The following is a 111879-nucleotide window of genomic DNA, read 5'->3' on the forward strand; positions in this document are numbered from 1 at the left end:
AAACAAGCGAAACGTGCTCGATTCGCCGACAGCCCCATTACGGCATCTTTTACGAAAATCGCATCCGCCTACCCCCTCACCGCATCACCCCCGCACCAGCAGCACATCCATCCCCGCCGCCCGTGCCGCCGCGACGCCTTGCGTCGAATCCTCGATCACCAACGTGTCGCGCGCCTGGACCTGCAACCGGCGGGCGGCGGTGGCGAAGATGTCGGGGGAGGGTTTGGGGGGCAGGCCGTCGGAGATGCTCACGATCAGGCGGATGGCGTCAGACAGGCCCGTGGCGGTCAGGGAGGCGCTGGCCACCGCGGTCTCGGCATTGGTGCCGACGGCGACCGGCACCAGTGACGAGACCCGCATCAGCAGGTCGGCCATCCGCGGGATCGGGCGGACAAGGTGCACGTGGTCGCCGAAGGCCGCGATGCTGTCGGCGACGGCGCGGGGGACGTCGAAACCGGGGCCCGCGGCATCGGCGAATTCGGACAAGAGCGAATGGCGGTCCAGCCCGGTCCGCTGGCGGTACCAGTCCCTGTCCAGCACCTCGCCCTGCGCCGCGACAGCATCCTGGAAGGCGCGGAAATGCGCATCGGCGCTTTCGACCAGCGTGCCGTCGCAATCAAACACCACGGCGGCATAGCCGCGCGTAGTGATCAGCGCCTCCCAGTCGCTTTCGGGCAGGCGGCGTGTGCCGTCTGCATCGTGGAATTCCGCATACATGCGCAGTCCCCGGATTGCAGGTCGTCGGGTGCCGGCGCGGCCACCGCTTGCGCGTCACCCGGCCAACATGGCTGCAATTATGCGCATGATAAACCTCTGAATACTATGAAAAGATCGCGGCGACGCCGATCTTTCCGGCGCTGGCCCCGGCCCGTTCCCGCCGCTTCCTGCCGCCATTTAACAGGCGAATTTCGTTGCCAGAATTGGAAATCGGTGGTCAGCTTGGGGAATTAATTTGGGAGGAAGTCATGAAAAAGATCAAAGCAACTATTGCCAGCTCGATGGTTTTGTTCGCCGCGTCTGCGGGCGCGTCCTATGCCGACAGCCTGACACTCTATTGCTCTGCACAGGAAGACTGGTGCCAGCTGATGGCGCGCAGCTTCGAGGACGCGACCGGCATCGACGTGGACATGACGCGCAAGTCCTCGGGCGAGACCTTTGCCCAGATCCGCGCCGAATCGTCCAACCCCAAGGGGGACGTCTGGTGGGGCGGCACCGGTGACCCGCACCTGCAGGCCGCCGAGGAAGGCCTGACCATGGAATACATGTCGCCGATGCGCGACCAGCTGCATGACTGGGCGATCAGCCAGGCCGAAAGCGCGGGCAACAAGACCATCGGGATCTATTCCGGCGCGCTTGGCTACGGCTACAACACCGATCTGGCGGCGGCCAACAACCTGCCCGAACCGTCCTGCTGGAAGGACCTGCTGAAGCCGGAATACAAGGGCCACGTGCAGATGGCGAACCCCAACTCGTCGGGCACGGCCTATACCACGCTGGCGTCGATGGTGCAGATCTTCGGCGAGGATGAAGGCTTCGAGTTCATGAAGGGCCTGCACAAGAACATCAACCAGTACACCAAGTCCGGCTCGGCTCCGATCAAGGCCGCCGCCCGAGGCGAGAACACGATCGGCATCGTGTTCATGCACGACGCGGTCAAACAGGCGGTCGCGGGCTTCCCGATCAAGGTCGTCGCCCCCTGCGAGGGCACCGGGTACGAGATCGGGTCGATGTCGATCATCGACGGCGCGCGCAACGAGGACGAGGCCAAGCAATTCTACGACTGGGCGCTGAGCGCCGAGGCGCAGAACCTCGCCCTGCAGGTGAACGCGTTCCAGGTGCCGTCGAACACCGGCGCGCAGACATCGGACAGCGCGCCCGACATGTCGACGATCAAGCTGATCGACTACGACTTCAAGAAGTACGGGTCGTCCGACGAACGCAAGCGGCTGCTGCGGAAGTGGGATGAAGAGGTGTCTGTCCTGCCGCAGTAAGTGACTGACGCCCCATCAAGAACGTCCCACCCGGTCCTGGTCTTCTGGATAATCGCCGGGTGGGTCGGTTTCCTCGTCCTGCCATGGTACATGGTGGATGGCGGACTCTGGTCGTTCGAATGGCTGGTCGACGGCTACCCGTTCGACGAGGATTACGCCCCCGCGGCCTTCCTGATCGCGCAGGGCGAAAAGACATGGCTGGCACCGCTTCTCGTGCCGCTTGCCCTTCCCCTGCTTGTGGTGCGGCGCCCGAAATCCGATCCGCTTTTCGCGCGCATCCTCATCCTGTCGGGCGCGCTGGGGTTCGGATGGCTGATCGCGCAGGGCTTCGGCATCGGCATTCGCGGCTTCACCTTCGACTGGCTGAAGGCGCTTTTCGGAGAGCCCCGGATCCGCCAGTTCGGCATGGGCTATGGCGCGATGTTCTCTGCCACGGCCTTCCTTTTCCTGCTCACGCAGGGCATTGCCGCGCGGGGCGCGATCAACGGTGATGTCTTCGTGGTCAGCGCGATCGGGGGCGTGATCGCGATCGTCACAACTTTCGTCTTCTTCCCCATCGCCAACATGCTGTTCGCCGCCTTCGTGACCGAAGACGGCTCCTATTCGCTGACGGTCTTCGCGGCCAAGTTCTTCGACGACCGGTTATGGGGGCTGGGCTGCCTGTGGGGCGCGCGGTGCGGGGCGGCGTGGAATTCCCTGTTCCTCGCCGTGATCGTGGGCTTCGTCACGACGATCCTCGGCCTGTGTTTCGCGCTGGTCGTGACGCGGTCGGGCTTTCGCTACAAGCGTGCCGTGCGGGCACTGACGGTCCTGCCGATCATCACCCCGCCCTTCGTGATCGGGCTGGCGCTGATCCTGCTGTTCGGCCTGTCGGGATCGGTGACGGTGTTTCTTGCGGACCTGTTCGGCGTGCAGCCCACGCGGTGGCTGTACGGGATGCCGGGCATCCTGATCGCGCAGACGCTGGCCTTCACGCCCATCGCCTTCCTCGTCCTGATCGGCGTGGTCGAGGGCGTCTCCCCCTCGATGGAGGAAGCGGCGCAGACGCTTCGCGCCAGCCGCTGGCAGACCTTCCGCACCGTGTCGCTACCGCTGATGCGGCCGGGGCTCGCCAACGCCTTCCTGCTGGGCTTCATCGAATCCATGGCCGATTTCGGCAACCCGCTGGTCCTTGGCGGCAATTTCGACGTGCTGTCGACCGAGATCTTCTTTGCCATCGTCGGCGCGCAATACGACCAGGGCCGGGCCGCCGTACTGGCCATGGTGCTCTTGTTCTTCACGCTGTCGGCCTTCTACGCGCAGCGCGCGTGGCTGGGCAGGAAAAGCTATACCACCGTGACCGGCAAGGGCGATGCCGGGGTGCACCCCCTGATGCCCACTGGCCTGTCGATGCCGGTGACGACCATCGCGCTTGTCTGGGCGTTCTTCACGGCGGTGGTCTATGGCATGATCGTCTATGGCAGCGTGGTCGAGTTGTGGGGCGTCAACAACTCGCTCACCTTCAAGCATTACGTCACCGCCTTCAGCGTCCGGTTCGAGGAAGAGGGTATCCGCTGGACCGGTGCGGCATGGGACAGTTTCTGGACCACCATCACCATCGCGGCCATCGCCGCCCCGCTTACGGCGGCGGTGGGCCTTGTGACGGCCTACCTGCTGACCCGGCAGAATTTCGCGGGCAAGAACGCATTCGAATTCGGCACGATGCTCAGTTTTGCCATTCCGGGCACGGTGATCGGCGTCAGCTATATCCTCGCCTTCAACGTCCCCCCGATCGAGATCACCGGCACCGGTGTCATCCTTGTCGTCAGCTTCATCTTCCGGAACCTGCCGGTCGGCGTGCGGGCCGGAATCGCGTCGATGAGCCAGCTCGACAAGTCGCTCGATGAATCGTCGCTCACGCTGGGCGCGAATTCGTGGCAGACCTTCCGCCGGGTGATCCTGCCGCTCCTGCGGCCAGCGATCCTTGCCGCGCTGGTCTACAGTTTCGTGCGCGCCATGACGGCGATCTCGGCCGTGATCTTCCTTGTCTCGGCCCGCTACGACATGGCGACCAGCTATATCATCGGGCGGGTCGAGAACAACGATTACGGCCTCGCCATCGCCTATTCGACCACGCTGATCTTCGTGATGCTGGCGGCGGTCGGCCTGCTGCAAGTGCTGGTGGGCCGCGTTCAGATCGGCCGACGGAGCTAGCCTGCCATGGAGTGTCCCGCATGAGCGAACCCACCATCAGTTCCAAGGCCGCCCCGGTGCGGTTCGAAGGGGTGTCGAAGGTGTTCGGCAAGGATGTCGTCGCCGTCGACGCGATCGACCTGCATGTCGACGCGGGCAAGCTCGTCACCCTTCTGGGCCCGTCCGGCTGCGGCAAGACGACGACCCTGCGGATGATCGCGGGGCTGGAGATGGCAAGCTCGGGCCGCATCTTCATCGGCGACAGGGACGTCACCACCCTGCCCGCCACCGACCGCGACGTGACGATGGTGTTCCAGTCCTACGCGCTCTTCCCGCACATGACGGTGCTTGAAAACGTCAGGTACGGCCTGACCTTCTCGGGCTTCGGCAAGGAGGAGGCGCGCAGCCGCGCGCAGGCGGGGCTTGACCTTGTCGGGCTGAAGGGGTTCGGCGGCAGGCTTCCGTCGGAGTTGTCGGGCGGGCAACAGCAGCGGGTGGCCGTGGCGCGCGCGCTGGTTCTCGAACCGCAGGTCCTGCTGTTCGACGAACCCCTGTCGAACCTCGACGCGAAACTGCGCCGGCAGGTGCGCGAGGACATCCGCGCGATCCAGCAGGACCTTGGCCTGACGGTGGTCTACGTCACCCACGACCAGGAAGAGGCGCTGGCCGTGTCCGACGAAATCGTCGTGATGCGCAACGCGGCCATCGCGCAGAAGGGCACCCCGCGCGAATTGTACGATGCGCCGAACGACACCTTCGTGGCCGACTTCATCGGCGAGGCCAACCTGCTGGCCTGCATCATCGTCGCGGTCGAGGGCGACATGGCCGTGATCGAGATCGAAGGCTACCGGTACCGCCTCCCCGGCCGGAGCCTCCCCGCTGGACCCGCGACGCTGGCTGTCCGGCCCTCGCGCATCCGGTTCGGGGACGATACGGGGATCCCGGCCACGATATCGAAGGCGACCTATGTGGGCGTGCGCATGGAATACACGCTGACCGGCGCCTTCGGGCAGGTCTTCGCGGTTCAGGACGACGTCGACGACCCGCTGGAGCCCGGCACCGAGGTCCGGATGACATTCGCGGAACGCGGGCCGGTCCTCTTGCCCGGCGGGTAGGATGTGGCCCGGCTGATCGTCGCCACCCATCCCGAGGTCGTGGTCGACCCCGCCATCCCGGTCACCGACTGGCGGCTGAGCGACGCGGGCCGCGCCCGTGCGGAGGCGCTGGCGCGGTCGGACCTGCTCCGCTCGGTCGGGGCGATCTGGTCCAGCACCGAACGCAAGGCGCGGGAGACCGCCGCGATCCTTGCCGCGCCGCGCGGGCTCGCCGTGCAGACCGACGCGCGGCTGGGTGAGAACGACCGCAGCGCAACCGGCTACCTGCCGCCTTCGCGGTTCGAGGCCGCCGCCGATGCCTTCTTCGCCAAACCGGAACGCAGCTTTCGCGGCTGGGAAACCGCGCAAGCCGCGCAAGAGCGGATCGTCACCGCCGTCCGCGCCATCGTCGCGGGCCATGCCGCGCTAGACCTTGCCATCGTAACCCATGGCGCGGTCGGCACCCTGCTGTGGTGCCACCTGCGCGACGCGCGGATCGACCGGGCGTTCGACCAGCCGGGACAGGGCCACCTGTGGTGCGCCGACCTTGAGGGGCTTTTCCCCGATACCGGCTGGCGCCCCTTCCCCTAGCCGCCCCAGGCGCGGTCGCAGATGCCAACAAGCTCCGGAAAGACGTCGGGCGTGCCGACCACCACGCGCCCGCCCCTGCGGATCATCTCCTGCGCGTCCTGATCCTCGACCCGCCCACCGGCCTCGGCGATCATCAGCTGCCCGGCAAGGCAATCCCACGCGTTCATGTGCTCCTCGACATAGCCCAGCAACCGCCCCGCCGCGACATAGGCCAGCGACAGCGCGCCGCTGGCATTGCGGTGATACATCGCGCCGCGTTCGATGAGGTCGGCGATGACGGGCAGGATATGCGCCGCCTCAACCCGGTTCGAATACCCGACCGACACCGTCCCGGCATCAAGCGGCACGCCCGCCGCGACCGACAGCGCCTTGCCGTTCAGCGTCGCCCCCGCGCCGCGTTCCGCGGCATAGGTCTCGTCCACGTTGGGATCGCGGATGACGCCGATCCGGGTCGTTCCGCCCGTGACGCCGGCCAGCACGATAGTCCATGCGGGGATGCCGTTCACGAAATTCGTCGTGCCGTCGATGGGGTCGATCACCCAGTCGAACCCGCTGGTGCCGGACCTTGCCCCGTGCTCCTCCCCGAACACGCCGTCCTCGGGCCACGCGGCAGAGATCTCGTCGCGGATGAAGACCTCGACGGCCTTGTCAGCCTCGCTCACCCAGTCCTGCGCGCCCTTGCTGTCGACCTTGAGGTTCTCGCGGTCGCGGAAATAGGCCAGTGCGCGTTCGCCGGCGGCGTGGCAGACCTCCTCGGCAAACGCCTTCCGGCTTGAGACATCTTCGACCATATCCACCCCCGTCCGGTTGCACCCCTCGGATGCTACCGCCGAACGCGGACAAACGACACCGGGTTTCCCGCTGTAGATGGCAAGCCACCCGGCGAGGCGCGGGGCCGCCACCGCCGGGCCGGTTCAGATAATCTCGTCCTCGTCGAACATCGGGTCGTCGCCCAGCTGGCTTTCAAGGTCCTCGACCGCGCCCTCGGCCTCGGTCATGGATTTGACCCGGCCGATATGGAAGACCGCGTCGCCTTCGTTCACGACCGGCATCACGGCGCGGCCCACGATGATGCCCGAGAACGGCGCGAGGATCTCTTTCTCCTGTTCGCCGAACGGGTCCGACACCGCGGCCAGAAGCTCGCCCCTGCGGACAAGGGCGCCGTCGGATTTGAAGATGCGCAACAGGCCCCCCATCGGGGCGCGCACCCACTTGCTGGACGTGCAGAATTGCGGCGTGCCCTTCGGTTTCGCAACGCCCCTGCGAGAGATCATGCCCTGGTCGTGCATGACCCGCAGAACGCCCGCGACGCCCGCGCGGATCGTGAACTCGTCGAACCGCAGGCCCTCGCCGCCCTCGAACAACAGGATCGGTTTGCCGATGGCGCGCGCGGCGTGCCGGAGGGAGCCGTCCCGAAGCGGGGATTTCATGACCACCGGGGCGCCGAACACCTCGGCCAGTTTCTGCATGGCATCGTCCCCCGGCGAGACACGCACCTGCGGGTAGTTCGTCCGGTGAATGGCGGCCGAGTGCAGGTCGATCCCGATATCGGCGCGCGTGACGATATCGGTCATGAACCGGTTGGCCAGCCGCGCCGCCAGCGACCCCGTCTCGCTGCCGGGAAAGCAGCGGTTCAGGTCACGCCGGTCCGGCAGGTACCGCGAATGGTTGATCAGGCCATAGGCGTTGACGATGGGCACGGCCAGCAACGTGCCCTTGAGCGTATTCAGCGATTTCGACGCGAGGATCCGCCGGATGATCTCCACCCCGATCACCTCGTCGCCGTGGATCGCGCCACTGACGAACATCACCGGTCCGGGCACCTTGCCATGCACCACGTGCACCGACATCGAGATCGGCGTGTGGTCCGACAGGACGCTGACCGGGATATCCACCGTCTTGCGGGTTCCCGGTGCAACGTCCCTGCCGGCAATCCGGAAGGGCTGGACCTTCGGCATCAGCCGCGGCCCTTGGTGCGGGTCGTGCCCTTGGCCTGGTTCTTTTCAAGGAACTCGATCATCTTGCCCGCGATATCGAGCCCCGTGGCCTTTTCGACGCCTTCGAGACCGGGGGAGGAGTTGACCTCCATGATCACCGGGCCGTGGTTGGCGCGCAGCATGTCCACGCCGCAGGCATTCAGGCCCATGGACTTGGCCGCCCGCACCGCCGTCGCGCGCTCTTCCGCGCTGAGCTTGACGACCTGCGCGGAACCGCCCCGGTGCAGGTTCGACCGGAATTCGCCCTCGGCGCCCGTGCGTTTCATCGCCGCGATGACCTTGCCGCCCACCACGATGGCGCGGATGTCGGTGCCGCCGGCTTCCTTGATGAACTCCTGGATCAGGATGTTGGTGTTGGTCGCCCGGAAGGCCTCGAACACGGACTTGGCGGACCGGTTCGTGTCGGCCAGAACGACTCCAAGGCCCTGCGTGCCTTCGAGGAGCTTGATGACGAGGGGCGCGTCACCGGCCAGTTTCAGCACTTCCTCGGTCTGCTTCGCGTCATGGGCAAAGGTCGTGACCGGCAGGCCGATGCCGTCCCGCGCCATCAGCTGCATCGACCGCAGCTTGTCCCGCGACCGGCCGATCGCGACGCTTTCGTTCAGGGGATAGACGCCCATCATCTCGAACTGGCGCAGCACGGCGGTCCCGTAGAACGTGACCGACGCACCGATCCGCGGGATCACCGCGTCGTAGCCGGTCAGCTTGCTGCCGTTGTAATAGACCTCGGGCCGCCGCGACGCGATGTTCATGTAGCAACGCAGCGTGTCGATGATGTCGAGCTGATGGCCCCGCTCTTCAGCGGCTTCCTTCAGCCGCTGGTGCGAATAGAGTTTGGCATTCCGTGCCAGCATCGCGATTTTCATGATTTTTCCTTTCTTGGTGAATAGGAAGGCCTCTCTGAGACCAGGAATGTCTTCCGCGTGTGAACGGCGATGGCGTGGCTTTTCAGCGCCGCGCGCCCGACGATCATCGGGAAGGTCATGTTGGTTCTGTCGGCAAGCGAGATGTCGATCGTCCAGATGCGTTTTCCGAAACGCGCCTTGGTTTTCACGACCAGACGTTCCTCGGGGATGCCGCTGGTATTCTTGATCTCCCGGACGTGGACGACCGGGGCCTCGACGGTGCGGAACCCGACCTCGGGGTTGTCCCAGTCGGGAAGGGTCTGGAACCGCACCCATTCGACGCCGTCGCGATCGAACAGCTCGATGTTTTCCGCATGGATGGCCGAGGTCCGCGCGCCGGTATCCAGCTTGGCCTTGATCTTTTCGACGCCAAGCTGGGGCAGGCAGACATATTCCATCCAGCCGAACAGGGCGACGCCTTGTTCCTGCGCAGTGGGTCGGGGGGTCATTTTCGTCATCAGATCAACCATGGCATCATGAGGGTCGCGAAGCTGAGGACGAAGAAGAACCCTGCCATGTCGGTCACGGTTGTCAGCAACGGCCCGCTGGCCGCCGCGGGATCCTGCCCGAGCCGCTTCAACAGAAGGGGCACGACACCGCCGATAGACACCGCAAGCATCGTGTTCAGCGCTAGCGCCGCACCGATCACGAGGCCGAGGGCCGGATTGCCCTTCCAGATCCACGCAACGATGCCGATCAGCAAGCCCAGCGCGATCCCGTTGATCACCCCGACCGAGATTTCCTTGAACCAGACGCGCAGGGCATCCATCGGCCGCACGAGGCCGAGGCTGAGTTCGCGCATCGTCACGCCGACCGCCTGGTTGCCGGAACAACCCGACATGTCGGACACCATCGGCAGGAAGACGGCAAGCGCGATGACGGCGGCAAGCGTTTCCTCGTAGGCCGAGATCACGCTGGCGGCGATGATGTTGAGCACGATGTTGGCAGACAGCCACGCAAGCCTGCGCCGCGACCTCAGCCATGTCGGCATCGACCGCAACTCGTCACCCACCACACCCTGGCGTTTGAGGCTCTCGCTCTCGCTCCGCTCAAGCACGGCCTCCGCCACGGCGGACCGGGACACGACACCGACCAGAAGACCGTCGGTATCGACAACCGGGATGCCGAGGAACGGATGCTCGTCAAAGATGTCCTCGAGCCGCTCCAGCGGCATGTCCACCGGCACGGTCATGGGGCGAACCATGATGTCCGTCAGGTGGGCACTGCGCTTGGCCGTCAACAGGCCGCGCAGGGACACGACACCCGTCGGCTCCCCCGCCTCGTTCACGATATAGGGGTGCTGTCCGCGATAGCGTTCGAAGTCATCCTCTTCGGATGCAAAGGTCCGCAGGACCTTGCCGACCGTATCCTTGTCCGAAAACCGGAACACCTCGGCCATCATCAGGCCGCCGGCGGTGTTGTCCTCGTAGGCCGCAAGGCGACGGACATCCGCCGCGTCCTGTGCGTCCATCTCGGACAGAACCGCCTCGGCGTCGTCGGCATCCATCTCGCCGATGACGTCCGCCTGAACGTCCGAATCAAGTTCTTCGAGGATTTCGGCCGCACGCTCGGGTTCCAGACGCTCGACAAGGTCGGCGGCCATTTCGTCCGGCGCTTCCTCGATCAGTTCCGCCGCGAGTTCCGCGGGAACTAGTTCAAGGACACCGTCCCGCTCCACAGGCGACAGCGCCAGCAATTCTCGCAGCGCATCGCTGTAGGGCAAGGGGTCAAGCAGCGCCGAGATGCGCTCCGCGTCCCCTGCCGCGATGGCTTCGCGCAGGTCTGGCCCGATCTCCCGGACTTCCTCGATGTGGTCTTGGTCTAGCATGTGGCACCAAAATTTTTCTTCCCGTGCTTTACATAGGCAAAAAAATTTTGTCTATAGATAAAAATAGTTTGGATTTGAAGATGCAGCACGATGATGTAGCCAAGCAACTCCAGGATCTCTACGCGGTCCCATTCGGGGGCAAGGGATCGGGTCGCTTCAGGATTCCCGAGAAGCTCGTGAAAGAGATGATGGGCCGACGGCGGCTTTATCCCGAAGACCGGACAGCCCTCGCACGCGCCCTGTTCGAGCGCGGCTTCGTCCTGATCGACATGGACACCTTCTTTGTCGTGATGAGCGCGAATTCGTTCGTCAACTACCGGCGCGTCGGGAAGGAAACGATCGCACCGAAGTGATGATCGGCATCGGGAAACGTGCCCGCGCTGCGTTCCGGGCATCCCCGGCAGCAAAAAGGCCCGCACGACGGCGGGCCTTTCCAGCGTTGGTCGGGGAGCGTCAGGCCCAGGTCGCGGGCACGTAGCGGTAGACCTCGCCGTCCCGCAGGATGCGACCGAAGCCGGGGAAGTGGACATGGCTGCCCGCGATCAGGGTCTTGTCGGCGGCCAGCCTGTCGAACAGCGCGACGCGGGATTGCGCGGCGAGGCCCGTATCCACGTCGAACCCGAACCCGATGTTCGGAAGCGCGGTGTGCAGTTCGGCGTTGTGGATCGTGTCGGCGACCATCATCACCTGCCGGTCCCCGCCGTCGATCATCACCACCGAATGGCCCGGCGTGTGGCCCGGCGACAGCGACAGCGTCAGGCCCGGAGCGATCTCGGCCCCGTCGGCCACCTGCGTGACCCGGCCCGCATAGGCGCCCATCACGGCCTTCGCCAGCTGGAACAGGCCCTGCATCGCCTCGGGCGCGGCGGCCATCGCGGCGTCGTCGGTCCAGAAAGTCGCCTCGGCCTCGGCCACGACCAGTTCGGCATTGGCAAAGGCCGCGCCACCGCCCGCCAGAAGACCGCCGACATGGTCGGGGTGCAGGTGCGTGACGACGACCGTGTCCACCGCCTCTGCCGACGTGCCCGCCGCCGCGAGACCTGCCGACAGGCGCCCGAACCCCGGCCCCAGCATCTCCAGCCCGCCCATGCCCGCGTCGATCAGGATGGTGCGGTCACCCGATTGCAGCAGGTAGGCGTTGACCGGCGCGGGCAGCAGGTCCGGCCCGATCCCGTTGGCCTCCATCACGCTGTTGATCTGCTCGTCCGGCAGGCCAAAGAAGAACCCCCGCCCCAACGGCGCGACGCCGTCCATGATCGCCGTGATCCGGTACGATCCGAGCGACGCGCCATAGATCGCCGCGTCGCCCGGCGCGGCGTGGCCATCCGCCCGCGCCTGCCCCGCGAAAGAGACCGCCAGCGGAGCCGTCAGGGCCGCCATCCCGAAGGCGCGGCGCGAAAGTCTGGGTGATGGGAACATGTCGAAATCCTTCTGTTGCAAAATTAAGTTCGTACACGATATATTCTTTTACGAAATTCTTGATGTCAAGCCTTTCGTTTCCGCAAGGCCGTGACTAACGTGCCCGGTATGAGCGACACTCCGTCCAAACTCGACACGATGCTGTGCTACCGCGTCTACGCGCTGCAACTGGCGTTCAACCGCTATTACCAGGCGGTTTTCGGCGATACCGGCTTCACTTACCCGAAATACGTCGCGCTGATGGGGCTTGATGAACTGGGCACGGTCACGCTCAACGAACTGGCGGCGCGGATCGGGGTGGAGCCGAACACGCTGTCGCCCCTCGTCAAGAAGATGAGCGGGTTCGGCCTGATCGACCGCAAGCGCGACGACCGGGACGAACGGCGCGTGCTGCTGTCGCTGACGCCCTTCGGCAGATCGGTGCTGGCCGAGGCCACCCGCGCCGCCGATGCCGGGTGGGAGAGCCTAGGCCTCGACCCCGCAGCGGTGGAACAGGCGCTCGCGGTTCTGGGCGACGCGAATGACCGGCTGGCCGCCGCCGACCTGCCCACGGTGATGCGCCTGCCGGACCGGCCCGGCGACTGACCGCCCGGCCTATGCCGTGAGCCATCCTTCCAAATCGCGCTCCGGGTGAATGTGCGGCGTCCCGGTGGCAACCATGTGCGGGCGCAGGTCCGCCGGGCCACGGCCTTCCGGGTCGCCATGCGCCCAGTCGTGAAACCCGTCCGACCACCGCAAGAGCGCCCCTGTCTGCGGCAGCGTTGCGGTGCCGCCCTCGGCCCAGAAGGTCAGGCCGTCGCCCATCGTCTCGCCGAACAGCCGCGCCCGCGCGCCCAGCCGGTGCCGGACGAGGACCGCGACGACGATCGCCGCCGAAAACGTGTACCTGTCCACCTGCACGGCGCAGCGCGCCGCGTGTGCATCCAGCGCCGCGACCAAGGGCAGTGCCTTCAGGAAACTGCCCCCCGGATTGCCACGCAGGTCGAGCACGACCTGCCCGTCGCCCGCCGCGACCCGGCGCGACGCATCTGCAATGACGGCATCGAGGTCGGGCACCTCCGCCTCGGCCAGCGATGCCAGCCGCACCCGCGTTCCGGGGCTGTCGGACTTTGCCCATGGATCGGCGCCGGGTACGTCGCCGCCGCGCTCGTGCACCGGGTAAAGGTCAAGCGCGGGCACGCGCGTGCTCATGTCGCAGGCAACCGAACCGCCCCCGGACAGGCCGAACGTGACCTGCCGCCCCGGATCGATCCCCCCCGCCGACAGGGCGGCGGGCCAGGCAAACATGACCCCCGCAACCGCCCTTTGCCGCGCGGGTGTCCCGGCGAGGAACGGGGTCCAGCGGGCAAACAGCGTCTCGGGGTCGATCCCGTCCACGTGTTCCAGCGTCCCGCCATCCGCACCGCACAGATGCCACCCCGCGCCCCGCGCCACGATCCGCGAAGGTATAACCTCCAGCGCGGGCATCGGGATGATCCGGGTATGCCCGTTGCCCGCCAGCGCCAGCACGCGCATCGCGGCCAGCAGGAAGGCATCACGCGATCCTGTCCGCGCGACGTCGCGCATCCGGTCCAGCGCCGCACCCATCAATGCAGAAGGGACGGCGGCACAGGCCCCGTCCCTTTCCACGAATTCTGAAACGATGTCAGCGTCCTGGGAAAAGCCCGCCACGGCGGCGCGCCGTTATTCCCACTCCATCGCGCCCTTGCGCCATTCATAGGCGAACCCGGCGGTCAGCACGGCAAGGAAGACCATCATCGACCAGAAGCCGACCATGCTCACGTCCTTGAACGCCACCGCCCACGGGAAGAGGAACGCGATTTCGAGGTCGAAGATGATGAACAGGATCGACACGAGGTAGAACCGCACGTCGAACTTCATCCGCGCATCGTCGAACGCGTTGAACCCGCATTCATAGGCCGACACCTTTTCCGGATCCGGGTTGCGCACCGCCACGACGGCGGCTGCAAGGATCAGAACCATTCCAAGCCCGATGGCGATCGCAAGAAATACGAGGATCGGCGCGTATTCGCGAAGCATGTCGTCCATCAATCCGGCTCCATTGCAACCTTTCCCGGTGGTCTACTCCCGCCACAGGGCAGGGTCAACGGGCGCAAACGTCACAAACGACCCGGATCCAGAGGGGCGCGAACCTGATGGTCCGGTTCCGCGCGCTCGTCTGGCGCTTGATGGCATCCGGCGCGGGGATCACCTGAACGCGGCGCGCCTTTCAGTGAGCGCCGTGATGCGGGTCGAAGATCTGGCTGGAGATGCCCAGCTCGTCGCGGAACAGGTCCACAAGTTCGGCGCGCGTCAGGCGCGGGCGGGTCGCCACGTCCTCGATATCGGTCTTGCACACTTTCCGGCGCTCGCGCGACCGGCGCGAGGCCAGCATCGATCTAACGGACATGAAAGAGTCCTCCACCGCGGCCCGGCCGATCCGGCGGGCAACTCGAAGGGTGCAGGGGCGCGGGCGCCCAACGGGAATGGCGGGATACTGGCATTGTCGTCCTTCCGGCAATCTGTCTTGTGGCCCCAAGACACTGATAAACCGAAGCTATCCCGCGAAACACGCCCGCAAAGGCGCAGCCGGCACGCCCGAAAGGCAGGCGCGCCTATCCTTTCGGAGAGGTCAGTCCGCCGCCCATCCCGGTTTGCGCTTGTCGAAGAAGGCGGTGATGCCTTCCTGCGCCTCGTCCGTCTCCCACCGCGCGGCGAGCAGGTTCACCAGTTCGGCGATCCGCGCCTCGTCCGGCAGATCAGCGAAGGACAAGAGCAGCCGCTTCGCCTCGGCCACGGCCCCCGGCGCGCAGGCGAGGTAGGGCGCGATCTCGTCCTCGATGGCGGCGTCCAGCGCCTCCGGGTCCACCACCCGGCTCACCAGCCCCATCGCCAGCGCCTCGTCGGTCGAAAAGGTGCGCGCCGACATGAAGATGCGCCGCGCCGCACCCACCCCGATCTTGGCCACGACATAGGGCCCGATATTGGCGGGCACGATGCCCAGCTTCGTCTCGGTCAGGGCCATCTTCACGCCGGGCACCGCGATCACCGCGTCACAGACGCTCAAGAGCCCCAGCCCGCCCGCGATGGCATGGCCATGCACCCGCCCGATCAGCGGCTTCGGCATCTCGTTCAGCGCCTTCAGCATCCGCCCCAGTTTGGCGCTTTCCGCCGCGCGGGTGGTGGCATCCATCCCGAACTGCGCCCGCATCCAGCCTAAGTCGGCCCCTGCCGAAAACGACCGCCCCCGGCCCGCCAGCACGACAACCCGCACGTCGGGGTCCGCGCCCAGCGCTTCGGTCGCGGCCACCAGCTCGGCCAGCATCTCCGACGACATGGCGTTATGCGTGTCGGGCCGGTTCAGCCACAGGGTCGCAACGCCGCGTGCGTCCCTTTCGATCTCAAGCGTCTCGAACTGCATCACCTGTCCCCCGCATCGCCCGCGCCATCCGCGCCGCGTGCATCACCGCGTCCCGGTCGAGCCCGGTCTCGAACCCCAGCGCTGTCAACCGATCCAGCACCGCCTCGGTCGCCACGTTGCCCGCCGCACCCGGCGCGTAGGGACACCCGCCCAGACCACCCACCGCCGCGTCGAAAATCCGCACGCCCTGCCCCAGCGCGACCTCCATCGCGGCAAGCGCCTGCCCGCCCGTATCGTGGAAATGCCCCGCGATCCTTTCGACCGGCACGACGTCCTTCACCGCGTCGATCATCGCGCCGATCCGCTCGGGCGACCCGCGCCCCAGCGTGTCACCAAGCCCGATCTCGGCACATCCCATGTCGAGCAAGGCTTTTGCCACCCGCGCCACCGCCTCTGGCGCGACGGGCCCGTCATAGGGACAATCGACCACGCAAGACACGTAACCCCGCACCGGCACACCCCGCGCCACCGCCTCGGCCACCACGGGCGCGAACCGCTCGAGGCTCTCGGCAATCGTCGCGTTGATATTGGCCTTGGAAAACCCTTCCGAGGCTGATCCGAACACCGCCACCTCGTCCGCCTTTGCCGCCAGCGCATCGGTCAACCCGCGCATGTTGGGCGTCAGCGCGACATAGGCCACGCCGGGCGCGCGGGTGATCCCCGCCATCACCTCGGCACTGGTCGCCATCTGCGGCACCCATTTGGGGTTCACGAAGGACGCGCACTCGATCCGCCGGAACCCCGCGCCCGACAGCGCATCCACCAGCGCGATCTTGTCGGCGGCGGGGATGATCCGCGCCTCGTTCTGCAACCCGTCGCGCGGGCCGACCTCGAAGATCTCGACGAAATCGCTCACCCCGGCACCTCGTAGAAGTTGCGAGTATAGAAATCCTGCTCCCCGTCCAGAGCACGCGCGTCGATATAGGCAGGCCGCTCCGCCAGCCGGTTGCGATAGGCCGCGACACGCGGGAACGCGTCGAACTTCGCGTAATAGGGCGCGGCAAAGAGGTTGAAGCCCAGCATCATGTCCGCCGCCGAAAACCCGCTTTCCAGCAGGTAGCCATCGTCGCGCAGCTGCGCCTCCAGCGCGCGCAGCGTCCCCACCAGCCGCCGCGTAAGGAGCTTCACCACCACCGGGCTCATCTGCGCCGGATCGCGCAGGAAGATGTGGTTGAGGTTCAGGTTCTCGATCAGCGAGCCCATCGTCTCGGCGAAATGCATGTGCTGCAGGTAAGCGACCCGCTCGGGATGCCCCGGCGCGCGGCCCAGCCCCGCCTTGGACCGCGTCTCGGCCAGGTATTCCAGGATCGCGCCGCTTTCGAACAGCGTCCGCCCGTCGATCTCCAGCGCCGGGACGCGGCCCGCGGGCGTCTTGTCCAGCACGTCGGGGGCCTGCAGCGACCCGTCGCGGATCGAGTAACTCACGATCTCGGGCGTGATCCCCAACTCGGTCAGCATCCAGAGCACGCGGAACGAGCGTGAGAACGGAACGTGGTGCAGCGTTGCTTCGGTCATGCGTCATCCTCCAGCCGGATCAGTATATCGCCCGCCGCGACCTGCGCGCCCTCGGCCACCGGCACCTCGGCCACGACGCCCGCGCGGCCCGCCTTCATCACGTGTTCCATCTTCATCGCCTCCAGCACGGCCAGCGGCGCGCCTTCCTCGACTCTGTCGCCCGTCTTCACATGCACCGCCCGCACCAGCCCCGGCATCGGGGCTTCGATCACCCCCTTGGCGGCGGCGGTGTCTCCACCCACGGCCAACGGGTCGACGGCGCGGATCGCGTGCCCCGCATCCACGAACACCGTGACCGTGTCACCAGCGACCGCATGGGTCGGCGCAGGCCGCCCCCCGATCCGCCATGCACCGCCTAAGCGCCGCGCCTCGATCCGCGTGTCACCCCAATACAGGTCTGTCGCATCCGGCCCCGAGACCTCAAGGCAAACCGACACGCGCTCTCCTTCCACCTCAACCTCGACCGTCCGGCGCAACGGCGCCCACAGGCTGAACCCGGTCAGCGGATCATCCGCCTCAAGCACTCCCGCCAGTGCCATCGCGCCCAAGGCAATCGCCGTACCCGGCACCTCCGGCGCAACGGTCAACGCGTCGATATCCCGCCCGATCAGCCCGGTATCCACGTCGCCCGACACCATGCCGGGATGCGCCGCCAGCGCCAACAGGAACCGCAGGTTAGTCACCGTCCCGGCCACCTCGGTCCGGGCCAAGGCCCGCGACAGTTTCTTCAAGGCAATCGCACGCGTCGCCCCGTGCACCACAACCTTTGCGATCATCGGATCGTACCACGGGCTGATCTCGTCCCCCGCTCGCACGCCCGTCTCCGCCCGCGCATCCTCGGGGAACGACAAGTGGCTCAGCGTCCCCGTCGCGGGCAGGAACCCCGCCGGCACGTCCTCGGCATAAAGCCGCGCCTCGAACGCATGGCCGTGGATCGACAGGTCCTCCTGCCGCACGGGCAAGGACTCACCGCTCGCCACCCGCAACTGCCACTCGACCAGGTCGACGCCGGTGATCTCCTCGGTCACCGGATGCTCCACCTGCAGGCGCGTGTTCATCTCCATGAAATAGAACCCGTCGGGCCGCAGCCCCTCGCTCGCATCGACGATGAACTCCACCGTACCCGCGCCCGAATACCCGATGGCCTCCGCCGCCCGCACCGCCGCCGCGCCCATCGCCTCGCGCATCTCTTCGGTCATCCCCGGCGCCGGCGCTTCCTCGATCACCTTCTGGTGCCGCCGCTGGAGCGAGCAATCGCGTTCGAACAGATGCACAGCCCGCGTCCCGTCGCCAAAGACCTGCACCTCGATATGCCGGGGCTTGGCGACGAACTTCTCCACCAGCACCGCGTCATTGCCGAACGCGCCCTTCGCCTCCGCCCTTGCCGCCCGCAACGCATCCGCGAACGCATCGGCATTCTCGACCAGCCGCATCCCCTTGCCGCCACCACCCGCCACGGCCTTGATCAGCACCGGATAGCCGATGTCACTCGCGGCCTTCGCCAGCACATCATCCGCCTGGTCGCTCCCGTGATACCCCGGCACGACCGGCACACCCGCCGCCTCCATCGCGGCCTTGGCGGCATCCTTCAGCCCCATCGCCCGCATCGCCTCCGCCGACGGCCCGACAAACACCAGATCCGCCGCCGCACAAGCCTCGGCAAAGTCGGGGTTCTCGCTCAGGAAGCCATATCCCGGATGGATCGCCTGCGCCCCCGTCGCCAGCGCCGCCTCGATGATCGCATCGCCGCGCAGGTAACTCTCCGCAGGCGCCGCCCCACCCAGGCTCACCGCCGCATCCGCCATCCCGACATGCAACGCACCGGCATCGACGTCCGAATGCACCGCCACCGTCCTCAACCCCATGGCGCGCGCGGTCCGGATCACGCGGCAGGCGATCTCCCCCCGGTTGGCAATCAAGACTGTTTCAAACACGGCAAACCCTTCCCGCCAGCCCGGCCATCGCGCCCACACCCGGCTTCTTCTCTTCCAAAATATGTCCGCCGGAGGCATCCCCGACCCAAATACCCCACGCCACCGCCCGATCCTCCGGGCCCGCGCGGCCCCGGTGCACGGGGTGGGCGGGCGGGCGTGCGCCGGGGGCGCGCTCCCACGCCTGCAACCGCGCACACCAGTCGGGCCGCTGGCCACCACGGTAGGAGACCGCCAACCCTTCGCGCACCAGCACGCGGGCCACGTCCTCGCCGCCCGCCCACAGACGGATCAACGGACGCCCATAGCGGTCATATCCCTGCCGCCGCAGCCTGACCGGCCCGGCCTTGACCAGCGCCCGCAACCGCTCGGTCGCGCGTTTGCCCGCCGTAAGTTCCTCCGCGCAGCGCGGCTCCTTCGTCTCGGGCGCATCCAGCCCCACGACCCGCGCCGCATAGTCGCGCTTGCCACAGACCAGTTCCACCGTGTCCCCGTCATAGACATACCCCACCCGGCACTCCGCCAGCCGCGGCACCTCCGCTCCACCCTTCACCGCCAGCCACACCCAGCCACCCACGGTCAGGCAGGTCACGATCAGCGCCCCCAGCACCCGGCTCACATCCGGAAGACGCCGAACCGCGTCTCCTCTACTGGCGCGTTCAACGCAGCTTGCAACGACAGCGACAACACCTCGCGCGACCGGCGCGGATCGACGATCCCGTCATCCCAAAGCCGCGCAGAGGCATAAAGCGGATGCGACTGCGCCTCGAACATGTCGATGGTGGGCTGCCTGAACGCGGCCTCCTCCTCGGCCGACCACGTCCCGCCCTTGCGCTCGATCCCCTCGCGCCGGACGGTCGCCAACACACCCGCCGCCTGCGCGCCCCCCATGACGCTGATCCGGCTGTTGGGCCATGTCCACAGGAAGCGCGGATCATAGGCCCGCCCCGCCATCCCGTAATTGCCCGCGCCGAACGAGCCGCCCACCAGCATGGTGATCTTCGGCACCGCCGTGGTCGCGACCGCCGTCACCATCTTGGCGCCGTGCCGCGCGATGCCCTCGTTCTCGTATTTCTGCCCCACCATGAACCCTGTGATGTTCTGCAGGAAGACCAGCGGGATGCGCCGTTGCGAACACAGCTCCACGAAATGCGCGCCCTTCTGCGCCGCCTCGGAAAACAGCACCCCGTTGTTGGCGACGATCCCCACCGGCCAGCCATCGACATGTGCAAACCCGGTGACCAGCGTCTCGCCGAACCGCGCCTTGAACTCGTCGAACCGCGATCCATCCACGATCCGCGCGATCACTTCGCGGATGTCATAGGGCGTGCGCAGATCGGCGGGCACCACGCCCAGGATGTCGTCGGGATCATAGGCCGGCGGCTCCGGCGCCTCGCGAGGCGGCCCATCAGGACCGATGAGCGACAGGTTGCCCACCGCCCGCCGCGCCAGCGCCAGCGCATGCGCGTCGTCCTCGGCGAGGTAATCCGCCACGCCCGACAGCCGGGTATGCACGTCCCCGCCACCGAGGTCCTCGGCGCTCACCACCTCGCCCGTCGCGGCCTTCACCAACGGCGGCCCGGCAAGGAAGATCGTCCCCTGCTCCTTCACGATGATCGTCACGTCGCTCATCGCGGGCACATAGGCCCCGCCCGCCGTGCACGACCCCATCACCACGGCGATCTGCGCAATCCCCTTCGCGCTCATCTGCGCCTGGTTGAAGAAGATGCGCCCGAAATGGTCACGGTCGGGAAAGACCTCGTCCTGGTTGGGCAGGTTCGCGCCGCCGCTGTCGACAAGGTAGATGCAGGGCAGCCGGCAGGCCTCGGCGATCTCCTGAGCGCGCAGGTGCTTCTTGACCGTCATCGGGTAATAGGTGCCGCCCTTCACGGTGGCGTCGTTGCACAGGACCATCACGTCCCGCCCCGCCACGCGGCCCACACCCGCGATCACGCCTGCGCACGGCGCCGCACCATCATATAGCCCATGCGCAGCGACCGCCCCGACCTCCAGGAAGGGAGAGCCGGGATCAAGCAGGTTCGCCACCCGCTCGCGCGGCAGCATCTTGCCGCGCCCCACATGCCGCTCCCGCGCGCGCTCGCCACCGCCAAGGGCCGCAAGCTCCGCCGCCGCGCGCATCTCGTCCAGCGCGGCCAGATGCGCGGCGCGGTTGCGCTTGGCATCCTCGCCCCCCGGAATGAAAGCCGAATTCAGGCGCATGGTGCGCTCCTTTCCAGACCAGACCACCGCATCACAACGTCTCCTCCGGCCTTGCCCTTGGGCGCAGGGGCGGCGGCACCCCGGCCCACCCCGCCGTGACCGCATCCTGCGCGGCCCCGAGATACCGCGCCAATTGCCAAGCCAGCGCCGCATCGCGCAGCCGGGCATTGGCTTCCCGCGCCGCGCACCACGTCTCCATCACCTCGGTCTGACCCGCGCAATCCGGCCCCGCCGACGCGCCTTCGGCGAGCGCCAACAACTGCGGATAAAGCGCATCCGACCATTCCCCCGCCCGCCCCGCGACCTCCGATGCCGGCGGAAGGGAGGCGCGCACCGCCGCGCTCACCGTGTCCTGCCGCGCGGCAAGGTCGCGCTGGCAGGGCAGCGGCGCGTCCGAGCGGTCGCAGGCCACGATCCCCACGGTCCCGCAATACTCGATGCCGCTCACGTCGCCGATCATGAACTCCTCGGCACGCGGCCCGGCCATCCAGTGGCGCAGGGTGCGTTCATAGATCGCCACCTCCCGCGCAAGGCAGACCTCGAAGCTCGGCAACCCCGCCACCGCGTCCTCACCCGCCGCCGCAGTCGCCGCGAGGGCGGCCAGTGCCGCCACGGGGGGAGCACTCGCGCCCCTCACGCCGCGACCTCCGCCGCCGCGCGGGCCTTCAATTCCCGCCGGATCACCTTGCCCGTCACGGTCATCGGCAGCGCGTCGACAAACGCGACTTCGCGCGGGTAGCAATGCGCCGCCAGCCGGTCCCTCACCCAGCCCTGCATGTCTTCACCCGTCGCTTCAGCTTCGGGCTTCAACACGATGTAGGCCTTGACGATTTCCGTCCGCAAATCGTCGGGCTTGCCGACCACGCCGCAGGTCGCGACGGCGGGGTGGGTCAGCAGGCAATCCTCGATCTCCGCCGGACCGATCCGGTAGCCGGCCGAGGTGATCACGTCATCCTCCCGCCCCACGAACCGCAGCACACCACCCTCCAGCACGCCCCGGTCGCCGGTCAGCATCCAGTCGCCGCGAAACTTCGCTGCCGTGGCCTCGGGGCGGTTCCAGTATCCCAGCATCATCGAGGCCGCGCCCCGGCGCACGGCGATGTCGCCTTCTCCCGCCGTCGCGCGGCCCGCGCCGTCGATCACCGCCAGGTCGCAGCCCGGCGCCGCGCGCCCGATGCTGCCCGGCACGCCCGGAAACGCCGCGCCGCAGGACGAGGCGACCATGTTGCACTCGGTCTGGCCGTAGAATTCGTTGATCGTCACGCCCAGCGCGTCGCGGCCCCATGCCAGCATCTCGGCGCCCAGCGGCTCCCCGCCCGAGGCGACACTGCGCAGCCCCGACACCCGCGCATCGCCCGCCTTCAGCATGCGCAGCGCGGTGGGCGGCAGGAACAGGTTGCGCGCCCCGCTCTCCTCCACGGTGGCCACAAAATTTTCGCAGGAAAATTTTGCCTGCCGCCCGATCACCACCGGCACGCCTAGCGCCAGCCCCGGCATCAGCACGTCGAAGAGGCCCCCGATCCACGCCCAGTCCGCCGGTGTCCAAAGCACGTCGCCCGGCTGACCGAGGAAATCGTGGGACATCTCGACCCCTGGCAGATGCCCCGCCAGCACCCGGTGCCCGTGCAGGGCGCCCTTGGGTTTTCCCGTCGTGCCGCTGGTATAGATCAGCACCGCCGGTGTCTCGGGGCCGGTATCGGCTATCGGGGCCGGACCATCGGCAAAGCTTTCGGGATGCACCGCCCTGACCCTACCCGGTACCTTCTCCGGCGTGTCCGTCAGGATCATCGCGGGCGCGGCATCGGCCACCCTTGTCTCCAGCGCGTCACGCTGGAAGAGCTTGAACAACGGGACCGAGACCGCGCCGATCTTCCACGCCCCCAGGTGGCTCGCCGCGCACCACGCATCCTGCCCGAACAGCACGCCCACGCGGTCACCGGAGGCCACGCCTGCCGCCAACAGGCCCGCCGCCACCCGGTCGGACATGGCGCGCAGCGCGCCGAAACTCACATCCCGCCGACCCCCGCGCAGATCGATCAGCGCGACGGCATCTTCTGCCGTGTCGTCAAACACCTGCGCATACATGTTCATCCGTTGCGGCAAGTACGGCACGTAACCGTCGAGTGACCCACCCAGAACCGGCGTCATGCTTCCGGCCCTCCCGGACGCTCCACTTTCAGAAGCCGTCCGAAGCGGCTGGCATGATAGACAATTGCGCCACAGCGTACCTCGATCCAGACGCGGCCTTCTCCGGGAACGGCAATGCAATCGGTCGCGGAGCCACCATCGGCGACATAGCGGGCGGTGTAACGCTCGATCACGTCGGTCTCGGTCACGCCCCGCGCCTGCCAGCCCGCGACGAAGGCCATCACGCCCGTCGCGACCACCAGCACGGCAAAGGGCGCCCAGCCTCTCATTTCGCCTCCAGCAGGCGACGTGCCTGCTCAAGCTGCGCAAGAAATGCCAGAGCATTGCCAAATCGGCACGCTGCACCTTTGCTCTGAACGCGGCCTTCAGGCGCGATCGGAAAGCGGCAGGGGTCCGTCGCAACCGTGTTGTTCGAGGGCCAGTCATACAGCAACCTCTGCGCCCGGCGGCGCCCGTATGCATCTCCGGCCTCAGCCATCGCCTCGACCCCTGCGCGCAACATCTCTGGTTGAGCGTCTTTGATCAGCGGTTGCCACAACTCTTCGGCATCTGCAAAGCACGCGTCTGAATAGACTTGGCCCGACGCAGCACAGACCGTCAGCGCTTCTGCCACGCAGGACGTGACGATGGTGCTGGCAAACTCCGCGGGCTCAAACGAAGCGCAGTCACCTGAATATTGGCAAGGCGCCAAAGCCCACCTTTCAAACTGGACTGCTGGCCCGCGTACATTCACACAATCCTCGAACCGATCCGCCGCCGATATCTCGGCTGCGGCTCCCTGCCCGCAAATGGCCAGACCGAGGATCAGCACGCCTGCCCTCACCCCATCTGCCCCATCAACTCGCGCCCGATCAGCATGCGGCGGATCTCGGACGTGCCCGCGCCGATCTCCATCAGCTTGGCGTCCCGGAAGATCCGCGCGACGGGGGAATCGTTCAGGAAGCCCGCCCCGCCCAGCGCCTGCACCGCCTGGTGCGCGACCTTCATCGCCTCTTCGGAGGCGTAGAGCACGCAGGCCGCCGCATCCTGCCGCGTAACCGTGCCCCGGTCGCAGGCCTTGGCGACCTCGTACACATAGGCGCGGGCGGAGTTCATCGCGGTATACATGTCCGCGATCTTGCCCTGCATCAGCTGGAACGAGCCCACGGGCTGGCCGAACTGCTTGCGCTCGGACACAAAGGGCATCACCACGTCCATGCAGGCCGCCATGATCCCCGTGCCGATCCCCGACAGAACCACGCGCTCGTAATCGAGGCCCGACATCAGCACCGCCACGCCCTTGCCCTCTTCGCCCAGCACGTTTTCGAACGGGACCTCGCAATCCTCGAAGATCAGCTCGGCCGTGTTCGACCCGCGCATGCCCAGCTTGTCGAAATGGGGCGAGGTCGAGAAGCCCGCCATCTCCTTCTCGATCAGGAAGGCCGTGATCCCCTTCGATCCCGCATCCGGGTCGGTCTTGGCATAGACGACCAGCGTGTCGGCATCCGGGCCGTTGGTGATCCAGTACTTGTTGCCGTTCAGGCGGTAGTGATCGTTGCGCTTTTCCGCGCGCAGTTTCATCGACACCACGTCCGATCCCGCGCCCGGTTCGGACATCGCCAGCGCGCCGACATGTTCGCCCGAGCACAGCTTGGGCAGGTACTTCGCCTTCTGCTCGGGCGTGCCGTTCAGCTTGATCTGGTTCACGCAGAGGTTCGAATGTGCCCCGTAGGACAGCGAGACCGAGGCAGAGGCGCGCGCGATCTCTTCCACCGCCACCACGTGGGCGAGGTAGGACATGTCGCTGCCGCCGTATTCCTCGGGCACCGTCACGCCCAATAGGCCCATCTCGCCCATCTCGCGCCACAGCACGGCGGGGAATTCGTTGGTCCTGTCGATCTCGGCGGCCATCGGGGCCACGCGATCCTGCGCCCAGCGGTGCACCGCATCGCGCAACGCGTCCACGTCCTCGCCCAGATCGAACCGCATCGCGCCCTGGAACATCGCCACCTCCCGTTATTGAACGCTTGTTCATTTTTAACCAAGCGGGCGTGCGGGTCAATCCCGCATCTTGCCGGATCCGCACGGAACCGCACGGCGGTTGGGCGTGTTGTCCGACCATGACCCGCATGATCCTAGCAGCGCTTGCCTGTCTCGCCACCCCCCAGCTACTGCCAGCCAAGGAAGTGGGCCGCATCGGCGTCGACTGGGTCGGAAACGACATCATCGTCGAAGCCATCCACGACCCGAAGGTCGCCGGGGTCACCTGCCACATCACCTATTTCGAACGGTCGCTGATCGACCGGCTGAGCCAGGGCAACTGGTTCGAGGACCCCTCGAACGCGTCCATCGCCTGCCGCCAGACCGGCCCGATCATCGTGGGTGACATCGACAGGGGCCGCAGCGGCGAGGACGTCTTCCGCGAGCGCCGCTCGATCGTGCTGAAAACCCTGCGCATCCGCCGCATCTTCGACGCCGAGAACCAGACGCTGATCTACGTGGCGCATGCCCGTGAACTGACCGAAGGCTCGGCCAAGATGGCGGTCTCCACCGTGCCGCTGTTCGGCGATGCCACCCAACCGACGGAGTGATCCCCATGCCCAAGGACAACACGTCCTCCCTTTCCGCCGATGACATCTGGTCGGCCCTCGACAGCACCCGCGCCGGGATGCTGCAGACGGGTCCGACCCCGTTCATCCCGATGAGCCACCAGATCGACAGGGACGCATCGGTCCTGTGGTTCCTGACCGCCGCCGACACCGCGTTCGGCGAAGAGGTGAACACCGCCGCCCAGCCCGCGCGTTATGTCGTCGCCGACACCTCCGCCGGGTTGCACGGCACGTTCGAAGGCATGATCCGGGTCGAGGAAGACCGCGCCAGGCTGGACGAGATCTGGTCGCCCATCGTCGGCGCATGGTTCGACGGCAAGGACGATCCCGACCTGCGCATGCTGCGCTTCGACCTCGCCTTTGCCGAGGTCTGGCTGTCCGACGGCGCGGCCAAGTTCTTCTTCGACATCGCCCGCGCCAACATCACCGGCGAAGAGCCGGATGGCGGGCGGCACGGCACCGTGACGTTCTGATCGCTCCGGGGCGGCGGCCCGATCCGCCGCCCCGCCTGCCGTCATGGCCAGACCCCATCTGCAAACCCCCGCCCCGGAAGACACCTGCGCCGAACTGCATGCCCGGCTTGTCGAGGCCGGTCAGGCCCTGGCCGAAGCCGACATGCCCACCTTCCTCCTCACCCTGCGCAACGAGGACGGCACCCTGATCGGCGGCTGCAAGGGAGAGATCGCCTTCCGGTCAGCCCACGTTTCGGAATTGTGGGTGGACGCCGCCCAGCGTGGCCGGGGCATCGGTCAAAGGCTTCTGAACGCGGCAGAGGCGCATGCCCGCGCCCGATCCTGCACCCGCATCCATATCGAGACCCGCAATCCCGCCGCCCGCCGCCTGTACGAAAAGGCGGGGTACCGCGTGTTCGGCACGCTGGCCGATTACGCGGACGGCGCCGATTACTGGTACCTCGAAAAACCGCTGCCGCCGGTTGGTCTCAGGACTGATAGACCGCGCTGACCTCGCCCCGGATGATCCGTGCTATCTGCGCGCAATCCTCCAGCGAAAAGGTCAAAGGCACCCGCAAATCCACGATGCCCGCCAGCACCCTGTCGGTCGCGGGCATCTTCTCGGACGGCGCATAGCGCCAGCTGTCATAGCGGGAGGTAAAGGCCGCGGGTTCGGGCGCGCCGAACCATTTCAACTCCACCCCGCGCGCACCACAGCGGCGCACCACCTCGGTCACCTTCTCCGCCGCCCAGTCGAGCAGCAGAAACTGGAAGGACGATCCGACATAGGTCTCTTCCTCGGGCCGGTCGATCACCGTCAGGCCCGGCACACCCCGCACCCCCTCCTCCAGCACCCCGTACCGCGCGTTCCAGCGTTCGACCTGCTTGTCGAGATGCGCCAGCTGAGGTCGCAGGATCGCCGCGCGCAGGTGGTCCATCCGGCCCGACACGTTGGGCGTCATGTACCGCGCCTCGTCGAAAAAGCTCGGATCGGGCGCCGCGCCGTGGCGGTTGAACAGCATGTAGGACCCGGTCAGCATCGTGGCCCGCGCCATGATCTCCGGGTCGTCCCCCACGAGAAACCCGCCCTCGCCCGAGTTCAGGTGCTTGTAGGTCTGGGTCGAATAGCACCCGATCACGCCATGCCGGCCGCTTGGTGTCCCGCGCCACGCGCCGCCCATCGTATGCGCGCAATCCTCGATCACTTGCACGCCGCCTTCGCGGCAGATCTCCATCAGGCGATCCATGTCGCAGATATGCCCGCGCATGTGGCTCAGCAGCAGCACGTCTGCCCGGTCGACCTTGGCCGCGAGGTCATCGAGATCGATGGTCAGCGCCTCGGTCACGCCCACGAAGACCGGCACCGCGCCGACGCTGGCGATCGCACCCGGCACCGGGGCCAGCGTGAAGGCGTTCGACAGGACGGTATCGCCCGGTTTCACCCCAACCGCGCGCAGGGCACACCCCATCGCGTATCCGCCCGAGGCGACGGCAAGGCAGTATTTCGCGCCCACGTAGGCCGCGAATTCCCGCTCCAGCTCTCCCACCTCGCCCAGCTCTCCGGGCGCGAGGTTGTAACGGTGCAACCGGCCCGAGCGCATGACCTCCACCGCCCGCGCGATCGCCTCTTCCGGGATCGGCTCCTGCTGGGTGAAATTGCCGGTGAATGTCTCTGCCATGCGCGAACCCTTATCCACCCCGGCGGCGGCGTCAACGCGGCGCGGGGTCGTTTGCCATGATTTGACGGGCGCGGATGTCGCAAACCGGCAATTCCGGCACGCTGCGCCCCGTCAAGCTGCAAGCCATGGACGCCTTCGCCTTCACCCGCGCGCTTCAATGGTCCGGCCTGCCCCTCGCGGTGCAGCGACGCGCACGCATGAGCCTGCTGGACCTGCTCGGTGTCGCCGTGCAGGGCCACGCGACGCGGTTGAGCGCGATCATCCGCGACTATGCCGTGGCACAGCATCCCGGCCCCCTGCCCTTGCCTTTCGACGGGCGCGGCGTGTCGGCGTCAGGCTACGCGCTGGCGCTTGGCATGACGATCGACGCGGTGGACGGCCATGACGGCCACAACCCCGCCAAGGGCCATATCGGTTGCCCACTGCTGCCCGCCCTTCTGGCCCTCGCGCCACCTTCGACGACCGGGGAAGAGTTCCTCACCACCCTCGTCGCGGGCTACGAGGTCGGCGCACGCGTCTCGGTCGCGCAGCACGCCACCACGCCCGACTACCACACCTCGGGCAGCTGGGGCGCGACCACCGGGGCCATCGCGGGCGCGCGCCTCGCGGGCCTGTCGCCCGACCAGACGCAGCATGCGGCCGGCATCGCCGAATACCACGGCCCCCGCAGCCAGATGATGCGCTGCATCGACCATCCGACCATGCTCAAGGACGGCTCGGGCTGGGGCGCGATGTGCGCGACATCCGCCATCTTGCTGGCGCAGGCAGGCTTCACCGGCGCACCCGCCATCACCGTCACGGACACGCCCGACCACTGGACGACCCTCGGCACCGAATGGGAGATCCTGCGCCAGTATTTCAAACCCTGGCCCGTCTGCCGCTGGGCACAGGGCCCCATCGCCGGAGTCCTCGCCCTGCGCGCCGCTCACGGCCTGACCGCCGCCGACGTCGATCATATCGAGGTCGAGACGTTCCACGAATCCATCCGCCTCGCCACCGCCCGGCCCCGCACGACCGAAGAGGCGCAATATTCCACCTCCTTCCCCGTCGCGGTGGCGATGGTGCACGGCGACGTTAAACCTGCGGACATCGCCGACACGGCACTCGACGACCCCGAAATCCTGCGCTTGTCCGAAAGCCTCAAGATGCGCGAAAGCGACCACGCCAACGCGGCCTTTCCCATGCAGCGCTTCGCGCGGGTCACCCTGCACCTGCGCGCGGGCGGGACACTCACGACCGACTGGCTGGAACCGCCATGGTCACCCGACACCCAACCCTCAGACGCCGAGTTGCTCACGAAATTCCGTGCCTATGCCGGTCCCCGCGCCGACCGCATCGAAGAGGCGGTCATGGCGCTCGACCGCCAGCCGCTCTCCACGCTCACCGCGGCGCTCGCCTGAGCGAGGCGCGCCCGGTCGGGCGCGACGAGCGGCCCTAGGCCAAAAGCCGCGCGACGATGCCCGGCAGATCGGCGTAATCGTCCAGCAGCGCGTCCGGTCCCAGCGCCCGCATCGGCTCGGCCCCGCCGGGCGCGAAGGTCACCAGCACCGAAGGCACGCCCGCCGCGCGCGCGGTGTTGTGGTCGGTGTCGCTGTCACCGATCATCACCGCCCGCGCCGGATCGCCACCACAACCCGTCACGCAGGCGTGAAACGGCGCGGGGTCGGGCTTGCGCACCGGCAGCGTGTCCGCGCCGATGAGGCAGGCGAATTCGTCCAGCACGCCCAACTCGGTCATCAATTGCACCGCCAGCCCCTCGGGCTTGTTGGTGCAGATGCCCACCGCGATGCCGTTCGCTTTCAACTCCGTCACCGCCTCCATCGCCCGCGGGTAGAGGTAGGTGTGGACGCAGATCGCGTTGCCATAGGCAGCCAGAAGCGCGGGATATTGCCGATCGACCTCGGCCTCGTCCTCCGCGCGACCCACCCGCGCCAGCCCGGTGCGCAGCATCATCCGCCCGCCCCGCAGCGCCACGCCCGCATCCTCGGACGTGAGCAGATCGCCGTAACCCAAAGAGCGGAAACAGGAATTCGCCGCCTCCAGCAAATCGCCCGACGTGTCCGCCAGCGTCCCGTCCAGATCGAAAACCACCGTGCCCATGGGTGCCTGCCTCCGGTAACATCTCGCAATATCGTTTGATCCGGGGTATCTTCCGGCGCAACGCCGCCCGCGATAAAGACCATCCGAGCAGAAGGAAAGAGGCAGCGCATGGCTACCGCCCTGATCATCCTCGCCGCGGGCAAGGGCACGCGCATGATGTCGGACCTCCCCAAGGTCCTGCATCCGGTCGCGCAGGCGCCGCTCTTGTGGCACGCGATGCGCGCCGGTGCGGCGCTCGATCCGGCGCTGACCGTCGTGGTGACCGGCCACGGGGCCGACGACGTCGCCGCCTCCGCCCGCGCCTATGACGAGAACGTGCAGATCGTGCACCAGGCCGAACAGCTTGGTACTGGCCACGCCGTCGACCAGGCCCGCGACGCGCTGGATGGCTTCGACGGCGACGTGATCGTGCTGTACGGCGACACGCCCTTCATCTCGTCCGACACGCTCGCCCGCATGGCCGCCGCACGTGCCACGCATGACATCGTCGTGCTGGGGTTCGACGCCGCCGATCCGGGCCGCTATGGTCGGTTGATGATGGACGGCGACAGCCTGCTGCGGATTGTCGAGTTCAAGGATGCGACGGACGAGGAACGCGCCATAACCCTCTGCAATTCCGGCGTGATCGCGGCGGATTGCAAGACGCTCTTCTCTCTTTTGTCAGTGATCACCAACGACAATGCCAGCGGCGAATACTACCTCACCGACACGCCCGCGCTGGCCGCGGCGCGCGGCCTGACCGCCACCGCCGTTACCTGCCCCGAGGCCGAGACGCTGGGCGTCAATTCCCGCGCCGACCTCGCCGCCGCCGAAGCCACCTATCAGGCCCGCACCCGCGCCGCGATGCTGGAGGCCGGCGTGACGCTGACCGCCCCCGACACCGTGCATTTCGCCTTCGACACCGTGATCGGCCGCGATGCGCTGATCGAGCCGAACGTGGTCTTTGGCCCCGGCACCACGATCGAAACCGGCGCCACCATCCGCGCCTTTTCCCATGTAGAGGGCGCGCACGTGTCGCGCGGCGCGTTCGTCGGCCCCTATGCCCGCCTGCGCCCCGGCGCGGAACTGGCCGAGGACACCCGCGTCGGCAATTTCTGCGAGATCAAGAATGCCGAGATCGCCGAGGGCGCCAAGGTCAACCACCTGACCTATATCGGCGACGCCTCCATCGGGGCGCGCACCAACGTGGGCGCGGGCACGATCACCTGCAATTACGACGGCGTCTTCAAGCACCGCACGACGGTGGGCGAGGACGCGTTCATCGGGTCGAACACCATGCTGGTCGCGCCCGTCACCGTGGGCGACCGCGCCATGACCGGGTCAGGCTCGGTCGTGACCAAGGATGTTGACGCCGACGCGATGGCGCTGGCCCGCGCGCCGCAGGTCAACAAGCCCGGCCTTGCCACGCGCCTGATGACGCGCCTGCGCAAGTTGAAGCAAAACATGAAGGAGACTGGCTAGATGTGCGGTATCGTTGGCGTTCTGGGCGATCACGAAGCGGCCCCCATCCTTGTCGAGGCGCTGAAGCGGCTGGAATATCGCGGCTATGACAGCGCGGGCATCGCCACCGTCAACGACGGGCGCCTCGACCGCCGCCGCGCGGTGGGCAAGCTGGTGAACCTCAGCGACCTTCTGGTGCACGAACCGCTCCCCGGCAAGGCGGGTATCGGCCATACCCGCTGGGCCACCCACGGCCAGCCCAACACGACGAACGCCCACCCACACCGGTCCGGCCCCGTCGCCGTCGTGCACAACGGCATCATCGAGAACTTCAAGGAATTGCGCGCCGAACTGGCGGATCACGGCATTTCGGCCGAGACGGATACCGACACCGAAACCGTCGCCCTTCTGGCCGCGCATTACCTGAAACAGGGCCTGTCGCCCCGTGACGCCGCCGAACAGACGGTCGCGCGGCTGGAAGGCGCTTATGCGCTGTGCTTCCTGTTCGACGGGGAGCCCGACCTGCTGATCGCCGCCCGCAAGGGCTCTCCGCTGGCCATCGGGCATGGGGACGGAGAGATGTTCGTCGGCTCCGACGCCATCGCGCTTGCCCCCCTGACCGACCGCATCACCTATCTCGATGAAGGTGACATCGCCTTCGTTACCCGCGCAGGGGTCGAGATCCGCGATGCCAAGGGGATGCTCGCCAACCGCCAGATGCGCACGATCCAGCTGGATACCGCCGCCGTCGACAAGGCGGGCCACAAGCACTTCATGTCCAAGGAGATCGCCGAACAGCCCACCGTGATCGGCAATGCGCTGGCCTACTATCTGGATGGCGGCAATATAGACATCCCGTCCGACGCGCTTGATTTCGAACAGGTCGACCGGCTGACGATGGTCGCCTGCGGCACCGCCTTCTATGCCTGCCTGACGGCGAAATACTGGTTCGAACAACTCGCCCGCCTGCCGGTGGAGGTCGATGTCGCCTCGGAATTCCGCTACCGCGAACCGCCGATCAGCAAGGGCACCGTCGCGCTGTTTGTCTCCCAATCGGGGGAGACCGCCGACACCCTCGCCGCGCTGCGCTATTGCGCGGAGAAGGCCGACCGCATCGTGTCGGTCGTGAACGTGCCGGAAAGCTCCATCGCGCGCGAATCCGATCTTGCCCTGCCGATCCTTGCCGGGGCCGAGATCGGCGTCGCCTCGACCAAGGCGTTCACCTGCCAGCTGACGGTGCTGTTCCTGCTGGCGCTGAAGGCCGCCAAGGCGCGCGGCACGCTGACCGACGACCAGATCGCCAAGCACCTCGCGGACTTGCAGACCATGCCCGGCCTGATCCAGCAGGCGATGGACCTTGCCGGACCGATCAGGTCCGCCGCCCGGCAACTGGCCGAGGCGCGGGACATCCTCTTCCTTGGCCGTGGCCTGATGTACCCGCTGGCGCATGAAGGTGCGCTGAAACTCAAGGAAATCAGCTATATCCATGCCGAGGCTTACGCATCGGGCGAACTGAAGCACGGCCCCATCGCGCTGATCGACAAGCACGTGCCGGTGGTTGTGATGGCCCCGCGCGATGCGCTGTTCGAGAAGACCGTGTCGAACATGCACGAGGTCATGGCCCGCAACGGCAAGGTGCTTCTGGTGACCGACCGCCAAGGCGCGGACGAGGCCGGCGACGGCGCGTGGAAGGTGCTGCGCATGCCGCCGGTATCGCCCACGCTCGCGCCGATCCTCTATGCCGTGCCCGCGCAGTTGCTCGCCTATCACACGGCGATTGCAAAGGGCACCGACGTGGACCAGCCCCGCAACCTCGCAAAGTCCGTCACGGTGGAATAGCCGCGCATCGCCGGGCCCTGGTCCGGCGATCCGACGGCACTCTCCGGGCGCTTTATCCTTCCAAATCCGAGGGTGCGCAGGACTATGCGCCGGCTTCAGACATATCGCCGGGCCTGGGGAGGGCCCGACGATGCGCGGCGGCTTCGCCTTGATTCCGCGCTGGACCTGAGCCGCGTATCGTCGGGCCCTGGTTCGGCGATCCATCAGATGTATCCGGGCACTTTATCCGACCAAATCCGAAGAAGGGCAGGACTATGCGCGAGCTTCAGACAAATCGCCGGGCCGTGGGAGGGTCGCCATTGAGAGCGCCATTGGTCCGAGTGGCAATGGCAACGCGATGCGCAGACGCGCGGCCTTGATTCCGCGCGGGGTCTCGGTGCTACTGGGCCCATCCGTTCCAACCTGAAAGGCTTGGCCAATGGGCACTCAATTTACCGAACTCGACGATCGTCACATCGCATTCATCACCGAACAGCCGATATTCTTCTCCGGCTCCGCCGCGCGGGACGGCAAGATCAACGTCTCGCCCAAGGGCCGCGACTCGCTGCGCGTCCTTGGCCCCAACCGCATCCTCTGGCGCAACCTCACCGGGTCGGGCAACGAGACCGCCGCACACCTAGAAGACCACCCGCGCATGACGCTGATGTGGTGTTCCTTCGGGATCAAGCCGCAGATCCTGCGCTGTTTCGGCACCGCCCGCGCGGTGCACCGTCAGGACGCCGACTGGGACGACCTGAACGGCCATTTCGAACCGCATATCGCCGCGCGGCAGGTCTTCGACATGGCCATCGACATGGTCCAGACCTCCTGCGGCTATGCCGTGCCGCGGATGGACCTCGTCTCCGAACGCGACACGCTGGAGAAATGGGCCGCGGACAAGGGCGAGGACGGGTTGAAGACGTTCTGGGGCGAATACAACGCCCGCACGCTCGACGGCGTCCCGACCCGCATCGTGGAGAAGACACTCGGCCATGACTGACACGCTGGCCCGGATCGAGGCGCTCGGCGACGCGCAGAAGGCGGCCGAGATGGCGGCCTATCACAAGGTCACCCGCCGCTATCTGGGCGTCGCCAACCCCGTGCTGGACGACATCGCGCGCGAGATGCGCCAGACGCTGACGCTGGATGATCGCGTGGCCGAGGCCCGCGCGCTTTGGGCCAGCGACGTGCACGAGGCGCGGGTGCTTGCGGCCAAGCTGTTCACGCAGGCCCGCATCCGCCCCGACGACGCGGTGTGGGAGACCATCGTGTCATGGGTGCCGGATTTCGACGCATGGGCGGTGGCCGATCACGCCTGCATCGCCGGGCAGAAGCGGCTGATCGCCGATCCCTCCCGCCTCGACACGGTCGAGACATGGACGCAGGCCGATCACATGTGGACCCGCCGCGCGGCGCTCGTGATGACCCTGCCGTGGACCAAGCAGAACAACCCCAAGCCCGCTGAACTGGAGGCCCGCGACCGCATTCTCGGATGGGCGGCGGGCTACGTTTCCGACCCCGACTGGTTCATCCAGAAGGCGGTGGCGTGGTGGCTGCGGGAATTGTCGAAACACGACGCGCCCCGCGTCAGGGCGTTCCTCGACGCGCATGGCGACACGATGAAACCCTTCGCCCGCAAGGAAGCGGCGCGGAAACTGCCAATGCCCGGCTGACGCCAGCACCGCGCGATCAGTTGGACTTGTAGACCTCGACGGTCGGCAATTCGGTCAGCGGCGCCTCGATCAACCGCATCGCGGCCAGCGATATGCGGCTGCCACCCGTCGCGGGGCCATCCAGCGGGATCAGGTCCACCGCCGACGACTTGCCGGAACCGGGATAGACCACCCGCCCCTGCGCGGGCGCGCTGACCAGCGGCGTCTTCAGCCAGAACCCCGGCTGCGTGGGATCGCCCAGCGAGGCCACGGTCGTGCCGAGGAACACCTCTCCGGCGGGCTTGGGCACCGCTGCCGCGACCTCGCGCTCTGCCTCGGTGGTGACGTCGAACTGTTCCGCCGTGCGCGCCTGCGGCGGCACCGCGCGTTCGACCGGCGGGACCACCGTGCGCTCGATCACCTCTCCGCCGCCCGTATCCGGGCGGGATTGCGGCCGGGTCGCGTCCGCCGGTGCGGGTGCCGGGGCCGACGCCCTGTCCGCCCCGCGTCCGGGAACCAGCGATCCCAGCGAGATATTTGAACACCCGGCCACAAGGGCCACGCCGAGCAGGAGAAAACCGATACGTGTCATGCGGCGCACCATAGGCACACCTTGACACGCCCGCAATTGCCCCGATGTTGGGTGGGCAGAACTCCGCAGGACATCATGACCGCCCCGCTTGTCGATCCCTTCCATCGCGCGATTTCCTACTTGCGCGTCTCGGTCACCGACCGGTGCGATTTCCGCTGCGTCTATTGCATGTCGGAACACATGCAGTTCCTGCCCAAGAAAGAGCTTCTGACGCTGGAAGAGCTGGACCGCCTCTGTTCCGCCTTCATCCGCATGGGCGTGCGCAAGCTGCGCATCACCGGGGGTGAACCGCTGGTGCGGCGGGACATCATGACCTTCTTCCACGGCATGACCCGCCACCTCGACAGCGGCACGCTGGACGAACTGACGCTCACCACCAACGGTTCGCAACTGTCCCGCTTCGCGACCGATCTCTATTCCGCGGGCGTGCGCCGCGTGAACGTGTCGCTGGACACGCTCGACGACGACAAGTTCGCCCGCGTCACCCGCTGGGGCCGCCTGCCGCAGGTGCTGAAAGGCATCGACGCCGCCCAGGCCGCAGGGCTGCGCGTCAAACTCAACGCCGTGGCGCTCAAGGGTTTCAATGAGGACGAGCTGCTCACGCTGACCGAATGGTGCGCCGCCCGCGACTGCGACCTGACCTGGATCGAGGTCATGCCGATGGGCGAGCTGGAGACCGAAGACCGCCTTGGCCAGTACTGGGCCCTTTCGGACCTGCGTGACCAGCTTGCCCGGCACTACACCCTGACCGACCTGCCCGAACGCACCGGCGGCCCCGCCCGGTATGTCCGGCTGGAAGAGACCGGGCAGAAGATCGGCTTCATCACGCCGCTCACCCACAATTTCTGCGAAAGCTGCAACCGCGTGCGGGTGACCTGCACCGGGGAGCTTTACATGTGCCTCGGGCAGGAAGACCGCGCCGACCTGCGCGCGCCGCTGCGCGCCTCGGACCATGACGGGCCGCTCGAAGACGCGATCCGCGCCGCCATCGACCGCAAGCCAAAGGGCCACGATTTCGACTATTCCCGCCAAAGGCTCGACGGGCAGATGCCCCGCCACATGAGCCATACCGGCGGCTGACCGCTTGCCTGCCCACCGCCAGCACCTATGTTGCAGCGCCTGACCCGGAAACGAGCCATGGCGCAAGACGACGCGAACCACACCCTGGCAAAACCCAATACCCGCCCCGTTGTCTGGGGCGTGGTGGCCGGTTTCGTGATCTGCGCCACCCTGATCGCGGCGGTCCTGACGCAATCGGCCCGGTCGCGCGACCTCGAAGCGCAGATCCTGCACACGCTGACGGTGAAAAGGCAGGCGCAGGAAGTCCTGTCGATCCTGCAGGACGCCGAAACCGGGCAGCGCGGGTTCCTCCTGACCGGTTCCCGCGCCTACCTCGCACCCTACTCGCGGGCGCGGGAGACGTTCGAACCGGCGGTCGCGGCATTGTCGGATTCGGTCACCGACAAACCGGCGCAACAGGCTTTGCTGCGTGACATCCTCGCCGAAGGCCAGTTGAAGCTCGCCGAACTGCAGGCGACCGTCAGCCTGATGATGGACGGCGACCGCGACGCCGCGCTCGACATCGTCGCCACCGATGAAGGCCTCCGCCTCATGTCCGGCCTGCGCGAGAATATCGCGCGGTTCATCGCGGTCGAGGACATGGCCCTGGCGGACCGCATCGCCGCCAGCCGCGCAGCCGAGGGGCGCATGACCCGCGGCCTCGTCGGCGCGCTTTTCGCCATCATCGCGCTGTCGGTCTTCACCTTCCTGCTGACCCGCCGCAACCTCGCCGCGGTCGAAACCCAGCGCCGCGCGCTCGCCGATCTCAACGCCGACCTCGACGCCCGCGTCCGCGCACGGACCTCGGAACTGGGCACGGCGCTCGCCGAGGCCGAACATGAACGCGACCGTGTCGAATTGCTCATCCGCGAGGTCGACCACCGCGTCGGCAACAGCCTGTCGATGATCTCCAGCCTCCTCGGCATGGAACGCCGCACCACCACCTCGCCCGAGGCGGCGCGCATCATCGACGCCGCGCGCGGCCGCATCCGCGCCCTCGGCGCCGCCCAGCGCCATTTCAAGCTGGTCGACAACCTCACCCATGTCCGCGTCGACGAAGCCCTGCGCAATCTCGTCGACGACATCGACGCCTCGGGACAGGCCAAGGACATCACCTTCGACGTGCAGGCGCAGCCCCTGTCACTGGAAGGACGGGACGCGGTGACGATGGCCGTCATCACCAACGAATTGATCACCAATGCGCTGAAACATGCCTTCGGCGACGGGGCCGGGGGCCGGATCACCGTCGAATTCACCGCGAACGCGGACGAAATGCCGGTCTTGTCGGTCACCGATGACGGCAGCGGCTGGCAGATCGACGGGACCGAACAGGGCATGGGCAGCAAGGTCATCGCCATGCTGGCAAGCCATCTCGGCGGCGAAACCTCGGTCACGCAGGCGTCCGGCGGCGGGACCCGCGTCGCCATCACCTTCTACACGCTGGCCGTCAGCCACGAGACCTGACGCGCGCGGCTCAGGCTCAGGCCCACTCCCCGCCAAGGTCGGCCCGCGCCCGGTCGATCCAGTGCTCCCGCAGCCAGCCGCAGGGCCGCGACCAGCGCAGCCACGACCCGCGATACCCCTCCACCGCCTCGGGCATCTTGGGCCGCCCGTGGAAACAGACCACCCGCGCATCCTCCGGCAGGACCGGGTCGCGCAGGTAGTTCACCGGCGGCAGCCCCAGGCAATCATGCTTGAACGACACGACCTGGCTTTCGGGGATATAGGCGAAATCCCCCCGGTCCATCGCCTTGTGCGAGGTATAGCGCTGCTCGGACCCGCGCGCCGCCTCCACCTCGGCATAGGCGTTCGCGGCGATATCCTCGTACAGGTAGCCATGCAGCGCCGGATCATAGCGAAAGACCGATCCATGCCCGGTCGGCCGCCCCTTGCGCTTCTCCACCCAGTCATGCCGCATCGCGACCTTGCCGGGCGCCATCCCCCAGATCTCGTCCAGCGACCCGGTGATCACCACGTCCAGGTCGAACCCCAGCACCGGCCCCTCCAGGTCCGGGATCACGCCCGGCCGAAAGAGCGACACCTTCCGCATTGCCCCCTGCCGGTTCGCCACCTCAAGCGCCGCCGCCATCGGCTCGGCAAAGGGCTCCACCGGCAAGGGCAACACCTCCACGTCCGGATGAAACCCCTCCGACCGCTCGGTCATGCACAAAAACCGCACCGGTCCCGACAGATGCCTCCGCACCCCAGAATACAGCCGGTTCACGTATTCCGGCCCGAACAGCGTCCCCCACTTGATGCATACGACCGTCGGCACGCCCTGCCCTCTTCTTCTCTTTCCAAATATGTCCGCCGGAGGCTCCCGCAGGTGCAGCCCTCGCCCCCGCCCGCATGACGGGGTCGGCCCGCCACGGGGTGCCCTCCCCATAGGGGAGGGTCAGGGAGGGGGTCAAGCAAGGGCGTGCGCGGCCGCAAGTCCGCGTGCAATCAGGAGGCGGCGGGCAGGCGCATCTCCACCAGTTCGGCCCACCACGACGCGCCCGCGGGGATGGCCTCGTCGTTGAAGTTGTATTTCGGATGGTGCACCGGCGCGGTGTCGCCGTTGCCCACGAGGATATAGGCGCCGGGCCGCTCTTCGAGCATGAAGGCGAAATCCTCGCCCCCCATCACCAGCGGGGCCTCGTCGCAGGAGCCGGCCACCTTCTCGGCGGCGGCGATGGCGTGGGCGGTCTCGGTCTCGTGGTTCGACATGACCGGGTAGCTGCGGTTGTAGGTCACCTCCGCCGTCGCGCCGAAGGCGGCGGCGGTCGAGGTGCAGATCGCCTTGATCCGCTCCTCGATCAGGTCGCGGATCTCGGGCGCCATGGTGCGCACGGTGCCCTTCAGCGTGACGGTCTGCGGGATCACGTTGAACGCCTTCGACGACGATTCACAGGACGTGACCGACAGGACCGCCTGTTTCACCGGGTCGACATTGCGCGACACCACCGATTGCAGGGCGAGGATGATGTGGCTGGTCACCACCATCGTGTCCACCACCTCCTGCGGTTTCGCGGCGTGGCCGCCCTTGCCCTCGATCAAGATCTCGAACTGGTCGGTCGCGGCAAAGAACGCGCCGGGCCGGATCGCGAAAGATCCCACCGGCCGCCCCGGCCAGTTGTGCATGCCGTAGACCTCGTCGATGCCCCAGCGGTCCATCATGCCGTCGTCGCACATCTCCTTGCCGCCGCCGCCGCCTTCCTCGGCGGGCTGGAAGATCACCACCACGGTGCCCGCGAAATTGCGGGTCTCGGCAAGGTAGCGGGCCGCGCCCAACAGCATCGCGGTATGCCCGTCATGGCCGCAGGCATGCATCGCGCCCGGCGTTTTCGAGGCATACTCGACCCCCGTCTCCTCGTGGATCGGCAGCGCGTCCATGTCGGCGCGCAGCCCGATCACGCGGTCCGATCCGCCCTTGCCCCGGATCACGCCCACGACGCCGGTGCGCCCGATCCCCGTGACCACCTCGTCACAGCCGAAGTCCCGAAGCTTCTCGGCCACCACCGCGCTGGTGCGGTGGGTGTCGAACAGGATCTCCGGGTGCTCGTGCAGGTCACGGCGCCACGCGGCGATCTCGGGCTGCAATTCGGCCAGTCGGTTGCGTACGGGCATTATTCACTCCTTCAAATGGTCGATCAGGCGGCGCATGAAATCATGGCCCGCTTCAAGTTCACTTGCTTCGAGGTATTCGTTCGGCTGGTGCGCCTGAGCGATGTCGCCGGGTCCGCAGACCACCGCGCTCATCCCCGCATCCTGGAAATGACCCGCCTCGGTGCCGTAGGACACGACGCCGCGCGCATTGTCGCCCGTCAGGCGCCGCACCAGCGCCTCGGCCTCGCCCTCCACCTCCGGGCGCAAGGCGGGCACCGCGAACTTCTCAGTCAGGACCACGCGGGCCTCGGGCCGCACCGCCTGCATCTCGGCTTCGAGCGCGGCGACGGCATCGAGGTAGCGCGTCTTCGCCGCCTCGGCATCGTCGCCGGGCACGAACCGCCAGTCCATGCCGAACCGGCAATCCTTGGCGGTGATGTTGTGCGCCGTGCCGCCCTCGATCATGCCCACGTGCAGCGTGGTATAGGGCGGGTCGAACACGGCATCGACTTCCTTGGGCACGGCGGCGGCATACTCGGCATTCTCGCGGTTGGCCCAGTCGATCAGCTTGGCCCCCGACATGATCGCCGACACGCCGGTGTGCAGTAGCGAGGAGTGCACCTCGTACCCCTGCACATGGGTGTTGTAGCCGAACCCGCCCTTGTGGCCGGTGATCGTCTTCATCCGCGAGGGCTCGCCCACGATGCAGGCCGAGGCGCGCGGCACCGTGTCCGCCATCGCGCGGATCAGGGGCGGCGCACCGGCGCAGCCCACCTCTTCGTCATAGCTGAGCGCGATCTGCAACGGTCGCGTGACGCCCGCATGATGCGCCTCGACCAGCGCCCAGATGGCGAGCGCGTCGAACCCCTTCATGTCGCAGGTGCCGCGCCCGTAGAGCCGCCCGTCGCGTTCGGTCACGGTCCAGGGGTCGGTGTCCCATGCCTGCCCGTCGACCGGCACCACGTCGGTATGGCCCGACAGGACCACCCCGCCCGCGACCTCCGGCCCGGCATGGGCAAAGAGCGCCTGCTTGATCGGCTCGACTTCCTTGACCTGCCGGTGCGCGGTGATGCCGTGGCTTTCAAGGTAATCCGCCACCCAGTCGATCAGCGGGATGTTCGTGTCCCGGCTGACCGTCGGAAACGAAACAAGCGCGTCGAGGATCTCTCGCGGCGACAGGCGTTCGGATGCCACCGGTTCAGTACCCGCTCTCGCTGACCAGTACGAAATGACCGGGCGTGACCTCTTCGAATTCGGTCGGGGCCGGTTCATAGCCGACCGGGTGGATGGGCGACGGGATCGGTTTGAAGTTGAGGTCGCGTTCGGACTTGCGGTTGCGCGGATCGGCAATCGGCACCGCCTTCATCAGCGCGCGGGTATAGGGGTGGCGCGGGTCCTCGAACACCGCCGCGCGCGGCCCGATCTCGACGATGCGGCCCAGATACATCACGCCCACGTGGTGCGAGACACGCTCGACCACCGCCATGTCATGGCTGATGAACAGGTACGAGATGCCCAGCTCGGCCTGCAATTCCATCATCAGGTTCAGCACCTGCGCCTGCACGCTCACGTCCAGCGCCGACACGGCCTCGTCCGACACGATCAGCTTGGGGTTCAGCGCCAGCGCGCGGGCGATGGCGATGCGCTGCCGCTGCCCGCCGGACAATTCGTGCGGATAGCGCCGCATGAAACTGCGCGGCAACTCAACCCGGTCAAACAGCATCTCGCAGCGGTGCATGATGTCGTCCTGCGACCCGGTCGAGAAGTTGCGCATCGGTTCCGACACCTGGTCGACCAGCTGCATCTGCGGGTTGAGCGAGGCGAACGGGTCCTGGAACACCATCTGCATGTCGGCGCGCGCGCGGCGCAGATCGTTGGGGTTGAGCGCCCGGATATCGACCCCGTCCAGATCGATGCGCCCTTCAAGCGGCTCCACCAGCCGCAGGATCGACCGCCCCGCCGTCGACTTGCCACAGCCCGATTCGCCCACAAGGCTCAGCGTCTGGCCCTTGTTCACGGTGAACGAGATATCCTCGACCGCGTGCACGTTGGCGACTTGCCGCCGGAAAAAGCCGCCAAGGACCGGGAAGCGCGTGGTCAGGTTCTCGACCTTCAACAGCGGCTGTTCCGTGCCCGGAATGGGCGCGTCGCTTTTCAGCGTCTTGCCCATCAGCTTCATCGGCTCGGGGTACGGCTTGCCGCGCATCTCTCCCAGCTTGGGCACGGCGGCCAGCAGGGCCTGCGTGTAGGGATGCTGCGGGGCCTCGAAAATCTGCTCGACCGGGCCCTCCTCGACCTTCTCGCCGCGGAACATCACGATCACGCGGTCGGCCATCTGGGCCACCACCGCCATGTCATGGGTGATGAACATCACCGCCGTGCCGGTCTCGCGCTTCAGCCGGTCCATCAGGGCGAGGATTTCCGCCTGGATCGTGACGTCGAGCGCGGTCGTGGGCTCGTCGGCGATCAACAGCTTCGGCTCGCAGGCCAGTGCCATGGCGATCACCACCCGCTGGCGCATCCCGCCCGACAATTCGTGCGGATATTGCTGCAACCGGCGCTCGGGTTCGGGGATGCGCACCTGCCGCAGGAGGTCGAGCGCGCGTTGCTCGGCGGCCTCCCGGCCCAGCCCCTTGTGCAGGCGCAGGCCCTCGGTCAGCTGGCGGCCGACGGTGAAGACGGGGTTCAGGGCCGTCATCGGCTCCTGGAAGATCATGCCGATCTCGTTGCCGCGAATGCCGCGCATCGCGTTCAGCGGTTTCTTGGCCAGGTCCTCGGGCGCGCCGCCGCCCCGGTCGAACAGCAACTCACCCTTCGCGATCCGGCCGCCGCCAAACTCCACCAGCCGCATCAGCGACAGCGACGACACCGACTTGCCCGACCCGGATTCGCCCACGATGCACACGGTTTCGCCCGGAAAGATGTCGAACGAGACGTCCTTCACCCCGGCGACCGGACCATCCTTGGTCTGGAATTCGACGCGCAGGGATTTGAAACGGGCAAGGGGCGTGTCGAGCATGGCGCAACCTTTGGAGGAGAGACGCCCAAACGCTAGACACCCGGCACAGGCATTGTCAAACCCATCCGCTTTCCCTCGCGCAAGGGTTGCTTTTTTCCGAAACTGTGTTTGTCATATTGCTCAGGGGTGATGCAACGATCCCGGGTCCGGCGCTGCCGCCGTGGCCCGTTTTCGCGCAAATACCCGGAAACAAAAAGATTTGCCGCCGGACCTCTCTACCCCGTCGGCAATCACCAAAGGGAGACATCCATGAAACTCAAGTCACTCCTGATGACCTCGGCCGCGGCCGCGGTGTCGCTGGCCGGCATGACCGGCATGGCCGCCGCCGAACGCGGCTCCGATGGCGAGGTCAAGATCATCTACTGGCAGGCGCCCTCGATCCTGAACCCGTTCCTGTCCGGCGGGACCAAGGACGTGGAAAGCTCCTCGATGATCATCGAGCCGCTGGCGCGCTACAACGAAAAGGGTGAACTGACGCCGTGGCTAGCCCAGGAAATCCCGACCGTCGAGAATGGCGGCGTGTCCGCGGACCTGACCTCGATCACGTGGAAGATCACCCCCGGCCTGAAATGGTCGGACGGCACGGCCTTCACCTCGGCCGACGTCAAGTTCACCTATGAATACTGCACCAACCCCGATGGCGGCTGCGCGCAGATCACCAAGTTCGAAGGCGTGACCGGGGTCGAGACGCCCGACGACACCACCGTCGTGGTGACCTTCGCAGGCCCGACGCCCAACCCCTACGGCCCGTTCGTCGGCGGTGAAAGCCCGATCCTGCAGGCCGCGCAATTCGCCAACTGCGTGGGCGCCGCGGCTCCCACCTGCACCGACCAGAATTTTGGCCCGATCGGCACCGGCCCGTTCGTCGTGGACGAGTTCAAGCCCAACGACGTGATCGTCATGTCGGCCAACCCCAACTACCGCGACCCGGCAAAGCCCGCCTTTGCCAAGGTGACGTTCAAGGGCGGCGGTGACGCAACGGCCGCGGGCCGCGCCGTGATGGAAACGGGCGAGTTCGACTATGCCTGGAACCTGCAGCTGGCGCCCGACGTGATCGCGCAGATGCAGGAAGGCGGCAAGGGCACGCCCGTTGCGGGCTTCGGCCCGCTGGTCGAGCGCATCATGCTCAACAACTCCAACCCCGATCCCGCGCGCGGCGACATGCGTTCGGTCAAGGATGATCCGACCGGCGGGTCCGAGCACCCGTTCCTGAGCGATCCGGCCGTCTACAAGGCGATGTCGATGGCGATCGACCGGCCGCTGCTGGTCGAAATCGGCTACGGCCAGGCCGGCAAGGTCACCTGTAACCTCGTGCCCGCGCCCGACGCGTTCAACTCGACGTCGATGATGTGCTCCGAGCAGGACATCGAAGGCGCCAAGAAGATGCTGGATGACGCCGGTATCGTCGACAGCGACGGCGACGGCATCCGCGAGAAGGACGGCGTTCCGCTCAAGGTCCTTTACCAGACCTCGACCAACGCCGTGCGTCAGGACTTCCAGGCCCTGATCAAGGGCTGGTGGTCGGAGATCGGCATCGATACCGAGCTGCGTAACCTGAACGCATCGGTCTTCTTCGGTGGTGATCCGGGGTCGCCCGACACCTTCCAGAAGTTCTATGCCGACGTTGAGATGTACGCCAACACCTTCAACGGCACCGACCCGCAGTCCTACCTGGGCAACGGCCTGTGCGACAAGGCTCCGCGCCCCGACACGCAGTGGCAGGGTGAGAACATCTCGCGCTTCTGCATGGCCGAGTACGACGCGCTGCACGCCAAGCTGCGTGACACCGCAGGCATCGACGCCCGTGCCGAGATCGCCAAGCAGCTGAACGACCTGATCGTGCAGAACGGCGGCATGATCCCGCTGGTGCACCGCGGTCGTCTGTCGGCCCACGCGAACTCGCTGGGCGGCGTTATCCTGAACGTCTGGGACAGCGAGCTGTGGAACGTGGCCGACTGGCACCGTATCAAGACCAACTGATCCGGCTTACGGGTTTGTTTGTAGGGTGGGTTTGAAACCCACCCTACGCCTTTTTCAAGGGCGCGCACCGCATGCTCACCTACACGATCCGTCGCCTTGTCCTGTCGGTCCCGACACTGCTGTTCATCGCGCTTGTCATCTTCATGCTGCTCGAACTGGCACCGGGCGACCCGATGGCGCAGGTGCCGCTGACCGTCCCGTCGGACGTGAAGGAGCAGATGCGCATCGCGCTCGGCCTCGACAAGCCGTCCTACGTGCGCTTCTGGAAATGGCTTCTGCAGATTTTCTGGATCGAGCCGAAGGTCTTCATCGACTACCTGACCTCGTCCACGACGCTCTTTGGCTGGCTGCCCGACACCGCGCTCTACGAACGCTGCGTGGGCCTTTCCAACCTCGACACCTGCGACTACCGCGCGCTCAGCTGGCAGACCCGCTCGCCGGTCGTGGACCTGGTGCTGCAACGCCTGCCGCAGACGCTGTGGGTGGTGGGCACCGCCTATGTCGTCGGTATCCTGATCGCGCTGCCCATCGGCATCTACTCGGCCTACCGGCAATATTCGTGGTTCGACCAGGCGGGGACCTTCGTGTCGATGATCGGCTTCTCGGTCCCGCCCTTCTTTTCGGGCGTGCTGGTGATCGTCATCTTCTCGGTCCAGCTGGGCTGGTTCCCGTCGATCTATGACACCACCCATACCGTGAATGACTGGGACAGCTTCGTGGTGCAGCTGAAACAGATGATCCTGCCGGTGATGGTGCTGGCGCTGCAGATCACCGCGCAGATCTCGCGCTTCATGCGCGCCTCGATGCTCGACAACCTCAACCAGGATTACGTGCGCACGGCGCGGGCCAAGGGGCTGGGCGAGACGACCGTGGTCATGGTGCATGTCCTGCGCAACTCGATGATCCCGGTGGTGACCGTGATCGCGCTCGGCGTGCCGCTGATCTTCGGCGGGGCCATCATCACCGAACAGGTGTTCAAGGTGAACGGGATCGGCCAGATGCTGATCGGCGCGATCCAGGCCAACGACCTGCCCACCGTGCAGACGCTGACCTTCGTCTTCGCTTTCCTGATCGTGATGTTCAACCTGATCGCGGACGTGCTCTACGGCGTGCTCGATCCGAGGATCCGCTATGAGTAGTGACCCCACCGTTCCCCTCGAAGATTCGGTCGTCTCGGTCGATGGCGAAAGCGCCGTCCTGACGCGGCCGCCGCGCAGCCAGTGGCGCGAGGTCTGGGACCAGTTCAAGTCGCACAAGGGCGCGCTGTTCGGCGCGGTCGTCTTCCTGCTGATCACCGCGGGCGTTTTCGTCGGGCCCGTCATCTGGCGGATCGACCCACAATTCCTGCCGCAGGGGCGCGACTTCCTGACCCTGCGCGACACGCGCCCGATCTACGTGGCGCTCTGGGATTCGGGCGCCAAGGTGAACTGGGCGCATCCGCTGGGCACCGACAACCTCGGCCGCGACATGCTGGCCCGGCTGATGTTCGGCGGGCGCGTGTCGATCGCCGTGGGCCTGACCGCGATGGTCCTCAGCCTCGTCCTCGGCACCGCGGTGGGCGTCATCGCGGGATATTTCAAACGGCTCGACGGGCCGCTCATGCGCCTGACCGACCTGTTCCTCGCCCTGCCGCTCCTGCCCCTGATCCTCGTCGCCTCGCTGCTGTTCCGCGACCCGCTCGCCGCGGTGTTCGGGACCGAGGGCGGGATCTTCATCCTGATCGTCGCGCTGATCGGCATCACCTCTTGGATGCAGACGGCGCGGATCGTGCGCGGCGACGTGCTGGCGCTGAAGGAGCGCGAATTCGTGCTGGCCGCGAAATCCATCGGCACCCGGCCGGGTGCTCTGATCACCCGGCACATGCTGCCCAACATCCTGTCGCCGATCATGGTGTCGGCGACGCTCGGCATCGCCTCGGCCATCATCACCGAAAGCGCCCTGTCCTTCCTCGGCTTCGGCTTCCCGCCCGACTTCCCAACATGGGGCCGGCTGCTGAACGACGGGGTGGACCGGCTGGTGAGCTATCCCGAACGCTCGATCCTGCCCGGTATCCTGATCAGCCTCGTGGTGCTTTCGGTGAACTACCTCGGCGACGGCCTCCGCGACGCGCTCGACCCCCGCATCCGCGGCCGCTGACCTGCCCTGATTGTGCGCCTCCGGCGCGCTTTTCCCCGCTGGGGGCAAGCCCCCAGACCCCCGCAGGGAGGGGCCAGCCCCTCCCGTTGAAAATCGGGGGATTTTCAACGTCCTCCCCGAGGTATTTCGGAACCGAAGAAGCCGGGGACGTTAATGGTCTTCTCTGGTTGCGAAATACCTCGGGGGTGAGGCCGCAGGCCGAGGGGGCTGGCCCCCTTGTGGCGGGACGCGTCAGTCGGGCACCAGTTCGCGGCGGAGGCGCCGGATCATCAGCCAGACGAGGAAGACGATCGGTGGTGCGGCGAAGGCCGTGACCCATCCCTTGGAGAGGCCCGTCGCCTCTCCCAGAGGGTAGAGCAGATAGCCCGCGAGGCTGACCGCGTAGTAGCTGATGGCGACGATCGAGAGGCCTTCGACCGTGCGTTGCAGGCGCAGTTGCAGGTCGGCGCGGCGGTTCATGCTTTCGAGGAGCGACTGGTTCTGGGCGGAGCGTTCGACCTCCACCCGCGTGCGCAGGAGGTTGCCGGCGCGTTCGGCACGGGTGGACAGCTGGTGCATCCGCGCCTCGGTCGACTTGACGGTGCGCATGGCCGGGTCGAAGCGGCGCATCATGAATTCGCGGAAGGTCTGCCGGCCCGTGAACCGCTCTTCGCGCAGGACCTCGATCCGCTGGTCGACGATGGCCTCGTAGGCGCCTGTCGCGCCGAAGCGAAACGAGGTCTGGGCGACGAGGCTTTCGAGGTCCGCCGACACCGCCAGCAGCGATTTCAGCGTGCTTTCATGGGCGTCGGTGGTGCGTTCGTCCTCGGCCATGCCCGTCACGAGGTCCGTCAGCTGCGCTTCCAGCGCGCCGAGTTTCGGGCCGATGGCGCGCACCTTGGCGAGCCCCAGCATCGACATGGTCTTGTAGGTTTCGATCTCGCACAGGCGCTGCACGATGCGGCCGGTGCGCTGCGCGCCGGTGTCCCTGGCGGCGAAGACCGCGAGCCGCATATGGCCCGCCGGGTCGATGCGGAAATCGCCCGCGATGACGGCGCTGTCGTCGAGGATGCGGCTGACAGCTAGGCTTTCGGGCACGAACCAGTCCTCCAGCTTGCGCGTGATGGTGGTCTCGTCCTCTTCCACCTCGATCCGGATCAGGGCGGAGGTCACGCGCACGCCGGGCGCCTCGGCCAGCCAGTCCTCGGAGAAGAGGCCGAAGGTGGCGGCGTCAAACGGCGTGTCGGCCACGCCATCGCCGAACAGCGTGTAGGTCACGAACTCGGTATGGCTTTCCCATTTCAGGTGGTGCTTGCCGATCTGGCCGAAATAATGCGTGGCCCCCGGTTGTGGATGCGGGGCACCGTGCCGGTCGAGCAGCGCGATCAGGTGATCGAGGTCCTTCTGCTTGTCCCGCGCGGGCGCGCCGTGTTCGGGCTTGATCGCGAGAAAGGCCGCGCGGCAGGGCGCATCGAGCTTGGGAAAGGGCCGCGCGTGCAGCTCGTTCGCCAGCGCATAGCGGTTCGACAGGTCGGCGATGGGCATGGCGTGGTCCTCGGACGTCTCTCCCGGCAGATACGTCATCGGGCCGTAAAGTAAAGGAATACATATGTATTCCCGGTTCCTTGCCCGCATTGCGCAGGCGGAGCGAGCTGTCGCCTGCCGTACCACCCTGAATTGTGCTATACTTGATGCATTGGATTAAAGAACGAGACTTGTCATGAAACGGATTATCGCATGGAGTGCCGCGCTGATTTGCGCGGCAACGCTGACCGGGGCAGAGACCAAGCGGTCGGAATTCACCGTCAAGCCGGGAGAGGTCAGGGAAATCTATCAATCCTCGCGCAAGGACGCGAAGGGCTGCGCAACCCGTGCGCAAAAGCCCTTGCGGCTGTGGGGCAACGAGCGGTTGGGCACGCTGCGCCAGTACGAGGCGGACGGCAAGGTGATCGAAACCGTCAAGCTGCCCACGCTGGAGCCGTGCATCGGCGCGAAGACACGGCGCAGGGTGCTGGAATACACCGCCGGCGACGTGACCGGTGTGGAGCTTCTGACGATCGCGGTCGGAAAGAAGCAGGTCCACTTCCGCATCCACGTCAAGCGCGACCCATGAAAAACGCCACGCGGGGGGGGGTGTCCTCGCGTGGCGCAAATTGTCGGTCCCGCGCCTGTCCGGCACGGGCAGGCATCAGCTGATCTTGGTCAGCAGCGCATCGAGCGAGGCTTTCGCGTCGCCGTAGAACATGCGCGTGTTGTCCTTGAAGAAGAGCGGGTTCTCGATGCCGGAATACCCGGTGCCCTGCCCGCGTTTCGACACGAAGACCTGTTTCGCCTTCCAGCATTCCAGAACCGGCATGCCCGCGATGGGGGAGTTCGGATCGTCCTGCGCGGCGGGGTTCACGATGTCGTTCGACCCGATCACGATGGCGACGTCCGTGTCGGGGAAGTCGTCGTTGATCTCGTCCATCTCCAGCACGATGTCGTAGGGCACCTTGGCCTCGGCCAGAAGCACGTTCATGTGGCCGGGCAGACGGCCCGCGACCGGGTGGATGGCGAACCGCACTTCCTTGCCCTTGGCGCGCAGGCGGCGGGTCAGTTCGGCGACGTTCTGCTGTGCCTGTGCCACCGCCATGCCGTAGCCGGGGATGATGATGACGCTGTCGGCGTCTTCCAGCGCCTGCGCCACGCCGTCGGCGTCGATGGCGATCTGTTCGCCCTCGACCGCCTGCTGCTCTCCTGCAGGGCCGCCGAAGCCGCCAAGGATCACGGACACGAAGGACCGGTTCATGGCCTTGCACATGATGTAGGACAGGATCGCACCGGAGGAGCCCACCAGCGCCCCCACGACGATCAACAGGTCGTTGCCGAGGGAGAAGCCGATGGCCGCCGCCGCCCAGCCGGAATAGCTGTTCAGCATCGACACGACGACGGGCATGTCCGCGCCGCCGATGCCCATGATCAGGTGGTAGCCGATGAAGAGGCCCGCGATGGTCAGCAGGACCAGCGCCCAGGACCCCGACCCGCCAAGGTACATCGCCAGCAGGATCACCGACAGGATCGCCGCACCGGCGTTCAGGAAGTGCCCGCCGGGCAGCTTCTTGGCCGCCGTATCCACCTGGAACGGCAGTTTCGAGGATGAGCCCGCCAGCTTGGCATAGGCGATGACCGACCCGGTGAAGGTCACCGCACCGATCCAGATGCCCAGCACCAGTTCGACCCGCAGGATGCCGATCTCGACCGAGGATTTCTTGGCGATCAGCTGGCCGAAGGCCGACAGGCTGTCATAGATCTCTTTCGGCAGGCCGATGGCGGTGATGCCGTCATCCTTGACCGCGCCCATGACCAGCCCCTCGGCGGCATAGATGTCGCCGATGTAGTTGATCATCAGGTCGGCGTTGAAGCCCACGAATACCGCCGCCAGGCCGACCAGCGAGTGCATGATGGCCACCAGTTCCGGCATCTGGGTCATCTCGACCCGCGTGGCCAGTTGGTAACCGACGGCCGCACCGCCCGCGATCAGGACAAGCGAGGCCAGCCACAGGCCCGAACCGGGGCCGAACAGCGTGGCCAGCACGGCGATCGCCATGCCGACGATGCCGTACCACACGGCGCGTTTCGCGCTTTCCTGCCCCGAAAGGCCACCCAGCGACAGGATGAAGAGGATACCCGCGACGACATAGGCCGCAATCGTGAATGCGTTTTCCATGTGCCTACGCCCCTTAAGATTTCTGGAACATGGCGAGCATGCGCCGTGTCACGAGGAAGCCGCCGAAGATGTTCACCCCGGCCATGAAGATGCCCAGCGCCGCAAGCAGCGTGATGAGCAGGCTCGACGATCCGATCTGGATCAGCGCGCCGAGGATGATGATCGACGAAATCGCGTTGGTCACCGCCATCAGCGGCGTGTGCAGCGAATGCGCCACGTTCCAGATCACCTGGAAGCCGATGAAGACCGACAGCACGAAGACGATGAAGTGCTGCATGAAGCTCGCCGGCATGCCGGGGATCAGCCCCACGCCAAGGACCAGCGCTGCACCGATGGCCAGAAGGGTGACCTGGCTCTTGGTCTGCGCCTTGAACTCCGCGGCCTCCTTGGCGCGCTTTTCCTCGGGCGTCAGCTCCTTGGGCGCTTCCTTCTTGGGCTGCGCCGCGATGGCTGCGACCTTGGGCGGCGGTGGCGGGAAGGTGACTTCCTTGTCGAAGGTCACGGTCGCGCCGCGGATCACGTCATCTTCCATGTTGTGGTTGATGACGCCGTCCTTCTCGGGCGTCAGGTCCGCCAGCATGTGCCGGATGTTGGTGGCATACAGCGTCGAGGATTGCGTCGCCATGCGGCTGACCAGATCGGTATAGCCGATAATTGTCACGCCGTTATCGGTCACGATCTTCTCGTCCTTGACGGTCAGTTCGCAGTTGCCGCCGCGCTCGGCCGCAAGGTCCACGATGACCGAGCCGGGTTTCTGCATCTCGACCATGTCCTTGGTCCACAGAACCGGCGCGTCGCGGCCGGGGATCAGGGCTGTGGTGATGACGATGTCGATGTCGGGCGCCATCTCGCGGAACTTGGCCAGCTGCGCCTCACGGAATTCCGGCGAGGACGGGGCCGCGTAACCGCCCGTGGCCGCGCCGTCGGTCTGGTCTTCCTCGAATTCGAGGAAGACGAACTCGGCGCCCATGGATTCGATCTGCTCGGCAACTTCGGGCCGCACGTCGAAGGCATAGGTGATCGCGCCCAGCGAGGTCGAGGTGCCGATGGCAGCAAGGCCCGCAACGCCCGCGCCCACGACCAGCACCTTGGCCGGGGGCACCTTGCCCGCCGCCGTGACCTGCCCGGTGAAGAACCGGCCGAAATTGTTGCCCGCCTCGATCACCGCGCGGTAGCCGCCGATATTGGCCATGGACGACAGCGCGTCCATCTTCTGCGCGCGGGAGATACGCGGCACCATGTCCATCGCGACGACGCGCACGCCCTTGTCGGCAAGCGTCTTCATGTCGTCTTCGTGCTGGGCAGGCCAGAAGAACGAGATCAGCGTCTGCCCCTCGGACAGCATCTTGATCTCGGACGCCTCGGGGCCGCGCACCTTGGTGACGACCTCGGCCTGCGCGTAAAGCGCCTTGGCATCCTTGACGACCTCGACCCCGGCCTCTTCATAAGCAGCGTCCGTGAAACCGGCTTTCAGCCCGGCACCCGATTGCACAAGGCAGGTGTGGCCCAGCTTCTGTAATTGCCGGGCGCTGTCGGGCGTCATGGCGACTCGCGCCTCGCCCTCGAATATCTCTGCGGGTGCTCCGATCTTCACGTCACACGTCCCCCTTCTATGCCGTCGTGTCGCGCGAAATCGCGCAACTTTATTACCGGCGCACCTAGCGCGGCAGACCGGAAAATACAATGCGACCGACCATTAACGTCGCGGCGTCACGCGGTTTCCGCTAAATCTTGGGCAATACAGGGAAATTTTCGCCCCGCGCGCGAAATCAGGAGGAAAATCTTTGGTATTCAACGGCATACATGCGCTCGTAACCGGCGGTGGCAGTGGAATCGGCCTTGCCATCGCCTCTGCCCTCGCCGCCGAAGGGGCCACGGTGACCATCACCGGGCGGCGGCTCGACGTCCTGCAAAAGGCGGCCGAGGCGGACACGGGCAGGCTCGATCCCGTCCAGATGGACGTGACCGACGAGGCGCAGACCGTCGATGCCATCGCGGGCGCCGTCGACCGCCACGGCCCGGTGAAGATCTGCGTCGCCAATGCCGGGATCGCCGAAGGACGCAGCCTCGCCAAGACCGACATGGAGTTCTGGCGCCGCATCATGGCGACGAACCTCGACGGGGCGATGGTCACGATCCGCGAAAGCCTGAAATCCATGCGGCAGGCCGACTGGGGCCGGGTGATCGCCGTCAGTTCCATCGCGGGCGTGCGCGGGCTGAAGGGAGCGCCCGCCTACACCGCGTCGAAACACGGCATGATCGGGCTGGTCCGGGGTTTGAGCGAGGATTTCTTGGGCAGCCCCATCACCTTCAACGCGATCTGCCCCGGATACGTCGATACCGACATCGTCACGCGCAACGTCACGTCGATTTCCGAACGCGCCGGGATCAGCGCCGACGCGGCCCGCGACATCATGATCAGCGCCAACCGGCACAACCGTTTGATCGCCCCGCAAGAGGTCGCGCGCGCGGCGTTGTGGTTGTGTCACCCGGAAGCCGCAAGTGTGAACGGGCAATGCATCGAAATTTCTGGTGGACAAACATGAGGTTACGGCGATTGTTTCGCGTAATGCGTCAATTGCCTTATTATTGCCACAATTGAACTTCAAATGGTGACTATCACGCCACAGTGGTTGGCCGCGGTTCTCAAGACTTCCCTCGTCACGTACCGGACCCGCGGCCGCCAGTGACAATCAACAATCACAAAAAATCGGGCATCTCACTTCAGGCGGTTTTCAACCGCCTGCCCTGCCCCGCCCAATCGCGGACCGCGTCGCCGAAGGCGGCGAACAGCGGGCGCGATACGGGATCGTCCGCCGCGCGGTATTCCGGGTGCCATTGCACGGCAAGGCTGAACCCCGTCGCGCCCTCGATATAGGTGGCTTCCGCCGTGCCGTCGGGCGCGCGCCCGTCGATGACGACCCGATCGCCCGGCGTCTCGATCCCCTGCCCGTGCAGCGTGTTGGTCTGCACTTCGGTCGCGCCCATCAGGCGGTGGAAAGGCCCGCCCGGCGTGAAGGTGACGGGATGGCGCAGCGCGAACTTCTCTTCCAGCGTGCCGTCGGGCGGCATCCGGTGGTTCATGCGTCCGGGCAGGTCGCGGATCTCGGGGTGCAGCGTGCCGCCCAGCGCCACGTTCACCTCCTGGAATCCGCGGCAGATGGCGAGGAAGGGCTGGCCCCGGTCCACCAGCGTCCGGATCAGTGGCAGGGCGATCCGGTCGCGGGCGCGGTCGAAGGTGCCGTGCGCCTCGGTCTCGTCATGGCCGTATTCTTCGGGGTGCACGTTGGGACGCCCGCCGGTGAACAGGAACCCGTCGCAGGTTTCCAGCAACTCGGCGACCGACACGTAGCGCGGGTCGGAGGGGATGATCAGCGGCTGGCAGTCCGACACCTCGGCCACCGCCGCGCAATTCATCTCTCCCGCCGCGTGGGCGGGGTACTGATCGTTGATCAGGTAGGAATTGCCGATGATGCCGACGACGGGGCGCGCCATGGGAGCCTCTGGATCTGGAATCGTTCCAAAAACAATAGGCACGCTTCCCGCCACATGAAACCCCCGACGCCGCAAGTCGGGCCGTGCACGGATGCACAGGCCCGGCGCTGCCGGTGATGCGGGCGTCAGCCGTCGGCGGTCAGGCCCGTGCCTTCGATCCCGGCAATGGCGGCGGCAAGGTCGTTGTCCGAGGTATCACCCGTCACGCCCACCGCGCCCACGATCGCGCCCTTGGCGTCGCGCACCAGCACGCCGCCCGGAACCGGGATCACCTTGCCCTGGTAGGCGCCGTTCACGGCGGCCATGAAATAGGCCTGCGCCTCGGCCCGCTGCATCTGCGCCGTGCCGGACATGCCCAGCATCACCGCGCCATAGGCCTTGCCCTCGGCAATCGCGAAGCGACCGGGCGCGGCGCCGTCCTCGCGTTCGAACGCCTTCACGTGGCCGCCGGTGTCCAGCACCACCACCGACAGGGGCTTCAGGTCCCGCTCGCGCCCGGCTTCAAGCGTCTTGCGGATGATCGAGCGCGCGCGGCGCAGGGAAATCTCGGGCATGGGTCGTCTCCGTCGTTTGTTGGCGTCAGGCCGAAGCCTTCATTTGCAGGCGGCGGGCATGCAGGACCGGCTCGGTATATCCCGACGGTTGCTCGCGCCCCTTGAACACGAGGTCACAGGCCGCCTGGAACGCGTGGCCGTCGAAACCGGGCGCCATCGGATGATAGGCGGGATCACCCGCGTTCTGCTCGTCCACCACGGCGGCCATCTTGCGCATCCCCGCCATCACGGCGTCGGGCGAGACCACGCCGTGATGTAGCCAGTTGGCCAGCGCCTGCGACGAGATCCGGCAGGTCGCGCGATCCTCCATCAGGCCCACATCGTTGATGTCGGGCACCTTGGAACAGCCGACCCCCTGGTCGACCCAGCGCACCACGTAACCGAGGATGCCCTGCGCGTTGTTCTCGATCTCGCGGGTCAGTTCGTCGTCGCTCAGGTTGCGGCCGCCCAGAAGCGGGATCGTCAGCAGGTCTTCGAGCGTGCCGCGCGGGCCGGCAGCGGCAAGCTCCTCCTGCCGGGCCAGCACGTCCACCTGATGGTAATGCGTCGCGTGCAGCGTCGCAGCGGTGGGCGACGGCACCCAGGCACAGGTCGCGCCCGCCTGCGGGTGGCCGATCTTGACCTCCAGCATCTCGGCCATGCGGTCAGGCATCGCCCACATCCCCTTGCCGATCTGCGCCCGGCCCTTCAGCCCGCAGGCCAGCCCGATATCGACGTTGCGATCCTCGTAGGACGCGATCCACGGCGTCGCCTTCATGTCGCCCTTGGGCAGCATCGGTCCCGCCTCCATCGAGGTGTGGATTTCGTCACCCGTCCGGTCGAGGAAGCCGGTATTGATGAAGGCCACCCGTGATTTCGCAGCGCGGATGCATTCCATCAGGTTGGCCGAGGTGCGGCGCTCCTCGTCCATGATGCCCAGCTTCACGGTGTGGCGCGGCAGGTCGAGGATCTCCTCGACCGCGCCGTAGACCGCGTTGGTCAGCGCCACCTCGTCCGGGCCGTGCATCTTGGGCTTCACGACATAGACCGAGCCATGCACCGAATTGCGGTCGCCTTCGGATTTCCGGAGGTCGTGCAGCGCGATGGTGACGTTGACCATCGCGTCGAGCAGCCCCTCGCTGATCTGGCGGCCCTCGGCATCCAGCACGGCGGGCGTGGTCATCAGGTGGCCCACGTTGCGCACCAGCATCAGCGCGCGCGCCTTCTGCGTGAACCGCCCGCCATCGGGCGCGTGATAGGCGCGGTCGTGCTTCAGACGCCGGGTGATCGTCTTGCCGCCCTTCTCGAACGTCTCGGTCAGGTCGCCGCGCATCAGGCCCAGCCAGTTGGTATAGGCCTGCACCTTCTCGGCCGCGTCGACCGAGGTCACGCTGTCCTCGCAATCCATGATCGCGGTGACCGCCGATTCAAGCTGCACGTCGGCCAGACCCGCCGGGTCGTCCTCGCCGATATGGTGCGACGGGTCGACCACCAGCTCGATTTTCAGGCCGTTATGTTCCAGCAGGATCTTGAGCACGCCATCCTCGTCCGCCCAGCCCTTGAACTGGCCCGGATCGCGCAGCTCGGGCACCATGGCGCCGTGCGACACCGAATAGCCCGTGGCGTCGGCATGGCTGCCCCCGGCCAGCGGCACCGCCTCGTCGAGGAAGGCCTTGGCCCGCGCGATCACCCGCGCGCCGCGCTCGGCATCGTAGCCCTTGCCCGTGGGCGCATCGCCCAGCGCGTCGGTGCCGTAGAGCGCATCATACAGCGACCCCCACCGCGCGTTCGCAGCGTTCAGCGCGAAGCGTGCATTGGTCACCGGCACCACCAGTTGCGGGCCGGGCGTGTGGGCGATCTCGGGGTCGGTGTTCCGCGTCTCGATCTTGAAGGGCGCGCCTTCGGGGACAAGGTAGCCGATCTCGCGCAGGAAGGCGGTATAGGCCTCGGCATCTTGCGGCTGGCCCGCGCGGTCGAGATGCCAGGTGTCGATCTTCGCCTGCATCTTGTCGCGGGTGTCGAGCGCGTCGCGCACGCGCGGCCCGAACTCGGACACGAGCCGCGCAAGCCCGTCCCAGAACGTCGTCGCGTCGATGCCCGTGCCGGGCAGCGCCCGGTTTTCGACAAAGGAGACAAGGATGGGGTCGACACTCAGGTTGGCGCGGGGGGTCATGGGCTGTCCTCGGCAGGGTTCGTTTCCGATAGGAAACCGGTTATTCGCCCAAACTGGTAAAGTCAATGGACCAATTCGGTATATGTCGACCAATGTATGCCGAACCCGACCCGGATCAAACGGAACGCCGTTTCCCGCGGTATCGCCTTTGCGCACCGCCGTTCCTCCGCCGCCCCGTCATCCGTGACGGACGTTCCGGACCGTCGTATCCCGCTTGCCGCCCTCCGGGCCTCCCTCTATCGTCGCGCCGAACGAATTGAGGCCCCCCAAGGGCCCCACCCACGACGGAGACAGTCATGACAGACGGCCCCACCTACGGCTTCGACACGCTGCAGATCCATGCAGGCAGCCGCCCCGACCCGGCCACCGGCGCCCGCCAGACGCCCATCTACCAGACCACGGCCTATGTCTTCCGCGACGCCGAACACGCCGCCGCGCTCTTCAATCTGCAGGAAGTGGGATACATCTATTCCCGCCTGACGAACCCGACCGTGGCCGTCCTGCAGGAACGCATCGCCACGCTCGAAGGCGGCGCGGGCGCGGTCTGCTGCTCCTCGGGTCACGCGGCGCAGATCATGGCGCTGTTCCCGCTGATGACGCCGGGCAAGAACGTCGTCGTGTCGACCCGTCTCTATGGCGGCACGATCACGCAGTTCAGCCAGACGATCAAACGCTTCGGCTGGTCCGCGACCTTCGTTGACTTCGACGACCTCGATGCCGTCAAGGCCGCGATCGACGACGACACGCGCGCGGTCTTCTGTGAATCGATCGCCAATCCCGGTGGCTACATCACCGACCTCAAGGCGATTGCGAAAATCGCGGACAAGGCCGGCCTGCCGCTGATCGTCGACAACACCGGCGCCACGCCGTACCTTTGCCGCCCGATCGAACATGGCGCGACGCTGGTGGTGCACTCGACCACCAAGTACCTCACCGGGACCGGCACCGTGACCGGTGGCTGCGTGGTGGACAGCGGCACCTTCGACTGGTCGGCATCCGACAAGTTCCCGTCGCTCAGCGCGCCGGAACCGGCTTATCACGGCCTCAAGTTCCACGAGACGTTCGGCCCCCTCGCCTTCACCTTCCACGGCATCGCCGTCGGCCTGCGCGATCTGGGCATGACGATGAACCCGCAGGGCGCGCATTACACGCTGATCGGGATGGAGACGCTCAGCTTGCGGATGGAACGCCACGTGCAGAACGCGACCGAGCTTGCCGAATGGCTCGAAAAGCATCCCGCGGTCGAGGCGGTGACCTATGCCGGGCTGAAATCCTCGCCCTATTTCAAGCGGGTCAAGTCGATCTGCCCGCGTGGCGCGGGGGCGCTTTTCACCGTGGCGCTGAAGGGCGGCTATGACGGCTGCATCAAGTTCGTGAACGCGCTGGAAATCTTCAGCCACGTCGCCAACCTCGGCGATGCGCGCAGCCTCGTGATCCACTCCGCCTCGACCACCCACCGGCAGCTGACGCCCGAACAGCAGACAGCGGCGGGGGCGGCACCGAACGTGGTGCGCCTGTCCATCGGGATCGAGGATGTCGAGGACCTCAAGACGGATCTCGACCGCGCGCTTGCCGCGTCGATGTAACGATCCGGTCGCGGCGCCCTGAACCGGGGCGCCGCACCGCCTGCGCCTATTCGCTGATGTCGAACACCATCGTGACCGTCGCGGAATAGCCCACTTCACCCGCCGCCACCGGAATGCCCGCGTCCGAGGCCATCTCCATCCGCGCCATCACCGGCGAGGGGCGGCCGCCGCCATTCAGCGACATGTTCATCACCGGGCCCAGCGTCACGCCCGCCGCCTCGGCCAGCAGTTTCGCAGTGCGCATCGCGTCGGCCACCGCCGCCTTGCGCGCCGCGTCTTCGAGGGGCTGCGGGTCGGCCACGCTGAACTGCAACCCGCCGAAGCCGTTCGCGCCATCCTCCAGCACAGCGTCCAGAAGCTGGCCCAGCACGTCGAGGTCCCGCACCCGCACCACCACCTCGGTCCGCGCGGCATAGCGCGCGACGCGCGGTGCCTTCAGGCTCGATCCGCGCCCCTCCCAGATCGGGTCGAGCGTCAGCTGGCTCGTCTGGCGATCCTTGTCGGCGATGTCGAAGGCGTCGAGCCGTGCCAGAACCTGCGCCGCAGCCGCCGCGACCTCGCGCATCGCCACCTTGGCCGACACGTCCTCCTCGGCCACCGACAACCGGATCACGGCCATGTCCGGCGCCGCCGCGACCTGCCCCTCCCCGCTGACCGTCAGGGTTGCGCCCTCGGCCATGGCGGCCACGCCCAGCACGCAGAACGCGCAGGCGGCCAACAGAACTCGGATCATGCTTAACTCCTCGATTACCTTGTAAAGTTAAGCATAGCAGACAAGTTGTGTCAGACGGGGCGTTTTCCTTCCCCTCGGCAATAAGCTGCTGTAAACGAAGGCAGCGCCGGCGGGCCCTCCCGCGGGCCGCTTGGTGATGGTACATCGAAGGGTATGAAGGCGGCCATGAACCCCAGCCCCATCAGACCAGGCTTTGCCCTGTCGCTGTCATTCGACGGTATCCGGCTCGTGCAGCGGGCTGATGACGGCTGGCTGTCGCTGGGCGAGGTTGCGCTCGACACGCCCGACCTGCGCGCCACGCTGGCCGAGTTGCGCCTGCGCGCCGAAGGGCTGGCCGGCTCGCCCATCCGGCCCAAGCTGGTGATCCCCAACGACCAGATCCGCTACCTCGCGCTCGACCTGCCCGCCAACACGATCGACGCCTCGGGCCGGCAGGTCGCTGCCGCGCTTGAAGGGCAAACGCCCTACCCCGTGGCCGACCTCGTCTATGACTGGTGCGTGTCGCAGGGCAAGGTGCTGGTCGCCGCCGTCGCCCGCGAAACGCTGCACGAGGCCGAGGCATTCGCCCGCGACCACGCCTTCGAACCCGTCAGCTACGTCGCCACCCCGCCCGACGGCGCGTTCGATGGCGAGGTGTTCTTCGGCCCCGTCGATCCCGCCCGCCCGGTCGAACGGGACAGCTTCCCCATCGTCGTCACCGGCGTCGTCGGCGCCGCCCCGCTCGAAATGGCGCCCGCCCTCGCACCCAGCCCGGAGCCGGAGCCGGAACCCGCCGCCGTCGCGCCTGCGCCGGAGCCTGAACCACAGCCGGAGCCGGAACCGCAGGCGGTAAAGCCCCCCGAACCGGTGGCAGAGCCAGACCCCGCGCCCGAACCCGATTTGACGCCCGAGCCCGAGCCTGCACCGCAGCCGATGTTCATGCGCTCGCGCCCGGCAGAACCGGCAGAGCCGCCGGCACCCGAGGCGCGGGAACCCAAGGCCGCGCCGACCCCGCCGCCGCCGCTGTTCACCGCCGGCCGCGATCCGGCTCCCGAGAGCACGGCCAAGGCCCCGGACCCCGCGCCGGAACCCGCGAACGATCCCGAACCCGCCGCGCTCGACCTGCTGGCCAATGCCGCGCGCCGCGCCAAGGAAGCGGCGGATGCCGCGCCCGACGGGGAAGCGGCCTCCGCGCCGAAAGCGCCGCGCGCGCCCGCCGCGCCGACGGCGGAACAGGCCTCTGACCTGCCGCCGGTGCCGGTGTTCAAATCCCCCAGCCCACGCGCCCCGGAAAACGACGACGAGGCCGTGCCACGGGCGTCGTCCCGGATCGCCTCCCGCCTGACCTTCTCCGCCGCGCGCCGCCTGTCGGCGAAGCGGGAGGAGCCGAGCGTCGCGGCGCCTGCACCTGCGCCCGAGGCGAAACCGGCAACAGCGGCGGAAACCCCCGATCCCAAGCCGAAGGGCCGTGGATTTGCCTCGATCCGCGCGTCGCGCGAGGCCCCGCCCGTTCCGCCCGCGCCCGTCGCGGCACCCCTCCGCGAGGAAGCCCCGCGCGCCGATGCGGGCGTGAACGCGCCCGTCATCCCGATCGAACCGGCCCCGGTGGCCGCCTCCGCCGATGCGCCGCCGCACACCGCGACCACGCTCGGCTCCGACCCGATCCCGGCAGAGGCGCTGGCCAAGGGCGGCGACTTCTTCAGCCGCAAGCTGCGCGCCGCCGCCTCGGTCGTGCCGGGCCTCGGCGATGGCCGCGCGGCCCCGGCGCTGGCCGGCGGTGTCGGCGGCCCCGCGCCGCGTGCCCGCTCCGCGCCCGCCCCCGCGCCGCGCCAGACGGTGCCGCCTGCCGAGGATGAACGCCAGCGCATGACCGTGTTCGGCGCGCGCGGGTCGGAAAAGATCGGCGGCAAGCCCAGGTATCTGGGCCTGATGCTGACGGTGCTGCTGCTGATCCTGCTGGTCGGGGTCGCGGCGATGGCCGCCGTCTATGTCGACGAGCGGATCGCGCGCTGGTTCGCGCCGCAGACCGAACCGCCCACCGCCGCCGAACTGGCGGAGACCGACATCCCCCTCGTTGCGCCGGATGCGCCCGCCGGCGAAGAGCCGGTGACCATCGCCGCGCTGACCGGCACGACCAGCAGCGATGCCGGGCCGACCCAGCCGGGCCTGCCCGCCGGACTCAGCCGCCCCGATCCCCTGCCGCAACTGTCGCCCGAGGAGGCGGTTGCGACCTATGCCATCACCGGCATCTGGCAACTGGCACCGGACGTGCCGCACCAGCCCGCGCCGATCCCGCTGGGCAACCTCTATATCCCGTCGCTCGACCCCGACATCGTTCAGCAGGACGCCGTGGCGCTGCCGCAGATGGCGAGTTTCGAGGGGGACGCGCTGCCGGGCGCGGTGTTCTCGCCTGCGCCTGCCGGGACCACCTTCACGCTGGATGACCGCGGGCTGGTGATCGCGACCGAGGAAGGCGCGCTCAGCCCCGACGGGGTGATGGTCTTTGCCGGGCGCCCGCCGCTTGTCCCGCCGCCGCGCGACCGGGTCGAGGACGGGGAGGCGACCGCCGCCGAGGCCGAAAGCGCCGATGAGGCTGCTACCCGCGCCGCGCTGGCGGCCTTCCGCCCGAAGGTCCGACCCGAGGGCCTGCTGGAAGAGGCCGAACGCGCCAATCTTGGCGGGCGGACCCGCGCCGAACTGGCCGCCTTCCGTCCCAAGCTGCGCCCCGTCTCGGCCCAGGAACGCGCGCTTGCGGCTGCGAAGGCCGCCGAGGCAGAAGCCGCCGCGAAGGCCGCCGAGGCCGCGGCGGCGGAAGCAAAGGACGACCTCGACAGCGCGGTCGAGGCGGCGGCCGCCGAGGAGGAAGACACCGTCACCTCGTCGTCCAAGATGGCCGTGGCCGCCTCCCGCGCGCCGAAGACGCGGCCGCGCAACTGGTCGCGCATCGTCGCCCGCGCAACGCCCTCGGAACCCGAGGCCGACACCGCCACCCGCGTGGTCGCGCAGGTCAAGCCCAAGACGGTCAAGCCTCCCGCGCCCTCGCGCAACTCGGTCACGCGCAACGCGACCGTGAAGAACGCCATCAAGCTCCACCGCATCAACCTGATCGGCGTCTACGGCAAGCCGAGCGCCCGCCGCGCACTCGTCCGGCTCGCGAACGGGCGCTACAAGAAGGTGAAGGTCGGGGACCGGCTGGATGGCGGGCGCGTTGCCGCCATCGGCGATGGCACGCTGAAATACACCAAGAACGGGCGTTCGGTCACGCTCAAGCTGCCGAAGACCTGAGCCTTTTGCAGGCGGCAGGCCGGGGGCCAGCCCCCGGACCCCCGACATATTTTTCAAGAGAAGAAGGGGTGACCCCTATTCGGCAGCGTGCACGTCGCCATAGGCGCCTTCGGCCATTTCCTCGGCCTCGATCGATTCGAAGAGCGCCTTGAAGTTGCCTTCGCCGAAGCCGTCATCGCCCTTGCGTTCGATGAACTCGAAGAAGATCGGGCCGATCACGGTTTTCGAGAAGATCTGCAGCAGGATCCTGGTCTCGCCGCCGTCGACGACGCCTTCGCCGTCGATCAGGATGCCGTGGCGCTTCATGCGGTCGATCGGTTCGTCATGGCCCTGCACCCGCGTCTTCGACTGGTCGTAGTAGCTGTCGGGCGGGCCGGGCATGAAGCGGATGCCGTTTTCGGCAATCGCGTCGACGCTGTCGTAGATGTTGCGCGCGCCGACGGCGATGTGCTGGATGCCTTCGCCCTTGTAGCGCTTGAGGTAGTTGACGATCTGCCCCGTCTCGCCCCGGTCCTCGTTGATCGGGATGCGGATGCGGCCGCAGGGCGAGGTCAGCGCGCGGGAGAAGAGGCCCGTATACTTGCCCTCGATGTCGAAGAACCGGATTTCGCGGAAGCCGAACAGGTCGCCGTAGAAACGGAACCACGTGTCCATGTTGCCCTTGAACACGTTGTGGGTGAGGTGGTCGAGGTAGTAGAACCCCAAGGCTTCGGGCTTGGAGGTGGCGAGCCAGTCGAACTCGGCATTGTAGGGCGAGGTGTCGTAATACTGATCGATGAAGTAGATGAGCGAGCCGCCGATGCCGCGGATCGCGGGCACGTCCATCGTCTTGTCGTCGCCGTCATAGGGTTCGGCGCCACGGGCGACGGCGTGGTCGAAGGCGTGCTGCGCATCCACCACGCGCCACGCCATTGACGGGGCGCAGGGGCCGTGCTCTTCGACGAAGCGCGCGGCGAACGTGTCCGGCTCGGCATTCAGAACGTAGGTGATGTCGCCCTGCTGCCACAACTCGATCCCCGGCCGGGTCTTGTGACGCGCGACAAGCGCGTAGCCCATCTGGCGGAACAGGGTCCGCAGAGTGTCGGGTTCGGGATGGGCGAACTCGACGAATTCGAAGCCGTCGGTGCCGGCGGGATTGGCCGCGCTGATCGTGGCCTTGTCTGCGTCATGCGGGAACGGGCCCATCGGATCCTCCTTTGGAAAGCCACCTGAAGGTACCGCGTATTCCATGAAGATATTGCGCGTTCTGGCGCATGCAAGTACGCTGATCTGCACGCTTGCCGCATGTTTGACAATAATTCCGCGAGACCTCCGCATGATCGACGAGACCGACAAACGCCTGCTCGCACTGTTGCAGCAAGACGCGACGCTGACCGCACAGGAGCTTGGCGCGGCGCTGAACCTGTCGGCCAGCCAGGCCGGGCGGCGGCGCCAGCGGCTGGAGGCGGACGGCATCGTGCGCGGCTATGCCGCCCGGCTGGAACCGGCCAGGCTGGGCCTCGGCGTGCAGGCTTTCGTGCAGGTGACGATGGCCTCTCACCGGCCCGAGATGGCGCAGGATTTCACCCGGCTGCTGCGCCTGCAACCGGCCATCCTGTCGGTCTGGACGATGACCGGAGAGGCGGATTACCTCTTGCGCGTCATGTGCGCCGACCTTGCCGCGCTCAACGACTTGATCCATGCCAACCTGCTGCCCCATGCTGCGGTGGCGCGGGTGCAAAGCCAGATCGTCATGAACCAGGTCAAGGCCGACGCGCCCCTGCCCATCTGAAGGATCCGCCATGTCCGCCTTCCTGTCTCAAGCCGTGCTTTACCTGACCGCCGCGGTGATCTGCGTGCCGCTGGCTACCCGGCTGGGGCTGGGATCGGTGCTGGGCTACCTGATCGCCGGGATCGCGATCAGCCCGCTGCTGGCGGTGCTGCGCGTCGACGTGGTGGCAATCCAGCATTTTGCCGAGTTCGGCGTGGTGATGATGCTGTTCCTCATCGGGCTGGAACTGGAGCCGCGCGCGGTGTGGAACATGCGCCACCGCCTGCTGGGACTGGGCGTCAGCCAGGTCGTGCTGACCACCGGGCTGGTGGCGATCCTTGCCATGCTGCTGGGGCTTTACTGGACGACCGCGCTGGCGGTCGGCATGATCTTTTCCCTGTCCTCGACCGCGATCGTGCTGCAGACGCTCAGCGAAAAGGGGCTGATGTCGACGGCGGGCGGGCGCTCCACCTTCTCGGTCCTGCTTACGCAGGACGTGGCGGTGATCCCGATCCTTGCGTTCCTGCCGCTGCTGGCGCTGCCGGCCTTCGCGACGCTCAACCCCGACGGGTCGATCGCCCGGTCCGGCGACAAGGCCGACGAGGCGCACGGCGCCATGTCGCTGGTCGAAGGCCTGCCGGGCTGGGGCGTGACGCTGGTGACCGTGGGCGCCATCGTCGCGGTGATCCTCGCCGGGCGCTACCTTGCCGGGCCGCTCTTCCGCTACATCCACCACACCCGTCTGCGCGAGATGTACGTGGCGCTGTCGCTGGCGATGGTCGTGGGCATCGCCTTCCTGATGTCGGTCGTCGGCCTGTCACCGGCGCTCGGCACTTTCCTCGCCGGCGTGGTGCTCGCCAATTCCGAGTTCAAGCACGAGATCGAAAGCGATCTCGAACCGTTCAAGGGCCTGCTCCTGGGGCTGTTCTTCATCACCGTCGGCGCGGGCATCCGGTTCGACGTGCTGATCGCCGATCCGCTCGTGATCGTGGCGCTGACGCTGGGCATCATGGTGCTGAAAGGGCTGGTGCTTTATGGCCTCGCCCGCATGTTCAGGCTGCGCGGGCGCGACCAGTGGCTGTTCGCGCTGGGGCTGGCGCAGGCGGGCGAGTTCGGCTTCGTGCTCATCTCCTTCGGCCTGCAGCAATCGGTGCTGCCCCCCGACCTTGCCGAACGGCTTCTGCTGGTCGTGGCGCTGTCGATGCTCGTGACGCCGGTGCTGTTCATCCTCTACGACAGGATCGCGCGCCGGTCACCGGGCGACGGCGAAACCGGCACCCATGACGAAATCGACGATGACGGCCCGGTGATCATCGCCGGGGTCGGGCGCTTCGGGCAGATCGTGAACCGGCTGGTGCAATCCTCGGGCGTGAAGACCGTGGTGATCGACAACTCGCTCAAGACCATCCAGCTGATGCGCAAGTTCGGCTTCAAGGGCTATTTCGGCGATCCCACCCGCCCCGACCTGTTGCGCTCGGCGGGACTGGCAAAGGCGCGGGTGCTGGCGGTCTGCGTCGATGACGTGGAGGCGGCGGTCAAGCTGGTGGCCTATGCCCGCAAGGAGCGCCCCGACCTGCACATCGTGGCCCGCGCGCGAGACCGCAACCATGTCTACCGCCTCGTCCGGGCGGGCGCGAACGACGTCGTGCGCGAAACCTTCGACGCCTCGCTGCGCGCGGGCCGCTACGTGCTGGAAAATGCAGGCCTCACGGAATACGAGGCCCACCGCGCCGAAGAGACGTTCTATGAACACGACCGTCACGCCCTGCGGGCGCTGGCCGACCTGTGGAAACCCGACGTGCCCGAGACGGAAAACGCCGATTACATCGCCAAGGTGCGCGAGCTTGAGGCCGAGTTGCAGACCGCGCTTCTGAACCAGATCGAGGTGGGAGATGCGCGCGAGGCCGTGGCCGATCCCTCCGCCCCGCCCGGACCCGGCAAAAGCTGATCCCCGCCGCGCATGAAAAAGGCCGCCCCCGGTCTCTCCGGGGACGGCCCTTCAAATGGCTTGGTGCGGATCAGGCCGCGCGCGACAGCAGCACCTCGTCCACCTTCTTGGCGGCGGCGCCCTCGTCCCCGCCCGACACGGCGGACACTTCGCGGGTCAGGCGTTCCAGCGCGGCTTCGTACAGCTGGCGCTCGGAATAGCTCTGTTCGCGCTGGTCGTCGTTGCGGTGCAGGTCGCGCACCACTTCGGCAATCGCGATCAGGTCGCCCGAGTTGATCTTCTGCTCGTATTCCTGTGCCCGGCGCGACCACATCGCGCGCTTCACACGGGCCTTGCCCTTGAGCGTCTTCATCGCCTGGTCGACCACGTCCGGCGACGACAGCGACCGCATACCCACATCCTCGGCCTTGTTGGTCGGGACGCGCAGGGTCATCTTGTCCTTCTCGAACGAAATCACGAACAGTTCCAGCGACATCCCCGCCACTTCCTGTTCCTCGATCGACACGATCTTGCCCACGCCGTGGGCCGGATACACAACGAAGTCGTCGGGACGAAACTCATGTGTCTTGGACTTGCTCATACGGGTCCTTCCTTGCAGGCGCCGCGGAGTGCGGCGACAAAAAGCCCAAGTGTCCCGGAGAGCGGCTCCGCAACGACTTGGACAATTATTTCTAAGCAGCGTTCTTCACCCCGGCAGACAGGGCGATACCAGTGCAAACGGTTGTATCAGGCAACCATAGCACAAAAATGGGGCAGGTTCCAGAAATTACAACGCACGGAAGCGCAAACCGCCTGTTTTTCAACGGTTTACAGGTAAAATTCTACAAATTGCGCGGTTGCACTGGTCGCGGCGCGCGAATCAGCCGCCCTCGCCCGGCGCTTCCGAGAAGTATTTCTCCAGCTTGCCATCCTCGCCGTCGCGTTCCTCGGCGTTGGGCAGCGGGTCCTTCTTGGTGATGATGACCGGCCATTTCTCGGCATACTTGCGGTTGAAATCCACCCATTCCTCCGCGCCCGGCTCGGTATCGGGCTTGATCGCCTCGGCCGGGCATTCCGGCTCGCACACGCCGCAATCGATGCATTCGTCCGGGTGGATCACCAGCATGTTCTCGCCTTCATAGAAGCAATCGACCGGGCAGACCTCCACGCAGTCGGTGTACTTGCAGGCAATGCAGGCGTCGTTGACGATGTATGTCATGGCGGACCTTTACGCTCTCACTCGGGGCCGGGATAGCCCGGCTTCCCGCCCGCTTCAAGGTGCCCTTTGGCCGCAAGGTCCAGCGTTCTGCGATCGCGCTTGGTCGGGCGACCCTTTCCGTCGAAACGCGGATTGGCCGGGCCGTCCTCCCGCGCGGGCGTCAGATCGTCGTACAGCGTCTGCGCCTCGGTTGCCGGGCCACGGCGGGCACCCATCGCCACGATGCGCACCACGCGAATCTCGCGGCCCTGCGGAAAGGTGAGCGTCTGGCCCGCCGCCACCGCCTGCGCGGGCTTGGTGGCGCGGGTGCCGTCGACCCGCACCCGCCCCTCGCTGACCGTGCGCGCCGCCAGCGACCGCGTCTTGAAGAACCGCGCGTGCCACAGCCACTTGTCGAGCCGCAGCTTTTCGCTCACGGGCGCGCTCAGTCCTTCTTCAGCGCGGCCAGCGCGGCGAAGGGGTTGTCGGGATCGACGGGCTTGTCCTTCTTCGGCGGACGCGCCTCGTAGGTCTTGGCACCCTGCGGCTTGCCGCCGCCATGGGGCTTGCCGCCCTTGCCCTTGCCCTTCGGCTTGCCCTTGCCCGCGTTGCGCGGACGCCCGTCATTGCGGCCCCCGCCACCCTGCCGGCGGCCCTGCTCGCGCGGCGGCTTGCGGCCCCAGGTGAAGGTATAGAACACCTCGGTCTCGGGGCCGGCCAGCGCGGCATCGGCCACCTCGCCCGGCGCGGCCTCCTCCGCCGCCACGTCCGGCACCGGCGCCTCTGGCGCGGGCTCGGGCGGTTCGGCGGCCACGGGCGCTTCGCCCTCGGCAGGCATGTCCTCGGTCGCGGCAAGGTCGGCGGCGGGCGGTGCCTCGGCCGGGGCGGCCCCGGTGCCCTCGGCGGGGATGGTCGCATCCATCACCGGCGCGTCGCCTGTCGCCTCGGTCTCGGCGACGACGGTATCCACGGGCTTCACCTTCTCGCGCTCGCCACGCTCGGCCTTGTAGCCAAGTCCCTGCATCAGGTCGGCGAACTGTTCCAGCGTCATGCCGGTGATCGACAGCATGTCGGCCTTGGCTTCGAACCCGCCACGGCTGTCCTCGCCGCGCAACTGGTCGGCAAGGCGTTCCAGCATGTCGATGCGGATCGCGCGCTCGCCCGCCACGCGGTACCCCGCGACGGCATCCACGCCCTCGGGCGTCAGCGTCGCCGACGGTACGGTGACCAGCCCCGGAGGCGGCGCCGACGGGAAATCATCCAACCCCTGCGCCAGCGACCACAGCACCAGCCGCAACCGCGTCGGCGCGGGTTTCAGCAGAAGCGGCATGAAGATCGTGAACTGTCCGAACCGCATCCCGTGCTTGCGCAGGCTGCCCCGCGCGTCCTGGTCCAGCGCCTTGACCTCGTCGGCCACGCCCGCGCGCGGCAGAACGCCCATCGCCTCGACCATGCGGTAGGCAAAACCCCGCGCCAGCCCCGACAACGCCTCGTCCGCCTTCAGCGCCAGGAGGGGTTCGAACAGCGCCGCGACCTTGCGATCCATGAAATGCTGCAAGCGGCGCTCGACCTTCTGCGCGACGTCCGGGCCCGCGGCCTCGTCCACGAAGGCTGCGATGCGCGGCTTCATCGGGTCGTCGCCCGCCGCCAGCTTGCCCACCGCCTGGTCGCCCCACATCAGGCCACCCTGGTCGGTGAAGTCGATCTCGGTATCGGGGGCGTTGTAGAACCGGTCCGCCCGCAGGTGGAAATGCGGCGCAAGTGCCTGCAGCGACGCCGTTTTCAGCGTCTTGGCTTCCTGCCCCTGCGCACCCTTGTCCTGGATAAACCGGAACCCTTCGAGACGGCCCGCGAATTCACCTTCGACGGTCACCTCACCAGAATCGTTCACTTCGGCCAACAGGGCCTCCTTTTGCTTCAACCGGCGAAGCAGCACGCTGGTCCGCCGGTCGACAAATCGTTGCGTCAGCGCGCCATGCAGCGCGTCCGACAGACGGTCTTCTACAGCCCGTGTCTCGTCACGCCAATGGTTTTCGTCGCGCAGCCAGTTCGAACGCTGCGCTACGTAGGTCCATGTCCGCACGAAAGCGAGCCGTTTGCTGAGCGTGTCGATATCCCCGTCCGTCCGGTCGATCCGCTTCACCTGCCGCGCCAGCCAGTCCTCGGCCACCTCGCCATGCTGGTGCAGATCGGTGAACAAACGCTCCAGCAGCCCCGCATGTTCCCCGGCTGAAATCCCCCGGAAATCGGGCACCCGGCACACGTCCCACAACAACTGGACCGAGGCCGGGTCAGACGCCCGCGCCGCCACCTCGGTCACCTCCGCCAGCGCCTTCAGGGCGCGCAGGTCATCGGCCTCCCTCGCGCGGGCGAGCGTCAGGTCGTCGGGGCCTTCCTCGAGGGACGAGATCAGGCTGTCCACCGACCCGAACCGCAGATGCGGGTTGCGCCATTGCAGCTTGGATATGGGCGTGAAGCGATGCGACACGATGGCGTCGGCCACCGCGTCGTCCAGCGGCCGCGCCTCGCCCGTGACCCCGAACGTGCCCGAACGCATGCCCCGCCCCGCGCGCCCCGCGATCTGCGCCAGTTCGTTCGGGGCAAGCGGCCGCATCCGCCGCCCGTCGAACTTGGACAGGCCGGAAAAGGCGACGTGGTCGATATCAAGGTTCAGGCCCATCCCGATGGCATCGGTCGCGACGAGGTAATCGACCTCGCCGTTCTGGTACATCGCCACCTGCGCGTTGCGCGTGCGCGGGCTGAGCGCCCCCATCACCACCGCCGCGCCACCCTTCTGGCGGCGGATCAGTTCCGCGATGGCATAGACGTTCTCGACCGAGAAACCGACGATCGCCGTGCGCGGCTGCAACCCGCGCAGCTTCTTCGAGCCGGTATAGGCCAGTTGCGACATCCGTTCACGGCTGACGAACTCGACCCCCGGCACCTGCGCCGCGATAGGCCCGCGCATGGTGGAGGCGCCCAGGAACAGCGTCTCGTGCAGGCCGCGCGCGTTCAGCAGCCGGTCAGTAAAGACATGGCCCCGCTCGGGATCGGCGCAAAGCTGGATCTCGTCGATGGCAAGGAAATCGCAGCCCATCGCGGGCGGCATCGCCTCGACCGTGCAGACCCAGTATTGCGTGCGGGGCGGCACGATCCGCTCCTCGCCGGTGACCAGTGCCACGACGCCCGGACCGCGCGCCGCAACCAGCCGGTCGTAGACCTCCCGCGCCAAGAGGCGCAGCGGCAGGCCGATGATGCCGGTGCGATGGCCCAGCATGCGCTCCAGCGCATAGGTGGTCTTGCCGGTATTGGTAGGGCCAAGGACCGCAACGGTCCGCCCGGACGACGCCATGACCGAAGGCTCCCGCGAGGTTACAGATCGACGCCCACGGCACTGGCCGCGGTTCGCTTCAGGCCTTCGACGATCTCCTTGTCCAGCGGGTTGTACGTTTCGGCCAGCTTGTAGGCGGCATAGGCCATCGCCCCGTCGCCCAGCGTCTCGTAGATCGCGCCGATGCCCCGGATCGCGCCGAAATGGTCGGGGTTCAGCGCCAGCGTGCGTTCGAGGTCGGCCGCCGCCAGCCCGAACCGCTTCTGCTGGAAGAAGACCATCGCGCGGGTATGCCAGCCTTCCGCGAAATCGGGCGCGTGGTCGGTCAGCGCCGTCAGGTGCTCGACCGCCTCGGTCAGGTCGCCCCGCTCCAGCGCGTCACGGCCCCGCGTCAGCAAAAGGTCCATCGACGCCGATCCCGACCGCGACCATTCCAGCTGGATTTCCCGCACCACGCGGGCCGCCGCCTCGGGCGTGGGGGCCTGCCGCAACCGGTCCAGAGCCGACGTTCCGTCACTTTCCGCATGGGCGGACAAAGGTAAGGAAAACATGACTACGGACGCAAATGCCGTGACGGTACGTTTGAAAGTGGTGTGACTCGGGCGCATATTCACGAATGTAACGTGGAACGCGGGGATTACCACCGCAACGACAGCGAAGGGGATGCGCTATGAGCGACGTAATGGCCGAGGCCGAAGCCGCCTTGAAGGCGAAACTGGCCGATGCCGATATCGGCGGCACCGTGAAATTCGACATCGAGGGCGAAGGCGCCATCATGGTCGATGACGGCGGCGTGCGCCAGGGCGACGATGCCGCGGATGTCACGCTGAAGGCCGATGCCGACACGTTCCGCGAAATCCTCGACGGCTCGCTCAACCCCACCGCGGCGTTCATGGGCGGCAAGCTCACCGTCGACGGGGATATGGGCCTTGCCATGAAACTGGCCTCGGAACTCGGCTGATGGCTGCGGCGGCTCCTCTATATACCGATGTGGCCGAAGGGCCCGAGGGCGGGGCCGCCTACTGGCTCACGACGATGGACGGCGTGCGCGTGCGCGCCGGCATCTGGCCGGCCGCGGGCACCGCGAAGGGCACGATCCTGCTCTTTCCCGGCCGCACCGAGTATATCGAGAAATATGGCCGCACCGCCTGCGACCTGACCGCGGCGGGCTATACCGTGCTGGTCATGGACTGGCGCGGGCAGGGCCTCGCCGACCGGATGCACCCGGACGAAAAAGCGGGCCATGTCGAGAAATTCCGCGATTATCAACATGATGTCGCGGCGATGATGGACCTCGCCCGCGAACTGGAACTGCCGGAACCGTTCCACCTGATCGCCCATTCGATGGGCGGCTGCATCGGTCTCCGCGCGCTGTACGAAGGGCTGCCCGTTTCGTCCGTGGCCTTCTCGGGCCCGATGTGGGGTATCAGCATCTCGGCCCCGGTCCGCCCGGCGGCATGGGTGCTGGGATGGGGGTCGGGCAAGCTTGGCCTCGGCGGCACCTATGCCCCCGGCACCAAGCCGCAGGCCTACGTGATCGCCGAGCCGTTCGAAAACAACCAGCTCACCACCAGCCCCGAGATGTTCCACCATCTCCAGCGCCAGATCGGCCGCTACCCCGAACTGGGGATCGGCGGGCCCTCGCTGACATGGCTGCACGAGGCGCTTCTTGAATGTCGCGGGCTGGCGCGCATGCCCTCGCCCGACCTGCCCTGCCGCACCTTCGTCGGCGCGTGCGAGCGGATCGTCGATATCGGCCGCATCCGCGAACGGATGGACAAGTGGCCCGGCGGCAAGCTCGACGTCATCGAGGGCGCCGAACACGAAGTGTTGATGGAGATCAAGTCCGTCCGCGACTGGGTCACCTCGGAAATCATCGCGCATTTCGACGCCCATGGCCGTGCCTCGGGCACCGCCGTTCCGGGCGGAGCCATCGCCCAGCGCGCCTGACGACGCGCCCCGCCCCACGGGCGGGCCCGCGCCTTGCACCGGCACTGGACGGGACAGCCAGGCTCGCTACCATCACCGCCATGGCCCCGATCCTCACCCATACCGACAAGGGCATCTACTGCGCCGCCGGCGATTTCTGGATCGATCCGTGGCGCCCGGTGCCGCGCGCGCTCATCACCCACGGCCATGCCGACCACGCCCGCCCCGGCATGGGCGCCTACCTCGCCACTCACGCCGCCCTACCCGTCCTCCGCCACCGGCTGGGCGAGATCGACGCCGAAGGCATCAGCTATGGCGAGACGCGCCGGATCGGCGCGGCGAGCGTCTCGTTCCATCCCGCCGGACACGTCCCGGGCTCCGCCCAGATCCGGGTCGAGGTCGCGGGCGAGGTCTGGGTCGTCTCGGGCGATTACAAGGTCGAACCCGACGGCCTGTCCGAACCGTTCGAACCGGTCCGCTGCCACCACTTCATCACCGAATGTACCTTCGGCCTGCCGGTGTTCCGCTGGCAGCCACAAGCGACGGTGATGGCGCAGGTCAACGACTGGTGGCGGGCCAATGCCTCCGCCGGGACCGTGTCGATGCTGGGCGCCTATTCGCTCGGCAAGGCGCAGCGCCTCATCGCCAATATCGATGCCGCGATCGGCCCCATCCTGACCCACGGCGCGGTCGAGGCCACGAACGCTGTCCTGCGCGCGCAGGGCTATGACCTGCCCGACACGATCCACTGGACATCGGATGCGGGCAAACCGCCGCGCGACGCGCTGGTCATCGCGCCCCCCGGCGCGCTCGACGGGCAATGGGCCCGCGCCTTCGGCACACGCTCGACCGCCTTCGCCTCGGGCTGGATGGGCGTGCGCGGCATCCGCCGCCGCCGCGCCGGCGACCGGGGCTTCGTCATCTCCGATCACGCCGACTGGCCCGGCCTTCTGTCGGCCATCCGCGACACCGGGGCCGAAAACGTCTACCCGACCCACGGCTATACCGACATCTTCGCCCGCTACCTGTCCTCCGAACTGGGCCTCAACGCGCAGGTCTGGGAGGCCGAATATGGCGGCGACGACGCAGAGGAGGTCGACGCCGCATGACCCTGTCCCGCCGCCAACAGGTTGCAAATGCCTGGGCACGCTACGTGCAGAAGCCGACCCTTGGCTTCACGCCGAACCAGAAGCTCCTGAACGGCATCTTCCACGCGACCTCGGCACATCTGCGCACCGTTCCCGGCACGCGCCAAAGCCGCGCCACACCCGGCGGCATCGACACCCGCGTGATCGAAGGCGCCGGGCAAAGCCCGAACCTTCTGATCTACCTCCACGGGGGCGGCTTTTCGATCGGTGGCCCGTTCACCGTGCGCGGCATGGCCTCCCGCCTCGGACAGGCCGCGGGCTGCACCACCTGGCTGCCGCGCTACCGCCTCGCCAGCGCCGCCTCCTATCCCGCCGCACCCGACGATTGCTTTGCCGTCTACCGTGCCGCGCTGGACACCCATGCTCCCGACCGCATCGTGCTGGCGGGCGACAGCGCGGGCGGGTGCCTCGTGCTCAACACGCTCACCCGTGCGGCGGATCACGGCCTGCCGATGCCCGCTGCCGTGGGCCTGATCGCCCCGGTCGTCGATCTGCGCCCCGACAACCCGGCGCGCGCGGCCTTCCCCCATGGCGACGGCCTGCTGCCCGCACGCTGGTTGCGGCGCAGCATCCCCATGTACCTCGGAGGTCACGACCCCGCCGATCCGGGCCTCTCCCCCATCTTCGCCGACCTGTCCAAGGCACCGCCCGCGCTGGTCCAGGTCGGCGATACGGAGCTTTTACGCGACGACGCGGAACGCCTTGTCCAGCACATGCCGAATGCCCGCCTCGACGTCTGGGAGGGGGTTCCGCATGTCTGGCACATGAATGCCGGGCTGGTGCCCGAAGCCACCCGCGCGGTGCAGGACATGGGTGCCTTCCTGCGCGGCCACCTGCCGCCATGAAGGACTTCGCCCGCCTCTTCTCCCGCATCGACGAGACCAACAAGACCACCGCCAAGACCGCCGCGCTGGCCGACTATTTCCGCACCGCGCCCGACGACGACAAGCTGTGGACCGTCGCTCTGTTCTCCGGCCGCCGCCCCAAGCGCGCGGTGACGACCACGCAACTGCGCGAATGGGCGGCCGAGGTTGCAGGCATTCCGCTCTGGCTCTTCGAAGAGGCCTACCCGGTGGTCGGCGACCTGTCGGAAACCATCGCGCTGGTCCTGCCACGCGCGACCTCGTCCTCCGACCACTCGCTGACCCACTGGATCACCACGCTCAAGCGATTGCAGGAGGTCGAGATCGACGCCCGCCGCGCCGCGATCCTGTCGGCATGGGACGGTCTGGAAACGACCGAAAGGTTCGTTTTCAACAAGCTCCTGACCGGCGGCTTCCGCATGGGCGTCAGCCAGAAACTGATGACCCGCGCGCTGGCACAGGCGACCGGGCAGGAGGAAACCGACCTCGCCCACCGCCTGATGGGCGACTGGACGCCGGAAACGACCACCTTCCACGACCTGATCGAAGCCGACGACCCGGCAGCTGCCGGATCGCGCCCCTACCCCTTCTACCTCGCCTATGCGCTTGAAGGGGAGCCGCAGGACCTCGGGTCGCCCTCGGACTGGCAGGCGGAATGGAAATGGGACGGCATCCGCGGCCAGCTGATCGTGCGCGACCGGCAGGTACATGTCTGGTCACGCGGCGAGGAACTGGTCACGGACCGCTACCCCGAATTTGCCGCCGCCGCCGACTGGCTGCCCGATGGCACCGTGCTGGATGGCGAAATCCTGGCTTGGAACGACGGCCCCCTTCCGTTCAACGCGCTGCAGAAACGGATCGGGCGCAAGAGCGTGTCAAAAAAGATGCTGGTCGAAATCCCCGTGGTCCTCGCCGCCTACGACCTTCTCGAATGGCAGGGCGCGGACCTGCGTGAGGTGCCCATGGCCGACCGCCGCGCGCAACTGGGCGCCCTGATCGCCCCCCTGCCGGACGACGCCCCCCTGCGCCTGCCGCCCCTTTTGCCTTTCGACACGTGGGAGGCGCTGGCCGACACACGCGCCACCGCCCGCGACCACGCCGCCGAGGGCGTGATGCTGAAATCCCGCGCCGGTACCTACCAGGTGGGGCGCAGGAAGGGCGACTGGTGGAAATGGAAGCTCGACCCCCTGACCATCGACGCGGTGATGATCTACGCGCAGGCGGGCTCGGGCAGGCGGGCGAACCTGTTCACCGATTTCACCTTCGCCGTGCGCGACGGCGACGCGCTCGTGCCCTTCACCAAGGCCTATTCCGGCCTCACCGATGCCGAGTTCCGCGAGATCACCGCGTGGGTGCGCAAGAACACCCTGCAACGCTTCGGCCCGGTGCGGCAGGTGACACCCCACCACGTGTTCGAGATCGCCTTCGAAGGCATCCAGGCGTCCACCCGCCACAAATCCGGCGTCGCCCTGCGCTTTCCCCGCATGGCGCGCTGGCGCAAGGACAAGCCGCTGGCCGAGGCCAACACGCTCGACGACCTGAACGAGATGCTGCGCGTCTACGGGTGAAGGGGGTCGGCTGGAACCAGCCGACCTACCCGCCTCGCGCCCCGGCAGGTCGTCTGCCCACCAGCCGACACCCCGCCCACGTAGGTCGGCTGCTCGCCAGCCGACACGCCCCGCCCCTCGTAGGTCGGCTGCTCGCCAGCCGACGACCAGCACGCACCGAAAAACGCGCCCGATGCGTTGCCCGGACAGCGGACATGGCGCAGACTGTTGCCAGCCACAGAAGTCCCGAGTCGGTGCCGCCCGTGCCAGCCCCCATGTTCCCCGCCAACGCCATCGATGCGCATGTCCACCTGGTCGGCAGCGATTACGTCCTGTCGCCCAAGGCCGTGGAAACCCCGCCTGAAGGCGCGCTCAACCACTGGCTGTCGCGCTACCGCCGCCACCTCGCCGACATGGGCTGCACCCGTGGCGTGATCGTGCACTCGATCCTCTACGGCACCGACAATTCCATCACCCTCGACGCGGTCGCCTCGATGGGGGAGGGTTTCGTCGCCGTGGTGCTCGTGCCCGACGACGTGAGCGATGCAGAACTCGACCGCCTCGCCGACGCGGGCGCGCGCGCGGTGCGTCTCAACTACGTGCATGGCGGCGTGCTGACATGGGAGGGCGCCAAGGCGCTCGCCCCCCGCCTCGCCGCGCGCGGCCTGCATATCGAGATGCTGGCCCACAGCCACCTCCACCTCGCGGAACTGGCCCCCGATGTCCGCAGGATGCCCTGCCCGGTGGTGTTCGACCATTGCGCCTGGCCCGATGCGACGCTCGGCACCGACGATCCCGGCCACCGCGCGCTCTGCCGCCTGCTGGCCGACGGGCACGCCTATACCAAGCTCTCCGCACCCCACCGCTGGTCGGCCAACCGGGACGAGGCGCGGGCGATCCGCGGATCGCTCCTGGCGGCCAATCCCGAACGCTGCCTCTGGGGGTCGGACTGGCCGCACCTGATGCTCGGCGGGGTGGCAGTGCCCGATGCGCTGGCCCAGCGCGACGACCTGCTGGCGCAGATGACGGCAGGGGAGGCGCGGCAGGTCTTCGTCGACACCCCCTCCGCGCTCTACCGGATCTGACGCCCATGATGACCGACAAGCTGATCGTGATCTCGGACCTGCACATCGTGGCGCCGGGCGACAGGATCATCGGGATCGACCCGGCTGCGCGGCTGCGGCAGGCGCTCGACCACGCGCTGGCCACCCATCCCGATGCCAGCTGCATCCTGCTTCTGGGCGACCTGACCCATCACGGCCTGCCCGCCGAATACGCGCACCTGCGCGACATCCTCGCCCCCGTGCCGATCCCCGTCCACATGACGCTCGGCAACCACGACCGGCGCGACGCGTTCGACGCGGTCTTCCCCGGGCGGATGGATGCCAACGGGTTCATCTGCTCTTCCGTGCCTTTGCGCGGGGCCACGCTGGTGATCTGTGACACGCTCGACGGGCCGCCCTATGACGACCGCCACCATGCCGGGCGGCTCTGCCCGGAACGGCTGCGCTGGCTCGACACGGCGCTCTCCGGGACCGACCGCGCGATCCTCGCCCTGCACCACCCGCCCGCGCCGGTCCTCATGCCCGGCATGGACGCGATCGGGCTGGCGAACGGGGCAGAACTTCTCGACCTCGTCGACCGGCACCCGTCGGTCGCACAGATGATCTTCGGCCATATCCACCGCACCATTTCCGGCCAGATGCGCGGCCACCCCTTCGCCATCTTCAAAAGCCCCTGCCACCAGATGCCGATGGACATGACCAGCCGCTCCACCTCCCTTTCGGTGGCCGAACCGGGTGCCTACGGCATCGTCTGTGTCACGAAAACGTGCATCATCGTGCATTCCGAGGATTTTACCCTCGATCCGCCCCTCATCGACGACCCCCATTCGGCCTGACGGGTTGAGACTGCCCCCGTGGCGACATAGGTTCCCCGCAAGATTTGAAAGGATGCCCGATGCCGAATTTCCGCCTGCCCTTCCCCGTTCGTGATGCCAATGCCGCCGGCGGTGCCGAGGGACTGGACGGCCTGCCCGAATGGGACCTGACTGACCTCTATCCCGCGCCCGACGCGGCCGAACTGAAACGCGATCTCGACTGGCTGGAAGCGGAATGCGCGGCCTTTGCCGCCGATTACGAAGGCAAGCTCGACACGCTCGACGCCGACGCGATGCTCACCTGCATCCAGCGCAACGAAAAGATCTCCTCGGCCTCGGGGCGGATCATGTCCTATGCGGGCCTGCGGTACTACCAGCAGACCACCGATGCCGACCGCGCCAAGGCCCTGTCGGACCTGCAGGAAAAGATCACCACCTACACCACGCCGCTCGTGTTCTTCTCGCTCGAACTGAACCGGCTCGACGACGACACGCTGGCGGACCACTACGCGAAAAACGCCGACCTCGCGCGCTACAAACCCGCCTTCGACCGCCTGCGCGCGATGAAGCCCTACCAGCTGTCCGACGAGCTGGAGAAGTTCCTGCATGACCTCGGCGTCGTCGGCGACGCGTGGGAGCGGCTGTTTGACGAAACCATCGCCGGGCTGTCGTTTACCGTCGACGGTGAAGAGCTGAACATCGAAGGCACGCTGAACCTGCTGACCGCCCCCGACCGCGCCAAGCGCGAGGCGGGCGCGCGGGAGCTGGCCCGCGTCTTTGGCGACAACGTGAAAATCTTCTCCCGCGTGCACAACACGCAGGCCAAGGAGAAGGAAATCCTCGACCGCTGGCGCGGGATGCCCACGGCACAGACCGGGCGGCACCTGTCGAACGATGTCGAACCCGAAGTGGTGGAGGCGCTTCGCGATGCCGTCGTCGCCGCCTATCCCCGCCTCAGCCACCGCTATTACGAGTTGAAGCGCAAATGGCTGGGCCTCGACACGCTGGAGGTCTGGGACCGCAACGCGCCCCTGCCGATGGAAGACACCCGCACCGTCGGCTGGGACGAGGCGCGCGCGACCGTGATGGACGCCTATTCCGCCTTCGACCCGCGCATGGCCGACATCGCCGCACCGTTCTTTGACAAGGGCTGGATCGACGCCGGCGTGAAACCGGGCAAGGCGCCGGGTGCCTTCGCCCATCCCACCGTCGTGGACGTGCACCCTTACGTGATGCTCAACTACCTCGGCAAACCGCGCGACGTGATGACGCTGGCGCACGAACTGGGCCACGGCGTGCACCAGGTGCTGGCCGCCGGACAGGGAGAGATGCTGTCCTCCACCCCGCTGACGCTGGCCGAGACCGCCTCGGTGTTCGGAGAGATGCTAACCTTCCGCAAGATGCTCGACGCCGCACCCGACAAGGCTGCCCGCAAGGTGCTCTTGGCGGGCAAGGTCGAGGACATGATCAACACGGTCGTGCGCCAGATCGCGTTCTACGATTTCGAATGCAAGCTGCACGCCGCGCGCCGCGCGGGCGAGTTGACGCCCGACGACATCAACGCCCTGTGGATGAGCGTTCAGGCAGAGAGCCTCGGCCCCGCCTTCACCTTCATGGACGGGTACGAAACCTTCTGGGCCTACATCCCGCACTTCGTCCACTCGCCCTTCTACGTCTATGCCTATGCCTTCGGCGACGGGTTGGTGAACGCGCTGTATGCCGTCTACCAGGAAAGCCCCGAGGGGTTCGAAGACAAGTATTTCGACATGCTCAAGGCTGGTGGGTCCAAGCACCATTCCGACCTGCTCGCCCCCTTCGGGCTGGACGCGAGCGACCCGAAATTCTGGGACAAGGGCCTGTCGATGATCGAAGGCTTCATCGACGAGTTGGAGGCGATGGAGGACTGATCCCCGCCCCCTCGCCTTTCCCGAAATCCTGACGCATCGTGAACGGGCCGCGCGCGGCCCGGTCGCGCCTTTGGGCGAAATGCTCAGAATCGGGGGGTAAAGTTGGCAGATTGTACAGAACCCACGCGCAAATTCCGGGTGCCGCAGACGATGTGGAGCCTCGAAACCCTCGGCCGCGTCCGCCTGTCCCGGCACTTCTACTTCCGCGATTTCCTCTATTCCGAAATCGGCAACATCCACCGCATCCCCAACATCCCCGAAGACCCCAACCTCGCCATCGCGCATGGCCGGCGGCTGTGCGAGGAATTGCTGGACCCCCTGACCGAAACCTTCGGGCGGATCGCGGTGCGGTCGGGCTACCGCTCGCCTTCGCTCAACGCCTTCGGCAACCGCGAGAAGCTGAACTGCGCGCGCAACGACAACCCGCTGGAATGTCACGTCTGGGATTACTTCGACGGTGACCGCGCCAATGCGGGCGCGTCCATCGTGATCCCGTGGTTCGCCGACCGTTATGCCCAAGGCCGGGACTGGCGCGACCTGGCGTGGTGGCTGCATGACCACCTTCCAAGTTATTCCGACATATGGTTTTTTCCCAAGCTCTGCGCCTTCAACCTGACATGGCGCGCGACGCCCCTGAAGCGGATCGACAGCTATATCGCGCCGCGCGGCGGGCTGTTGCGACCGGGCGCAACCCCCGGCGAAACCCTGCCGGAACGGCGCGAACGCTATGCCGATTTCCCACGGTTTCGCGGTCTCGACCTGCCATAGGTCACTGTCCCCTTGCGGGCGCGCGGGGCATGCGCCACAACCGGGATCAACGCGCTCACAGGCCAGCGGATGACTGACGAAACCCTTGTTTTCCTTCCCGGAACCATGTGCGACGCGCGCCTTTTCGCGCCGCAGATGTTCGAACTCGCACCCGAACGCAGCGTCGTCATGGCCCCCGTCACCCGCGGGGAGCGCGTGGAAGAGATCGCATCCGGCCTTCTGGACGGCCTTCCGCGCCGATTTGCGCTGTGTGGTCAGGGACTTGGCGGGATGGTCGCGATCGACATCATGCGCCGCGCGCCCGACCGCGTGTCGCGCATCGCGCTCATCGCCACCAACGCGCTTCAGGACACGCCCGCCGACGCCGCCCAGCGCGAAAGCTGGATTGTGGGCGCGCGGACGGGCCGCTTGCGCGAGGTCATGGCCGAGATGATCCCGCCCGAGGCGCTGGCCCCCGGCACCGACCGCGCCGCCATCCGCGCGCTGCTTGACGACATGGCCGATTTCCTCGGCCCCGAGATCTTCGTGCGCCAGATGCGCATCCTGCAGCGGCGGCGCGACCTGCAATCGGCGCTCAGGCGCTGCAAGGTGCCCGCGCTGATGATCGCCGGGTCCGAAGACCGGCTGTTCCCGGTCAAGCGCATGGAATTCCTTGCGGAATTCACTCCCTATGCCAGCCTTCAGGTGATCGAGGGCGCGGGCCATTTTCCCAGCCTCGAAGCGCCCGGCGCGCTGTCGTCGGTCTTGCGTTCGTGGCTGTCTGCCCCTCTTGTATTGACATGAAACGCCGCGCCTTCCTCTCTGCATCGACCGCCGCGCTGGCCGCCGGCTGCGCGCCGAACGAGATCGTCCGGACCCTCGCCCCGGACATGGCCACCACGCAGATCGAGCGCGTGCACCTCGTCGCCGCCCGCGAACTGGGCGCCACCGATCCGCTGTTCGGTCAGAAACGCGTGCCGGGGCTGCATTTCGGCTGGGCCGACGTGTCGATCCCGCCGGTCCACGCGCTGGGAGAGATCGAATGGCCGCGCCCGAAAGAGACGCCGGACCCCGCGCTTCATTTCCTGATGGCGGATCAAAAGGTTCTGCCGTCCATGGCAAGCCTTGACGCGACGCTGTCAGCGGCACCGGGCGGGAACGAACGGCTGCTGTTCGTCCACGGCTACAACACGCGCCTGCCCGGCCTGATCTATCGCGTGGCGCAGATGAGTGCCGATTTCCGCCCACCCCACCCGCTGACCGCCTTTGCCTGGCCCTCGGGCGGGGACGGGCGCGCTTACCTTTATGACCGCGACAGCGCGATCTTTGCCCGTGACGACCTGGAAACGACGCTGCAGGGCCTGACGAGGACGGGCAAGGTGACGCTGCTGGCCCATTCGCTGGGCGGGTTCCTGACGATGGAGGCGCTGCGCGGGCTGGCCAAGAAGGGCGACCGGCGCACGCTGTCGCGCATCAACGGCGTCGTCCTGATGTCCCCCGACATCGATCCCGACGTCTTCCGCCGCCAGGCCGAGGCGATCGGCACCCTGCCGCAACCCTTCTTCCTGTTCGTTGGCCAGCGCGACCGCGCGCTGCGCCTGTCGTCCTTCCTGCGCGGGAGCAAGCCCCAGCTTGGCCTCATAGACAGCGCCGAGGCGGTCGCGGGCCTGCCCGTCACCGTCATCGACTTCACCAACCTGTCCGAGGGCGAGGATTTCGACCACTTCGTGCCGATCACCTCGCCATCGGCCATCCGGCAGCTGCGCGGGCTGTTCGACCTTCTGGAGCAGGGCAATGCGGGGTTCGACCGCTTCGTGCAGCTGGGCGAGCGCGGCCCGACCTGACGCCATGCGCACCGGGCCTAGCCCCGGTGCGCGACCTTCTCCACCGACTTCTCGATCAGGGTCAGGCAATCGGGTGTCGAGAACCGATGATCCGCGCCCTTGACCAGCGTCAGGCGGATGTCGTCGCCGGTGGCATGTTCCAGCAGGCGCAGCGCGACGGACATGTCCACGTCTTCGTCCGCCGTGCCCTGCAGCATCCGCACCGGGAACGGCAGGTAGAGCGGCGAGCGCAGGACAAGCTGCGCGCGCCCGTCCTCGATCATGCGGGAGGTGATGGGATAGGGCTCCCCGTAATCCGAGGGCAGGTGCACGACGCCGTCGCGCTCCATCGCTGCCTTCTGGTCGTCGGTGAAGCTGGCCCACATGCCGTCCTCGGTGAAATCGGGCGCGGCGGCGATGGTGACAAGGCCCGCGACACGTTCGGGCATGGCCCGCGCGATCAACAGCGACACCCAGCCGCCCATCGACGAGCCGACAAGGATCTGCGGCCCCTCGGTCAGCGCGCCCAGAACGGCCATCGCGTCCGCCGCCCAGTCGCCGATGCAGCCTTCGGTGAAGGTGCCAGAGGACTGGCCGTGCCCGGAATAGTCGAACCGCAGGAACGCGCGTCCCGCGCGCTGTGCCCAGTCTTCGAGATGCACCGCCTTGGTGCCGGTCATGTCCGACATCAACCCGCCAAGGAACACCACGCCGGGGCCGCGTCCTTTGGTCCGGTGATAGGCGATTCGCCGCCCCATGGGCGTCTCGAACATGTCGGGCATCGTCGGCACTCCCTCTCTTTGCCCCTGATCCTACAGGGATTTCCGCCGCAGGACAGGCCCCTATACGTGACCATATTGACACGTGACTAATTACTCACATAACTATGACCCATGGATGCGATCTTCAAAGCCCTGAACGACCCGACCCGCCGCGCGCTGCTGGATGCGTTGCGGGCGCGGGACGGGCAAAGCCTCAGCGATCTCGAAGCCAATACCGAGATGACGCGCTTCGGCGTGATGAAACATCTCAAGCTGCTGGAAGAGGCCGGGCTGGTGACCACCCGCAAGCAGGGCCGGTTCAAGTACCACTACCTGAACGCCGTGCCCCTGCAGGAGGTGATCGACCGCTGGATCGAACCTTTGCTCGCCAAGCCCATGGCGCGCGGGATGCTCGACCTGAAGGCGCATCTGGAAACCGAGGTGCCCCCACCCAACCCGAAAGGAGCCACCATGCTCGACACCGACCAAAAGCCCGACTTCGTCCACCAGACGCTGATCCGCTGCACGCAGGACGCCCTGTGGGACGCGCTGACGCGGGCCGACCTTCTGGCGCAGTACCATTTCGCCTGCGATGCCGCCGAAGGCGACGCCGCCGTGGGCGAACCCACGAACATGCTGCGCGCCGACGGGTCGGTCATGCTGACGCAGGTCACCACGCGGCTCGACCCCAAGACGCGGATCGAACAGACGTTCGAGCCCAACTGGTTCGAAGGCGACAACGCCAAGAGCCGCATCGTGTTCGTGATCGAACCCGAGGGCACGGCCTGCAAGCTGACCTGCGAGCATTACGACATTCCCGCCGGGCAGGAAGGCGTGGCCGAAGGCTGGGCGCGTCACATCGCGTCGCTGAAAAGCTGGCTGGAAACCGGCGAACCGATCAAGATGGGGCGCTGAGATGTCTGTCGAACTGACCTACCTGCTGCTGACCGCGCTGCTGGCCGGATCGCTGTGGATCCCGTTCATCGTCGGCGTCACGTCCGAGGCGGAGGATTTCACCGATTTCACCCGCCCGCCGGACCTGACCCGGATGCGCCCGTGGGTTCACCGCGCCTTTCGCGCGCACCAGAACCTGCTGGAAACCCTTGTACCCTTCGCCATCGCCGTCGTGGTAGCGCATGTGGCGGGCGTGTCGACGCAGGTCACGATCTGGGCAAGCGTCGCGTTCTTCTGGATCCGCGTCGTGCACGCGGCGGGCATGATCTCGGGCTACGCGGTGTTCCCGGTCCGCCCGGTGATCTTCACGGCCAGCTACCTGTGCACGCTGGCCATCGTGGCGGCGGTGCTGCTGGCCTGAGGCCACCCGCCGCCATCCCGCGCGCGCTCCGGTCCGGGGCGCGCGCGCTCTCTCTTTCTCAGCCGCCAACATACCCGCCGCCGCGCGGGCGGTAGAACACCTTCTGGTTGTGCAGCCGCCCCAGCAGGTCGTGCACCGAACGCCGCCGGCAGGAGCTGCCGTCGCGCGCGCTTTCGGCCAGACGCAAGGTGTGATCGCGCAGCGCGTCCTCGATCATCTCCAGATCCTCGACACTCAGTTCAAACGTGGTGTTGGGCTTTGCCATGCGGTCCTCCTGCGTCCTCTCGTTTCCGATGCGAAACATATGGGCGAGTCGCAAGAAGTCCACGTATTCTTAGGCATACCGAAATCGGGGGGTGGTCAGCGGCCCTCGACCTCCTCCAGCCGCAGCGCCAGAAGCCCCCCGCCGGCCGCCATCGCGGCAAAGAGGATCAGGGTGATCTCGGCCCCGAACACCGCACCCACGCCTGCCACGAGGCCGGTGGCCAGCAACAGGACCCCGATCACCGTGTTGGCCACCGCGGCATAGGCCGCGCGCCGGTCTTCGGGGGCCATGTCGACAAGGTAGGTGGACCGCCCCTGCCGGACGCCGTGATAGGCCACCATCTGCACGAACAGCGCCAGCGGCATCGCCAGAAGCGCGCCGCCAAGACCCGCAAGTGCCAGCCCGACCGCCGCCAGCATCGCCGCCGCCGCGATCCCGCCGGCCATCGCCAGCACGAGGCGGCTCGACCGGTCGGCGAGCCGGCCCCAGACGTAGGATGACAGAAGCGACCCGGCGGCAGAGGCCAGCAGCATCGCCCCCAGCCGGTCCAGCGCCAGCACGCCCTGCGCGCTGCCCAAGAGCACGAAATAGGGCGGCGCCAGCGAGGTGGCGATCAGAAGGCCCCGCACCACCAGGAACAGCCGCAGCCGCGCGTCCTCGCGCAGGGGCGAGAGGTCAAGCGCGGGCGCGTCCGCCTCGGCGGTCGAAGGCTCCTCCTCCACCCGCGCCATGACCATCGCGGCCGACGCCCACAGGATCGCGGCCAGCGCGATGGCGGCCAGCACCGCCGCCTCGGACCGCAGGATGCCCGCGATCAGCAGCCCCGCGAAGACGAGCACCGCGACGGACGAGGCCGACGCCGCGAAGCCGGTGATCGCACCGCGCCGCGTCTTGGCGATGGTCTTGCCGAGGATGTCCTTGAACGACACCGAACAGGCCGCGCGGAACATGGCGAGCATGGCCAGCGCGGCGCAAATCGCGAACCCGGCGGCAAGGCCCGACAGGGTGACGCCCGCCAGCACGATCAGCGCGGCGGCGATCCCCTGCCCGGCCGCCCCGGTGACCCACATCCAGCGCCGCGCCTGCATCCGGCGCAGCCGCCCCGCCAGCAGGATCTGCGGCAACAGCGCCCCCGCCTCGCGGATCGGCACAAGGGCCGAGATCAGCCATGCCGGGGCGCCCAGCGACTGCATCAGCCAGCTCAGCACCAGCTTAGGGTCGATCAGCCCGTCGGCGACCTTGGTCTGGCCCAGCGCCGCGACGTGGCGCAGGCCGTTGCGCGCCTCGGTCTCGTCCGCCGCTCCGTCGGCGTCGGTCAGCGCGTCGAACGCGGTGCTTGCGGTCATGCCGGTCATGTTCTGCCCCCGAATGGCTTGACCGCACCGTGCGGCCATGCAAACGACAACGCGAACCCGCAACCGGGCGTTCCGTGGGCGCCAGACTGACGAGGAGGACACGATGTCCCAGATCTCCCTCACCTTCCCCGATGGCAATGCGCGTGACTTCGACGCGGGCGTGACGCCCGCCGAGGTGGCCGAAAGCATTTCGAAAAGCCTTGGCAAGAAGGCGATCAGCGCGACCGTGAACGGCGCGCATCACGACCTGCAATGGCCGATCGAGGCGGATGCCTCCATCGCGATCCACACCATGCAGGACGACGAGCAGGCGCTGGAACTGATCCGCCACGATTGCGCGCATATCATGGCCCGCGCCGTGCAGGAGATCTGGCCCGACACCAAGGTCACCATCGGCCCGGTCATCGCCAATGGCTGGTACTACGATTTCGACCGGGCAGAGCCCTTCACGCCCGAAGACCTCGGCCTGATCGAAAAGAAGATGAAAGAGATCATCAACGCCCGCGACCCCGTCCGGACCGAGGTCTGGGACCGCCCGCGTGCGATCAAGCATTACGAGGACAATGGCGAGCCCTACAAGGTCGAGCTGATCGAGGCGATCCCCGGCGACGAGCCCCTGCGCATGTATTGGCACGGCGACTGGCAGGACCTCTGCCGCGGCCCGCACCTGCAACATACCGGGCAGGTGCCGGGTGACGCGTTCAAGCTGATGTCGATCGCAGGCGCCTACTGGCGCGGCGACAGCGACCGCGCCATGCTGCAACGCATCTACGGCGTCGCGTTCAAGAACCGCGAGGACCTGAAAAAGCACCTCCTGATGCTCGAAGAAGCGGCCAGGCGCGATCACCGCAAGCTGGGGCGCGAGATGGACCTGTTCCACATGCAGGAAGAGGCGCCGGGCCAGATCTTCTGGCACCCCAACGGCTGGACCGTCTACACCACCCTGCAGGATTACATGCGCCGCAAGCAACGCGCGGGCGGCTATGTCGAGGTGAACACCCCGCAGGTCGTCGACCGCAAGCTGTGGGAGGCCTCGGGCCACTGGGAAAAGTACCAGGAGAACATGTTCATCGTCGAAGTGGACGAGGACCATGCCCGCGAGAAGGCGATCAACGCGCTGAAGCCGATGAACTGCCCCTGCCACGTGCAGATCTTCAACCAGGGCATCAAGTCCTACCGCGACTTGCCCCTGCGCATGGCCGAATTCGGATCGTGTGCGCGGTATGAACCCTCGGGCGCGCTGCACGGGATCATGCGGGTGCGCGGGTTCACGCAGGACGATGGCCACATCTTCTGCCGCGAGGACCAGATCGAGTCGGAGACCGCCGTCTACATCGACTTCCTGTCGTCGATCTACCGCGACCTCGGCTTTGCCGAGTTCCGCGTCAAGTTCTCGGACCGGCCCGACACCCGCGCCGGATCGGACGAGATCTGGGACAAGGCCGAAGCGGCGCTTCTGTCGGCCACCCGCGCGGCGGGGATCGAGCCCGAGATGAACCCCGGCGAGGGCGCGTTCTATGGCCCGAAACTGGAATTCGTGCTGACCGACGCAATCGGGCGCGACTGGCAATGCGGCACCCACCAGGTGGATTTCGTGCTGCCCGAACGGCTTGACGCGACCTATATCGGCGAGGACGGGGCCAAGCACCGCCCGGTCATGCTGCACCGCGCGACACTCGGGTCGTTCGAACGCTTCATCGGCATCCTGATCGAGGAACACGCCGGCAAATTGCCCTTCTGGCTGGCACCGCGTCAGGTCGTCGTCGCCTCCATCACGTCCGAGGCGAATGCCTTCGTGCACGAGGTCGTGGAGACCCTGAAGGCGGCGGGTGTCCGGGCCGAGGCGGATATCCGCAACGAGAAGATCAACTACAAGGTCCGCGAACACTCGGTCGGCAAGGTGCCCGTGATCCTCGCCATCGGCCACCGCGAGGTCGAGGAACGCACCGTCAGCCTGCGACGGCTGGGGGAGAAGCAGTCCTCGGTCATCGCGCTGGACGAGGTCGTGCCGCAACTGGCCGCCGAGGCCACGCCGCCCGACCTGCGCTGATCCTCAACGGCGCGCGCAGACCCGCGCGCGCCGCTCCCCGGTCAGTACGCCGTCTTGTCATCCTTGCCCTGCTTGCGGGCCACCACCGGCTCGTCGCGCCTATACGGTGCGCCAAACACCCGGTCGGCCACCGCCACCTCGGGCGGGTTGATCAGGAAATTGCAATGCAGGAACCGCGACCGCGCCTTGGCCTTCTGCAGGGCCGAGATCATCTGCTTGCGGCGGACGAAGTCCTGCTCCAGCTGGATCGAGGTTTCGAGGCCCTTGATCTGGTTCCACAACTGTTCACATTCCGACGGGCCGTCGGAATTGATGCCCACGTTGAACCCGCCGGGGATGGCCGATTGCACGCGGATCACGAGGTCTTCGTCGCCCAGCTCCAGCCGGTCACCGACACCCAGCGCCGTGGGCGTGCGCAGGTAGACCTCGGTCACGTCGCGCACCTCGTAGACGATCACGCCCTCGGACGGGATGCCGCTAGAGACGAAGGAGGGGCCGTCGAACTGGTCGGTCTCCAGCCGCGCCTCGACCATGTAATGGCCCGGCGCGGTGCGGCTGGGTATCCGGATCGCGCGGCGGCGGTCGGGCGGCAGCGGCCGCTGCAGCGAGATCGCGTGCAGATCATAGCCCCGGCGCAGACCCAGCGCATGGTCGCGGATCGCGCCGTCCGACAGCCACCCGAAATGCGACTTGGTATGGGCCGACGGGTGCGGCCCGCTTGCCGCCGACATCACGTCGAACCCGTCCATCGCGGGCGACACGAAGTAAAGATCGCCGAACAGCGTGACCGCGTGCAGGATCTCCATCCCCCAGACGCCGACGCTGGTATCCATCGTCAGGCCGGTGTCGCGGAACATCGGGATGCGGCAGAAGGCGTCCACCCCGCTGGGATGGTTCGGCACGCTCCAGAAATATCCTCCACGGTGGGGCCCGACGCTGTGCGGGATGACGATCACGGCGAAATCGAAATCGTGACCCGCGGGGAGCGAGGCCAGCCCCGCCCCGGTCACGTCGGCGTCGTCGGCCTCGACCACCGGCATGATCACCGGGTCGATCCACGCGCGCCCCGAGGACGCGTTGCGGATGAAGGCCGAGATGGAGCCGTCCAGACCCGTCGCCGGGTCGGGATGAAAGTATACCCGGTCCGCCAGCATGGCGGGCCAGTCGTCTGACGGTCTTGGGTCGACCGCGTTGTTCCACACGGGAATAAAGGCGATGCGTCGCGCACCGATCCATTCTCTGGACATAATGTTTCCAATCGAAAAAGGCGTTTCAGGTAAAAATGAACGCCCCGATCATATCACGAAAACGGGCCCACGTCAGGATGGTCGGGTGCGCCACCGGCGGTCGCGCACCAAGTCATTGTCACGGTTTCAGAAATGCGCCTTGGGCTCGTCCGGCTTGCCCGCCGCCACGGCCAGAAGGCCGCCGACGCCGGCAAAGACGATCGGGAACATGGTGAAGACGCCGAAGTCGAAGGCGTAAAGCATGCCCGCCGCCGACAAGAGAAGCAGGATGCCGCCCCACAGCGCCCGCGCCTTCGCCATCGCGCCACCGGCGATGGCCAGCACGGGGGCGAGGATCGACATGGTGCGGATCAGGCCCGGATTGTCGGGCGCGTTGGCGAGGTTGATGTTCTCCTGCTCGGCCCATGCCAGAAGGTCCAGCCAGCCATAGCTGAAAAAGCCTACCATCATGCCCACGATCCCGGCGATGATGCCAAGTGTTGCCGCCGCGTTGCGCATTCACGTCTCCTTCGGTCGTTTGCGCCCACATAAGGGGTCGCGCGCGATCAGCCAAGGAGCGTCTTGCGCACCTCTTCCCCCCAACCGAGATACATCGCGTCACCATCGACGATCAGGGGGCGTTTCATCAGCGCGGGGTGCGCTTTCAGCAGCGCCTCGGGCGGCTCCGCGCGCTCATCGTCGGACAATCCGCGCCACGTGGTGGACCGCGTGTTCACAAGAGCGGCACCAAACCGCTGATGCGCGTGGGTCATGACCTCATCCGGGACACCATCCGCGCGAACATCGACAAACTCTGCATTCTGCAACGCTTTCAGCGCTTTACGGCATGTATCGCAGGTCTTGAGTCCATATAATTGCAAACCGCCCCCCTTCTCACATTGCATAAATATTAGGCGATACCTACTTCTCCGGCCGCCTGTCTCTTGATTTTTTAACCGAGCGGTCAACCTTTATCGCCAGCGAAAGTTGAAGACCACCCACGGCTGTCCGCCGCAGGGTGAGAAGCGATTTTTGGCACGCCGATCCGGCCTCTCCCGGTCCGGTAACGATTTAAGTCAGAAGGAGACACGTGATGCCGACGGGCACCGTGAAATGGTTCAATACAACCAAAGGCTACGGGTTCATCGAACCCAGCGAAGGCGGCAAGGATGTGTTCGTGCACATCTCGGCCGTGGAACGGGCCGGCTTGACCGGCCTCGCGGACAACCAGAAGGTCGAATACGAATTGATCGAGGGACGGGACGGCCGCCAGATGGCAGGAGACCTGAAGGCGGTCTGACGGACCGTCCTCACGCAGCCTGCAGGCGGTTGGCCTCTTGCCGGGCCATCGCCATGAAATCGCGCATGAACGGTTTGCCGCGGTCCGCATCCCGGATCGCGGCGAACAACCCGCGCGTCAGCCCGGTCTTCGTGATTGGCCGGGTCACGTAGTCGGTCGAGGTCTTGACCTCGCGCACGACCCAGTCGGGCAGCACCGACACACCCCGGTTCGACGCCACGAGGAACAGGATCACCGCCGTCAGTTCGGCCTGCCGCACCGCCGCCGGTTCGACCTTGGCGGGCGTCAGAAGCTGGCTGAACACGTCCAGCCGCGCGCGGTCCACCGGGTAGGTGATCAGCGTCTCGCCCCGGAAATCCTCTGCCTCGATGAACTCCTTCGCCGCCAGCGGATGCTGGGCCGAGGCGACGAAGACCGGCGCGTAGTCGAACAGGTGGTCAAAGGTGATGCCCGGCAGCGTTTCGGGATCGGAGGACACGACAAGGTCCACCTCTTCCCGCCCCAGCGCAGGCAGCGCGTCGAAGGCGAGGCCGGGCCGGATGTCCACGTCCACGTCCGGCCAGTTCACGCGGAACCGCTCCAGCACCGGGAACAGCCATTCGAAACAGGCATGACATTCGATGGCGATGTGCAGCCGCCCGCTCGACCCGTCGCGCAGCCCGTCGAATTCGGCCAGCGCCGCCTCGATTTCCGGCAGGATGCGATCGGCCAGCCGCAACAGGCGCATCCCCGCCGCCGACAGGCGCATGGGCTTGGCGCGGCGGATGAACAACTCGACGCCCGTCTGCTCCTCCAGCCCCTTCACCTGGTGCGACAGGGCGGATTGCGTGATGTTGAGCATCTCGGCCGCGCGGGCGAGGCCGCCGGCTTCGTGGATGGCCTTGATCGTGCGGAGGTGGCGGAATTCGAGGTGAATTTTCATCTGACTCATGTTGATCTTGAGGATTATGAATTTGTCTCACGTTCAGGCCCGTGGGACAAGGCGGAAAGCTGAAAGGAATGTCCATGCCCCTCCCCGCCGTATCCTTCGAGTTTTTCCCGCCGCAAACGATGGCCGGTTCGTTCCGGTTGTGGGACGCGGTGCAGACCCTCGCGCCGCTCGATCCGCGCTTCGTGTCGGTGACCTACGGCGCGGGCGGCACCACGCGCGACCTGACGGTCGAGGCGGTGGACGCGCTGTCCCGCCAGACCGACCTGACCGTCGCCGCCCACCTCACCTGCGTCGACGCGACGCGCGAGGAAACGCTCGACCTCGCGGCGCGCTTCGCCAAGGTGGGCGTGCGCGATCTCGTGGCGCTGCGCGGGGACCCGGCCAAAGGGTCAGGCGCGTTCGAACCGGCGCCGGGAGGCTTTGCCGGATCGGTCGAACTGATCGCGGCACTGGCCGAAACCGGCCAGTTTACCCTGCGCGTCGGCGCCTATCCCGATCCCCACCCCGAGGCCGCATCACCCACCGCCGATGTCGACCACCTCGCCGCCAAGATCGACGCGGGCGCGCACGAGGCGCTGACGCAGTTCTTCTTCGAACCGGAAACGTTCCTGCGGTTCCGAGATGCCTGCGCCGCGCGCGGCATCGCCGCACCCATCACCCCCGGCATCCTCCCGATCGAGGACTGGTCCCGCGTCAAACGCTTTGCCGCGCGCTGTGGCGCGAAGGTGCCCACATGGCTGGACGAGGCCTTTGCCACCGCCGACCGGGACGGGCGCAGCGACCTGCTGGCCGTCGCCGTCTGCACCGAGCTCTGCTCGACCCTGATCGACGAAGGGGTAGAGACGCTGCATTTCTACACGCTCAACCGCCCGGAACTGACCCGCGACATCTGCTGCGCGCTGGGACTGCGCCCGCGCGCGAGCCTGCAGAAGGTGGCCTAGCCCAGCATCGCGGCGAGCGCGATCCAGCCCGCCGTTTCGCTGACAACCTGCGTCGCGCCGCACACGTCGCCCGTCTGCCCGCCGATCTGTCGGCGGGCCAGCGCGGTCAGGCCATAGGCCGCCGCCAGCGCCACGGCAAAGGCGACAAACCCCGCGCTTCCAAGAAGAACCAGCGCCAACCCCAACGCAAGCGCACCCGCGATCAGGGACTGTGATTGCTCCACCTGCGTCGATGCGCCCAATCCGTCCGCTCGGGCGGGCGGCAAAAGCGTCAGCGGCAGGCCCATCATCGCGCGGCTGGTGGCCGCCAGCACGATCAGGCCCAGCGCCAGCGCGCCCCAATCCGCGATCTCGACCATCGCGACCAGCCGCAGCCCCACGGCAAACACCAGCGCCAGCACGCCGTAGCTGCCGACGCGGCTGTCGCGCATGATGTCCAGCTTGCGTTCTCGCGTGGCACCACCGCCGAACCCGTCGGCCACGTCCGCCAGCCCGTCCTCGTGCAGCCCGCCCGTGGCCAGCGCCAGCGCAGCAAGCGCCAACGCCCCCGACAGCACCGCCGGAACGCCCAGCGCACCGGTGATCCACATCACCAGCGCCGCGCCGATCCCGAGGGCCGCGCCGATCACCGGCCAGGCCCAGAGTGTCTGCCCCATCTCGGGCGCGCGTCCGGTGACGTGCCCCGCGGGCAGCCGGGTCAGCAGCATTGCCGCGATCTGGACCTCGGCGCGGCGGCTCATCCGCCCGACACGCCCGCCTCGGCGAAGGTGGCCATGCCGTTGTGGCACGCCAGTGCCGCCTTCACGACGCCCAGCGCCAATGCCGCGCCCGACCCCTCGCCCAGCCGCATCCCCAGATCGAGAAGCGGCGCCTTGCCCAGCCCGATGACCAGCGCGGCATGGCCCGGCTCGGCGCTGGCATGGGCGACAAGGCAGTGATCCAACAGGCGCGGATCGGCGCTGTGCAGGGGGGCGACGGCGGCGGTGCAGATGAACCCGTCCAGAAGGACCGGAATGCGCGCCGCGCGCGCGGCCAGGACCGCACCGCAGATCGCCGCCTGTTCGCGCCCGCCAAGGGCGGCCAGCGCCTGCGCGGTGCCCAGTTTGGCCGCGTGGCGGTCAAGAGCGGCGTCGATCGCGCGGGTCTTGCGCGCGATGCCGTCGGCATCCGATCCGGTGCCCGGCCCGACCCATTTCGCGGCCGACCCGCCAAAGGCCGCCGCCGCCAGCGCCGCCGCGATGGTCGAATTGCCGATCCCCATCTCGCCAAGACAGAGGATCTGCGCGTTCGGGTCCACCGCGTCCCAGCCGCGCGCCATGGCCGCCAGCGTCTCGGCCTCGGACATGGCGGGACCGGTCGTGATGTCTCCCGTCGGCGTATCAAGATCGAGCGGGATCACCGAAAGGTCCGCCCCGGCAGCCTTGCACAGCTGGTTGATCGCCGCGCCTCCCGCTTCGAAATTGGCAACCATCTGCACGGTCACTTCCTGCGGAAAGGGGTTTACGCCCTGCGCGCAAACGCCGTGATTTCCTGCAAAGACAAGCGCCTGCGCATGGTCGATTTGCGGCTTCTCCGCCCCTTGCCACCCGGCAATGAAGATCGCGACATCCTCAAGCCGCCCCAGCGCGCCCGGCGGCTTCGTCAGGCTCATCTGGCGGTTCGTCGCCGCCTCGATCGCGGCGGCATCGGCCAGCGGGAGCTCACCGGCAAACGAGGACATGGCATCGAGGGACTTGAGCGGGAAATCGGTCATGGGAGGATCCTATTTAACCTTGAGGGGCAGGCCGGAGACGGCCAGATAGACTTCATCGGCGGTGGCCGCAACGGCCTGGTTGAGTGACCCCTGGGCATCGCGGAAAGCCCGGCCCAGCGCGGTGTCTGGCACGATGCCCATGCCCACCTCGTTCGATACCAGAACAACCGGCCCCGCCTGAGCCTTCAGCGTGGCCATCAGGCGTTCGGTCTCGGCCCGCAGGTCGGGCGCATCGTCGCCCCCGGCCAACATCAGGTTGGTGAGCCACAGCGTCAGGCAATCCACCAGCCGCGCGGCACCCGGCGCGTCTGTCTCGGCCAGCGCGGCGCACAGGTCGCGCGGGGCGTGCAGCGTCTGCCACTCGGTCCCGCGCCGCGCCTGGTGGGCGGCGATGCGCGCGCGCATCTCGTCGTCCCATGCCTCGGCCGTGGCGATGTAGGTGGCGGGCCGGGACAGGCCCAGCGCCATTTCCTCGGCGATCCGGCTTTTGCCCGACCGCGCCCCGCCCGTGACCAATATCGTCTTGCTCATGCGCGCTAGAGACATCAATAACGCACGCACCGCAACGGGAGATGCGACCATGCCCGCGCCGCGCGCGACCACGCTCCTGATGATCCGCCACGCGCCGGTGGTCGCGCCCGACCGCCTGTCGGGGCGGCGCGACGTCGAGGCCGACGTGAGCGACACCGCGCAGGCCCGCGCGGTCGCCGCCTTTTGCGGCACGCCCGACCTGATCGTCCGCTCCCCCGCCACCCGCTGCGCGCAGACCTCGGAGGCGCTCTGGCCGGGGGTGGAGGCGGAGGTCGATGCGCGCCTGTGGGAGCAGAGTTTCGGCGAATGGGAGGGCGATTGGCTTGCCGACATGCCCGATCTCGGCCCCCTGTCGCTGGCCCAGCTGGCCGCGCACCAGCCGCCCGAGGGCGAGAGCTTCCTGCAGGTCACCGACCGGATCGCGCCCGCGCTGCGCGACCTGATGGCGCGCGGCGGGCGGATCGCGGTCGTGAGCCATGCCGGTGTGATCCGCGCATCGCTTGGCCTCGCGCTGGTCGAGCCGCCCGCGGGCCTCGCCTTCGCGGTGGGTAACTGGTCAGTGACGGAATTGCAGGGCCTGCCGGACGGGCCGATGGCCATCGCCCGCGTGAACTGGAGCCCGCATGACGCGGCCTGATGCCGGGGTCGCCGGCCATTTCGGGGAGTTCCTGCAAGGCAGGCTTGGCCCCGACGGCCCGGTCGCGCTGGTCACGCTGCCCTGCCCGGTGGCCCGCGCCCGCGTGGTGCGCTTGGGCCAAGCGGGGTTCGGCGTGGCGGGTGCTCCCGTCAGCCGCGCCGCGTGGGGCCGGTTCGCCCGCGCCCTCGGCCAGCCGCTGAAGGGCCGGTTCGGGGTCTTCACCACCCTGCCCCTTGGTGCCGGTGGCGGAATGTCCACCGCGCTTCTTCTGTCGATAGCTCGCGCGGCGGGGATCGCGGCGACGCCCACCCAACTCGCCCGCGCCTGCCGCATCGCCGAAGGGGCGAGCGACCCGCTGATGTGGCCCGACCCGGCCGCCCGGCTCTGGGCCTCCCGGCAAGGCCGCACGCTGGCCCGCTTGCCCGCCCCGCCCCGCTTCGACGTGGTCGGCGGGCTGTGGGGGCCGTGCCAGCCGACCGACCCGTCAGACACCGATTTCCCCGACATCGCGGACCTGATCCCGCGCTGGCGTGACGCCTGTGCAGGGGGCGACGCCGCCGCTGCCGCCGCACTCGCCAGCGAAAGCGCCAGCCGCTGCCGCGCCGCGCGGGGACCCGCCACCGACCCGACACCAGCGATCGCCCGCGACCTCGGCGCGCTTGGCTGGGCCATGTCGCATACCGGGGCCGCCCGCGCGTTGCTCTTCTCGCCCGGCACCGCCCCCCGCCACGCCGGGGCCACACTGGCAGAGGCCGGCCTGCGCAGCACCCTGCGCTTCGGGGTCGGCGCATGAGCGCGGCGCTCGCCATGGCGCTGGCGCTCGGCATCGACGCCTGCATCGGCTGGCCCGACGCGCTGTATGCCCGGATCGGCCACCCGGTCACCTGGGCGGGGCGCGCCATCGGCTGGGCCGACCGCACGTTCAACCATGGCAGCGAGACGCGCCGCCGCGTCGCGGGCATCCTCACCGTCGCAGGCCTTGTGGGCGGCGTCATCCTCGCCACGGCACTGGTGCAGACCGCCCTGCCCGACGGGCTGGTCGGCACGCTGATCCTCGCCCTCCTCGCATGGCCCCTCGTCGCCGCGTGGTCGATGGGCGAGCACGTGCGCGCCGTCCTGCGCCCCCTGCAGGCGGGCCGGACCGACGACGCCCGCGCCGCCGTCGCCATGATCGTGGGCCGCGACGTGACCCGGCTGGACGACACCGGCATCAGCCGCGCCGCGCTGGAAAGCCTGGCCGAGAATACGTCGGACGGGATCACCGCGCCGCTGTTCTGGGGGGCCTTGTTCGGGCTGCCGGGGATCGCGGGGTACAAGATGGTCAACACGCTCGATTCGATGATCGGCTACCGGACCGAGCGCCACCGCGCCTTCGGTTGGGCGGCGGCGCGGCTCGATGACGTGGTGAACTGGATCCCGGCACGGCTGACCGGCGCGCTGTTTGCCCTTCTGTCGCGGCACCCGCGCGCGGCGTGGGAGGTGATACGCGCCGATGCGCGGCACCACCGCTCGCCCAATGCCGGCTGGCCCGAGGCGGCGATGGCAGGTGCGCTTCAGGTCCGCGTCTCCGGCCCCCGCCTTTACGACACTGGCCCGACCGACGATCCTTACGTCAACGCCTCGGCCCCCGACCCCGCACCGCGCGACCTTGCACGCGGGCTGGCGCTTTACCGGCGGACACTTTGGGCGATGGGCGCGGGCCTCGCCCTGATCGGAGGACTGGCCCTTGCGTGATCACGGCGGCAACCTCGACGCGGCGCGCGCGGCCTTTGGCGGCGCGGCGGGGGAGTGGATCGACCTCTCCACCGGGATCAACCGCGTACCCTATCCCGTGGGCGACGCGCCGCGTGGGGCGTGGACGGACCTGCCGGGCGACATGGCGATGCAGGCGCTGACCGATGCCGCCCGCGCGGCCTATGCGACCGAGGCCCCGATCCTGCCGCTCGCCGGGGCCACCCAGCCGATCCAGCTGATCCCGCGCCTTCTGCCGCGCGGAGAGATGCGCATCCTCGCCCCCACCTACAACGAACACGCTGCCAGCGCCCGCGCCGCCGGGTGGGAGGTGCGCGAGGTGGCCGACCCCGCCGCGCTGGCAGGGGCCGCGCTGGCCGTGATCGTGAACCCCAACAACCCCGATGGCCGCGCCTTTGCGACCGCCGGCTTGCGCGCGCTGGCGAACGAGGTCGGGCATCTGGTGGTCGATGAAAGCTTTGTTGATCCCACACCCGAAGCCTCGCTGTGCCCCATGCTCGACGCGCTCGACAACGTGGTCGTGCTGCGCTCGTTCGGGAAGTTCTACGGCCTTGCCGGTCTGCGGCTGGGCTTTGCCCTTGGCCCCGCGCGGCTTTTGATGGCGATGCGGGAAGAGGCAGGCCCATGGGCCGTCAGCGGCCCCGCCCTTGCCATCGGCGCACGGGCGCTTGCCGATATCGCGTGGGCCGACGCGACCCGCGCGCGGCTTGGGGCGGAGACCACCCGCCTCGACACCGCCGCAGACCGCGCGGGATGGCGCACGGTGGGCGGCACCGCCCTCTTCCGCCTTTACGACACCGGCGATGCCCGCGCCGCGCAGGAAAAGCTCGCCCGCGCCCGCATCTGGAGCCGGGTTTTCCCCTATTCCGACACATGGCTGCGCCTCGGCCTGCCGGGTGGCGGCGACGAATGGGACCGGGTCGAAGCGGCGCTTGGCGCCTAACGGGCGAGGCCCAGCAGGCCCGTCACATCCAGATGCGCCTCAAGGTGGTCGGCCAGCGCGTCCAGCGCCGCATCGACACCCGCGTCATAGGCCACCCCCGACGGGGCCGCGCCCATCGCGGCAAGGAAAGCCGCGCGGAACCCGTCATCGGCGAACATGCCGTGCAGGTAGCTGCCCATCACCCGCCCATCGCCGCTGATCGCGCCCTCTGCCGCGCCATCGACGAATCCGAAGGGACGTTGCAGATCGCGCCCCTCGGTCCGGCCGATATGGATTTCATAGCCCGAGAATTCCGCCCCGCTCGCGGCATGGGTCGCGCGGACGCGGGTCAGACGCTTGTCGGGTGTCATGCGCGTGACGACGTCCAGATGCCCCAGCCCCTCGGTCGCGCCGGGTGGTCCTTCGATCCCGTCCGGGTCCTCGATCCTCGTACCCAGCATCTGGTAGCCACCGCAGATGCCCAGCACCCGCCCGCCGCGCCGCAGATGCGCGGCAAGGTCGATGTCCCAGCCCTGCGCGCGCAGGAAGGCGAGATCCCCGATCGTTGATTTCGAGCCGGGAATGATGACAAGGTCGGTATCGCCGGGGATCGCCTGCCCCGCCCGGATCATCGACAGCCGGACGCCCGATTCCGCCGCCAGCGGGTCGGCATCATCGAAATTGGCGATGCGGCTGAGCGCCAGAACGGCCACGTTCAGCCCCTCACCGCTACTCACCTTGGGCAGGTCGAGCGCATCTTCGGCAGGCAGCTTGTGCGCGTCCGCAAACCACGGGCAGGTGCCGAATCCCGGCCAGCCGGTGGTCCGTTCGATCAGTGCATAGCCATCGTCGAACAGCGACACGTCACCCCGGAACTTGTTGATCAGGAACCCGGAAATCATCGCGGCATCGCCCGCGTCCAGCACCGCCTGCGTGCCCACGATCTGCGCAATGACGCCGCCCCGGTCGATATCGCCGATCAGCACGACCGGCACGTCGGCGGCAACCGCGAACCCCATGTTGGCGATATCGCCCGCGCGCAGGTTGACCTCTGCCGGGCTGCCCGCGCCCTCGACGATCACAAGGTCATGCGCCGCTTTCAATCGCTTGAAACTCTCCAGGACCGGGGCCATGAGTTGCGGCTTCAGCTTCGCATAATCCCGCGCCTTGGCGGTTGTCAGGCGCTTGCCCTGCACCACCACCTGAGCGCCCATGTCGGTTTCGGGCTTCAGCAGGATCGGGTTCATGTCCGTCACCGGATCGAGTCCGCAGGCCCGCGCCTGCAATGCCTGCGCGCGTCCGATCTCTCCGCCGTCTGCGGTCACGGCGGCGTTGTTCGACATGTTCTGCGGCTTGAAGGGTGCGACCGTCAGGCCCCGCCGCACAGCCGCACGGCAGAGCCCCGCGACAAGCATCGACTTGCCTACGTTCGATCCCGCGCCCTGCAACATGATGGCCTTGCCCAACGCCATGCCTCCCCTTCCGATGCCCGTTCCTGACCCTGCCCGGACGGCGGGGTCAATATCTGCTATGCTTGCGACCGATTTCAGCAGGAAAGGACGCCACATGCAGCTTGGCGCGTTTTCAGTCTCACTCGGGGTCAAGGACCTCGCCCGGTCCAAGGCCTTTTACGAAACCCTCGGGTTCCAGAGCTTCGGCGGCTCGGACGAGCACGGGTTTACCATTCTCAAGAACGGCGACGTGGTCATCGGCCTCTTCCAGGGTATGTTCGACGGCCCGATGCTCACCTTCAATCCCGGCTGGGACCAGTCGGCGCAACCGGTTGACCCGTTCACCGATGTCCGCGAGTTGAAAGAACGGCTGCGGGAGGCGGGTTTCGACATCCAGCAGGAACAAGGCGCCGAGGTCGGCCCCGCGAGTTTCGTGGTGGTCGACCCGGACGGGTTGCCGATCCTGTTCGACCAGCATCGGTAGGCTCACTGTTTCGGCAGGAACGCCTCGACCGCGGCGGTGGCGATCACCGTCACGTTGCCCGAATCGGGGTTCGTGACGTTCAGCCCGCCTTTCACGGCGCTGACCGTGACCCGCCCGCGCGGCAGTTTCGCCGCCAGCGCGCCGGTATCCACCTTGTCCGGCTCCTGCGCGCCGATGGTCACGCGCACCTCCATCTCGTCATGGGACAGCCCCAGCGCCTCGAACATCGGGATCGAGGAATGGCGGATCGCGTCCTCCACCGCCCGCGCCGCGGCCTTGGTGTAATCCTGCCCGTAAAGGTCGTTGCCCATGCCCATTTCGATGATGAACCGCTGCATGATCAGACCTCCAGCGCGACAGAGATGGCGGCGTTGGCGATGACGGTCGGGTTGCCGTCGGGGCGCGGCACGTCCAGCCCGCCCTCCACCGCGTGGACCGAGACCTGTCCGTAGGGAAACACCGCCTTCACCGCGTCGGTGTCCACCGCCGCTGGGTCGGCCACGCCGATTTCGACGGTGATGATCATCTCGTGCTTCTCGCGCCCGAAAAGTTCCGCGAGGTTGATCGAGTTGTGCCACAGCGCGTCCTTCACGGCGCGGGTTGCGGCCTGCGTATAGTCCTGCCGGCGGAGCGAGGTGCCCATGCCGAATTCGGTGAGGAGGCGTTTCTGGGGCATGGCGGTCGTCCGTTATCTGCGGTTGCTTCTGGGTATAGGCGGTTGGATCGCAGAAACCAGCCTGTTCCGCTGTTTCCCTGCGCGGAATCAAGGCCGCAGGCCGCCGCGCATCGACGGGCCCTCCCACGGCCCGGCGATATGTCTGCCGTCAACGCGCAGACCTCAGCTTCTGCGGATTTTAGAGATAAAGCGCCCGGAGGCAAACCTCAGGATCGCCGGTCCAGGGCCCGTCTGGAGCCGTCGTTCTAAGCTGCGTGACCAGTCATTGCGCCCCCAACCCCGCGCGGAATCAAGGGCTTCAGCCCGCCGCGCATCGACGGGCCCTCCCCAGGCCCGGCGATATGGTTGCCGTCGGCGCAGGGACCACCGCTTCTTCGGGATTGAGAGATAAAGCGCCCGGAGACCACCGTCAGGATCGCCGGTCCAGGGCCCATCTGGCACCGTCTCGCGAAGGCAGGAGACCTGCCGTTCCGCCAAAGTCCCGACGACGTGCGGCTCAGAACTCCACGCCCTTCTGGCCCTTGATGCCCGACCGGAAGGGGTGCTTGACCAACGTCATCTCGGTCACGAGGTCCGCGATCTCGATCAGCGGCTCTTTCGCGTTCCGGCCCGTCAGCACCACGTGGGTCATCGGCGGTTTCTCCTCGCGCAGAAACGCCACCACCTCGTCGATATCAAGGTAATCGTACCGCAACGCGATGTTGATCTCGTCCAAGAGCACCATCCTGATCTTCGGATCGCGGATCAACTCCTTCGCCTTCTCCCAACCCTTAGCGGCGGCGGCGATGTCGCGCTCCTTGTCCTGCGTCTCCCACGTGAAGCCCTCACCCATCGCGTAGAACTGGCAAAGATCACCGAAATTCGCCTCGATCAGCGTGCGCTCGCCCGTCTGCCACGCGCCCTTGATGAACTGAACCACGGCGCAGGGCATCTCGTGCGCGATGCAGCGCAGGATCATGCCGAAGCCCGACGACGACTTGCCTTTTCCCGGCCCGGTATGGACGATGATGAGGCCCTTCTCGCCCTCCTTCTTCGCCATGATCTTGTCCCGCGCGGCCTTCTTCTTGGCCATCTTGGTGGCGTGACGGGTGTTTTCGTCGATCTGTGACATGACGTCTCCGGTTGACATCCGGCGCGCGCGCGCCTCTAGGTGACAGGTGCTGGTGTCCAAGGGCTACCTTGGACGAAGAGGGAATGCGAGGGGGACAATTTTCGTACGAAAATTGTGTCTGACGCAGCCGCCCCCGCGACCGTGACCGAAGAGGCCGCTAGACGCCACTGGGCATCGCCCGGGAAGGCAGCGGCCGGGCCAGATAGGCACTTCGCAAGCCGGGAGACCTGCCAGCGAACGAGACACGGACGACCGGGGTGTGTCGGGGCCGGATCACGCGGGGGAAGCCTCCCCGCCGGTCCCCCATGCGCCGATGGAGAATGACACATGGGCGCAACGCTGTATGTCTGCACCACCTGCCGCCACGACGGCGACGACCCCGAGGCACCGCGCCGCGGCGCGCGACTGGCCGAGGAACTGCTCGCCATGGACGCGCCCGACGGCGTGACGATCCAGCCCGTCGAATGCCTGTCCGCCTGCAAGACCGGCTGCTCGGTCGCACTGCAGCAGGACGGCAAGTGGACCTATGTCTATGGCCGGATGGACCCCGATGAAGGCCACGCCGCCGACATCATGGCGGGTGCCGCCGCCTATGCCGCGACCGCCGATGGTCTTGTCCCGTGGCGCGAACGGCCCGTGATCTTTCGCAAACAATCCATCGCCCGCATCCCGCCGATGCTATCCGGCCCCCCGAAACTCTAGGAAAACGGTCCGCTGCCCATGTCCGACCTGTCGAAAACCCCCGTCACCGTCATCACCGGCTTTCTCGGCTCGGGCAAGACGACCTTCATCCGCCACCTGATGCAGAACCCGCAAGGCAAGCGCCTTGCCGTGCTGGTCAACGAGTTCGGCACGATGGGCGTCGATGGCGAGATCCTCAAGGGCTGCGCGGACGAGAACTGCCCGGCGGAAAACATCCTCGAACTCGCCAACGGCTGCATCTGCTGCACCGTGGCCGACGATTTCATCCCCACGATCGAACAGATCATGGCCCTGCCCGAACCGCCCGACCACATCCTGATCGAAACCTCGGGTCTGGCGCTGCCCAAACCTTTGTTGAAAGCGTTCGACTGGCCCGCGATCCGGTCCCGCATCACGGTGGACGGCGTGGTGGCTCTGGCGGATGCCGAGGCGGTGGCCGCTGGCCGCTTCGCCCCCGACGTGGACGCGGTGCAGGCCCAGCGCGAAGCCGACGAGTCGCTCGACCACGAAACGCCCCTGTCGGAAGTGTTCGAAGACCAGATCTCCTGCGCCGACATCATCCTGTTGACCAAGGCCGACCTCGTGGACGACGCCACCATGGCCAGCGCCCGCAAGACGGTCGAGGCCGAATCCCCCCGCACCCTGCCGATCCTGCCCGTCAGCGAAGGCCGCATCGACCCGCGCGTCGTGCTGGGGCTGGGTGCCGCGGCCGAAGACGACCTCGACGCGCGGCCCTCGCACCATGACGGGCATGACGACCACGAACACGACGATTTCGACACGATCGTGGTGGAGATGCCAGAAATCGACGACCCCGCCGATCTGGAGGCCCGCATCGAACGCCTCGCCAACGAGGCCCACGCGCTCCGCGTGAAGGGCTACATCGCGGTCAAGGACAAGCCGATGCGGATGCTGGTGCAGGCCGTGGGCGCGCGCGTGCGGATGCAGTTTGACGCGCCTTGGGGCGACCGCCCCCGCGCCTCGGCCCTCGTGGTGATCGCCGAACACGACCACGTCGACCCGCAGACCATCAAGGACATCCTGGGGGTCTGATTTGCACGTCGTCTTCCGCGAAAGCCAGGGCCTCGACGATACCGAGACGCCGTTCGACCTGGGGCAATCCCCGGCCGACCTTGTCGTGCTGTCCTTCTCCGACAGCGACCTTGGTGCGTTCCAGGCGGGTTACCGGCGCGGGAAGGACGACCTGCCCTCCGTGCGGCTGGCAAACCTCGTCGCGCTGAAACACCCCCTGTCGGTCGATACGTATATCGAGCAGACGCTGACCCACGCCAAGGGCATCCTGATCCGCCTGATCGGCGGAGAAAGCTATTGGTCCTATGGGCTTATGTCCGTTCAGGACCTCTGCCGCCGGCAGGGCATCGCGCTCGCCGTGCTGCCCGCCGATGGCCGCCCCGACCCCGCGCTCGACGCGCTTTCCACCGTGCCGGTTTCGACCCTTCGCCGCCTTTCTGCCCTGTGCGAAGCGGGCGGCGCGGTCGCGGCGCATGCGGCGCTGGCGCAAATGGCGCTGGCGGCAGGGCTCTACGCGGCCCCGGTGATCGGCACCAAGTCGGTCCCCGATTTCGGCTGGTACCACCCCGATACGGGCGTGGTGCCCAACCCGCCCGAGGCCCGGCCGCTGGTCGTGGTGACCTTCTACCGCTCCTACCTTACCTCTGCCGACACCGAGCCGGTAGACGCGCTGATCCGCGCGCTCGAAGCGAGGGGATTCGCCGCCATCGGCCTTTTCGCGGCGTCGCTCAAGCAACCCGCTGCCGCCGACTGGACCCGCACGGAACTGGCCCGCCTGTCGCCCGCCGCCATCGTGAACGCCACGGCCTTCTCGGCGCAGGGCACCGACGGCACCTCGCCCCTCGACGCGCCCGGCTGCCCGGTCTTCCAAGTCGCGCTGTCGACGGCGCGGCGCAAGGAATGGCTGGACGCGGAACGCGGTCTGTCGCCCGCCGACCTCGCCATGCATGTCGTCCTTCCCGAAGTCGACGGGCGCCTCTTCGCGGGCGTCGCCAGCTTCAAGGCCCCGGCGGCGAAGGACCCCGACCTCGAATTCTCGCATTTCGGCCACCGGGCCGATGCGGAACGGATCGACCATGTGCTGGAGCGTGTCGCCGCGTGGCATGCGCTGGGCCAAAAATCTTTGCAGGACAAGACCCTCGCGGTCGTTCTGTCCACCTATCCGGGCCGTGACTGGAACCTTGCGCACGCGGTCGGTCTCGACCCTCTGGCCTCGACCACGGAACTCGCCGGGTGGCTGGGGCGCGACGTGCCAGGCGACCTTGGCAACCGTTTGACACATAAGACGATGACTTGGCCCCTGGCCTCTTATCGCTCTGCCCTCAAGCGTTTGCCGGACGAAGCTCAGTCAGCGCTCGAAGCAGCTTGGGGCGATCCGTCGAACGATCCGGATATCCGCGATGGCGCCGTACATTTCGCGGGCGTGGAGACCGACAAGACCCTGATCGCGCTCCAGCCCGAGCGCGGTGAGGTCGCCGAACGCGATGACGATTACCACGATCTCGCCCGCACCCCGCGCCATGCCTATGTCGCCTTCTACCTGTGGCTTCGGGAGCGCGGGATCGACGCGCTGATCCACGTCGGTGCGCATGGCACGCTGGAATGGCTGCCGGGAAAATCCGTCGCCCTGTCAGACACCTGCTGGCCGGAGCTGTTGTCTGGCACGACCCCGGTGATCTACCCGTTCATCGTGAACGATCCGGGCGAGGCCGCGCAGGCCAAGCGCCGCATCGGCGCGGTCACGCTGGGCCACGTGCCGCCGCCCATGACGGGCAGCGCGGTGCCGGAGGTTCTGCAACGTCTCGAAGGGCTTCTGGACGAGTATTCAACCGCCGACGGGCTTGACCCGGCGCGCCGCGACAGGCTCATCCAGAACATCCGGGACGAGGCGCAAGCGACCGGCGTGGAACGGGATCTCGACTTGTCCACAGACGCCTCGGCGGCGGAGGCCGTGACCCGGATCGACCGCTTCGTCTGCGACATCAAGGAAAGCCAGTTCGGCGACGGCCTGCACGTCCTCGGCACCGGCCCCCACGGCGCGGCGGAACGGGAGGGGCTCTTGTCGGCCCTGATGGGCCGCCGCGTGCCCGCCGGGCCCAGCGGAAGTCCTTACAGGGGACGTGAAGATGTCCTGCCAACCGGCCGGAACCTTTACACAACCGACCCGCGCAGCGTGCCGACCAGAGCCGCGCACGCGCAAGGCGTGAAGATGGCCGAAGAGCTGGTGCGGCGGCATCTGCAGGACAACGGCGACTGGCCGCGCAACGTGGTCGTGGACCTGTGGGGATCGGCCACGATGCGCACCGCGGGCGAGGAATTCGCGATGGCCCTGCACCTTGCCGGTCTCGCGCCCGACTGGGACGACAAGTCGGGCCGCGTGACGGGGTTCGAGGTGTTGCCGCTGGCGCTGCTGGGCCGCCCGCGCATCGACGTGACGCTGCGGGTCTCGGGTCTCTTTCGCGATGTCTTTCCGGGGCTTGCGCAGCTTTTCGAACGTGCCGCCGCAACCTTACAGGAGCGTGACGAGGCCGCCGATCAGAACCCCTATCGCGATGCCACGCCGCGCGTGTTCGGCCCGCGTCCGGGGCAGTACGGGCTGGCGATGCACGGGATGCTCGACACGCTCACCGACGCCGCCCGCCAGAGGGCCGGGGAGGCCTGGCTGGCGGCCTCCTCCCACGCGATCGCCGCGAGCGGAGAGATCACCGAGGCGCGCGATGCGGTCGAGGCGCGGGTACGCGGCGCGGACGCCTTCGTGCACGTGCAGGACCTGCCGGAAACCGATCTGCTCCTGGCCTCGGACTATGCCACGCACGAGGCGGGATTTGCCGCCGCCGTCAAGGCCTTGGGCGGTGAAGCTCCGGCGCTTTATCACATGGACGCCACCCGCCCCGACCGCCCCGCCGCCCGCGCGCTGCCCGAGGAGATCGCCCGCGTCGTGCGCGCGCGCGCGACCCATCCCGACTGGCTCGCCGGCATGATGCGGCACGGGTTCCGGGGCGCGGCAGAGATCGCGGCGACGCTCGATCACATGGCCGCCTTCGCGCATCTCGCGGGCGTCGTGCCGGCGCACCTGTTCGACCTGTATCACGACGCGACGCTGGGCGACGCGCAGGTCGCCGACTTCCTGGAGCGGGAAAATCCCGGCGCGTTCAACGCGATGCGGGCGCAGTTTCAGGCATTGCTCGAAGCGGGCCTGTGGGAGACGCGGCGCAATTCGATCCGGGCAACATTGGAGGGCGCGGCATGACGGCAAAGGGGTGGTGTCCGGGCGTGTTGCGCCCGATGGAGGTCGAGGACGGGCTGCTGGTGCGGGTCAAGCCGCCCATGTCGCGCCTGTCGCCCGAACAGGCCCGCGCCATCTGCGATGCCGCCGAAGCCTGTGGGTCCGGCGCGCTGGAACTGACCAGCCGCGCCAACCTGCAGATCCGGGGCGTGACCGAGGCGACCCACGCGGACCTCGTGGCGCGGCTCGACGCCGTGGGGCTGGTCGATCCCGACAAGGTGACCGAGGCGCGGCGGCAGATCACCGTCACGCCGCTCTGGTCGCCGGGGGCGGAGACCGAGGCTTTGCACGACCGGATCGTGGCGGGCCTTGGCCGCCTGCCCGACCTGCCGGAGAAGCTGGGTATCGCGGTCGATACGGGCCGCGCGGCGGTGCTGCGGGACGCATCCGCCGATTTCCGGTTCGAGAGGGTGGATGACGGCATCCTGCTGCGCGCCGACGGCGTGGAGGCGGGGCGGCTCGTGACGCTCGACACCGCCGTCGATCATCTTGTGGCGTTGGCGGAGTGGTTCGCCGCGAACAAGACCGATGGCGTGCGGCGCATGGCCGACCTGACCGCGACGACCGAACCGCCCGAGGACTGGCGCGCCGAGCCGATGGCGCACCGGGCGGGCGGTCTGGTGCCTGGTACTCTGCCCAATGGCTGCGTGATCGGCGTGCCGGGCGGCGCGCTGACGGCAGAGCGGCTGCGCGGGCTGCTGGACGAAGCAAGCCCTCACGGGCTGCGCCTGATGCCGGGGCGGATGATCCTGCTTGAGCGCGTGCGCGAATACGACGCGCCGGATTTCATTTCACATGCGTTCGACCCGCGGCTGCGGTCGGACGGCGCGGGGACGAACGATGCCGCATGAATACGAAACCAACGGCGCGGCGATCTACGAAGAAAGCTTTCGCACCATCCGGGCCGAGGCCGACCTGAACCGGTTCGACGTCGACGAGGAACCCGTCGTCGTCCGCATGATCCACGCGGCGGGGCTGGTGGGGCTGGAACGCGACGTGGCCTTCTCGGACGGGATGGCGACGGTGGCGCGTGCGGCGCTGAAAGGTGGCGCGCCGATCCTCTGCGACGCGTTCATGGTGGCCGAGGGGATCACCCGCAAACGCCTGCCCGCCGACAACGCGGTGATCTGCACGCTGCGCGACGCCGAGGTGCCCGAGATGGCGGCGCGAATGGGCAACACGCGGTCGGCGGCGGCGTTGGAATTGTGGCGTCCGCATCTTGAGGGGGCGCTGGTCGCGATCGGGAACGCGCCGACCGCGCTCTTCCACCTTTTGAACATGCTCGAAGACCCCGCCTGCCCGCGTCCGGCTGCGATCATCGGCTGCCCCGTCGGGTTCGTGGGCGCGGCGGAATCGAAGGATGCGCTGATGCAGGACCTGCCCTGCCCCGCCATGATCGTGCGCGGGCGGCTGGGCGGGTCGGCGATCACCGTCGCGGCGGTCAACGCGCTGGCGAGCCGGGCGGAATGACGGGCCGGGTGATCTGTGCAGGACTCGGCCCCGGCGACCCGGACCTGATGAGCGTGCGGTCGCATCGCCTGATCTCGGGCGCGCGGCACATCGCCTATTTCCGCAAGGCGGGCCGCGCCGGACAGGCGCGCGCGATCGTTGAGGGGATGCTGCGCGAGGACGCCGTCGAACACGCGATGGAATACCCCGTCACGACCGAGCTGCCGTTCGACGGGCCGGAATACAAGGCGGCACTGTCGTCGTTCTACGAGCAATGGGCCGGGCGGCTGGCCGAGATCGCGCGGAAGGATGACGTGGTCGTGCTGTGCGAGGGCGATCCGTTCTTCTATGGCTCGTTCATGCACCTGCATGTGCGGCTCGAAGGGCTGGTCCCGGTGGAGATCGTGCCGGGGATCACGGGCATGTCGGGGTGCTGGACGGCGACGGGCGTACCGGTGACATGGGGCGACGACGTGCTGACCGTCTGCATGGCGACGCTGCCCGAGGATGAATTGACCCGGCGGATCGCCGGGACGGACGCGCTGGTCGTGATGAAGATCGGGCGCAACCTGCCGAAGCTGCGCCGCGCGCTTGAGGCCGCCGGCAAGCTGGAAGAGGCGTGGCTGGTCGAGCGCGGGACGATGGCGGGCGAACAGGTGCGGATGCTGGCGGAGATCGAGGGAGAGGTCCCCTATTTCGCGATCTGCGTCATTCACGGGCGGGGAAGACGGCCATGAACAGCGACGTTTTTCCCAGGGTAGCCCGTGGGTTACCCTATAACAAAGGGTTAAGAACGGTGGCGCTCGTCGCGCTCTTGCAAGCGCGCCTCGCTTCGGAGGCGCGGTGATGGCGGGCTGGGTGAAGATCGTGGGCCTTGGCCCCGGAGACGAGGCGCTGGTGACGCCCGATGTCTCTGCCGCGCTGGATGCCGCGACGGACGTGGTGGGGTACATCCCTTACGTGCGCCGGGTGGCGGAACGGCCGGGCCTGACGCTGCATGCCAGCGACAACCGCGTGGAGCTGGACCGCGCCGGGCTGGCGCTGGACCTTGCCGCCAAGGGGCGGCGCGTGGTGGTCGTGTCGTCGGGCGATCCCGGCGTTTTCGCGATGGCGGCGGCGGTGTTCGAGGCGCTGGAGGATCGGCCCGAGCGGCAGGCTTTCGACATCGAGGTGATGCCGGGGATCACGGCGATGCTGGCGGCGGCGGCGCGGATTGGTGCGCCGCTGGGGCATGACTTCGCCGCGATCAATCTCAGCGACAACCTCAAGCCGTGGGAGGTGGTGGTGCACCGCTTGCGCCACGCCGCGCGGGGCGGGTTTGCCATGGCCTTCTACAACCCGCGCTCGAAATCCCGCCCGCACCAGTTCGGCGAGGCGCTGGAGGTCCTGCGGGAGGAATTGCCGGGCGAGGTGCCGATCTTTTTCGCGCGGGCCGTGTCGACGGACGAAGAACAGATCCGCACCGCCACGCTGGCCGAGGCCACGCCCGAGATGGCGGACATGCGCACCGTCGTGATCGTGGGCACCGCCGCGACGCGGGCGGTGGGGCCGTTCCACTATACCCCGAGGTCGGTCTCGTGACCGAGCCAGCGCAGGATTGTGGCCTCGTCATGGCAGACGGTGCGGTCGGGCGTCACGGGGCGGTCGATCATCACGGTACGCACGCCCAGTGCGTCGGCGGCGTCGAGCTTGGCCACGGCGCTGTCCGACCCACCGTTCTTGGCCACCAGGTAGGTGATGCCATGCGCCTGCATCAGCGCGCGGTCACCGGCTTGGGTGAACGGCCCGCGCCCGACCACGCAGGCGTGGTCCGGCAGGGCCGGCGGAGCCTCGGGCGGGTCGATCATGCGGAGGAGGTAGAAGTTGCCGGGGCGCGCGGCGAAGGCATCGACCTGCTGCTTGCCGATGGCGAGGAAGACGCGCGCGCCCTGTTCCGGCAGCGCGGCAATCGCGGCGTCCATGTCGGGCACGCGGGTCCAGCCGGGGCGCGGCGGCCATGGCGGGCGTTCGAAGGCGGTGAGCGCCACGCCCGCCTCGGCACAGGCGGCGACGGCGTTGCGGCTCATCTGCGCGGCGAAGGGGTGGGTTGCGTCGATCACGTGGGTGATCGCCTCGGTGCGCAGGTACGCGACAAGACCCGGCACGCCGCCGAACCCGCCGGTGCGGGTGGGCAGCGGTTGCGCCTTGGGGCGGCGGGTGACGCCGGCATAGGAAAAGACGGCGTCGATCCCCAGCCCGGCCAGCACCGTGGCGAGGGACGAGGCTTCGGACGTTCCGCCGAGAAGGAGGAGGCGCATGGCTGATCCCTGGCTGACGCTGATCGGGCTGGGCGAGGATGGACCGGCGGGCCTGTCGGACGCAAGCCGTGCCGCGCTGGCCGCCGCCGAACAGGTGTTCGGCGCACCGCGTCACCTTGCGCTGGCGGGCGTGGCGGGCACCGAGTGGCCGGTGCCCTTTTCGACCGCGCCGCTCTTGGCCTGTCGCGGGCGGCCGACCGTGGCGCTGGTATCGGGGGATCCGTTCTGGTTCGGCGCGGGCGGGTCGCTGATGGCCGATCTTGCCCCCGGTGAATGGGTCGCGCATCCCGCGCCGTCGGTCTTCCAGTGGGTCGCGGCGCGGCTGGGCTGGCGGATGGAGGATGTCGCGTGCCGGGGATTGCACGCCGCGCCGATGGCGACGTTGGCGCGCGATCTGGCTCCGGGCGGGCGGCTGATCTGCACGCTGCGCGACGGTGCGGCGGTGGCGGAACTGGCGGCGTGGCTGGTGGGCGAGGGATATGGCGCGAGCCTGTTGACGGTGTGCGAGGCCGTGGGCGGGCCACGCGAACGGGTGCGGGCGCTGCGTGCGGATGCGGAGATGCCGGGTGACATCGGCGATCTTGTTGCGGCGGCGGTGGCGCTGGACGGGCCCGCCCGTGCGATGCTGCCGGGGCGGGCGGAGGATGCGTTCGACCATGACGGCCAGATCTCCAAACGGCATGTGCGGGCGCTGACGGTGATGGCGCTGGCCCCGAGGCCGGGCGCGCATCTGTGGGACCTTGGTGCCGGGTCCGGTGCGATATCGGTCGAATGGTGCCTTGCGGCGCGCGGCGCGACA

110 protein-coding genes and 1 riboswitch (1 of these 111 only partly in view) are annotated in these 111879 nt (G+C 67.6%); of the genes, 54 read left to right on the forward strand and 56 right to left on the reverse strand.

The window, feature by feature from the left end:
* Positions 1 to 84: 84 nt before the first annotated feature.
* Positions 85 to 717: an HAD family hydrolase gene (locus ATO11_RS06595; protein ID WP_050530070.1), complete on the reverse strand. Its 633-nt coding sequence runs from the start codon at positions 715 to 717 to the stop codon at positions 85 to 87.
* A gap of 248 nt (positions 718 to 965) precedes the next feature.
* Here ATO11_RS06595 and ATO11_RS06600 point away from each other — a divergent pair, with 248 nt between their 5' ends.
* From ATO11_RS06600 to ATO11_RS06615, 4 genes are read left to right on the forward strand one after another with little or no spacing between them, the layout of a single operon-like run.
* Complete coding sequence (locus ATO11_RS06600) at positions 966 to 1991, forward strand: ABC transporter substrate-binding protein (protein WP_050530071.1); 1026 nt, start codon at positions 966 to 968, stop codon at positions 1989 to 1991.
* Positions 1992 to 4184 carry an ABC transporter permease gene (locus tag ATO11_RS06605; protein WP_050530072.1) on the forward strand — a complete coding sequence of 731 codons (2193 nt, stop codon included), beginning with the start codon at positions 1992 to 1994 and terminating at the stop codon, positions 4182 to 4184.
* Between the two features lie 20 nt (positions 4185 to 4204).
* Positions 4205 to 5278, forward strand: coding sequence for an ABC transporter ATP-binding protein (locus ATO11_RS06610; RefSeq protein ID WP_050530073.1), 1074 nt, complete (start codon positions 4205 to 4207; stop codon positions 5276 to 5278).
* Positions 5279 to 5281: 3 nt separating this feature from the next.
* A complete protein-coding gene (locus ATO11_RS06615) occupies positions 5282 to 5848 on the forward strand; it encodes a histidine phosphatase family protein (protein WP_050530074.1) in 567 nt (188 codons plus the stop codon).
* Here ATO11_RS06615 and ATO11_RS06620 read toward each other — a convergent pair.
* From ATO11_RS06620 to mgtE, 5 genes are all read right to left on the reverse strand, one after another.
* On the reverse strand, positions 5845 to 6639 hold the full coding sequence (locus ATO11_RS06620) for an inositol monophosphatase family protein (protein WP_050530075.1): 795 nt from the start codon (positions 6637 to 6639) through the stop codon (positions 5845 to 5847). The two genes, ATO11_RS06615 and ATO11_RS06620, sit on opposite strands and share 4 nt — an antisense overlap.
* Positions 6640 to 6762: 123 nt before the next feature.
* Positions 6763 to 7806, reverse strand: coding sequence for a succinylglutamate desuccinylase/aspartoacylase family protein (locus tag ATO11_RS06625; protein ID WP_050530076.1), 1044 nt, complete (start codon positions 7804 to 7806; stop codon positions 6763 to 6765).
* Positions 7806 to 8711 (reverse strand): 30S ribosomal protein S6--L-glutamate ligase, encoded by a 906-nt coding sequence (gene rimK, locus ATO11_RS06630; RefSeq protein ID WP_050530077.1) that lies wholly within the window; start codon positions 8709 to 8711, stop codon positions 7806 to 7808. The genes ATO11_RS06625 and rimK overlap by 1 nt, the downstream gene beginning before the upstream one ends.
* The gene (locus ATO11_RS06635; RefSeq protein WP_242601374.1) at positions 8708 to 9208 is read right to left on the reverse strand and encodes an ATP-dependent zinc protease family protein; all 501 of its coding nucleotides are present in this window, start codon (positions 9206 to 9208) and stop codon (positions 8708 to 8710) included. The genes rimK and ATO11_RS06635 overlap by 4 nt, the downstream gene beginning before the upstream one ends.
* Positions 9208 to 10578: a magnesium transporter gene (mgtE, locus tag ATO11_RS06640; protein ID WP_050530079.1), complete on the reverse strand. Its 1371-nt coding sequence runs from the start codon at positions 10576 to 10578 to the stop codon at positions 9208 to 9210. Before mgtE ends, ATO11_RS06635 begins: the two co-directional genes overlap by 1 nt.
* Positions 10579 to 10658: 80 nt before the next feature.
* Here mgtE and ATO11_RS06645 point away from each other — a divergent pair, with 80 nt between their 5' ends.
* Positions 10659 to 10931 (forward strand): hypothetical protein, encoded by a 273-nt coding sequence (locus tag ATO11_RS06645; RefSeq protein WP_050530568.1) that lies wholly within the window; start codon positions 10659 to 10661, stop codon positions 10929 to 10931.
* 100 nt (positions 10932 to 11031) lie between these two features.
* On the opposite strand, the gene ATO11_RS06650 is transcribed toward ATO11_RS06645, so the two are convergent.
* The gene (locus ATO11_RS06650) at positions 11032 to 11997 is read right to left on the reverse strand and encodes an MBL fold metallo-hydrolase (protein ID WP_134643076.1); all 966 of its coding nucleotides are present in this window, start codon (positions 11995 to 11997) and stop codon (positions 11032 to 11034) included.
* A gap of 108 nt (positions 11998 to 12105) precedes the next feature.
* On the opposite strand from ATO11_RS06650, the gene ATO11_RS06655 reads away from it, so the two are divergent.
* Positions 12106 to 12582 carry a MarR family winged helix-turn-helix transcriptional regulator gene (locus ATO11_RS06655; protein WP_050530081.1) on the forward strand — a complete coding sequence of 159 codons (477 nt, stop codon included), beginning with the start codon at positions 12106 to 12108 and terminating at the stop codon, positions 12580 to 12582.
* A 9-nt stretch (positions 12583 to 12591) separates the two neighbouring features.
* Here the strand turns inward: ATO11_RS06655 and ATO11_RS06660 are convergent, their stop codons facing one another.
* From ATO11_RS06660 to ATO11_RS06720, 14 genes are all read right to left on the reverse strand, one after another.
* Entirely contained in the window at positions 12592 to 13668 is a 1077-nt protein-coding gene (locus ATO11_RS06660) for a S41 family peptidase (RefSeq protein WP_134643077.1), read from the reverse strand.
* Positions 13669 to 13680: 12 nt separating this feature from the next.
* Positions 13681 to 14046, reverse strand: coding sequence for an NADH-quinone oxidoreductase subunit A (locus ATO11_RS06665; protein ID WP_050530083.1), 366 nt, complete (start codon positions 14044 to 14046; stop codon positions 13681 to 13683).
* A gap of 181 nt (positions 14047 to 14227) precedes the next feature.
* Entirely contained in the window at positions 14228 to 14407 is a 180-nt protein-coding gene (locus ATO11_RS21795; RefSeq protein WP_134643078.1) for a hypothetical protein, read from the reverse strand.
* Between the two features lie 222 nt (positions 14408 to 14629).
* Positions 14630 to 15418, reverse strand: a complete 789-nt coding sequence (locus ATO11_RS06670; RefSeq protein WP_050530084.1) for a crotonase/enoyl-CoA hydratase family protein — start codon at positions 15416 to 15418, stop codon at positions 14630 to 14632.
* Positions 15399 to 16274: a hydroxymethylglutaryl-CoA lyase gene (locus ATO11_RS06675; protein ID WP_050530085.1), complete on the reverse strand. Its 876-nt coding sequence runs from the start codon at positions 16272 to 16274 to the stop codon at positions 15399 to 15401. Before ATO11_RS06675 ends, ATO11_RS06670 begins: the two co-directional genes overlap by 20 nt.
* Entirely contained in the window at positions 16271 to 16933 is a 663-nt protein-coding gene (locus ATO11_RS06680; protein WP_050530086.1) for a glutathione S-transferase family protein, read from the reverse strand. The genes ATO11_RS06675 and ATO11_RS06680 overlap by 4 nt, the downstream gene beginning before the upstream one ends.
* The gene (locus ATO11_RS06685) at positions 16930 to 18867 is read right to left on the reverse strand and encodes an acetyl/propionyl/methylcrotonyl-CoA carboxylase subunit alpha (protein WP_050530569.1); all 1938 of its coding nucleotides are present in this window, start codon (positions 18865 to 18867) and stop codon (positions 16930 to 16932) included. Before ATO11_RS06685 ends, ATO11_RS06680 begins: the two co-directional genes overlap by 4 nt.
* The gene (locus ATO11_RS06690; RefSeq protein WP_082176192.1) at positions 18860 to 19483 is read right to left on the reverse strand and encodes a thermonuclease family protein; all 624 of its coding nucleotides are present in this window, start codon (positions 19481 to 19483) and stop codon (positions 18860 to 18862) included. The genes ATO11_RS06685 and ATO11_RS06690 overlap by 8 nt, the downstream gene beginning before the upstream one ends.
* A complete protein-coding gene (locus ATO11_RS06695; RefSeq protein WP_050530088.1) occupies positions 19480 to 21084 on the reverse strand; it encodes a carboxyl transferase domain-containing protein in 1605 nt (534 codons plus the stop codon). Before ATO11_RS06695 ends, ATO11_RS06690 begins: the two co-directional genes overlap by 4 nt.
* Before the next feature lie 31 nt (positions 21085 to 21115).
* Positions 21116 to 21721 carry a hypothetical protein gene (locus ATO11_RS06700; protein WP_134643079.1) on the reverse strand — a complete coding sequence of 202 codons (606 nt, stop codon included), beginning with the start codon at positions 21719 to 21721 and terminating at the stop codon, positions 21116 to 21118.
* Complete coding sequence (locus ATO11_RS06705) at positions 21718 to 23232, reverse strand: AMP-binding protein (protein ID WP_050530090.1); 1515 nt, start codon at positions 23230 to 23232, stop codon at positions 21718 to 21720. The genes ATO11_RS06700 and ATO11_RS06705 overlap by 4 nt, the downstream gene beginning before the upstream one ends.
* A complete protein-coding gene (locus ATO11_RS06710; protein ID WP_134643080.1) occupies positions 23229 to 23501 on the reverse strand; it encodes a hypothetical protein in 273 nt (90 codons plus the stop codon). The genes ATO11_RS06705 and ATO11_RS06710 overlap by 4 nt, the downstream gene beginning before the upstream one ends.
* Complete coding sequence (locus ATO11_RS06715; protein WP_134643081.1) at positions 23498 to 24043, reverse strand: hypothetical protein; 546 nt, start codon at positions 24041 to 24043, stop codon at positions 23498 to 23500. Before ATO11_RS06715 ends, ATO11_RS06710 begins: the two co-directional genes overlap by 4 nt.
* An 8-nt stretch (positions 24044 to 24051) precedes the next feature.
* Positions 24052 to 25215: an isovaleryl-CoA dehydrogenase gene (locus ATO11_RS06720; protein WP_050530570.1), complete on the reverse strand. Its 1164-nt coding sequence runs from the start codon at positions 25213 to 25215 to the stop codon at positions 24052 to 24054.
* A 116-nt stretch (positions 25216 to 25331) separates the two neighbouring features.
* Here ATO11_RS06720 and ATO11_RS06725 point away from each other — a divergent pair, with 116 nt between their 5' ends.
* The 3 genes from ATO11_RS06725 to ATO11_RS06735 are packed head-to-tail and all read left to right on the forward strand — an operon-like array spanning position 25332 to position 26783.
* Positions 25332 to 25802 (forward strand): CreA family protein, encoded by a 471-nt coding sequence (locus tag ATO11_RS06725; protein ID WP_050530093.1) that lies wholly within the window; start codon positions 25332 to 25334, stop codon positions 25800 to 25802.
* A 5-nt stretch (positions 25803 to 25807) separates the two neighbouring features.
* A complete protein-coding gene (locus tag ATO11_RS06730; RefSeq protein ID WP_050530094.1) occupies positions 25808 to 26293 on the forward strand; it encodes a pyridoxamine 5'-phosphate oxidase family protein in 486 nt (161 codons plus the stop codon).
* Between the two features lie 43 nt (positions 26294 to 26336).
* Positions 26337 to 26783 carry a GNAT family N-acetyltransferase gene (locus ATO11_RS06735; RefSeq protein WP_050530095.1) on the forward strand — a complete coding sequence of 149 codons (447 nt, stop codon included), beginning with the start codon at positions 26337 to 26339 and terminating at the stop codon, positions 26781 to 26783.
* On the opposite strand, the gene ATO11_RS06740 is transcribed toward ATO11_RS06735, so the two are convergent.
* Positions 26761 to 27951 (reverse strand): DegT/DnrJ/EryC1/StrS family aminotransferase, encoded by a 1191-nt coding sequence (locus ATO11_RS06740; protein WP_050530096.1) that lies wholly within the window; start codon positions 27949 to 27951, stop codon positions 26761 to 26763. The two genes, ATO11_RS06735 and ATO11_RS06740, sit on opposite strands and share 23 nt — an antisense overlap.
* Before the next feature lie 74 nt (positions 27952 to 28025).
* On the opposite strand from ATO11_RS06740, the gene ATO11_RS06745 reads away from it, so the two are divergent.
* Positions 28026 to 29351 (forward strand): MmgE/PrpD family protein, encoded by a 1326-nt coding sequence (locus tag ATO11_RS06745; protein ID WP_050530097.1) that lies wholly within the window; start codon positions 28026 to 28028, stop codon positions 29349 to 29351.
* A gap of 34 nt (positions 29352 to 29385) precedes the next feature.
* Here the strand turns inward: ATO11_RS06745 and ATO11_RS06750 are convergent, their stop codons facing one another.
* Positions 29386 to 30051 (reverse strand): HAD-IA family hydrolase, encoded by a 666-nt coding sequence (locus tag ATO11_RS06750; RefSeq protein WP_050530098.1) that lies wholly within the window; start codon positions 30049 to 30051, stop codon positions 29386 to 29388.
* A gap of 108 nt (positions 30052 to 30159) precedes the next feature.
* Between ATO11_RS06750 and glmU the strand changes: the two genes are divergently transcribed.
* From glmU to ATO11_RS06770, 4 genes are all read left to right on the forward strand, one after another.
* Positions 30160 to 31512: a bifunctional UDP-N-acetylglucosamine diphosphorylase/glucosamine-1-phosphate N-acetyltransferase GlmU gene (glmU, locus tag ATO11_RS06755; RefSeq protein ID WP_050530099.1), complete on the forward strand. Its 1353-nt coding sequence runs from the start codon at positions 30160 to 30162 to the stop codon at positions 31510 to 31512.
* On the forward strand, positions 31513 to 33330 hold the full coding sequence (glmS, locus tag ATO11_RS06760; RefSeq protein ID WP_050530100.1) for a glutamine--fructose-6-phosphate transaminase (isomerizing): 1818 nt from the start codon (positions 31513 to 31515) through the stop codon (positions 33328 to 33330).
* Between the two features lie 418 nt (positions 33331 to 33748).
* Positions 33749 to 34309, forward strand: a complete 561-nt coding sequence (locus ATO11_RS06765; protein ID WP_050530101.1) for a pyridoxamine 5'-phosphate oxidase family protein — start codon at positions 33749 to 33751, stop codon at positions 34307 to 34309.
* A complete protein-coding gene (locus tag ATO11_RS06770) occupies positions 34302 to 34982 on the forward strand; it encodes a DNA alkylation repair protein (protein ID WP_050530102.1) in 681 nt (226 codons plus the stop codon). The genes ATO11_RS06765 and ATO11_RS06770 overlap by 8 nt, the downstream gene beginning before the upstream one ends.
* A gap of 16 nt (positions 34983 to 34998) precedes the next feature.
* Here the strand turns inward: ATO11_RS06770 and ATO11_RS06775 are convergent, their stop codons facing one another.
* Positions 34999 to 35553 carry a hypothetical protein gene (locus ATO11_RS06775; RefSeq protein ID WP_050530571.1) on the reverse strand — a complete coding sequence of 185 codons (555 nt, stop codon included), beginning with the start codon at positions 35551 to 35553 and terminating at the stop codon, positions 34999 to 35001.
* A gap of 75 nt (positions 35554 to 35628) precedes the next feature.
* Here ATO11_RS06775 and moaA point away from each other — a divergent pair, with 75 nt between their 5' ends.
* Both moaA and ATO11_RS06785 read left to right on the forward strand, forming a co-directional pair.
* Positions 35629 to 36633: a GTP 3',8-cyclase MoaA gene (gene moaA / locus ATO11_RS06780; RefSeq protein ID WP_050530103.1), complete on the forward strand. Its 1005-nt coding sequence runs from the start codon at positions 35629 to 35631 to the stop codon at positions 36631 to 36633.
* A 57-nt stretch (positions 36634 to 36690) separates the two neighbouring features.
* Positions 36691 to 38076: a sensor histidine kinase gene (locus ATO11_RS06785; RefSeq protein ID WP_050530104.1), complete on the forward strand. Its 1386-nt coding sequence runs from the start codon at positions 36691 to 36693 to the stop codon at positions 38074 to 38076.
* 16 nt (positions 38077 to 38092) lie between these two features.
* On the opposite strand, the gene ATO11_RS06790 is transcribed toward ATO11_RS06785, so the two are convergent.
* The 4 genes from ATO11_RS06790 to ATO11_RS06805 form a co-directional block, all read right to left on the reverse strand.
* Positions 38093 to 38887, reverse strand: coding sequence for a hypothetical protein (locus tag ATO11_RS06790; RefSeq protein WP_050530105.1), 795 nt, complete (start codon positions 38885 to 38887; stop codon positions 38093 to 38095).
* Between the two features lie 170 nt (positions 38888 to 39057).
* On the reverse strand, positions 39058 to 40221 hold the full coding sequence (locus tag ATO11_RS06795; protein ID WP_050530106.1) for a M20 aminoacylase family protein: 1164 nt from the start codon (positions 40219 to 40221) through the stop codon (positions 39058 to 39060).
* 3 nt (positions 40222 to 40224) lie between these two features.
* Entirely contained in the window at positions 40225 to 41394 is a 1170-nt protein-coding gene (argE, locus tag ATO11_RS06800) for an acetylornithine deacetylase (protein WP_050530107.1), read from the reverse strand.
* A gap of 4 nt (positions 41395 to 41398) precedes the next feature.
* Complete coding sequence (locus ATO11_RS06805) at positions 41399 to 43219, reverse strand: ABC transporter ATP-binding protein (protein ID WP_050530108.1); 1821 nt, start codon at positions 43217 to 43219, stop codon at positions 41399 to 41401.
* Positions 43220 to 43468: 249 nt separating this feature from the next.
* Between ATO11_RS06805 and ATO11_RS06810 the strand changes: the two genes are divergently transcribed.
* The 3 genes from ATO11_RS06810 (at position 43469) to ATO11_RS06820 (ending at position 47335) form a co-directional block, all read left to right on the forward strand.
* Complete coding sequence (locus ATO11_RS06810) at positions 43469 to 45199, forward strand: peptide ABC transporter substrate-binding protein (RefSeq protein WP_050530109.1); 1731 nt, start codon at positions 43469 to 43471, stop codon at positions 45197 to 45199.
* Between the two features lie 71 nt (positions 45200 to 45270).
* Positions 45271 to 46338: an ABC transporter permease gene (locus ATO11_RS06815; protein WP_050530110.1), complete on the forward strand. Its 1068-nt coding sequence runs from the start codon at positions 45271 to 45273 to the stop codon at positions 46336 to 46338.
* Entirely contained in the window at positions 46331 to 47335 is a 1005-nt protein-coding gene (locus ATO11_RS06820; protein WP_050530111.1) for an ABC transporter permease, read from the forward strand. Before ATO11_RS06815 ends, ATO11_RS06820 begins: the two co-directional genes overlap by 8 nt.
* Positions 47336 to 47566: 231 nt before the next feature.
* Here the strand turns inward: ATO11_RS06820 and ATO11_RS06825 are convergent, their stop codons facing one another.
* On the reverse strand, positions 47567 to 48898 hold the full coding sequence (locus tag ATO11_RS06825; RefSeq protein ID WP_423212703.1) for a DUF3422 family protein: 1332 nt from the start codon (positions 48896 to 48898) through the stop codon (positions 47567 to 47569).
* A gap of 136 nt (positions 48899 to 49034) precedes the next feature.
* On the opposite strand from ATO11_RS06825, the gene ATO11_RS06830 reads away from it, so the two are divergent.
* A complete protein-coding gene (locus tag ATO11_RS06830; protein WP_050530112.1) occupies positions 49035 to 49427 on the forward strand; it encodes a hypothetical protein in 393 nt (130 codons plus the stop codon).
* A 75-nt stretch (positions 49428 to 49502) separates the two neighbouring features.
* Here the strand turns inward: ATO11_RS06830 and ATO11_RS06835 are convergent, their stop codons facing one another.
* Positions 49503 to 51020, reverse strand: coding sequence for an NAD(P)(+) transhydrogenase (Re/Si-specific) subunit beta (locus tag ATO11_RS06835; protein WP_050530113.1), 1518 nt, complete (start codon positions 51018 to 51020; stop codon positions 49503 to 49505).
* Between the two features lie 13 nt (positions 51021 to 51033).
* Positions 51034 to 52614 (reverse strand): Re/Si-specific NAD(P)(+) transhydrogenase subunit alpha, encoded by a 1581-nt coding sequence (locus ATO11_RS06840; RefSeq protein ID WP_050530114.1) that lies wholly within the window; start codon positions 52612 to 52614, stop codon positions 51034 to 51036.
* Between the two features lie 190 nt (positions 52615 to 52804).
* On the opposite strand from ATO11_RS06840, the gene ATO11_RS06845 reads away from it, so the two are divergent.
* A complete protein-coding gene (locus tag ATO11_RS06845) occupies positions 52805 to 53566 on the forward strand; it encodes an SDR family NAD(P)-dependent oxidoreductase (protein WP_050530115.1) in 762 nt (253 codons plus the stop codon).
* A gap of 178 nt (positions 53567 to 53744) precedes the next feature.
* Here the strand turns inward: ATO11_RS06845 and ATO11_RS06850 are convergent, their stop codons facing one another.
* The 3 genes from ATO11_RS06850 to ATO11_RS06860 form a co-directional block, all read right to left on the reverse strand.
* Complete coding sequence (locus ATO11_RS06850) at positions 53745 to 54515, reverse strand: gamma-glutamyl-gamma-aminobutyrate hydrolase family protein (RefSeq protein ID WP_050530116.1); 771 nt, start codon at positions 54513 to 54515, stop codon at positions 53745 to 53747.
* Between the two features lie 125 nt (positions 54516 to 54640).
* Positions 54641 to 55069, reverse strand: coding sequence for a GlcG/HbpS family heme-binding protein (locus tag ATO11_RS06855; RefSeq protein ID WP_050530117.1), 429 nt, complete (start codon positions 55067 to 55069; stop codon positions 54641 to 54643).
* A 25-nt stretch (positions 55070 to 55094) separates the two neighbouring features.
* Positions 55095 to 57221, reverse strand: a complete 2127-nt coding sequence (locus ATO11_RS06860; protein ID WP_050530118.1) for a malate synthase G — start codon at positions 57219 to 57221, stop codon at positions 55095 to 55097.
* A gap of 296 nt (positions 57222 to 57517) precedes the next feature.
* Here ATO11_RS06860 and ATO11_RS06865 point away from each other — a divergent pair, with 296 nt between their 5' ends.
* The gene (locus tag ATO11_RS06865) at positions 57518 to 58807 is read left to right on the forward strand and encodes an O-acetylhomoserine aminocarboxypropyltransferase/cysteine synthase family protein (RefSeq protein WP_050530119.1); all 1290 of its coding nucleotides are present in this window, start codon (positions 57518 to 57520) and stop codon (positions 58805 to 58807) included.
* A 46-nt stretch (positions 58808 to 58853) separates the two neighbouring features.
* On the opposite strand, the gene ATO11_RS06870 is transcribed toward ATO11_RS06865, so the two are convergent.
* The gene (locus tag ATO11_RS06870) at positions 58854 to 59540 is read right to left on the reverse strand and encodes an SIMPL domain-containing protein (RefSeq protein WP_082176196.1); all 687 of its coding nucleotides are present in this window, start codon (positions 59538 to 59540) and stop codon (positions 58854 to 58856) included.
* Between the two features lie 165 nt (positions 59541 to 59705).
* Between ATO11_RS06870 and ATO11_RS06875 the strand changes: the two genes are divergently transcribed.
* Positions 59706 to 62804, forward strand: coding sequence for a hypothetical protein (locus ATO11_RS06875; RefSeq protein WP_134643082.1), 3099 nt, complete (start codon positions 59706 to 59708; stop codon positions 62802 to 62804).
* Positions 62805 to 62879: 75 nt separating this feature from the next.
* Here the strand turns inward: ATO11_RS06875 and hppD are convergent, their stop codons facing one another.
* Positions 62880 to 63989 (reverse strand): 4-hydroxyphenylpyruvate dioxygenase, encoded by a 1110-nt coding sequence (hppD, locus tag ATO11_RS06880; RefSeq protein WP_050530122.1) that lies wholly within the window; start codon positions 63987 to 63989, stop codon positions 62880 to 62882.
* A gap of 130 nt (positions 63990 to 64119) precedes the next feature.
* Here hppD and ATO11_RS06885 point away from each other — a divergent pair, with 130 nt between their 5' ends.
* Together ATO11_RS06885 and ATO11_RS06890 are read left to right on the forward strand one after the other, a co-directional pair.
* Positions 64120 to 64575 (forward strand): Lrp/AsnC family transcriptional regulator, encoded by a 456-nt coding sequence (locus tag ATO11_RS06885; protein ID WP_050530123.1) that lies wholly within the window; start codon positions 64120 to 64122, stop codon positions 64573 to 64575.
* Positions 64576 to 64585: 10 nt separating this feature from the next.
* The gene (locus ATO11_RS06890; RefSeq protein WP_050530124.1) at positions 64586 to 66502 is read left to right on the forward strand and encodes a cation:proton antiporter domain-containing protein; all 1917 of its coding nucleotides are present in this window, start codon (positions 64586 to 64588) and stop codon (positions 66500 to 66502) included.
* Between the two features lie 70 nt (positions 66503 to 66572).
* Here the strand turns inward: ATO11_RS06890 and ATO11_RS06895 are convergent, their stop codons facing one another.
* The 5 genes from ATO11_RS06895 to ATO11_RS06915 form a co-directional block, all read right to left on the reverse strand.
* On the reverse strand, positions 66573 to 67082 hold the full coding sequence (locus ATO11_RS06895; RefSeq protein ID WP_050530125.1) for a CarD family transcriptional regulator: 510 nt from the start codon (positions 67080 to 67082) through the stop codon (positions 66573 to 66575).
* Positions 67083 to 67361: 279 nt separating this feature from the next.
* Positions 67362 to 67700: a ferredoxin FdxA gene (gene fdxA, locus ATO11_RS06900; RefSeq protein WP_050530126.1), complete on the reverse strand. Its 339-nt coding sequence runs from the start codon at positions 67698 to 67700 to the stop codon at positions 67362 to 67364.
* Between the two features lie 17 nt (positions 67701 to 67717).
* Entirely contained in the window at positions 67718 to 68116 is a 399-nt protein-coding gene (locus ATO11_RS06905) for an RNA-binding S4 domain-containing protein (protein WP_050530127.1), read from the reverse strand.
* Between the two features lie 8 nt (positions 68117 to 68124).
* On the reverse strand, positions 68125 to 71031 hold the full coding sequence (locus tag ATO11_RS06910) for a helicase-related protein (RefSeq protein WP_050530128.1): 2907 nt from the start codon (positions 71029 to 71031) through the stop codon (positions 68125 to 68127).
* Positions 71032 to 71051: 20 nt separating this feature from the next.
* Positions 71052 to 71561 carry a tetratricopeptide repeat protein gene (locus ATO11_RS06915; protein WP_242601375.1) on the reverse strand — a complete coding sequence of 170 codons (510 nt, stop codon included), beginning with the start codon at positions 71559 to 71561 and terminating at the stop codon, positions 71052 to 71054.
* A gap of 119 nt (positions 71562 to 71680) precedes the next feature.
* Here ATO11_RS06915 and ATO11_RS06920 point away from each other — a divergent pair, with 119 nt between their 5' ends.
* From ATO11_RS06920 to ATO11_RS06970, 11 genes are all read left to right on the forward strand, one after another.
* Complete coding sequence (locus ATO11_RS06920; RefSeq protein ID WP_050530130.1) at positions 71681 to 71971, forward strand: SCP2 sterol-binding domain-containing protein; 291 nt, start codon at positions 71681 to 71683, stop codon at positions 71969 to 71971.
* A complete protein-coding gene (locus ATO11_RS06925; RefSeq protein WP_050530131.1) occupies positions 71971 to 72960 on the forward strand; it encodes an alpha/beta fold hydrolase in 990 nt (329 codons plus the stop codon). Before ATO11_RS06920 ends, ATO11_RS06925 begins: the two co-directional genes overlap by 1 nt.
* A gap of 80 nt (positions 72961 to 73040) precedes the next feature.
* On the forward strand, positions 73041 to 74048 hold the full coding sequence (locus ATO11_RS06930; protein WP_050530132.1) for a ligase-associated DNA damage response exonuclease: 1008 nt from the start codon (positions 73041 to 73043) through the stop codon (positions 74046 to 74048).
* Positions 74045 to 74932 (forward strand): alpha/beta hydrolase, encoded by an 888-nt coding sequence (locus tag ATO11_RS06935; protein WP_050530133.1) that lies wholly within the window; start codon positions 74045 to 74047, stop codon positions 74930 to 74932. The genes ATO11_RS06930 and ATO11_RS06935 overlap by 4 nt, the downstream gene beginning before the upstream one ends.
* Complete coding sequence (locus tag ATO11_RS06940) at positions 74929 to 76518, forward strand: ATP-dependent DNA ligase (protein ID WP_050530134.1); 1590 nt, start codon at positions 74929 to 74931, stop codon at positions 76516 to 76518. The genes ATO11_RS06935 and ATO11_RS06940 overlap by 4 nt, the downstream gene beginning before the upstream one ends.
* 194 nt (positions 76519 to 76712) lie before the next feature.
* Positions 76713 to 77582, forward strand: a complete 870-nt coding sequence (locus ATO11_RS06945) for an amidohydrolase family protein (protein WP_082176198.1) — start codon at positions 76713 to 76715, stop codon at positions 77580 to 77582.
* A 5-nt stretch (positions 77583 to 77587) separates the two neighbouring features.
* Positions 77588 to 78397: a phosphodiesterase gene (locus tag ATO11_RS06950; protein ID WP_050530136.1), complete on the forward strand. Its 810-nt coding sequence runs from the start codon at positions 77588 to 77590 to the stop codon at positions 78395 to 78397.
* A 59-nt stretch (positions 78398 to 78456) separates the two neighbouring features.
* Positions 78457 to 80283 carry a M3 family oligoendopeptidase gene (locus ATO11_RS06955; RefSeq protein WP_050530137.1) on the forward strand — a complete coding sequence of 609 codons (1827 nt, stop codon included), beginning with the start codon at positions 78457 to 78459 and terminating at the stop codon, positions 80281 to 80283.
* Positions 80284 to 80433: 150 nt separating this feature from the next.
* On the forward strand, positions 80434 to 81051 hold the full coding sequence (locus tag ATO11_RS06960) for a hypothetical protein (RefSeq protein ID WP_050530573.1): 618 nt from the start codon (positions 80434 to 80436) through the stop codon (positions 81049 to 81051).
* Positions 81052 to 81120: 69 nt separating this feature from the next.
* Complete coding sequence (locus ATO11_RS06965) at positions 81121 to 81834, forward strand: alpha/beta fold hydrolase (RefSeq protein ID WP_050530574.1); 714 nt, start codon at positions 81121 to 81123, stop codon at positions 81832 to 81834.
* Complete coding sequence (locus ATO11_RS06970) at positions 81831 to 82874, forward strand: alpha/beta hydrolase (protein ID WP_050530138.1); 1044 nt, start codon at positions 81831 to 81833, stop codon at positions 82872 to 82874. The genes ATO11_RS06965 and ATO11_RS06970 overlap by 4 nt, the downstream gene beginning before the upstream one ends.
* A 17-nt stretch (positions 82875 to 82891) precedes the next feature.
* Here the strand turns inward: ATO11_RS06970 and ATO11_RS06975 are convergent, their stop codons facing one another.
* Complete coding sequence (locus ATO11_RS06975) at positions 82892 to 83635, reverse strand: alpha/beta fold hydrolase (protein ID WP_050530139.1); 744 nt, start codon at positions 83633 to 83635, stop codon at positions 82892 to 82894.
* A 111-nt stretch (positions 83636 to 83746) separates the two neighbouring features.
* On the opposite strand from ATO11_RS06975, the gene ATO11_RS06980 reads away from it, so the two are divergent.
* Together ATO11_RS06980 and ATO11_RS06985 are read left to right on the forward strand one after the other, a co-directional pair.
* Positions 83747 to 84529 (forward strand): ArsR/SmtB family transcription factor, encoded by a 783-nt coding sequence (locus ATO11_RS06980; RefSeq protein WP_050530140.1) that lies wholly within the window; start codon positions 83747 to 83749, stop codon positions 84527 to 84529.
* Between the two features lies 1 nt (position 84530).
* Complete coding sequence (locus ATO11_RS06985) at positions 84531 to 84929, forward strand: MAPEG family protein (protein ID WP_050530141.1); 399 nt, start codon at positions 84531 to 84533, stop codon at positions 84927 to 84929.
* Between the two features lie 58 nt (positions 84930 to 84987).
* Here the strand turns inward: ATO11_RS06985 and ATO11_RS06990 are convergent, their stop codons facing one another.
* Both ATO11_RS06990 and ATO11_RS06995 read right to left on the reverse strand, forming a co-directional pair.
* Complete coding sequence (locus tag ATO11_RS06990; protein WP_050530575.1) at positions 84988 to 85194, reverse strand: hypothetical protein; 207 nt, start codon at positions 85192 to 85194, stop codon at positions 84988 to 84990.
* 95 nt (positions 85195 to 85289) lie between these two features.
* Positions 85290 to 86549: an MFS transporter gene (locus ATO11_RS06995; protein ID WP_050530142.1), complete on the reverse strand. Its 1260-nt coding sequence runs from the start codon at positions 86547 to 86549 to the stop codon at positions 85290 to 85292.
* Positions 86550 to 86652: 103 nt separating this feature from the next.
* Here ATO11_RS06995 and thrS point away from each other — a divergent pair, with 103 nt between their 5' ends.
* A complete protein-coding gene (gene thrS, locus ATO11_RS07000) occupies positions 86653 to 88599 on the forward strand; it encodes a threonine--tRNA ligase (RefSeq protein WP_050530576.1) in 1947 nt (648 codons plus the stop codon).
* A gap of 41 nt (positions 88600 to 88640) precedes the next feature.
* Here thrS and ATO11_RS07005 read toward each other — a convergent pair whose 3' ends face one another.
* The 3 genes from ATO11_RS07005 to ATO11_RS07015 form a co-directional block, all read right to left on the reverse strand.
* The gene (locus tag ATO11_RS07005) at positions 88641 to 89846 is read right to left on the reverse strand and encodes a hypothetical protein (protein WP_050530143.1); all 1206 of its coding nucleotides are present in this window, start codon (positions 89844 to 89846) and stop codon (positions 88641 to 88643) included.
* Between the two features lie 126 nt (positions 89847 to 89972).
* Positions 89973 to 90344, reverse strand: a complete 372-nt coding sequence (locus ATO11_RS07010; protein ID WP_050530144.1) for a hypothetical protein — start codon at positions 90342 to 90344, stop codon at positions 89973 to 89975.
* Between the two features lie 47 nt (positions 90345 to 90391).
* Complete coding sequence (locus ATO11_RS07015) at positions 90392 to 90706, reverse strand: arsenate reductase family protein (RefSeq protein WP_050530145.1); 315 nt, start codon at positions 90704 to 90706, stop codon at positions 90392 to 90394.
* Between the two features lie 212 nt (positions 90707 to 90918).
* On the opposite strand from ATO11_RS07015, the gene ATO11_RS07020 reads away from it, so the two are divergent.
* Positions 90919 to 91125 carry a cold-shock protein gene (locus tag ATO11_RS07020; protein WP_050530146.1) on the forward strand — a complete coding sequence of 69 codons (207 nt, stop codon included), beginning with the start codon at positions 90919 to 90921 and terminating at the stop codon, positions 91123 to 91125.
* A gap of 10 nt (positions 91126 to 91135) precedes the next feature.
* Here ATO11_RS07020 and ATO11_RS07025 read toward each other — a convergent pair whose 3' ends face one another.
* Positions 91136 to 92041: a LysR family transcriptional regulator gene (locus ATO11_RS07025; RefSeq protein WP_050530577.1), complete on the reverse strand. Its 906-nt coding sequence runs from the start codon at positions 92039 to 92041 to the stop codon at positions 91136 to 91138.
* Positions 92042 to 92130: 89 nt separating this feature from the next.
* Between ATO11_RS07025 and metF the strand changes: the two genes are divergently transcribed.
* A complete protein-coding gene (metF, locus tag ATO11_RS07030; RefSeq protein ID WP_050530147.1) occupies positions 92131 to 92997 on the forward strand; it encodes a methylenetetrahydrofolate reductase [NAD(P)H] in 867 nt (288 codons plus the stop codon).
* On the opposite strand, the gene cobS is transcribed toward metF, so the two are convergent.
* Genes cobS through cobU form a run of 3 tightly spaced genes read right to left on the reverse strand, consistent with a single transcriptional unit; the run spans position 92994 to position 95281 of the window.
* Positions 92994 to 93737, reverse strand: a complete 744-nt coding sequence (gene cobS, locus ATO11_RS07035) for an adenosylcobinamide-GDP ribazoletransferase (protein WP_050530148.1) — start codon at positions 93735 to 93737, stop codon at positions 92994 to 92996. The genes metF and cobS overlap by 4 nt on opposite strands.
* A complete protein-coding gene (gene cobT, locus ATO11_RS07040; protein WP_050530149.1) occupies positions 93734 to 94750 on the reverse strand; it encodes a nicotinate-nucleotide--dimethylbenzimidazole phosphoribosyltransferase in 1017 nt (338 codons plus the stop codon). The genes cobS and cobT overlap by 4 nt, the downstream gene beginning before the upstream one ends.
* A 9-nt stretch (positions 94751 to 94759) precedes the next feature.
* Positions 94760 to 95281 carry a bifunctional adenosylcobinamide kinase/adenosylcobinamide-phosphate guanylyltransferase gene (cobU, locus tag ATO11_RS07045; protein ID WP_050530150.1) on the reverse strand — a complete coding sequence of 174 codons (522 nt, stop codon included), beginning with the start codon at positions 95279 to 95281 and terminating at the stop codon, positions 94760 to 94762.
* A 49-nt stretch (positions 95282 to 95330) separates the two neighbouring features.
* Here cobU and ATO11_RS07050 point away from each other — a divergent pair, with 49 nt between their 5' ends.
* The 4 genes from ATO11_RS07050 to cobD are packed head-to-tail and all read left to right on the forward strand — an operon-like array spanning position 95331 to position 98613.
* Positions 95331 to 95918: a histidine phosphatase family protein gene (locus ATO11_RS07050; protein ID WP_082176199.1), complete on the forward strand. Its 588-nt coding sequence runs from the start codon at positions 95331 to 95333 to the stop codon at positions 95916 to 95918.
* Entirely contained in the window at positions 95905 to 96711 is an 807-nt protein-coding gene (locus ATO11_RS07055; protein WP_050530152.1) for a hypothetical protein, read from the forward strand. Before ATO11_RS07050 ends, ATO11_RS07055 begins: the two co-directional genes overlap by 14 nt.
* Entirely contained in the window at positions 96708 to 97652 is a 945-nt protein-coding gene (gene cbiB / locus ATO11_RS07060; RefSeq protein WP_050530153.1) for an adenosylcobinamide-phosphate synthase CbiB, read from the forward strand. Before ATO11_RS07055 ends, cbiB begins: the two co-directional genes overlap by 4 nt.
* Positions 97645 to 98613, forward strand: coding sequence for a threonine-phosphate decarboxylase CobD (cobD, locus tag ATO11_RS07065; protein ID WP_050530154.1), 969 nt, complete (start codon positions 97645 to 97647; stop codon positions 98611 to 98613). The genes cbiB and cobD overlap by 8 nt, the downstream gene beginning before the upstream one ends.
* On the opposite strand, the gene ATO11_RS07070 is transcribed toward cobD, so the two are convergent.
* Positions 98610 to 100064 (reverse strand): cobyric acid synthase, encoded by a 1455-nt coding sequence (locus ATO11_RS07070; RefSeq protein ID WP_050530155.1) that lies wholly within the window; start codon positions 100062 to 100064, stop codon positions 98610 to 98612. The two genes, cobD and ATO11_RS07070, sit on opposite strands and share 4 nt — an antisense overlap.
* 94 nt (positions 100065 to 100158) lie before the next feature.
* Between ATO11_RS07070 and ATO11_RS07075 the strand changes: the two genes are divergently transcribed.
* A complete protein-coding gene (locus ATO11_RS07075; RefSeq protein ID WP_050530156.1) occupies positions 100159 to 100527 on the forward strand; it encodes a VOC family protein in 369 nt (122 codons plus the stop codon).
* Positions 100528 to 100529: 2 nt separating this feature from the next.
* On the opposite strand, the gene ATO11_RS07080 is transcribed toward ATO11_RS07075, so the two are convergent.
* The 3 genes from ATO11_RS07080 to cobO all read right to left on the reverse strand — a co-directional run bounded on the left by ATO11_RS07080 (position 100530) and on the right by cobO (position 102314).
* Positions 100530 to 100865 carry a Lin0512 family protein gene (locus ATO11_RS07080; RefSeq protein ID WP_050530157.1) on the reverse strand — a complete coding sequence of 112 codons (336 nt, stop codon included), beginning with the start codon at positions 100863 to 100865 and terminating at the stop codon, positions 100530 to 100532.
* Positions 100866 to 100867: 2 nt separating this feature from the next.
* Positions 100868 to 101203 (reverse strand): Lin0512 family protein, encoded by a 336-nt coding sequence (locus ATO11_RS07085; protein ID WP_050530158.1) that lies wholly within the window; start codon positions 101201 to 101203, stop codon positions 100868 to 100870.
* 496 nt (positions 101204 to 101699) lie between these two features.
* On the reverse strand, positions 101700 to 102314 hold the full coding sequence (gene cobO / locus ATO11_RS07090; RefSeq protein ID WP_242601376.1) for a cob(I)yrinic acid a,c-diamide adenosyltransferase: 615 nt from the start codon (positions 102312 to 102314) through the stop codon (positions 101700 to 101702).
* A 33-nt stretch (positions 102315 to 102347) separates the two neighbouring features.
* A riboswitch (cobalamin riboswitch) is annotated at positions 102348 to 102563 on the forward strand.
* Positions 102564 to 102641: 78 nt separating this feature from the next.
* Between cobO and ATO11_RS07095 the strand changes: the two genes are divergently transcribed.
* The 7 genes from ATO11_RS07095 to cobJ all read left to right on the forward strand — a co-directional run bounded on the left by ATO11_RS07095 (position 102642) and on the right by cobJ (position 110364).
* Complete coding sequence (locus ATO11_RS07095) at positions 102642 to 103016, forward strand: DUF1636 domain-containing protein (protein WP_050530159.1); 375 nt, start codon at positions 102642 to 102644, stop codon at positions 103014 to 103016.
* 18 nt (positions 103017 to 103034) lie between these two features.
* Entirely contained in the window at positions 103035 to 104069 is a 1035-nt protein-coding gene (cobW, locus tag ATO11_RS07100) for a cobalamin biosynthesis protein CobW (protein ID WP_050530160.1), read from the forward strand.
* Between the two features lies 1 nt (position 104070).
* A complete protein-coding gene (cobN, locus tag ATO11_RS07105; RefSeq protein ID WP_050530161.1) occupies positions 104071 to 107298 on the forward strand; it encodes a cobaltochelatase subunit CobN in 3228 nt (1075 codons plus the stop codon).
* Positions 107295 to 108185, forward strand: a complete 891-nt coding sequence (locus ATO11_RS07110) for a cobalamin biosynthesis protein CobG (protein ID WP_134643083.1) — start codon at positions 107295 to 107297, stop codon at positions 108183 to 108185. The genes cobN and ATO11_RS07110 overlap by 4 nt, the downstream gene beginning before the upstream one ends.
* Positions 108175 to 108804, forward strand: a complete 630-nt coding sequence (locus ATO11_RS07115; RefSeq protein ID WP_050530163.1) for a precorrin-8X methylmutase — start codon at positions 108175 to 108177, stop codon at positions 108802 to 108804. Before ATO11_RS07110 ends, ATO11_RS07115 begins: the two co-directional genes overlap by 11 nt.
* Positions 108801 to 109520 carry a precorrin-2 C(20)-methyltransferase gene (cobI, locus tag ATO11_RS07120; protein ID WP_050530164.1) on the forward strand — a complete coding sequence of 240 codons (720 nt, stop codon included), beginning with the start codon at positions 108801 to 108803 and terminating at the stop codon, positions 109518 to 109520. The genes ATO11_RS07115 and cobI overlap by 4 nt, the downstream gene beginning before the upstream one ends.
* A gap of 109 nt (positions 109521 to 109629) precedes the next feature.
* Positions 109630 to 110364, forward strand: coding sequence for a precorrin-3B C(17)-methyltransferase (gene cobJ / locus ATO11_RS07125; protein WP_050530165.1), 735 nt, complete (start codon positions 109630 to 109632; stop codon positions 110362 to 110364).
* Here the strand turns inward: cobJ and ATO11_RS07130 are convergent.
* Complete coding sequence (locus tag ATO11_RS07130; RefSeq protein ID WP_050530166.1) at positions 110340 to 111080, reverse strand: cobalt-precorrin-6A reductase; 741 nt, start codon at positions 111078 to 111080, stop codon at positions 110340 to 110342. The genes cobJ and ATO11_RS07130 overlap by 25 nt on opposite strands.
* On the opposite strand from ATO11_RS07130, the gene cbiT reads away from it, so the two are divergent.
* Positions 111079 to 111879 carry the 5' portion of a precorrin-6Y C5,15-methyltransferase (decarboxylating) subunit CbiT gene (cbiT, locus tag ATO11_RS07135; RefSeq protein ID WP_050530167.1) on the forward strand. Its footprint extends 381 nt past the window's final position, so 801 of the gene's 1182 nt are visible here — the first part of the coding sequence; the start codon lies at positions 111079 to 111081; its stop codon lies off the right edge, out of view. The genes ATO11_RS07130 and cbiT overlap by 2 nt on opposite strands.

The organism is Pseudaestuariivita atlantica (genome assembly GCF_001205715.1).
GTDB classification, from domain to species: domain Bacteria; phylum Pseudomonadota; class Alphaproteobacteria; order Rhodobacterales; family Rhodobacteraceae; genus Pseudaestuariivita; species Pseudaestuariivita atlantica.

Bases quoted from the DNA above. Each gene is read 5' to 3' on its own strand.
- ATO11_RS06595 (WP_050530070.1), bottom strand. From the start codon at position 717: ATGTATGCGGAATTCCACGATGCAGACGGCACACGCCGCCTGCCCGAA.
- ATO11_RS06600 (WP_050530071.1), top strand. From the start codon at position 966: ATGAAAAAGATCAAAGCAACTATTGCCAGCTCGATGGTTTTGTTCGCC.
- ATO11_RS06610 (WP_050530073.1), top strand. From the start codon at position 4,205: ATGAGCGAACCCACCATCAGTTCCAAGGCCGCCCCGGTGCGGTTCGAA.
- ATO11_RS06620 (WP_050530075.1), bottom strand. From the start codon at position 6,639: ATGGTCGAAGATGTCTCAAGCCGGAAGGCGTTTGCCGAGGAGGTCTGC.
- ATO11_RS06625 (WP_050530076.1), bottom strand. From the start codon at position 7,806: ATGCCGAAGGTCCAGCCCTTCCGGATTGCCGGCAGGGACGTTGCACCG.
- rimK (WP_050530077.1), bottom strand. From the start codon at position 8,711: ATGAAAATCGCGATGCTGGCACGGAATGCCAAACTCTATTCGCACCAG.
- ATO11_RS06635 (WP_242601374.1), bottom strand. From the start codon at position 9,208: ATGACGAAAATGACCCCCCGACCCACTGCGCAGGAACAAGGCGTCGCC.
- mgtE (WP_050530079.1), bottom strand. From the start codon at position 10,578: ATGCTAGACCAAGACCACATCGAGGAAGTCCGGGAGATCGGGCCAGAC.
- ATO11_RS06645 (WP_050530568.1), top strand. From the start codon at position 10,659: ATGCAGCACGATGATGTAGCCAAGCAACTCCAGGATCTCTACGCGGTC.
- ATO11_RS06650 (WP_134643076.1), bottom strand. From the start codon at position 11,997: ATGTTCCCATCACCCAGACTTTCGCGCCGCGCCTTCGGGATGGCGGCC.
- ATO11_RS06655 (WP_050530081.1), top strand. From the start codon at position 12,106: ATGAGCGACACTCCGTCCAAACTCGACACGATGCTGTGCTACCGCGTC.
- ATO11_RS06665 (WP_050530083.1), bottom strand. From the start codon at position 14,046: ATGGACGACATGCTTCGCGAATACGCGCCGATCCTCGTATTTCTTGCG.
- ATO11_RS21795 (WP_134643078.1), bottom strand. From the start codon at position 14,407: ATGTCCGTTAGATCGATGCTGGCCTCGCGCCGGTCGCGCGAGCGCCGG.
- ATO11_RS06670 (WP_050530084.1), bottom strand. From the start codon at position 15,418: ATGCAGTTCGAGACGCTTGAGATCGAAAGGGACGCACGCGGCGTTGCG.
- ATO11_RS06680 (WP_050530086.1), bottom strand. From the start codon at position 16,933: ATGACCGAAGCAACGCTGCACCACGTTCCGTTCTCACGCTCGTTCCGC.
- ATO11_RS06695 (WP_050530088.1), bottom strand. From the start codon at position 21,084: ATGCGCCTGAATTCGGCTTTCATTCCGGGGGGCGAGGATGCCAAGCGC.
- ATO11_RS06705 (WP_050530090.1), bottom strand. From the start codon at position 23,232: ATGACGCCGGTTCTGGGTGGGTCACTCGACGGTTACGTGCCGTACTTG.
- ATO11_RS06710 (WP_134643080.1), bottom strand. From the start codon at position 23,501: ATGAGAGGCTGGGCGCCCTTTGCCGTGCTGGTGGTCGCGACGGGCGTG.
- ATO11_RS06720 (WP_050530570.1), bottom strand. From the start codon at position 25,215: ATGTTCCAGGGCGCGATGCGGTTCGATCTGGGCGAGGACGTGGACGCG.
- ATO11_RS06725 (WP_050530093.1), top strand. From the start codon at position 25,332: ATGACCCGCATGATCCTAGCAGCGCTTGCCTGTCTCGCCACCCCCCAG.
- ATO11_RS06730 (WP_050530094.1), top strand. From the start codon at position 25,808: ATGCCCAAGGACAACACGTCCTCCCTTTCCGCCGATGACATCTGGTCG.
- ATO11_RS06735 (WP_050530095.1), top strand. From the start codon at position 26,337: ATGGCCAGACCCCATCTGCAAACCCCCGCCCCGGAAGACACCTGCGCC.
- ATO11_RS06740 (WP_050530096.1), bottom strand. From the start codon at position 27,951: ATGGCAGAGACATTCACCGGCAATTTCACCCAGCAGGAGCCGATCCCG.
- ATO11_RS06745 (WP_050530097.1), top strand. From the start codon at position 28,026: ATGTCGCAAACCGGCAATTCCGGCACGCTGCGCCCCGTCAAGCTGCAA.
- ATO11_RS06750 (WP_050530098.1), bottom strand. From the start codon at position 30,051: ATGGGCACGGTGGTTTTCGATCTGGACGGGACGCTGGCGGACACGTCG.
- glmU (WP_050530099.1), top strand. From the start codon at position 30,160: ATGGCTACCGCCCTGATCATCCTCGCCGCGGGCAAGGGCACGCGCATG.
- glmS (WP_050530100.1), top strand. From the start codon at position 31,513: ATGTGCGGTATCGTTGGCGTTCTGGGCGATCACGAAGCGGCCCCCATC.
- ATO11_RS06765 (WP_050530101.1), top strand. From the start codon at position 33,749: ATGGGCACTCAATTTACCGAACTCGACGATCGTCACATCGCATTCATC.
- ATO11_RS06770 (WP_050530102.1), top strand. From the start codon at position 34,302: ATGACTGACACGCTGGCCCGGATCGAGGCGCTCGGCGACGCGCAGAAG.
- ATO11_RS06775 (WP_050530571.1), bottom strand. From the start codon at position 35,553: ATGACACGTATCGGTTTTCTCCTGCTCGGCGTGGCCCTTGTGGCCGGG.
- moaA (WP_050530103.1), top strand. From the start codon at position 35,629: ATGACCGCCCCGCTTGTCGATCCCTTCCATCGCGCGATTTCCTACTTG.
- ATO11_RS06785 (WP_050530104.1), top strand. From the start codon at position 36,691: ATGGCGCAAGACGACGCGAACCACACCCTGGCAAAACCCAATACCCGC.
- ATO11_RS06795 (WP_050530106.1), bottom strand. From the start codon at position 40,221: ATGCCCGTACGCAACCGACTGGCCGAATTGCAGCCCGAGATCGCCGCG.
- ATO11_RS06805 (WP_050530108.1), bottom strand. From the start codon at position 43,219: ATGCTCGACACGCCCCTTGCCCGTTTCAAATCCCTGCGCGTCGAATTC.
- ATO11_RS06810 (WP_050530109.1), top strand. From the start codon at position 43,469: ATGAAACTCAAGTCACTCCTGATGACCTCGGCCGCGGCCGCGGTGTCG.
- ATO11_RS06815 (WP_050530110.1), top strand. From the start codon at position 45,271: ATGCTCACCTACACGATCCGTCGCCTTGTCCTGTCGGTCCCGACACTG.
- ATO11_RS06820 (WP_050530111.1), top strand. From the start codon at position 46,331: ATGAGTAGTGACCCCACCGTTCCCCTCGAAGATTCGGTCGTCTCGGTC.
- ATO11_RS06825 (WP_423212703.1), bottom strand. From the start codon at position 48,898: ATGACGTATCTGCCGGGAGAGACGTCCGAGGACCACGCCATGCCCATC.
- ATO11_RS06830 (WP_050530112.1), top strand. From the start codon at position 49,035: ATGAAACGGATTATCGCATGGAGTGCCGCGCTGATTTGCGCGGCAACG.
- ATO11_RS06835 (WP_050530113.1), bottom strand. From the start codon at position 51,020: ATGGAAAACGCATTCACGATTGCGGCCTATGTCGTCGCGGGTATCCTC.
- ATO11_RS06850 (WP_050530116.1), bottom strand. From the start codon at position 54,515: ATGGCGCGCCCCGTCGTCGGCATCATCGGCAATTCCTACCTGATCAAC.
- ATO11_RS06855 (WP_050530117.1), bottom strand. From the start codon at position 55,069: ATGCCCGAGATTTCCCTGCGCCGCGCGCGCTCGATCATCCGCAAGACG.
- ATO11_RS06860 (WP_050530118.1), bottom strand. From the start codon at position 57,221: ATGACCCCCCGCGCCAACCTGAGTGTCGACCCCATCCTTGTCTCCTTT.
- ATO11_RS06865 (WP_050530119.1), top strand. From the start codon at position 57,518: ATGACAGACGGCCCCACCTACGGCTTCGACACGCTGCAGATCCATGCA.
- ATO11_RS06870 (WP_082176196.1), bottom strand. From the start codon at position 59,540: ATGATCCGAGTTCTGTTGGCCGCCTGCGCGTTCTGCGTGCTGGGCGTG.
- ATO11_RS06875 (WP_134643082.1), top strand. From the start codon at position 59,706: ATGAACCCCAGCCCCATCAGACCAGGCTTTGCCCTGTCGCTGTCATTC.
- hppD (WP_050530122.1), bottom strand. From the start codon at position 63,989: ATGGGCCCGTTCCCGCATGACGCAGACAAGGCCACGATCAGCGCGGCC.
- ATO11_RS06885 (WP_050530123.1), top strand. From the start codon at position 64,120: ATGATCGACGAGACCGACAAACGCCTGCTCGCACTGTTGCAGCAAGAC.
- ATO11_RS06890 (WP_050530124.1), top strand. From the start codon at position 64,586: ATGTCCGCCTTCCTGTCTCAAGCCGTGCTTTACCTGACCGCCGCGGTG.
- ATO11_RS06895 (WP_050530125.1), bottom strand. From the start codon at position 67,082: ATGAGCAAGTCCAAGACACATGAGTTTCGTCCCGACGACTTCGTTGTG.
- fdxA (WP_050530126.1), bottom strand. From the start codon at position 67,700: ATGACATACATCGTCAACGACGCCTGCATTGCCTGCAAGTACACCGAC.
- ATO11_RS06910 (WP_050530128.1), bottom strand. From the start codon at position 71,031: ATGGCGTCGTCCGGGCGGACCGTTGCGGTCCTTGGCCCTACCAATACC.
- ATO11_RS06915 (WP_242601375.1), bottom strand. From the start codon at position 71,561: ATGTTTTCCTTACCTTTGTCCGCCCATGCGGAAAGTGACGGAACGTCG.
- ATO11_RS06920 (WP_050530130.1), top strand. From the start codon at position 71,681: ATGAGCGACGTAATGGCCGAGGCCGAAGCCGCCTTGAAGGCGAAACTG.
- ATO11_RS06925 (WP_050530131.1), top strand. From the start codon at position 71,971: ATGGCTGCGGCGGCTCCTCTATATACCGATGTGGCCGAAGGGCCCGAG.
- ATO11_RS06930 (WP_050530132.1), top strand. From the start codon at position 73,041: ATGGCCCCGATCCTCACCCATACCGACAAGGGCATCTACTGCGCCGCC.
- ATO11_RS06935 (WP_050530133.1), top strand. From the start codon at position 74,045: ATGACCCTGTCCCGCCGCCAACAGGTTGCAAATGCCTGGGCACGCTAC.
- ATO11_RS06940 (WP_050530134.1), top strand. From the start codon at position 74,929: ATGAAGGACTTCGCCCGCCTCTTCTCCCGCATCGACGAGACCAACAAG.
- ATO11_RS06945 (WP_082176198.1), top strand. From the start codon at position 76,713: ATGGCGCAGACTGTTGCCAGCCACAGAAGTCCCGAGTCGGTGCCGCCC.
- ATO11_RS06950 (WP_050530136.1), top strand. From the start codon at position 77,588: ATGATGACCGACAAGCTGATCGTGATCTCGGACCTGCACATCGTGGCG.
- ATO11_RS06955 (WP_050530137.1), top strand. From the start codon at position 78,457: ATGCCGAATTTCCGCCTGCCCTTCCCCGTTCGTGATGCCAATGCCGCC.
- ATO11_RS06960 (WP_050530573.1), top strand. From the start codon at position 80,434: ATGTGGAGCCTCGAAACCCTCGGCCGCGTCCGCCTGTCCCGGCACTTC.
- ATO11_RS06965 (WP_050530574.1), top strand. From the start codon at position 81,121: ATGACTGACGAAACCCTTGTTTTCCTTCCCGGAACCATGTGCGACGCG.
- ATO11_RS06970 (WP_050530138.1), top strand. From the start codon at position 81,831: ATGAAACGCCGCGCCTTCCTCTCTGCATCGACCGCCGCGCTGGCCGCC.
- ATO11_RS06975 (WP_050530139.1), bottom strand. From the start codon at position 83,635: ATGCCCGACATGTTCGAGACGCCCATGGGGCGGCGAATCGCCTATCAC.
- ATO11_RS06980 (WP_050530140.1), top strand. From the start codon at position 83,747: ATGGATGCGATCTTCAAAGCCCTGAACGACCCGACCCGCCGCGCGCTG.
- ATO11_RS06985 (WP_050530141.1), top strand. From the start codon at position 84,531: ATGTCTGTCGAACTGACCTACCTGCTGCTGACCGCGCTGCTGGCCGGA.
- ATO11_RS06990 (WP_050530575.1), bottom strand. From the start codon at position 85,194: ATGGCAAAGCCCAACACCACGTTTGAACTGAGTGTCGAGGATCTGGAG.
- ATO11_RS06995 (WP_050530142.1), bottom strand. From the start codon at position 86,549: ATGACCGGCATGACCGCAAGCACCGCGTTCGACGCGCTGACCGACGCC.
- thrS (WP_050530576.1), top strand. From the start codon at position 86,653: ATGTCCCAGATCTCCCTCACCTTCCCCGATGGCAATGCGCGTGACTTC.
- ATO11_RS07005 (WP_050530143.1), bottom strand. From the start codon at position 89,846: ATGTCCAGAGAATGGATCGGTGCGCGACGCATCGCCTTTATTCCCGTG.
- ATO11_RS07010 (WP_050530144.1), bottom strand. From the start codon at position 90,344: ATGCGCAACGCGGCGGCAACACTTGGCATCATCGCCGGGATCGTGGGC.
- ATO11_RS07020 (WP_050530146.1), top strand. From the start codon at position 90,919: ATGCCGACGGGCACCGTGAAATGGTTCAATACAACCAAAGGCTACGGG.
- metF (WP_050530147.1), top strand. From the start codon at position 92,131: ATGCCCCTCCCCGCCGTATCCTTCGAGTTTTTCCCGCCGCAAACGATG.
- cobS (WP_050530148.1), bottom strand. From the start codon at position 93,737: ATGAGCCGCCGCGCCGAGGTCCAGATCGCGGCAATGCTGCTGACCCGG.
- cobT (WP_050530149.1), bottom strand. From the start codon at position 94,750: ATGACCGATTTCCCGCTCAAGTCCCTCGATGCCATGTCCTCGTTTGCC.
- cobU (WP_050530150.1), bottom strand. From the start codon at position 95,281: ATGAGCAAGACGATATTGGTCACGGGCGGGGCGCGGTCGGGCAAAAGC.
- ATO11_RS07050 (WP_082176199.1), top strand. From the start codon at position 95,331: ATGCCCGCGCCGCGCGCGACCACGCTCCTGATGATCCGCCACGCGCCG.
- ATO11_RS07055 (WP_050530152.1), top strand. From the start codon at position 95,905: ATGACGCGGCCTGATGCCGGGGTCGCCGGCCATTTCGGGGAGTTCCTG.
- cbiB (WP_050530153.1), top strand. From the start codon at position 96,708: ATGAGCGCGGCGCTCGCCATGGCGCTGGCGCTCGGCATCGACGCCTGC.
- ATO11_RS07070 (WP_050530155.1), bottom strand. From the start codon at position 100,064: ATGGCGTTGGGCAAGGCCATCATGTTGCAGGGCGCGGGATCGAACGTA.
- ATO11_RS07075 (WP_050530156.1), top strand. From the start codon at position 100,159: ATGCAGCTTGGCGCGTTTTCAGTCTCACTCGGGGTCAAGGACCTCGCC.
- ATO11_RS07080 (WP_050530157.1), bottom strand. From the start codon at position 100,865: ATGCAGCGGTTCATCATCGAAATGGGCATGGGCAACGACCTTTACGGG.
- ATO11_RS07085 (WP_050530158.1), bottom strand. From the start codon at position 101,203: ATGCCCCAGAAACGCCTCCTCACCGAATTCGGCATGGGCACCTCGCTC.
- cobO (WP_242601376.1), bottom strand. From the start codon at position 102,314: ATGTCACAGATCGACGAAAACACCCGTCACGCCACCAAGATGGCCAAG.
- ATO11_RS07095 (WP_050530159.1), top strand. From the start codon at position 102,642: ATGGGCGCAACGCTGTATGTCTGCACCACCTGCCGCCACGACGGCGAC.
- cobW (WP_050530160.1), top strand. From the start codon at position 103,035: ATGTCCGACCTGTCGAAAACCCCCGTCACCGTCATCACCGGCTTTCTC.
- ATO11_RS07110 (WP_134643083.1), top strand. From the start codon at position 107,295: ATGACGGCAAAGGGGTGGTGTCCGGGCGTGTTGCGCCCGATGGAGGTC.
- ATO11_RS07115 (WP_050530163.1), top strand. From the start codon at position 108,175: ATGCCGCATGAATACGAAACCAACGGCGCGGCGATCTACGAAGAAAGC.
- cobI (WP_050530164.1), top strand. From the start codon at position 108,801: ATGACGGGCCGGGTGATCTGTGCAGGACTCGGCCCCGGCGACCCGGAC.
- cobJ (WP_050530165.1), top strand. From the start codon at position 109,630: ATGGCGGGCTGGGTGAAGATCGTGGGCCTTGGCCCCGGAGACGAGGCG.
- ATO11_RS07130 (WP_050530166.1), bottom strand. From the start codon at position 111,080: ATGCGCCTCCTCCTTCTCGGCGGAACGTCCGAAGCCTCGTCCCTCGCC.